Below are 113790 nucleotides of genomic sequence, written 5' to 3' on the forward strand. Positions count from 1 at the left end.
CGGATCGCCGGGGGCACGGTGATCGGCTGGTCGTCGGGTCCGGTGGTCATGCCCGGCGGGAGGGACACCAGGGCGGCGCGGCCGGCGGCGCTGTGCTTGAGGTCGTCGTGCTGTTGGTTGACCGCGTGGTGCAGATCGGGGTGGGCCGGGCACAGGGCGTCGACGAGTTCCAGGCGCAGGCCGGTGCCCAGGCGCCAGCCGGGCTGGTGGTAGGCGACCGCGAGCCCGGTCTCTTCGTGGAGGGCGGTGAGGACCTCCCGGATGCGGGGGTGGACGGGCCCGGGCGCCCGTACGTCCAGCAGGGCCCGGCCGGCCCGGGTAAGCCGGTAGGAACCGTGGCGGGTTCCGCGCTCGGCGACCTGCTCGGCGACGGCGGCGCCGAGCAGCCGGGAGACGTGGGGCCCGCGCAGGCCTGCGGCTTCGGCGATCTCGGCGACTTGGTGCTCGTCGTAGGGGCCGAGTTCGTGCAGGACGCGCAGGACCCTCAGACCGCTGCGGACGCTCTGGTTGGGTCGGCTCTCGACCGGCCCGGGGGCGACGACAGCGGTGGGCGGCGGCCAAGGAAGCCGGGGCGGCCGAGGTTCCAGGGTGGCGGTGGACAAGCGACTCCCCCATCTGACGTGGTGCGGGCGGGACTCCTGTGCCGGGCTGCAGGACGAGCACGGTCGCGGCCCGGGCGGGTGGGGCGCTGGTCAGCGCTGGTGGGTACGGCGCGGGAGGGCGCCTTCGTCGAACTCTTCGTCAATCTCCTGCTGGATCCGCGGATCGGAGTACCGGGGCGCCAGGAAGAGGTTCTGCCACTGGGGCGGCGGTGACAGGGGCGGGCGGCGCGGGCTGGCCGGACGTGGCCGGCCAGCGGGGGTTGCACGGGAGGGGCGGGGCGGGGTCGGTGGCATGGCGGGTCCTTCTACGACGTGGGCAGGATGACGCCGGCGGAGGTGTCGGTGGGGAGCGGTTGGCCGGGACAGGTGTCCAGTACCCGGTTCATCGCGTCTCGCTCCGGGGCGGTGACCCAGAGACCGTACTTCGCCTTCACCGCGATCTGGCGGGCGACGTACGGGCAGCGGAATGCCTCGTTGGCGGGAAGCCAGCCGGCAGCGTCGGAGTCCGACTTCTGCTGGTTGGCCGGGCCGGATGAGGCGATCAGGTTCAGGGGGTCGTTGGCCAGCGCCTCGCGCTGCTCCTGCGGCAGTTGGGCGGCACCGGTCTTCCAACTGGCGCTGAGGGCCACGACGTGGTCGATCTGCACGGCGGCCGAGCGGGGCCCGCGCACGAAGTCGATGGTGGCCGCGGTGTAGGGGTCGGCCAGGCGGCCGGAGGCGATCACGCAGACCGAGCCGCTTCTGTGGGTGATCTCGGTCAGATCGCGGCTCAGTATGTCGTTGCGGGTGTCGCACGAATTCTGTGAGCCCGGGGCGGTCGTGGTGTCCGACCATGCCGGTCCGAACCGGGCGTTGCGGTCGTATCCGGTCTGCGGGGCGGGGCTTTTGACCGGGAGCGACTGAAGCGACTGGAGCGCGGAGGTGCGTTCACCAGCAGCGTCGGGTGCGTGGACACCAGGGTGGGAGGGGTCGCCGGGCTCCGGTGTCGGGGCGGCACACCCGGCCAGTGCCGCCGCGGTCAGGGCCAGAGCGGCCAGCAGCGTTCCCGGGGGTGGGCGGTGGTTCACGAATCGGGCCTCGTTTCGGTGTACGGGTCTGCTGCACGGCCGGGTCGTGCCGCACAGGTCAGGGGGACGCGGTGGAGCGCGGGTGCGGGAGGGGCGCGGCGTCGCGCAGCGCTTCGGTGAACTGCCGGACGCGGGCCATGGCTTGGGCGTGGCCAGGCTTTCCGGGCTGTTCGAGCAGGGGCCGCACGATGGGTGAGCCGATGACGACGCCGTCGACGAGCGGGGCGATAGCCCGGGCTCGGGCGGGTGTGGAGATGCCGATGCCGGCGACGAGGGGGTGCTGGGCGTGGGAGCGCAGCCTGCGGGTGAAGTGCTGCATCCCGGTAAGGTCCAGGGCTCCCTGGTATCCGGTGGCGGCCGCGACGGCCGGTGCGTACATCCAGCCGGAGGCGGCTGCGCCGAGCCGGGACAGGTCGGTGTCGCTCACGTCGCGGGGGATGAACTGCGGGGTGCTGATGCCCGCGGTGCGGGCGGCAGCGAGCCACGGGGCCATCGAGGCCAGGGGCAGGTCGGGGATCATGGCACCGGCGGCCCCTGCAGTGGCCAGGTCGTCGGCGAAACGCTGCACACCGTACGCGCTCACGCTGGACCAGTAGCTCATGACCACGACGGGCGCACCGCTCTCGGCGGCATGCCGCACGGTGCTCATGACGTGCGTCATGCGTACGCCCTGGCGCAGCGCCTGGTCGTAGGCGGCGGAGATGGCGGGGCCGTCCAGGACCGGCGAGGTGGCGGGGACGCCGACTTCGAGCACGCCGGCGCCCCGTTGCGCGAAGGAGTGCAGGAGATCGATCCCCGCCGTCCAGTTGGGGAATCCGGCCGGAAGGAACACTCCGAGTGCCGGGCCTGCTTCCGGGCGCAGAGCATGGGCGAGTCGGGTGACGGCGGGGTTCTGCGCGTCGTTCACGGGACGCCTTTCGCAGGGGAGATGGGGGGGCGGCCGCTGTCGTGGCGGCCACCCGGGTGCCGGCCTGCGACCGCGGGCCGGCACCCGGGTGGGCCGGCCCGCGGCCCGGCTGACACGGCTGTCGTCAGCCGGAGTTGGGCCGCCCGCGGCGGGCGCGGTGCTTGCCGTAGCCGGTGATGCCGAGCGCCCCCATGCCTGCTGCGATCAGACCGCCGGCCGCGAGACCGAGGGTGGTGTTGCCGTCGGCCCCGGTCTGAGCGAGGCTCCCGCTCGCCACCGGAGCGACCGCGACCGATTCCTGGCTGTCGGTCTTGTCCGAGGTGCCTCCGTTCGGCGTGAGCCCTTCGGGCCCCGGACCGGACGATTCCTCGTCCCCGTCGTCTCCCGTGCTCGGCGTCGGAGAGGGGCCGGGGTCAGTGCCCGGATCGGTGGGGTCCGTCGGCGGGTCCGTGGGGTCCGTCGGCGGATCGGTGGGGTCGGTCGGCGGGTCCGTGGGGTCCGTCGGCGGATCGGTGGGGTCCGTCGGCGGGTCCGTGGGATCGGTCGGCGGATCGGTGGGGTCCGTCGGCGGGTCCGTGGGATCGATCGGCGGATCGGTGGGGTCCGTCGGCGGGTCCGTGGGATCGATCGGCGGATCGGTGGGGTCGGTGCCCGGGTCGGTCGGGTCCGTGGGATCGGTGCCCGGGTCCGTGGGATCGGTCGGCGGGTCCGTGCCCGGGTCGGTGCCCGGGTTCGTGGGATCGGTGCCGGGATCGGCTCCCGGGTCGGGAACGTCCTGGCCGGACTCGGTCGCACCGCCCGCCCCCGGGCCGTCCTCTTCCGTGATGTCCGGCACGCTCGTGGAAGACGGCTTGAGGTCGGGATCAGCACTGGCGGCCATCGCGCTCGGGGCCGCGATCGCTCCGGTCGCCGCAACGACTGCGGCCGCAGCGGCAACGCGCCGCAGCGCGCTCAGTCGGGTTCTACTCATGAAAGGGATCAGCCTCCGGGTTGCACAGCACATCGAGGCCGTCGAGCGGGACGCCCGGGCTCCTGTGCTGCTCATATGTTCGGAGTGCGAACCTGTGGATAAAGTCCTGGGCCTGCCGGTCACTTCAGGCCCGCGGATCACGGTCGGCCCGCCCTCGGCCTGCGGCCGCGCCGGGGGTTCTGCGCCCTGTGCTCCGTGCGGGAAGTCGCTGCTCGCCGTTGCGCAATGTCACTGTGCGGAGCCTGTCCGGGGTGACGTCAGCCCCGGGCTTGCTGCTGCTTCCGGGCATGCCGATCGGGGGCCCAGGCGTTCGCCTGGGCCCCCGATCGGCATGGCCGTAGCAGCGGGCCCGCCGCTGGGCGTCAGGTCACGCAGCGAACTCGGCTGCGCGGGTGGTGGCCGCCACAGCGTTCTCCGGGGCAGTGTCCTCGCCGGTGGCGCGGACACTGAGGTGAGCGTGTGCGAGGACCTCGGCCGCGCGCTGGCGGGCGTCGTCGCCGGTGGGACCGGTGACGATCGCGAAACCGACCCTGGCGTCGTCGAGGTCGCCCTCAGGGGGAAGGGCCACCGGGTCGCCGGCGTCCTTGAACCAGCCCGTCTGGTGCAGCCAGGGCGCGCCGTGCTCGATGGCCGGGGGGATGTGCCGCGCGGTGAGGGTGCCGGTCTTGGGCGGGTAGAGGATGGTGATCGCGGCGGCCGAGTTGCGGGTGGGCGTCAGGTCCGGGCGTCTGCCGGCGGCGACGTCCGTGGCCGCGCGCGGCAGGTCGATTCCGGTGGCCAGCAGGACCAGTTTCCCGATGTGGTCGCCGCCGATGCGTCCGTTGACCTCGATGATGGCGGGGCCGGTGTGGGTGAGGCGCATCTCGACGTGCTGGACGCCGTCGGTCACACCGAGGGAGCGGACCGCGTCCGCCGCGATCGGGCCGACAGTCTTCAGGAGGGGGTCCTGCGCAGTGACGGTGTGCCCGATCTCCTCGAAGAGGGGGGCGAAGGCGAGGGTCTTGTGGGTGAGCGCCACGGCCTGGGTGTGGCCCTGGTAGGTGACGCACTCGACGCTGATCTCGGGGCCGGACAGGTACTCCTCGACGAGCACACCGGAGCCCTCCGGTCCTTGTTCGCTGGCGCCGGCCGTCGTGAACTTCCAGGCGTCCGCCAGCTCGTCGGCGGAGTCGACGCGGATCACGCCGATCGAGGCGGCGTGGCTGGCGGGCTTGAGGACGACGGGGTAGCCGATGTCCTTCGCGGCGGCGGCGGCCGCCCGTATGTCGCTCACGGCAGCGAAGCGGGCGGAGGGCACCTTGTGGGTGGCCATCAGGCTTCGGCTGGTCGCCTTGTCCCGACAGGCGGCCGCGGCGGCGGGGCTGTTGCCGGGCAGGTTGAGGTCCTGGGCTATCTGGGCAGCGGGCACGAGCAGGTACTCGTCCCAGGTGAGGACGCCGCCGACCTGGTTCCGCGCCGCCAGGGCACGCGCGGCTTCGCGCAGGGCCGCGGGGTTGTTGACGTCGGCGACCTCGTGGTCCACCACGTACGGGGCTTCCCAGGTGAGCGGGCCGGGAGTGATCACGGCCACCGGGTAGGCGGAGGCGGCCAGTTCGAGGCAGTAGCGCCGGTAGAGCTCGCCGCCCGGGTTGACGATGATCACGGTGGGCGTGACGGCGACGGGATGCTCGTTCATGCGGGTCGGCTTCCTTCGTGCGTACGGGAGCGTCACCGGGGTGGGAGAGGGTGAACGGTGCGGCAATGCCGCGCCGGCCGGGGCTCCGCGCCCGTGCGCTTGCTGTTGGCACGATGCTCGGCGGAGGTGCCTGTGGACAGAGTCGGCGAGAGCCAGCAGGCGCGTATCGACGCAGGTCGCTGCACCTGAGCGTTCCAGTTGGCGAGTGAGCGGTGCCCTGGGAGAGGTGAGCGCTTGCGGTCCAGCAAAACGGAACGGAGCCCGATGCTCACCTGGTGTCGGCCGCGTCGAGCGAAGGCCGGCCTTCCGGCGCGGCCAGAGCTGCGTCGCCGTACGCCCGCACGAGTGCGGCCGTGTCGGCCGCCGTGACGTCCTTCGTCCATCGGCTGGACGAGTGCCAGCGGCACGTCATCCGGAACTGGCCGCCGCCGTCCGCGTCCGGCTGCTTGAGCTCGGCGAACGGTTGCGTACTGCAGCGCCCGTGCCGCTCGGTCTCCTCCAGGTGGGCGCGTACGACGTCCAGGCGGAACCGGGGCGGCAGGGTCCGCTCTTTCAGGCAGCCCCGGCATTCCAGGAGGTGCTGGGTGCCGCCGCTATGGAGGAAGCGGTAGGGCAGAACCAGCCGTGGGCGGCCATACCCTCCTTCGTCCACTCCAACACCAGCAGGGCACCCTCCTTGGCCCGGTCGGCGTCGCGGCCGCGCCCGTCCGCGAAGAAGCGGATCAGGGCCCCGGCGGCCGGCCGGTCCGCATCGCACGCCGCGCACAGCTCCAGGCGGATCGGCCGGCCGTGCTCGTCGTTCCTGCGGCATCACGATGCTGGTGAGCAGGTCGCCGCGACACCGCGAGCACTGCGGCAGCCGGTCAGAGGTCACAACTCGGGCCATAGGGTGCTCCCTTGCTCATATCGTGAGCCCCCACCCAAGACCCGGTCACCTGCCGCGTCAACCCCCCGCGACCAGGATCGATGCAGGCGCCCCTCCCCGCTGGGGGTGTGTGCCCGGCGGTGTCCCCGGAGTTGACGGGCGGGCGGTTGTCGCGGCGATGATGTGGCCTCCGACCATCGAAGGAGCGTCATGCCCTCTCCCCTCCCTTCTCTCACCGGCGAGCAGCGGGCCCAGGCCCTTGCCAAGGCGGCCCGGGTCCGCAAGGAGCGCGGCGCGATGCTGTCCTCCTTGAAAGCGGGGAGTATCTCCCTGCTCGACGTCCTGGCCCGGGAGGATGAGACGGTCGGCCGGACTCGTGTGCTGAGCCTGCTGCAGTCCCTGCCGGGTATCGGCGCGGTGCGTGCCAAGCGCACCCTCGTCGAGCTCGGCATCGCCGAGACCCGGCGGGTTCAGGGGTTGGGCGAGCGGCAGCGCCGGCTCCTGATCGACCGGTTCCCCCCGCGGCAGTAGTTCCGCAGAACCTGCGGCGTCTGCCGGGCCGCCCCGCCGTGCCGTACGGCAGTCCGGCGCCACTGCCTCTGCGGGTGCTGGCAGTTGGTCGGGGGCGCGTTCCTGCGCGGTGAGATCATGTGGTCCGGCGGGCCCGCACCGGGCCTGACAGAAGGAGCGGCGGCTGATGCTCGATCTGGATGACCGGGTCAACCGGGTCCACAACCCTGATGTGCGTCCCCTCGTCCAGGAGGCGCACCGCTGCTACTCCTCGGGCTCGGCTCGCGGTGCGATCGTCTTGACCTGGACAGCGGTATGCGCCGACCTGATCGCGAAGGCGCAGACGCTCAAGGAGGACGGGGAGGCCGCCGCGGCCGTGTTGGTCGCCGATGTGGAGAAGGCCCAGCGGAGCAAGGAGGAGGACGCGATCCCGATCATGCTCGGCATCGAGCGGTCCCTGCTCGACACGGCGGAGACCCTCGAACTCATCGACCACACACAGAAGAAGCAGTTGGAGCGGCTGCGCGACGACCGGAACATGTGCGCTCACCCGTCGCTGCGCCCTCTGGGCGAGCTGTACGAGCCGTCCATGGAGTACGCCCGCGCGCACCTGGCCGTGGCTCTGGAAGCGGTGCTGATCCACCCGCCGAGCCAGGGGCGCAAGGTCGTCAGCAGCTTCACTTTGCACGTCGCCGATCCCGCCTACGCCCTCGACACGACCTACCTCGCCTACGCCTTCTTCGACCGCGTGAGGCCCTCCGCCCGGGAGAAGGTCGCAGAGGTCGCCGCGAAGTTCGCTGTCCTGGCGATCGACGCCCCGGAGCTCGACATCACCCCGGAGCTGTTCGCCGACCGGATGGCCGACTGCCTGCGCTGCTTCGCCGAGCGCGACGCGACTCTGGCCAAGGCGGCTGTGCGCAAGTTGATGACGCGCCTGGAGAAGGCTCAGCCGGCCGTGCAGATGCGTGCCCTGGGGCGGCTCGGCGACCTGCCGGCATTCTGGTCATCGGTGGCCGCACCCGTGCGCGCCCTGTTCAATACCCACATCGAGGCGATGGGCGACGACCCAGCTCCCGCCCTGCTGAGCAGCCCGGACCGGGCCAGAGTTCTCGCACTGGTCCGGTACCCCGAGATCCGCGAAGGCCTCCCGGCGCTGGCTCCGACCTTCAGGGAGCTGAGCACCAGCCGGATGACGCGAGTGATCGCTTCGAGCCCGAACCCGTACTTCGTCCAGTTTCTTCCCGGCCTGCTGAAGGGGGTCGGCTCGTACGACGCCGGCCAGTTCGCTGCCGTCAACGCGGTTCTTCCCTGCGCCGAGTTCTTCACCCTGGACACGCTGCAGGCGGTGCTCAGCGCCTGGGAGAAGAACAGCCAGTGCTGGGGGCGGGCCATGCCGTCCCTCCTGGTCGAGCTGTACCGGCTGACCGCTCACCTGGGGCCGGAGCGGGATGCCGTCTGGCGGGCGTTCCTGACGGAGCTGGTTCCCTTCGCAGATATCTACCAGACCATCTCCAGCGGCACCGGGCTCACCGCGAGCGCCGTTGCACCGGCCGGAGAGCAGACGCCCGCCGAGTGATCGTTCTGCCGTTCGGGATGCCCGCGTGGTCGCGCGGTGTCCCGGGCGGCCGTCGTCTTCCCAGGGCGCCCTCCGCCGGCAGCCCATCCCGCTACCTCGGTCCCCGGGGTCGTTCACGTGCGCTGAGGGCCGCTGCTCAGTGTTCGTGTGCTGGTCCGGCGGCGGGCGGTGGGGGCAGGGGGCTTCCCCAGGCGCGGGCGGTGAGGCGGCCGGGCACCCGGGGGAGGACGGGTCTGGGTTCCTCACGCGCACGCTCCCGCCGCTGCGCCGCGTCCTTCGCCGGGCGGGGCCAACCCTCGCCACACGGGGCGGGCCCGGTCTCGGACGTCCCATCCTGCCCACGCGTCGTCCAGCAGCTCGCCGGTGTCCGGGTCCAGGACGCCCTCCGGGACGAGCTCCAGAACGGGGCGCCGGCGGTGCCGCTGCTCGGCCCGTTCGGCCAGCCAGCGGCGGTAGTTGTGGCGGTCGCGCCGGTGCCGGTCCCGCCGGCGCTCGCCCAGGCCGACGGTGCCGTGGTGCTCAGCAGCCTGGGAGAGGACCTGCCCGTCGGCGTGGAGCCACCCGGGCGCACTGAGGGCGGGCACGAGAAGATACTTCCCGTCGAGTTCGACCGCCAGCTGGTCCTCGACGAGACCCCGCATGCGGCGCACCACCGTGGTGCGGTGCAGCCCGGTCGCCCGGCTCAACTGCGCGACGTCGAGACCGTCCACCGGATCGAGGCAGGTAAGCAGCCGGGCGCCGCTGGTTCCGTGGGCGTATCGGTGGAACGCGTCGTGGCCCATCAGCGCGGCCAGGGCCTCGGTGTCGGTCCGCGAGGTGCCGGTGTGCGCGGGTGGGACAGTTCCTGCCCCCCTCGAACCCGTAGCTGGCAACTGTCCTGGCTGCGCTCCGGATGCCTCCTCCCCTTCGGGCGGTACACGCAACACCCAGCGGGAGCCGTGGTCCTTGCCCGACCCGGAGGCGAGCAGGACCAGCCAGCCGTCCTTCTTCAGCCGCTTGTCGCTGGCCTCCGCGGTCGCCTTCGCACAGTTCATCAGCTCGGCCAACTGCCGTACCGACACCACGTGCTCGACGCCACCGGCCCGCTCGCACAGCCCGAGACGGGCGGCGAGGTTCTTCTGGTCGGTGTCCGCGCCCCGCCGAGCCGGCCACGTCCGCTCCTCGACCGCTCGGCGGATGCCGCCCAGCGCCTCAACCGCGTCCTCACGGCCCCGGATCACCGGGCTCGCCGCGACCAGCACGGCGGCCTTCTCCAGCATCGCCGTCAGCTTCGCCTCCGCGTACAGCGTCCCCTTCCGCTCCCGAAGACGCCGCGCCCACGCTCCCCCAGCACTCGGCGTGTAGATCAGCGCGTGATGAAAATCAGCCGGCGCCCAGGCACGACCGGGCTGCGAGCACCCCACGGCCAGGGCCATCGTCAACCGGTAGCCGGCATCGGAGTCCGACTGCCCGCCGTACCGGCCCTCGGTGTCCCCCTCCAGCAGCAGACGCCGCATCCGGTCCGACAACCGCAACCGCTCCCACACCGGCAACACCGGCCTGCTCCGCCCGCCAGCCCCGGCCCGGTCCGCGCTCATGCCGCACTCACCAGACCTTCAGCCAGGTCCGCCGCGCCAACGGCCGCCGGGCTCTCTCCTGGCAGCGTCCGCCGGGCGAGCTCGGCACACCGCCGCTCCCAGCCCTCGCTCGCAGGCGGCCTCGCCGAACGCTCGTCCTCCAGGCGAGCCAGGCGGTCACGCAGCATCGTCCGGGCCGCTGTCTCGCCCGCCCTCTCCGCGGCCTCCTCGGCCGCCCGCAGCGCCAACGACCGGGTCGGATACCGGTGCCGGCGGCGCATGGCGGCCTCGTACGCACGGTCCGCTTCCGCCTCGGCCTCCTCGCCAACCACCAGCCGCGCCAGCGCGGAAGCCCTGCGCCCGGCGAGAATCTGCTCCGCGATCGTGGCCCGGGTGTACGCGAGAACCGCCTCCGCCTGCGTGTCCACCGACCGCGCCACAGCGTCCTCCAGGAGGCGCCGCGTGTCCGCCGCCACCTGCTCCGCGAGCTTCCCGGTCGCCGCCGGATCATCCAGATCGGCGCGCACGGCCACGATCACGTCGACCGCCTGGCGCAGCAGGTCCCGCGTTCGCCGGCCGGAAACACACACCAGGCACAAACCCGCCGCCTCCGGGATCCCGCACTCCTCGCACGGAGCCGTCACACGTTCCCGCTCAGCGGCATCCAGCTCCTCCCGCCGAGCGGCCAGCACCTCCTGACGCACCGCCTGCTCGGCAGCCGACCGCTCACGGCGAACACCCTGAGCCGCGGCCCGCACCTGGACCCGCTCCTGCAGCCGCCGCTCGACCTCGCGTCGACGGGCCTGGAGCGGCAACTCCGGCACGTCGTCCGCGACCTCGGAGGCAACCGATGCGCGCAGCGCCCGGCGATCCCCCATCACGCTCTCACAGCTCGAACAGCCGCTTCCGGTGTCGATCCGCACACCGTCGTCGCACAGATGCGACCAGCAGCCGGGCTTCTGCGGCAAACCCCGCCTCAGAAGCCAGCCCTCCAGCCCGCCCACCGGCCGGCCCGCCTGCATCCCCAGCCGACGCTCCAGCCGCTGGACCAGGACCTGCTCGGCCGGCTCAGCGCCCACCAGCCCCCGCAAGCGGGCCAGCTCGCTACGAACCGCCCCCGCCAGCCACCGCTGTGTCGAGACGCGGCCCACACCCGCCCACAACCCCGCCACCGGCCTCAGAACCCGGCTGAGATCCTCGGGAAGCCTCGACGGCCGGACGAACACCGCACCGCATGCGGCCCGAGCACTTCCGAAGCTGTCGATCGCCTGAGAACTGTGCTGTTCCCCGCGGAGCGGGCCACCCCCGCCACCTGAAACCGTGGCTTCATCAGGCGCTGCTGGAGCTTTCTGGTCCTCGCCCGTGCGCGCGCACTCCGGCTCCGAAGCCCGGCCATCGACGGCAGAGCCGGAACAACCAACCAACTCACCAGCAGACGAAGGAGATACCCCAACCACCTGCGGGTGGGTGGCGTGAAGGTCTGCAGCAACAGGGCGCTCCGCCCCTGCGCCCCCCACGACACCACCAGCACCCCGGATCCCAGCACCAGCAGGCCCTTCCCCGACCCCAGACCCTTCAAGATCGCCGGATGCAGCAACAGGGCGCTGCCCGGACGCCCCAACGAGGACCTCCTCGAAGGCACCCTGAACCCATTCGTTGCCGCGAACCCCCGCGCCGTCGATGCCTGCTGCCAGGTCGTCAGCAGCACACTGCTGGCACCTCACCGCCGAATCAGCCGCCGGCTGCGGCGCCTGCGCGCCGACCTCCGGAACCGAGGCGGCCGAAGGAACGGCACGCCCGTGCGCCTCCGCCACGGCCGGCACCCACATACGAGCCCGCCCGAAGCACCCCGACGCCGTATCCCCCCGCGGCACCGTGAGCAGACCGCGAGCCTCCAACCGGTCCACGACCTTCGCCCCACCCGACACCGAACACCCCAGCGCCCGGGCCACCGTGGCATCCGCACGACCCCGCCCGGCCGCGACGCTCCCGCCAACCATCCGCACCCGGCCATCAGCCCGCGTCTGCAGAACCAGCAGCAACAACGCCAGCCGATCGGTCGCCGCGCCCCTCCCCCGCCGGTCCGCCAGGAGCCCCGCCGGAGTGACCGGACCGTCCTTCGGCGCCCAACCCGGCCCGATCACCGCCTCGCACAGCCGCAGCAACGTCGCCAGATCACGCCGGGTCAGCTTCAACGGGTGATCGCCCTCGTGCGCCCTGGCCTCCGACAACGGCAACAACCGCATGGTCAGGCCGGCCACGCGACCGGAACCGTCGTCGTCAACGCGGGCCTCGGATGTCGCGATGCCCGCCGTTTTCACCTCAGGCAGGACCGCGTGCGCGACATGAGACGCCGAACAGCCCAGCCACCGGGACAGGTCACCGGTGCGAGTGCGGACCTTGGTTGAAGCGGCTGGAGACTTCGCCAACAGCACCACCGCCGCCAGCCGGACCGCGTCCTTCTGACCTGCAACCCGAGGATCCGTCAGCAGTCCCCGCACCGCGGAGTACAACCGAGAACGCATCCCCCGGTTCAGCTGCAACGGGTGACCGGGACCGACCATCGGAACTGGGCCAGCTACCGGGGAGGACCAGCTCTGCGAGCTGGACGGAGCGGCCGAGAGATCAGGCCGACGTGAAGAACCAGCGTGAAAATTACGAGATTGAGCCGACTTGCGTGGACTTCCTGAACCTGCCCCAGGCACGACTGAGCCGACCCTCTGACGGGTAGCTATGATCTGCTCCTGTCGAGGAGAAAAAGGGAAACCGGTATCGCCGTCCGGCTCGCTTGGGGAAGCAGAGACTGCCGGACGCGGACCTGTTCAGTTGGGAATGCGGGTAGCCCTACCTCCTTCCGAGCGCGGGTGGGCGCGACATGAGAGTTCTCGCGCCCACCCGGTCAGGACTCGTCCGCACGGGGCGTGATTACAGCGGCCAGCGGTGCGAGTCGTGAGAGGGGCCGACGAACGCAACCAAGATGCCTTGCTTGCCGGCCGGGCTTACTGGGAGCAAGGCCAGCACTCACTGATTCGAGGCACAGTGCGTGAAGCCAGGGCCATCGAAGGTGTCGTGTCACTTGCTCGGCAGGCGCGGGAGAGAGGCTCTGGGGAGAGAGCGGGAGGCGCTTGCGAGTCCCACAGCTTCCTGGGTAGGGCGGCACGGGCTACCAGTTTCGGCCAAATTGCGGCGGATGAGACACATGTAGCCGAGGCTCCACGGTGTGGAGACGTCTCGGCTGGTGGCTGGTAGCCTCAGGGATGGCGAGAGAGGCTACCTGGCCTTTTCGGTTCGGCACCCACTCTGTTTGCGGCAGGTATGTGGGTGCCGTTCTGTTTTAGGCAGCTATCCTCATGTCCCCCTCGCACGTGCCAGCCAAGCGCTGCTGGAGCTCTGCATGCCAGGCTCCAATCGTCATGATGATGAGAGGCAGCCCCTCGTCGAGAGCCTTCTCGCAGAGCTGGAGCAGCTCGTAGTCCTGTACGACAAGAGCGACTGTCTCGGGGAAAGCCACGAGACGGGTGCGACGATCGACTTCAGCTGGGGCTTCTCCGCATCGATGGTCCTCTGCCGCGAGGAGCAGCTCCATCACGACGCGGACTGCGTCCCAGTCCCGCTGAAACGCTGTCGTTGTGCGCTCACCTTGCTGTGTTTCGCGGTTCGTTGAACGAGTGGCACCCAGGGTGTGCGCTACGCGGGCGAGCACCACGTCGTGCGGCCGGAGGTTATCCGCATCAGGCAGCAGGCCAATGCGCGCCAGGTTCTTGAGTGTTCCGGCGCTGACGCCAGACCAATCCGACACGGTGCGTTGAGACATGGTTCCGTCCTGGCGCACTGGTGAGCGGCGCGGTGGCACCTGATCCTCCCTCAAGTTCGCTGTGCAGCCGGGTCGTGAGCGACGGCTGGTTCAAGAGTACTCAATCTTGAGGCGAATCATACGACCCTCGTGCATCTTGTGCGCAAACTGCTTATCAACCTGCGTGTCGCGCGAGAGTAGCAACCAGGCGTCTCCGTAGGACCTCGCGGCGCTGGGCGAACATCTGCGCAGGTAGGGAGCTTGCTGGCCCGTGCGCGTCTTCCGTAGAAGCCGAGAACCCTCCAGGTCTCGGCCCCGCTGTGATCGGCCGAGCACACGGCCAGTGTGCCGCAAATGCAAGACCGTCGCGCAGATCGCCTTGCGGAGGGTCGATGAGCGGGCTGCGTCAACTCGTGGAGTAGACGGATCCTCGTGTCGCTGAGGGATGAGCTGGTGAGGGCACGGTGGCCAAGGTGAAGCGCCATGTGGGGACAGGACCTCTGCGTTCAGCGGCGCCTCGTGAGACGTGTCCCTGTGTCTCTGACTGTGTCCCGCGCCGTGTCCCGGAATGTGCACTTGTGAACGCACCAGTGATGGGACCCCTGTGGGCTCGCCTGAGGGAGGCGCACGCATATGAGGGGGCGGACCCGCCCTGGGCCCGCCCCCTCATATGCCGAAAAGCTAGTTGTTTCCCGGCACCTCTGCCTTGAGTTGCTCAAGGAAGGACTCGACGATCACGTTGATCATCTGTCCGTGCAGCCCGGTGGTGTTCGCGAGGAGAAGCTCATCCATCATCTCGTCGAGCCACTCGTCGTTCTCTTTCCAGATGCTGTAGTGATTCGGGGAACCAAAGCCGGAGTCCTCACCAACACGACGATCACGGAACTCGTCCGCAGCACTGATGAGTTCCTCAACGGACACGCCTCGTGCCATCGTGATAGCTGCATCGACGTACTGGCTTGGCTTGAGGTTCTTCAGTTGGAGCCTGCGCTTGTCCGAGACCAGTTGGCGGTTCAGCGCTGACGTGACGTCGAGGTGCAGGCGGATGTTCCGCTTCTCGGGCTTGGTTCCGGTGCGGGTGGCCTGAGCCCGGCGGTAGCTCTTGGCGAGCTCCATGTAGGCGACAGGGAGGCCTTCCACCTTGCCCGCCAGACCGGGCGGCAGCGCCTCGAGCATCCGTTGCTCAGAGAAGCCGCTGGTCCTCGGCAGGGCGGGAGGGGCGCTGCGCCGGACCACCAAGCCACTCACTCGGCCGCTCGACTTCGAGCCCTTTCCGGAATCGTCGTCGTGAAGCTCCTCAGCCGCTACCGGATGGGACATCACCACCATCTCGCGACTGCCTGCACCGCGTGTGCCTTCAGTGGTGAAGCCGGAAGGCTCCGCCGAAGGGGCATCCGCGGCAGAGTGCGAGGACGGCTCATCCTCCGCCACATCGCGAGCGTCTCGCGCTGTGGTAGGTCGCTCCGGAGCACGTTCAGTGCTCTGCTCCGGCACCTGGACGGTCACGCCTTCCGTCGCCTGTGCCTTGGGCGCTTCCGGCGGTGCTTCTGCTGCCGGCGGTGTAGAGGGCTCCTGGGCGGGTGAGGGTCCAGGTGAACTGGGGGCCTCACCCACCGGGGACGCAGAGTTCGTGGATGACGCTGCGGGTTCCGTCGCCTGTGCCTTGGGTGCTTCCGGCGGTGCTTCTGCTGCCGGCGGTGTAGAGGGCTCCTGGGCGGGTGAGGGTCCAGGTGAACTGGGGGCCTCGCCCGCAGGCGTCGGCGTCTCGTTGATAGCCGAGAGCGCGCCCGAGGTAGAGAGAGCGCTCAACCTGTTAAACGCACCGGTGGTCTTCTTTGCCTTCTGCCGCCGTGAGGCTCCAGCCCCAGTGCCGCTGGCCATTACTGCTGCCCTTCCAGACTCTTAAGCCAGGCGGCCTCCCGGTCAGCGATCACGGAGGCCGGGACGCCGAGGGACTCCGCGAGCACACCAGCGAAGTGAGCGAACTCCTCGGGGATGGCGCCCCAGGTGTCGGCAATGCCTTCCAGGAGCGGAACGGTGCCTTCGAGCAGCTCTACGGTCTGTAGGCCATCTGGGTGATCCGCAGTGTCACCCCTGATGATGCCCGCAATGTAGTCGCGCGCATTTGTGTAACTACTGCGCTTCGGAAAGGACTTGGCGAGCATGACGTGCAAGTCGATGGGCTCCCCCATCTCCTCCAAGAGAGCGAAGGTCGTGGTCAGCTGAACCACGTCTCCCACGTGCTGTTGCGTGGGGACGATGCCTCGCTTGGTCAGCATCCATGCGGTCTTGAGCACGCCCTTGTCTGTCGGGCCCACATCGATGATGAGGTGCTTGAACCCGCGCCCCATGAGGTCCGTTACTTGCTTAGCCATGGCGGGGCCGGTGTAACCCACCACTGTCACGGTGGCGGGCCACTCTTTTCCGGCTGCGGCCTGCCACTTGAGGCACGTGCGATTGGTGTCGTCCGCGTCCACGAGGAGCACTGGCTCGCCTGTGAGCGCCAGGATGAGGGCGATGTACACAGACAGCGTCGTCTTCATCACCCCGCCCTTGGCGTTACCCATGGTGATCTTGACGCCGTCAGGGGTGTTGATCGCCGCAATTACGGCGGTCTTCAGGGGTTCGGGCAGATCCTCGACAAGTTCGCGAACCTCAACGCTGAGGTGTGCGGGGAGCGTCAGGGATGGAGCCGTCCTCTGCCGGGGGAGGAAGGTGCTGGGGACCCCCGTGAGTTCGTCAACCTCGTCTGATGCCGGAGTCGAAGTCGTCTCTTGAGTTAGCTGCTCAGCCATTGCTTTTGACTACCTACTTCTCACTTGGCGAGTTGGCGCTTGGCCTTCAGGTGGAGCAGCGGGCTGTTGTGTCGCAAAGCCGATGCCGTACTGACCCTCAAGTTGCGGTGAGTGCCAAGGCAGTCGATCGGACTGCGTACCTTCGCCCCGGGGGGTGAGGTAGCTCAGGAAGGTTCCCCGAGCGTCGGCCGGTCAAGCAGGTGTCGGATCGCAATCACAGATTGCCCGCAACCGCTCGTGTTCCTGAGCGGCGGAGCCACGCTAGCAGACTGACTCCGCGTTATTCAGGCAAGCGCACCCCTTTGGGGCGAGTAGGTTGCAACGCCTTCGAACGTGTCAACCCGAGCCTGCCCCGGAGGGGTTCGTTCAAGGTGCGCAGCCATGGCCGAACCAGGTCGGGTCGCGTAACTCGGTGGACCCTCAACCACCTCACTCGGGTGGTAGGAAGTTGAGTGTGTGCGTTAGCTGTGTCCCTGTGTCCCGTAATGTGTCCCGTAATGTGTCCCAGCTAGTGCAATTGTGAAAGTGCAGGTCAGAGGCCGTTTTTGCCAACTCATTACCTTCATGCGTTCGATGCCGACTCGTCTAACAGGGCCGTTAATGCGGAGGTGTTGCGTGCATCGGGTGCTATGCGGCACGCCTTCGGCGGTGAGGGCCTGAGCGACTGAGCGCCGAAGTGCCGTGAACTGAGGGGCCTTCGGGTGTGCGAGCCCGGCTTGCTAATCGCCCTCTCCCACGCCATGAGCGATGGAGGCGTGCCGTCGGCCCTTGGCGAGGATCGTGACAACGGCATCGCTCCGGTCGCCGGTTGTCTTCTCGGCCAGAGTGAGCTTGCGGGTGCGCACGAGCTTGTGCCGACTGAGGGTGCAGAGCGCGTCGGTCAAGAGGTCTGCGTCGGCTCCAAGGTGGACGCGAAAACGAGAGCTTGAGTAGACCTCGGCGATGATCTGGCCGGGGTTGGGCAGCTCTGAAGAACTCGAGCGCTCCAACTCGTCGGACGCAGTGGCGAGCAGATTGAGCAAGTCGCGCTCGATGGGGGAGAGGCCCAGATCTGCGACGGGCCGGCCGATCCTGCGGGACTGCCTCTTCTCGGCGAACCTGCGGACGGTGTCGGCGGCGAAGATCGGGCCGGCCGCCAGGGTCTGAGCAGCCTGGAGGTCGCCACGGCCGACCAGCCGGTCGACCTGCTGCTTGTGGACGCCCAGGATGTCTGCGGCCTCCGCGATGCCGGCGAGTTCGGGAATGCAGGGTTCGGCCTGTCGGCGGTCGAGCTCGGCCTCGGTGACGACTTCGATTCCGACGAGGGTGAGGGAGAGGCCGATCTGGCCCAGGGCGAGGTTGGCGAGTGCCACCGTTTCGGAGGCGGCGTCGAGCGCGGAGTCAGCCTGGATCATCAGGCGGAGGGAGAGATTGCCGTTGGGGCTGGGACCGACGCCGGGGGCGTGCTCGATCAAGGCGTCGAAGAGTTCGCTGTAGAGCTCCGGCGGGGTGTCGGTGGCGTTGTACTCGGCGTAGGCGCTCCAGGCAGCCATTCGGTTCGATCTCCTTGGGGTAGGGGGTTGGTGGCGTCAGAAAGTGGGTCGGGGTCCGAGGCCCGGGGTGTCCCGGGTGCTAAGCCCCGGGACACCCCGGCTCTGTCACCGGGTGAATCCAGCCTGCTTCAGGTAGGCCAGCGCGTTCTTCAAGGACCGGTGGTCGCTCGGCGCCCCGGGCAGCAGGGTCACGGGGGTCTTGCCCTTGAGCACCATGTGGTGCCCCTTGGCCGTCCGCCGGACGGTGAACCCTTGCTTCTTAATGGCCTTGATGAGCTTGCTGACTTCCTTGTTGGCCACATTCTCCCCTAACAGTGAACGTCGTCAACACTAACTACCGTTCATAAGTGTTAAATCTGTCAATAGTTATGAGGGAGTGGATGGCTCCTGTGGCCGAGGACCATGGGGGCCAAGGGCGGAACCGGCGAATCGAGTGGGTGCCGTCGGCCCGGGTCGGTAGTTCCGTGTCGGTACGCGGCCCTGCGGCCATCCCCGCATTCGAGGGCTCGAGGTGAGTCGGGCAGGCCGACGTGCAGCAGGGGAGCTCCGACGCTGTTCCCATCGGCGGATCATTCCGCTGAAGGCCGAGCGATCCCTTCGCTCACTCCCGTCACGCCGACTTTCCAAGCGGCCACGGTTCGTTGGGCGACGCCCGGCGAGGTTCAGTGAGAAAAGGCGGCTGCTATCGAGACTGCGACGTCAGGAGGCAGCCAGGTAGGCGATAGGCCCGCCGGACACCGCGTTCTGCACCCGTGCGCCCAGCAGGCTGACCGTCAGGTCGGCCACCGCCGGGTCTTTCGTCACCAGCTCGTACGACTGCTTGTCCACCAGCGTCCCCACCCGCCCGGCGATCTCCGCGGCGAAGGCGTGGCGCACTTCTCCGCGGGCAAACCGACGCGTCTCCTGCGTCCCATGGATTGTCAGCACGCCCACTACCCACCCCGCTACCGCCACGGGCAGCACCCCTGACAACACGATCACATCCGCATCGCATCGCCACCACTGGCGAGACGCCTCCAGGAACTGGGCGTCGTCCATGTCGGCCCCTGCTCCGATGACCTCTCGCGTGTCACCTTCAAGCGATGGGACGGCCGGACTGCCCGTACGCAGCACTGGCAATACTCCCTCGGTCACCTTCACCTCGGGGGCTTCCAGCAAGGCCGTCACCCAGGAGGCGTTCAGTCCGGGCAGGAAGCCGCTGTCCAGTAGCTTGGCCAAGGTGTTCACCGACACCCCCAGCATGCTGGCGGCCTCGCTGCGCGACAGGGTGCTGGCCGGGGCGGCCTCCGGATGGACGTGTTCGATCTTCGGCAGCATGAGTACACCCTCCAATGAGGCGCCGCCCCACCCTGGGGAGCGTCAACGATGAGTGTAGTGAATCAAGGCATTGCGTATTGAGTCAATACACAGTCACGGGGCCGTGTCGGGCATGCGACTCGCCCCGCAGCGAAGGTGGACGCGCGACGGGCTGCGTGCTGAGAGGGCGGATCGCTCCTACTTCAGCGAGATGAGACAGCCTAGAGAGGAGCTGATCGCGCTTTCCGTGCGAATCGGTGGAAAAGCGACTCGCAGAATGGGGTCCTGGAGGGCCGATCGGGATGATCCTGGTGTGATGGGACCTTCGAAGAGGCCGGAGGCCCAGAGAGCGGCCCGTGTGCGATTTTGCTCCGTCGGACAGCCTTGGAAAGCCACATGGAGCCGCCACGGGGCCCCTGGAAGGGGCGACATGCTCGCGCCGGAGACGTGTTCGTGGAACGGAGGTGAGTGGCCCTCAGCAGAGACTGCCAGGAGGATGCGGGACGACCGACTTGCTCGAACTGTCCCACACCCAGATCGGCGACGCCTGCCACAGCGGAGGAAAGCCCATGAGCCGGGTTCCCGGTGATCGCGGGTCACTTCGCTCAATCAGGGACGGCCGCCAGGTCCTGTTGCCGATGAGTATGGCCTGCAGGGTCATCAGCCTGACGCCGCTGACCTTGAGGCAGGGCAGCCGCCATTCCCGCTCGTGCATCCATGACGACCCCGGCCCGACCCGTACCGCCCAGTGACCCATCCCGGTGTTCTTGAAGTACTCGTACACCTGGTCCGGTACGTACGCCACCGAGCCCCCGCCGGCCTTCACCATCTGGGCCCGGCTGATCACGATGCCCCAGGGCTTCACCCTTCCTCCGTTGATCAGGAAGGCGAGGTGTTCGGGGGGTGACTCCGAGAAGCAGACGCACGGGGCGCTCGTGCCGAACGGCGGAAAGGCACGCAGGACCGGTTCCCCGATGATCGCGTCCAGCCGTTCCTCAGGCGTCATCTCCTGGATGGGTCTCGGTACGTCACTGGGCCGGTCCCCGACGCGTCCCGTGAAGTGGAACAGGTTGTCGCTCTGTGCCGGGCCCGTGATGCCGAACTCCATGTCCAAGCCCCCGCCGATCGGCCGCTGTGCCTCGACCGAGACCATCAGGAGCAGCCGCCTGTCCCCGTGTGAAGCCGGCGGGCAGTCCTGCGCCCGCCAATCGTATTGGCGGCCGGGGACTTGTCGTGTGTTCTTCGGCAAGGAGCGGTGATGGCAGACCAGTTGGCCTACTGGCTCCAAGTGGAAACGCTGCTCCGCGGAGCCGGCACTGTCTGGCCCCGGCCCGGAGCCGGCCGTGGGCGTGGTTGTGCGGGTCCCGGACCTGATGGTGCCGGGGCCACAGCGCCGTTCGGCGGCTGTTGGCGTTCCGGTGTCCCCTCGTGTCCGTGCCGGTGTGGTTCCCGGTGCCTCGGGTCAGGGACCAGGCAGAGGGCCGGTGAGGGCGGGTTCGCCCTGGTCGATGGCTGTCTGCAGCACGAGGAGGGCGTCGGCCAGGTCGTACTGTGCGCCGGGCGCCAGTGCGGCCTCAATGGTGTGGAGTTCGACTACCATCTGTGTCAGCCGGCTCGTGATGGGTCCGCGTGTGCAGATGTTGCTCACCGTGGGCTGGGGGAGCTCGGCGCTGGTGGTCTCCAGGCGTGCCGGTTCCCCGCCGGTGGCGGCGTGCACGACGAGTGCTTCGTAGCCCAGGTCCTGTTCGGCGCAGAACTCCCGTGCGCTCTGCATGAGGGTCTCCCACCAGTGCGCCGGGGTTGTGCGGCGGTGCGCGAAGGCGCTGTCGCGGAGCACGGATCCGTCGGCCAGGACCAGCCGGTGCCAGTGGCCCAGTGCGTAGCGGTCGCGGACGGTGAACGGGTGGAACCAGACCTGGGTCACCGGGCCGTGGAGGGCTTCGGCTTCGCGCAGGGCCGTGTCCGCGGCCACCGCGGCGAGCGTCTGCTGAATGAGCGCGGCGCCGGTCGGGTGGAGAGGGCTGTTCAAGCGAGTGTCCTTTCGGCTGGGGGCGGCGCGACGCTGTGTGCCGGCGGCTACAGGTGGATCACGTCGCGGGCGCCGTCGGGTAGGGCGGCGATCTTGTCGGGGTGCTCGAGCAGGTAGGCGCGGATCCGCTGGGCCAGGCCGCGGTCGAGGGACAGGGTGGCGGGCGCCGGCGGCAGGCCGAGCGCCGAGCGGGTCTCGTCGTCCAGGTGGTCGGCGAGGGGGGAGTAGTCGGTGGTGTCGGCCTGGGCGATGAGCTCGTCGAAGCTGGGCCGGTCTCCCTGGGGCGGGGCCGGGCGGACCGGCTGCGGAGCGGGCTGGCCGGCCATCCGCGAGTTCTGCGGATCGGGCTGGGTGGGCTGGCTCATGGGGGCATCCTTCTCTCGGGTCGGTCGGGGTGGTGCCGTCGAGGTCGGCACGGGGTGTTCCGGGGCGGCCGGCGTGCACCGTCAGGACGGGTCGTCCTGCTGTCCGGTGGCCGCGGCGATCTGGTAGATCCGCTTCGTCGTCACCTGCGCTTGGTGAGCGAGTGACTCGACCGGCCAGCGGTGATGGATCCGCCGGATGATGGCGTCGCGTTCGGCCTCCGCCTCTCTGATGGCGACGGCCGCGTCATGCAGTGCCTGCAGCTCGGCCGGGTCGGGAGCGCCGTGGGGCTCGCGAAGCCGGCGGGCGAGGACCTGCCACTGACGGGCGAGGGGGGTGCCGTCCTCGTCGGTCCTGATGCGGAAGACGTCGATGTAGACGAGGAGGTCCTCGCGGGTGAAGCGGGATCCGTCGGCGAGGTTCACGTGGCCCAGGCCGCCGCGGAAGAGGGCCTCGATCTGCTGCGAGGTAGGGGACATCGCTCATCCTAGTGTCTAATCTGTTAGAGATTACGCTCTCAGGTGTTGTGTTGTCAAATCGACTAGACGTTGGCGTGTCAGGGGCGGGGGATGTCCTTCGTGTCGACCATCTGCACCACCATGCAGTTGTGGCCGTCGACTTCGACGTCCTGCTGGATCCCCACGACCCGGTATGACGAGCCGCGCGGCATCAGCCGCTCCCGCTCCTCGTTGCCTTGCACGCCGACCGCCGCGACCGCCGCACCCCGGCTGGAGACCACTTCGAAGACGACCCGGTGCCGGGCATTGCCGTACTTCTTCGTCTCCGGGTTCTGCCAGAAGCGCTGTGAGAAGCCCGCGGCCGTGGCGGGGCAGTGGGACACCGACATGTAGGAGTCGTCCCGGTAGTCCTGGCCGACCTGGAAGTTGGTCCGGACCCACGTGTCGACCTGGTCGTTCTCGCGGACGTCGGAAGGAGGGGTGAATCCGCGGTAGGTCGTGTGGAGCGTCCCCGCACCGCCGGCCTTGGCCAGCGCCGCATCGAGCGTGCCCGTGGCCGACCGTACGGAGACGACCTGCTCCTTGATCCACAGGTCCTCATCCAGGGAACGCCCGCTGTAGAGGTGCTCGTTGATGTGCTGGTAGTAGCCGTCACCGGTGTAGTTGGAGATCCACTGGCGCTCCTCCTCGTCCAGCCGGCCGGCCCACGCCCTGGACTCGCCGACCAGTTTCGTCGCCTCGTCGCTGGGCAGCTCGTCGCGATCGTCCCGGCCTGGCAGACCGTGGCGCTCCCAGGGCTTGCCCGGCTGCCCGGTCCGTGCGGTCTGAAGGATCTGTTCGGCCTGGTCGACGGGCACCCGGTCGTACAGCACGGAGCCGTCGTCCTCGACACGGTAGGGCCACGGCGATGCGGCGAGGGCTTCGTAGCGGTCGCGGTCCAGACTGCTGAAGGAGAGCCGGGCGTGCGGGTGCTCGTCGTCGTCCCCGGCGTACACGGTAGCGACACCGCAGTACCCGGGCTGCCCCCACGCGACGCTCTGTCCGCCGTCCTCGCGGGGCACGAACTTCGCTCCCGCGCCCGCGCCGCTCGCTTCGGCGAGCTTCGATGCGGCCCGCACGTGCTCGGGGAACTCCGGCGGCTGCGCCGGGGCCCGGGTGTCACCGGCCCGGTCGTCGCCGGCCGGCGGACGGGCGAGAGCGTAGGCGTAGCGTGGGTCCGCTGGATCCGGGCGCTTGGCCACATCTCCGGGGCGCGCAAGGAGAGTTCGGCTGGCCTCGGCGCACTGGCGGGCGTGATCGGCGTACTGGGCCGCCTTGTCCTCGTCCCCCCTCTCCGCGGCTTCCTTCGTTCTCTGCGCCCACGTCTGGGCCTGGGCGTAGGCGGTGGTCGCCGGGTGCCCAGGGCCGGCCGCGGCGACGTCGTGGCCGAGCTGCGCGGAGGCGGCCCGGGCGGCGGACCGGACGGCCGGGTGGGACGAGGTGCACCGCCGGCCGCCGGCGGCTATAGATCGGCACACGTGCGCGTACTCGCTTTCCCGCGGACCCCGGAGAGAGGGGGCGCCGCGATGTACCTGCTGGTTCGTCGAGGCTGGGGCCGCGGACCTGTGGACAGGGGACCGCCGGGCGCAAGGGATTCAGAGGCGGGGCACATCGTGGACGTCGACCATCTGGATGACGACCTTGTTCTGGCCGCCGATCCGGACGTTGTCCCGGATCCCGACGACGTGGAACCGGGAGTCGCGTGGCAGCAGACGCTCGACCTCCTCGTTCTGGAACTCCGACACGGAGGCGAGCGCCGCGCCCCGGCTGGAGACCACCTCGAAGACCACACCGTGCGAGGTCTTCCCGTCCGTTCCGTCTTTGCTCCACCAGCTGTTGCGGGAGAAGCCCGCGGCCACGTCCGGGCAGTGCGACACCGACATGTAGGAGCGGTCCCGGTACACGCCGCCGACCTTGAAGTTGTCGTGCGCCCACTCCAGGACCTTGTCGGCTTTGCGGACCTCCAGCGGCGGGACGAACCCCCGGTAGGTGATGTGAGGCTGGTCCGGTCGCGGTGCACGCTCCAGCGCCGCGTCCAGATGCGCGGTCGCCTCGCTCAACGGAACTCCCAGGCTCTCGATCGGCTCGTCCGCAGGACGCCGCCGGTAGAGCGCCTTGTTGATCTCGTCGCACGGATCGACATCGGTATAGGCGTTGACGTAGTGCTCTTCGTCGCTGCTCAGGCTCGCGGCCCATGCGTACGACTCGTCCTCGACCTCCTCCGCGTCGTCCTCGTCCAGCCGGTCGCGGTTCACTCCGGCGGTCAACCCGTGGCGCCGCCAGGGTGTCCCCGGAGTCCGGGTGGCCGCGGCCTCGATCACCTGCGCTGCCTGGTCGGCGGGCAGCCGCTCGTAGATGACCGCCCCGTCCTCGGTGCGGTAGGGCCACGGCGACTTGGCCAGCGCCTCGTAGCGGTCACGGTCCAGGTCGGTGAAGACGACACGGGCGCGAGGGTGATCACCGTTTCGCTCATCGCCGGGGTACACGGTGGCCGCCCCGGCGAACCCCTCCTGCTCCCACGCGACGCTCTGCCCGCCGTCCGTGCGCGGTACGACCGGCGCGTCACCCGCTCCCGCAGCTCCGGCGAGCGCCTGGGCGGCGCGCCCCTCGGGCAGGCCTGGCTCCGGAGCGTCGGGGACCACGTCCCCGGCGGCGTCCGGGTAGAGCGCCGGCGCGCGGTCGTCCTCCAGCAGGGCGCGGGAAACCTGGCCGCACTGCTTCGCGTTCGCCGCGCACTGACGGGCCCGGTCCTCCTCACCGTTGCGGGCCGCCTCCCGGGCCTGATCGGCCCACGCCTGCGCCTGGGCGTACGCGTCGGCGGCAGGGTGGTCCGCTCCGGCATCCGCCACGCTCTGCCCCAGCTGGGGCGTGGCGGCGCGCTGGGCGACACGGACCGCAGGGTGGGAGGACGCGCACCGGCGCCCTCCCTCGGGTATGGATCGGCACACGCGTGCCCTCGCTCTCCCCGTGCCCGCGCAGTGGGGGCCCGGGCGTTGGGACCGACAGGTCCGAACACGATGCGGAGGGCAGGCTGTGGACAGAGGCCGGTGCGCGCCGCCCAGCACACGGGCTGTGACCGTTCACGGGAGTCGGCGGAGGTTCACGCTTCTTGGCGATGCCGCCGATCAGGTCACCTGAGCTGCGTCTTCGCTGGTGGGGAACGGATCCCGGATCCGCCAACTACCGTGAACAAGATCCGACGAGCAGAGGTGCCCTGACCTGCGAGGACACCGAAACCGATCCGCAACTATCTCTAGCGGTCACAGGGTCGAGAGGGTGGTAGCCGTGCGCGTGCCAGCGGGAGTCAGGGTCGGCCGCTCGGCCGCCGGGGCCATGCGGAGCGGGCCGTACAGGCCGTGCCGGTCACCATGGTGTCCCCGGCCGGTCGGCCGGAGCGGCGAGCCGGACGCCCAGCGGGGTGTGGTGCCGCCGGGCCCCGCTCCCGTTTGCAGGTGAGCACGACCGGGTGGGCCACAGGCGCCTCACGGGGCGCGACGCGTGGTCCGCCCGGGCCGAGCCGCCGGCCAGCGCCTCGTGCGAACGGGCCGCGTGCCGAGTCGCGACCGCTATTCGGCGCGGCCGGTGGACAGGGCGTGGCCACCAGGAGGAGACGCGTCCTCTCCGGTCCCACCGGCCTCCAGCTCGCCGACGATGACCCGCGTGCCAGGAAGGGGCCGGTGATCCCCTGTGGCAACGACACCGCGCCGACGCAGGTGTTCGAGCAGTTCGAGCACGAGCGCGGGCGGCACCTTGCGGAGCCTCAGCTCGACCTCGCTCGCGTCCGGGCTCAAGATCACCCTCCCCCCGACGGGCAGAACGTCCAGCCCTTCGGGGACGTGGGCGCGACCGGGCCAGTACGAGGCGTCCCGGTCGGGAGCGGAGCGCGGATCCAGGCCGCCGATGCCGTGGACGCCGGGAACGATCCGCTCGATGCGGCGGTTCACCTCGATGCGCGCGCGGCGCTCCGCCTCGCTGCGCCGGGCCTCTTCCAGCCCGGTCTGGAGGGTCTCGCGGTAGGAGGGCATGAGCCTTCGGAGTACGTCGACGGCGATGGCGTGCGGGGCGCGGTCCATGGACACGGTGATGGGCTCGGCGCGCCAGCCGGAGTACCCGTGCGGGTACCCGGTCTTGACCTCCAGGCGGCGGCCGGCCGCGCCCGTGCGGTGGCTGCCGTGGTGCGTGAAGTCGAAGTGCATGCCATCGCGGTGCTGCACCCTGACGTTGCCCCAGCGGGCGGGCGTGATGGAGTGCGTCCAGCCGCCGCCTTCGTTGTCACGGGAGTTGAGGGTTGCTGCCACGCCGCGCCCGAGAGCGTTGAAGTGGGCGAGCTGCTGGCCGAGTTCGGCGTCGTTCTGGGCGTCCTTAAGGAAGTGCTGGTTGGGCGAGCGGAGCACGGCGAGGGCTTGTGCGAGGTCTGGGACGGGTGTCTGGGGGGCTGCCAAGTGGTGGACTCCTTGTTGGTGTGACCGTCTCGGGTGAGGGTCATCGTTGCTGGGGAGCTGCCGAGTAGAGGGTTGCGAGCTCGTCGGCGGCTGCCGCGAGTTCCGGGGGTGCGTCCCACTCTGCGGGGTCGGGCACCTGGAGCAGGCCGTGCTGTTCCGTGAAGCTGGAGCCGGCGCTGGTGAGCCGCAGGCGGGCCCCGGGGGGCGCGCTCTCGTCGACGAGACCGCAGGCGATGGCCGCGCGGACGTCGGTGTGGAAGCCCTCCTCCCAGGGTGCGTACCGTTGCCCGTCTCCCTCGGCCAGGCCACGAAGGACCTGCAGCACACCGGCTGGGTGGAGATGGTCACCGGTGTTCGGATTGGCCATCACGTGGGTGAATGCTTCCGTGAAGGCCTCGTCGACAGCCTGTTCGTCGGTGCCCTCGACCTGGACGTTGATCACCCCGCGAGGCCGGAACTCGATGCGCTTGCGTACCGGCAGGGTGGTGAACCAGCTCTGGAACTCCCAGACCGTCCGGTGCAGGGGACCGCCGGTGGCAGTTGTGTGCCGGTGGGCGAAGCCGGTGAAGTTCGCCCAGAGGGAGTGCTGTTGTGCGGAGGCGGGCACCCTCGTCCAGACGGAGGCCATGCCGCCCGGTCCGTTCCGGAGCCAGTGCTCGCGAGCGCAGGATTCGACGTGTCCGGCCCGTCGTTGAGCTGCTTCCGGGCCCACTTCGGCCCGTATGCGGGCGATGTCGTCGGCGTGGACGCTGTTCCACTGCTCGGCGAGGGCCTGTGCGTGGGCGGGGTCGAAGAACGCGATCTTCCGGTTGTCGAGGACGGCGTGGTAGAGATCGGCGTCGGCGGAGCCGCCCGGTTCCGGTGTGCCCGATGTGGTCACTGGGGGTCCTCCTGCCCTTCGGTGCCCGCGCCGGGCTGGGGGCGGATGCCGGAGTGGCGTTCTCCCTTGCTGGTGAGGGAGACGACCAGGTCCTCCTCGTGTCCGGCGCCCATCGCTGCCCTCTCCTTCTGGTAGATCATGCGGGTGCGGACCAGGCCGTGCATGAGGAGGGAGCCGAAAGCGGCGGCGAGCTCGGAGCCCTCCGGCTGGGCGTGCAGGAGCACTTGGCGACCTTGGCCCAGCACGCCCTCGATCGCGTCGGCCACGATGCGGTGGCCGGCTGCGGGAGCGGGAGCCTCGACGCCGGCGGCGGCCGCGGCGAGCGCCTCCAGCAGGGACCGCTCAAGGGGAGTGAGGTCGATCTCGGACCTGCGGACACCAGGCGTGCTCTTGGGATTCTCGGCCGCGAACCGGCGTACGCCGGCTGCCCGGTAGACCGGCCCGGAGGCCAGCTCCTGCAGGAGGTAGGGGCTCAGGTCCTCACGCAGCTGGCTGACGCGGCCCTTGCTGTACCCGGTGATCTGGGCGACCTCGGCGAGACCCGCCAGCTCGGGGGAGTGCTGCTCGGCGTCTCGGCGACGCCCGGCCCGATCCTCGGCGACCACGTCGTACCCGATCATCCGCATCGGGCGAAGAGGACCGTGTTTGAGCACGGACACCTGGACGAAGTCGACGCCGCGCGCGGCGTCGACGGGACTGTCGGCGGAAAGGGCCAGCCGTACGGTCAGGACACCCGCGCGGAAGTCGGCAGTCGCATCGTAGTGGGCCAGTTCCTCTCGCAAGGCGTGGAGGATCGCGGCAGGCGGTTGACCGACCACCTCATACTCGACGCCCAGGAGGTATCTCTCGGTCATGTCTTCCTTGCCTCGGGACAGAGGGGCCGGGCTGGGGTGTAGGGCGCTGCCGGGGGCCCGGCTGAACGAACGGGCCGACATCGGCCTTGCCGCTGCCGAGCCGCCGACAGGGCCTGGATCCCGCCAGAGCTGTGAGCAAGCGCGGCGAACAGCAGCGTGCTTCCGTGCGCGGGCACGACGTGATCCCGGATCTGCCGGTGAACGCCGGGTCGGGCCCGCGTCATGCCTGAGCGGGCAGAAAGGCCCGCCCTGCGTCCGTCAGGTCCAACGGCTTCTTCAGGCTGACCTCGGGGCCCCACTTGGCCCACCCGTTGCGCACCAGGACCGAGACCGTGGCGGGGGCGATGCTGCCTTCCGGGGTGTAGACCCTGTTGTCGGAGAACGCCCGGGTGCTGCGGAAGGCGCCGCCCTTGGAGAGCAGTTCCAGCGCCAGAGCCTGCGTCTTGGTGGGCCTGGAGGGCTTGCTCATGTGCCGTCTCCTGATCTTTGACTGTGCTGATGCTGGAGCTTTCGCCGCAGCCGGACTGGGCGGCGCGCTTCAGAGGTTGATCAGGTCACGGTGCGCGTCGGGAAGCCGGCCGACCAGCTCCGGCCGGTCGAAGAGGTAGTCGCGGATGCGTTCGGCGAGTTCCCGGTCAACGGGCACCACCTGCGGGGCCGCCGGCAGGTCGAGCGCGATGCGCGCGTCGCCGTCCAGGTACGCGGTGAGAGGCCCGTAGTCCCGCGCGTCGGCCTGGGCGGCCAGCTCCTCGAAGGTGGGAGGCGTCGCCGTGGCCGGGGGTCGCGCGACGGGCCGCAGCGCGGGCTGGTTCGCCAGCCGTGAATCGCGGGCGGTAGCGGGCTGTTGCGTCATAGCGGCCTCCAGGGTTCGGCGGGATGGTGTTCGCCAACCCGAACTACAGTTTACACGAATTGCTAAACTTTGTAAAGCCTGATGGGAAAGTAGAGATCCCAGTGAGCCAGCCCGCCCGCATCTCCTCCGCGACGTCCACGGAGTCAGTACCGCTTCGACTCGTTCACATCGGCCAACTGCACGACCACGCACGGCTCTCCGGCCACGCGCACGTTTTCGTGCACCCCCACCACCACATACTCCGAGCCTCGGGGCATGAGCCGCTCCCGCTCGGCGTTGCCGAACGCCGAGATGCTCGCGACAGCGGCACCGCGACGGGAAACCGTCTCGAAGACGACCCCGTGGTCGGCCCTGCCCGACTCCGCGCCGGAGTACCACGAGCGGTCGGAGAACCCGGCGGCAACCTCGGGACAGTGCGAGACCGACATGTACGAGTCGTCCCGGTAGCGGCCGCCGACGACGAAGCTCTCCCGCGCCCAGGCCGCGACCCGGTTCTGCTGGCGGACATCGGAGGGCGGGGTGTACCCGCGATAGCACCGGTGCGGCTCCTCGGACAGCCCGGCCGCAGCGATTGCCGAATCGATATGGCTCGTCACCACCCTCATCGGCGGGCCCATCCCGGGCACCCGCTCATCAAGATCCCGGCGCTCGTAGAGGTGCTCGTTGATCTCGGCGTACTCACTGCCGGTATACCGCGACACCCATGCCCGCTGGCCGTCGTCGAGACCGGCCGCCCATCGTTCGGACTCCGGGTTCAGGCGATCGGCCGCCTCCTGGGCGAGCCCCTCGCGGTGTCCCTCATCGCTCAGGCCATGCCGTTCCCAGGGCTTCGCCGCGCGGCGGGAGGCGGCCGCGTTGATGATCTGTTCGGCGTGATCGACCGGCACCCGGTCGTAGATGACCTGTCCGTCCTCGGTCCGGTATGGCCAGGGAGAGTCGGCGAGGGCCTGGTAGCGGTCGCGGTCGAGGCGGCTGAAGACGACCCGGGCGTGCGGAGGTTCGTCGTCCTCGCCCGGGAAGACGGTTGCGGCGCCACCGAAGTCCTTGTCGTTCCATGCGGCCGTCTCCCCGCCGTCTTCCCGAGGCGGCGTCACCCGTGCCCGACCTCCGATGCCGGCCGCACCGGCCAGAGCCCGCGCTCCCCGCCTCTCCTCGGGAGGCGGCGGGGGCGGTGTCGCGTTGAGGGCGGCCGGATCAGCGGCGTCCGGATACGGGGTCTTCGGCTGCTTGCCGCGGGCGTAGGCACGGGCCGCTGCGGCGCACTTCTTCGCGTTGTCCGCGTACATCCGTGCCTGGTCGTCCCTGCCCGCCTCCAGCGCCTCTTTGGTGCGCGCGGCCCAGGCCTGCGCGTTCGCGTACGCCGCCAGCGCGTCGGGATCGCCGGCTTCGGCGAGGGACTTGCCGAGCTGGGCGGAGGCTGCCCGCCGCGCCGATCGCATCGTCGGCATGGAGGAGGTGCACCTCCGGCCCCCCTCCCCTATGGACCTGCACACGCCCGCTCCCATCTGCTGCTCCTCCGCGGACACGCATCCGCCGGACCGGGTGATCCTGCAAGGGGCGTGTTGTGGACAGAGACCGGGCCGCCAGCCCCCGCAGAGCTGGCACCAGCACCAGGAACGAGATAGGGGAACGGCCGCGGCCGGAGGCGAGGCAGCGGCGCCCCCGGGCGCCCTGAGGTACCCGGGCACGGCCCGTGCCGGTCGACGGCGCCCGGCCAGGCCGAATCGCTGACGGTTCGGGCAACCTTGTGTGCCGCTCACCGACGTGCGCCGTGCCGCCGGGCCGGGTGCCGGCCGGTCCTGCCGGGAGGCCATCCCGGCAGGACTCGGCAAAGGGGGTCAGCTCACGGGTGGTAGGAGAGGACCTGGGCGTAAGCGTCGGCCGTCAGCTCCCTCGGGGGCACCCACCGTGCGTCCTCCACCACGTGATCGCTCTCGTTCAGGGCCCGCACGAGCTGAGCCGGAGGCGGAACAAGGGTTCCCGGGCACAGCACACGGAGAGGGGCGGCAAGGAGCGCAGCGGCCGGCTCCGCTGCGGATTGCCGCCGGGCCACACACCATCCGCGGTCGCTGGACCACGAGAGCAGACGGCCCCTCGAAGCGCCGGAGTCCAGCGGGCCTTGGTCGGGAAGGAGGATCCACGCCCCGAGGTGACCGGCAGTGTCGTTGTCGAAGCCCCAGCCGTCGCCCTCGGGGGGGATCTGGTGTCCCGCCAGCCAGAGTTCGCTCACCACCGCGCGAACGTAGGCCGTCTGCAGCCCCCAGGCGCAGAAGACCGGCTCAGACGCGTCGACTACCGACAAGCGGGGCCTCGCCCACTGGATGATGGTGCTGCGGGTCATGCTCCACGACGGGGTGAGCCGGGCGAGGAAGTGAGCGGCGAACTGCGCAGACGGCAGCTTCCGCAGCCCGCTGCCGCGACAGCGGCCGCACGGGCAGACCATCATCGGTTCGGTGGCCTCGCCCTGGTAGTAGTGCGGCAGGTGATCTTCGTGGCCGTCGCCAAGGGGCTCCAGCCAGCCGGTGCCCTGGCATCCCGAGCACGCGGCGAGCGCCCCGGGAGCGGTGCCGCCCAGGGCGTGAGCGAGCAACGCCCGTGCCATCTGCTCCCGGTCCTCCGAACCGGCCACGGAGAAGTCGCCGTACACCGGGCCCGTGCCCCAGGGGCGCGGATAGGGCAGCCGCTCGACCCGGAGGCCGCAGGCCGTGTAGGTCCACAGGCTCCTGTGCGAGCGGCGGCCCGCGACGGGCGGGGCGCCGTAGAGCACGTCGACCATCGGGGGGACCACCCCGTACGGGTGGTGCAGCAGGTCGTGCAGCGGACCCGTGAACGCGAGGATGACCGCGAACGCGAACCGCCCGGTGGCCTCCGACCACGGTCCCGAGAGGGTTCCGTCCGGGCCGCCCTGGGGAGGCTGGACGCCGACCCAGTCCTGGTAGCGCGTCTCTCCTGCGACCCGGGCCATGTCGCCCATGGCCTGCCTCACCTGCGGCAACGGCAGGTCCCTCATCGCCAGCGGTACACAGAGCCGTGGCCAGTGCGGCTGCGCAGTGCTCCCCGCGGCTGCGTGCAGATCGGACCCGATCCCGGCGCAGTCCTCCGCGCTCGGCCAGTGGGGATCGGCGGCGCGAACCAGGTGGTCACGCAGCCGGGCCCGCCAGCTCGGATGCAAGGTCGGCTCCCCAGCAAGCGCCTGAAGTGCCGCCCTCGCCTGGGCTCGTGTGGGGCGAGTGGCCGCCCGTCCTTCGCGCACGAGGGCGAGGGCTTCCCCCAGCGAGAGACGGGGGTGCTGGGCTTGGAGCTCTCGGGCACGCTGCTTGTCGGTCTTACGCTTCTTCGTCACGATGTGGGGCTCTCCCGGCTGTCGCACTACACCCACGCCGCGTGCCACAGCGGAACCGAGACCAACGGAGGCTGAGAGGTAAGCACGGGGTCCGGAAACCCTTGCCGACGATGTCATCGACGGGCGTGGACGGCGATGACGGCGGCCGTGGCGGTACGTGTCTGGCCAGGAGCCCAGCCTACCCAGAGCATGTCCGCCCGTCCCCCGGATCGGGCCCACCGCACCCCAATGCGCCCCCACCGGCGGGCGCGCGCGGCCCAGCGCCCGGTCGTCCCGAAGCCCTTACGCCTGACCAGTCCCATCGGCGGCGAGTGCTGCCGCGATGGTGCCGCGCAGGCTCCGGTCGACGCCCCGCTCTTCCGCGAGCTCCCGGAAGTGGCGGGCGCTGTGCGGGAACTCGCCCAGCACCGAAGCAACCGTGCCCGCGGCGTCGCCGGACAAGGTGCGCAGCCAGCGCCGGACCGAGTCCTGCGGCTTCCACTGGTCGAAGCGCCCGTCCCAGGTGAACAGCGCCTGGCACGCGGCCTCCAGCAGGTCCCATTCCGTCTTGCGGGCGGCGAGGCGGGCCACGTTCAGCAGCCACCAGATCGCCCGGTCGGCCTCGGGAAACGTCGGCCATTGGCCGCGGTCGCCTTCGACGTGGGCTGCCATCGCGCGGACGACCCCGATGGCCTGCCGCGGGTTGGCCAGGACCGCGGGCGCGGCGTCCTCCAGCTGGACCCGGGCCAGCACGTCGAGGTAGAGCTCGTAGTTGCCGGGTTCGTCGGCAGCCAGTGCCAGGAGCTGCCCAGCAGCAGTCCCGTCACCGTCTGCGGCCGCGCTCAGAAGGGTGTGCGCCCGGGTGATGGGCAGCACCGGCGAGGGCGCGGTCTCACGGTCGACGAGAGCGAGGAAGGCCGTCATGTCGTGCGGGCGGGCGGCCGGGTCGGGGTGGGTGGCCTGCCGGACCACGCCGCGCCACGGTCCCGGGGCCGGCAGGAGCGGCACGTTCGGCTGCGGCCAGACGCCGGTGAGCACCCAGCCGATGACCTGGCCGAGGCTGTAGACGTCGCTCGCCGCGACGGCTCCGTCGTGCGGGTTGGTGGACAGCTCCGGTGCGGCGAATCCGGGGGAGCCGATCGATGCGTTCGTCAGGGCCCTGTCAGCGCTCGTCTGCCCGGCGGGGCGCCGCGCGATCCCCCAGTCCGCAACTGTCCAGCGCCCGTCCAGGAGCAGCAGGTTGGACGGTTTGATGTCCCGGTGCACCCACCCGTGCCGGTGCGCTTCGCTGAGTGCGTCGGCCACCGCGTCCACCAGGTCGCGCAGTGCGGCGGGGTCCTGGAGCTCGGCGCGCTTGTCCTCGGCGGTCGCCTCGGCCATCGGCATGACGAACCAGTCGTAGGCCGGGCTGAAGTCCAGGACGGGCATCACGTGGGGGTGTCCCCCCAGCAGCTGGGCGACGTCCACTTCCCGGACCATGCGCCGGCGGGCCCGGGAGTCCTTGCGGCGGCGGCGCTTGAAGGCGACGACGGTGTCCGAGGGCTTGTGGACACCCCTGAAGACGTCGGCCTGGCCCTCGCTGGCCATCGGCAGCCGGTCCAGCCGGTAGTCCTTCCGCTGCCCGCGGGCCGAGAGCCCCACCGGGGCGTACCCGGCGGCGGTGGGCGGTGCAGCCGGTGCCGCGACCGGGTCCTCGGCGTCACGGTGACCGGTGATACGGGTGAGGACGGCCCGCAGCCGTGCGGGGTCGTTGTCCGGAACCGACGCCAGCAGGTACCCGGGCCCCCTCCCGGGCTCCTGGGCCAGACCGAGGACCCGGCTCAGCCGGTACTCGGCCACTCGCTCGTTCGACTTCTCGCGCAGCGCCGTCCGGTGCAGGGCGATGAGGTTGCCGGAGCCGTCGGGCGAGGCGCTCAGCACGCTGTCGGGGCCCACAGCCAGCAGATGCCCCGGCTCGTGACCGGCCGCGCGTATCCAGCCCTCCCGACCGCCGAGATCTGTCGTACGGCCGATGTCGGCCACGGCACTGTGCCCGCCCGCGCCCAGGAAGAACCGGCGGCCCCCGATCCACACCGCCGAGCGCACCGCCGCCTCGAAAGTGATGGGGTACCGCAGCTGCTCGCCGACCGCCGTGCCGGCCCGGGTCAGCGCGAGAGTCCCCCCGCCGGCGCCGAACGTGACCCCGGAGCCGGACAGCACCCACGCCTCGCCGTCGGGGCCGGCCACCAGATCGGCGCCCGGCTCGAATCCTCCCGCGACAGCGGTCAGCCGGTCCTCGTGCCAACGGACCACGGCGGGCCCGCACATCACGAGTACAGCCCCGCCCGGGCCGATGAGCGGCGCTCCGTGACAGCCGGGCAGCGCCAACAGCCACCGCGAGCGCCCGCGTTCCGGGTCGAGGTCCACGACACCGTCCGCGCACGACACGAGCAGCGACCGCGCACTGCGCCAGACCATGCCCGTCGGAGGGGCCCCCGGAGCCTCCCCGGCCAGGAGCACCTCCGAGGAGACCCCGGCCCACGTCCGCGCCTCCACCTCCACCGGGGCACTCAGGCGCCCGGACGGCGTCATCACCAGAGGGACCCTGCCCGCATCGGACGCGACCACCAGTTCGCCCAGCGGCACATGGGCCGACCCCCGGCGGCGGAAGACGTCGCGTACGAGCTCGGCCAGCGGCAGCAGACCGGCGAGCGAGGCATCCAGGTGCGTTCGGTCGACCACCACACCGAAGCCCCGTACAGCATCGACGTGACGTTCGATCAGCGCCGCATTCTCCGTCCAGGACAGCAGAGCCCAGCGGACGTCCCCGGGCCGCCCCGTCAGGCCAGCGTTCCTCACGATGCGCGGAACCGTCCCGTCCCGGACCGCGCCCTCGTCCACGACACAGCTGATGAGGTAGTCCCGGCCCTCGAAGTCGAAGACGACCGAGGGCGTTCCGCCGCTCTCCGCCACCAGCACTGTCGAGGGATCGACGCTGCGGCGCAGCAGAGCCCCCACGAAATGGGCGAGCTGCTGCGCCCGGCGTCCGGGGGACACATCATCGTCGGTGGCCCACCGGCCGTACTCAGCCAACAGTTCCCGCACGTCTTCCACGCTGTGCACTCTCCCCGCTCGCGGCCGGACGACCCCGGCCAGCGCCTCCCGGACGATTGTGGTCCATGTCCGGTGGTGAGGCGCGCAGTTACGGGCCACCGGCCGCCTCGAAGCGCTCCTGCGCCCGTCCGGTCCGCATGGTGATCTGCTCAACGAGCAGACCGTCGCGCCGAATATGCCAGGCGATCGGGCCGTGCTCGACGGTGAACCCGTCCGGACGGCACCTCACCTGCCGTTGTGACACCTTCGACAGCACGAAGGCCAGCCGTGCCCGCATCACCGCCAGGCGCGCGCCCTCCGGAACGGAGGAGAAGTAGACGCAGTCGGGCACCGCCCTGTTGCACACCATCAGCCCGATGTCCACGTGGCGCAGTTGCCGCCACACCCGCAACGGTTCCCCAGCCGGGGGCCGGCCGACCTGCTCCCCGTCCCACGTCACGCACAAGGCCGTCGTCTTCGTCCTCTCCCGAGCCTTCCTCGCGGCCTTCTGCTTCTTCTTCACCTCCTCGGCCGCCGCGGCAGCCCGGCTCGTAACGGTGCGGGACTCCACCCACGTCCTGGCCCCGCTGCGGTTGCTGTAGGCGAACAAGATCATCTTTTGGCTGTCGATCATGACGTGGTACTGGCCGATACGCCGGGGCAGCGCGAACCGCGTCACGTCCTCATCGGCTCTGGTCAGAACCGAGCCGTTGACAGCGGCTTCCTCGACCAGGTCGAGGAGCTGCTCCTCGGCCAGGAATCCGCTGACGCCGTGGTCACCGACGTAGGTCTGAACAGCGCTCGGCCGCACGCTCAGCCGCAAGCGGAGACTGCGGGCTTCGTGGGCGGTGAAGTTCTCCGCACGCGACCAGCGGCTGCCTTCGGCGGGACGCTCATGCACGTTCCCCCTCCGCGTTCCGCGGCAGAAGGCCGGTCACAGCCTGCGCCAGTGCCAGAGCGGTGGATGCCGCCCGCGGCGACGGCGTGACGAGGCTGGACAGGTCGCCCCAGAGGTGAGTCCACTCCGCCAGGTCGGGCAGGAGCGTCAGCCCTCCAAGGCCATGCTCCACGACGGCCTCAGCGGTGTCGTTGAACTGCCGGGCGTCGACATCATGACGTGCCCGGGCCAGCACACCGAGCACAGGCCTTCGGGGCAACCCGCGCATCCGGCCGGCCAGATCCTGAGCGATGTCCGATCCTTGACGGCGGATCTCCTTGGTCTCGACGAGGTCGTCGAAGGGGGCGACCAGGTCCTCGTTCCGAACGAGGGCGGTGGCCCACCGTGAGCGGTACCGCTCCCAGAGCTCCGGACCCCAGGTGGCCACCGCGTCGTCCTCAACCTCGTCGAAGAAGGCGCTGAGAACAGGCCACCACTCCTCCTCACTCCTCTGGCCTGGCCCAAGACCGGCGGCCTGCCGCTCCCGATGCCGATCAGGCCAGCTAGCTGCGACGTCCCACCACTGCACAGGATGCCGACGCTGGCCCTCATCGTGGAGGAAGCGGATGAAGTCGGCCCGCCACGTATCCAGCTCCGCGTCCCCCGGCGTCGCGGAGGCAAGCAAGCCCCGGGCAGCGTCGGGGGAGCCGTCCTCAACCTCCTCGTCGTCCCCGTCGCCCTCCTCCTCCTCCTCGTCCTCCTCGTAGTCGTAGTCGTAGTCGTAGTCATAGTCGTCCGGTTCGTCGAGGCCGAAGGCGACAAGGGCGATGTCCTCCCACCACTCGTCGACCTCCTGGGCGTCGGACGGGTCGTACACCCGCGGGTCACCGTCCTCGGCCCGCGCCACCGTGTACACGGCGAACATGAGGTCCAGGAGGATCATCAGACGCTGCGCAGGGTCCGGCGTGGGTGGAGTCCACCGGGAGATCTCTTCCTGGAGCCACGCCCACATCCGCACGTGTGCGGGGCGCCGGTCGATGACCTCCGTCTCCGTCCAGAGCGGCCCGCTGCGGTGGTCGCGGTCCGGAGTGACCGCGAGGACCAGGTCACCGAATTCCGCGAGGGTGCGCCGCTGGAACCCCGGGTCGAGGATGACGACGTCGTAGTCCCATCCCCGGGCCCGGGAGAGCATGTCCCAGGCACTTTCGTCATCGGGCGGTAGGAGGCCGACGTTCACCGACCCGCTTCCCGCGAAGACAGGGGCGGGCTGCTTGCCGAAGAGGTTGACGACATTGCTGGGGTCATCACCGCCCAGGACCAGGACCCGGTTGCCCGACCGTGCCAGAGCACCTGCCAGGACGACCGCCGTCGTCGTGCATCCATACCCGCCACGGCCGTCGGACGACGTCACCGCCACCACCGCACCGCTCGACGTACGGGCTGGTCCTACAGCTCGCGGCTTCAGCCGGGAGGGGTTCGGACCTTCGAGTTCCTCGTCGGCGGGCGGACGCGATCGCCAGTCGGGCACCTGCTCCAGGAACAGCCCGGCCCGTCGAAGCGCCCGGCTCCAGCGCACCGCTTCACCGGCGCCGAACCGCGCGGCGAGCAGTTCCAGCGGTCGCTGCTCTTCCCTCTGTGGGAAGGGGTCGTCCCATACCGGAGTTCCGCCGGCGGTGATGGTCCACGCCTGCGCACGCTCAAGGTCCTCGGGCCCCGTACGGCGAGCACGGGCGCGCGCACCGCGCCCGGTGCCGGCGACCAGGCGCCCTCGGACGGTGATGCGGGCCTCCTGGCCGATCAGCCCGAGCGAAAGGTCCTGGTCAGGGGCGGCCCAGGGACGGAGCCCCGGTACACCGGCAAGGCCATGGGCTGTCCGTGCCGGAAGAAGGCGGCCCAGCATGATCGGCAGGTCCTCGTTCCGGCACCACAAGGTCAGGCCGTGGGTACGCGGGGACGCGGCGGAGATGCCGCACAGGGTGCCGGAGGTGATCGGGCCTCCTTCGCCGAGCGGCGATCGGATCAGGGCCTCCAGGACGCCGGCCTCCAGGAGTGTCCGGGCGCTGTCTACGGCGTCGGGGACCAGGCCCTGGTGGAGGCCGTTGGTCCGGTACCACTCCAGAGCGACGGCTCGGGGCTCGCCGGTGTACTTCTGCCGCAGCCGGGCCAGGTCGGACTCGGTTGCCATGACGTTCCATTCCGCGGCGTGACACCCCGGACCGGCACGCCGACAGACGCGATGAAGCTCTCAATGACTGATGTCGCGCTCGCGTCTTTCCGCCGAGTGCACACGCAGGTCCGGGCCGCGTCGTGCAGGCAGGGGCAGCAGTGTCTGCCAAGGGACACCATAGCGAATGAGGAGACCGGAGGCGGATTGGGCCGCTCTGCCGCACGTCGGCAGCACGAGTGATCCCTCGTACGCGGTGGGGGCGGGACGACGCTGGAAGGCGGTTCCCGCTTCGGCCTGAATACCTCGCGCGGCGAACGCGGCATCGCTTACGGCGACGGCGGCTGAGAGGCCGGGGGTTCGCCGCTCGCCGCCGTGCGGCTCAGCCGGATGGAGAACGCGAGGACCACGACACTGGCTGCGAAGAGCCAGGGCGACTGCGACACAAGGGCTGCACCGGCCGTGCTGAGCGAGAGCCCCTCCCACGCGGCCCGGGAGTCACGCGCGCGCCAGGAGCGGCTGAGGCGGAAGAGGCCCACTGCGAGAATCGTGCTGCCTCCGAGGGTTGAGAGGGCGGCTGCTACCGCCAGGGCGATGTCCACCGGTCACCGGCCCCCAACTGCCGTGCGGAGCGCCGTCTCGAAGGCCAGGATCGCACTGAGTGTGATGGCGATGGCGGCCCGGTGCCGGTCAGGGCGGTCCTCGTCGGAGCCCACGGAGACGGAGGCCAGGGCGGTCGTGGCGGCGGTGAGATGACGGATGGCCTGGTCCCTGGTCTCTCCATGGCCGTGTTCGGAGGCGTACACCTCCATCTCGCCGAGCTTCGCGACGAGATCGCCGCTGGGGGAGCGGTTGCTCTGGGTGTACGCCCCATGAAGGGCGTGAGCTTCTGCTGCGAGCGTGATAGCGGGCGATGTCATCAGACGCTGCCTTCCGGTTCGGTGCTGCGACGTGTGCTTGGCGAGGAGAGTGCCACCTCTGCTCGGGAGGCTGTCGGCCGGTCGATGCGGCAATGCCCCACACCTCCATTATGCCCATAATTGTTGATGCTGTCAACAGTTATGGGCATAATGGAGGTGTGGGGCTCGCCGGGCTCCAGAGGCGTCGGGCCAAGGGGCTGCGCACCTGGCCGGCCTCTCGGATCCGGCGGCGGCAAGGCTCACCCCCTGAGCTGCCCGTCGGCCCGCTCGGCGGCGTAGGTCTGCTTCACCGCCCCCGGTGAGTGGTCACGGTGCTTCTCTCGCCGACCGGGGGAGGCCCACCCCGTCCTGCCCTTCTGCGGACGGCGCCTGGGTCCGCAACGCGTGCACGTTCCTGGCGCGAACAGCGGCGGCGACATCCTTCGCCTCTTCGGCATCCCGGTGCTCGGCCGTGAGCGGAGGGCCGCCGGCCAAGTGCAGGCTCACGCTTGCCAGTCCGAGGCGCCGCTGCCACGGGCCCTGCTCCGTCCATACGCTCTGCACGCTGCTGATCGGGGCGAGACGGACGATGCTGCGCAGGAACACTCCCTCCCAGATGCTGACATGAGCCTGGCCGCTGAAGAGTGAGAGGTTCCTGCTGAACGGGGTGGCCCACCGCGCACGACGCGGGACGCCCCGGAAGGAGTGCAGAGCTGCGACGGCTTCCGGTCCCCAGAGGGCGGCGACCAGAGCTTCGGCTTCGGTACGCGTGGCGACGGGCGCGATCAGTTGCGGTTCCACGTGGCCGGCCGTGGCCGCGTGGATGCGTACCCACCCCCGGCGTCGCCACAGCAGGGGCTGCTCCAGGATCAACGCCTGGGTGCGCCGGTGGCGGAAGGTCTGGTGCCGGGTGTTGAACAGCCCGAAGTCCGCCCGGAATCCGCCGGGCGCCGCACTGAGAGTCCAGCCGTGCCAGCGGGGCCACCGGGCTCCGGTCATGCGCCATATCGGCCCCAGGGCAGCGGCCGCAGAGAACAGCACGACAGGCTCCTGGAGCAACCAGTAGGTGACCAGGCACCCGGCCAGCAGCGCCAAGGCCTGCAGGAAGGCGTGGACATCCAGAAGCAGGGACAGGGCGAGCGTTCTCGGGCGGACGCGGAGCAGGACGGGCTGCCCGGTACGGCTCGCAGCCGCCGGGCCGGCCGGCTCCGGGTGAGACAGGTCGCCGGCCATGCGGGCGCGCAGGGCCTCCAGAAGCACTTCGCACTGCGCCGTCCCGAGATAGGCGAGATCGCTCGACTTCCCGGCCACCGCCAGGCGCAGCGCGCACACGCCCAGGAACCGGCCGAGCAGCGGCCGGTGGATGTCCGCCTCCTGGAGGTGGGCGAGCTCGTAGCGCCGTGAGCTGCGGAAGACGATGCCCGAGCGGTAGAGCAGGGCGTCGCCGGTGAGCCGATAGGACGTCGCCCGCCAGGATGTGAAGCCGTACGCCGCCCCGGCGAACGAGACAGCCGCCGCGGCGGCGGCGAGCGCCCACCAAGGCGAACTCCGAACGGCATGTACCCACTCCGGCAGGTCCCGGAAGGTGAACAGGACCACGGCCAGGGTCACCGCCCAGGCCCGTCGCCACGGGGTGACCGGGTGCAGGCGTCCCTCCAGAACGACCTCGTCCGTCACAGCGCCACCTGCCGCTCCGTGGCGAGGCGCGTGAGGAGATCACGGATCCGCTCGGCCTCTTCGGTCTCGATGTCTTCCACGCTCACACTCTGGTAGGCGCCTGTCGCCACCGTCACGGTGGCCAGACCGAAACGGCGCTGCAGAGGCCCCGAGTCCACCTCGATGGTCTGGATACGACCGAAGGGAAGGGCGCAGCGGGTACGGAAGAACAGCCCGCCGCGCACCAGCACTTCGTCCTGGGTGAGGCTGTATCCAGTGGCCTCCCAGACGGCTCGCAGCCGCCACCATCTCCACACGCTCCACACCAGCACGATGCCGGCGCCCGCCCAGCCGGGCCAGGAGGGCACGGCCGCGAACCACCGCGGTAGGAGAAACGAACCGGCCCCTGCGAGTGCGGAAGCACCGGTGAGAGCAACCACAACAGCGTTCAGGCGCCACAGTGACAACGCGGTGCGCGGCGGGAGGGTGTAGCTCGAACTCCCGGACGCGGTAGCGCGTCCGGGAGCGTCAGCAGTCGTCAAAGCGAACTCCAGAGGTAAAGGGTGCGGCGGGCGAAGCGCCCGCGGGGCCCCGTACCGACCGGCCAACGGGGAGGGGGCCGGTCGGTACGGGGGATCACGCGGCCGGTCGCAGAAGGTTCCGGAGGTTGTTGAGCTGCCGCTCGGCGGTGACGGCCCGGCCCTTCCAGCGGTCGCGTTCCTTGGCGATGCGGTCGGCGGCCGCCGCCTTCTCCAGCAGCTCTGCCGTAGTGAGCTTGAGCAGGGTGCCCTTGGTCACCGGGGCGGGGGCGGAGCTGTCCTTGTGGACGGCGAGGTGGGCGCGGACCTGGCCGAGGTTGCCGGTGTACGAGCAGTCGGTGACCTTGCAGCCGTGGATCGTGCCGCCGTCATCCAGCAGCAGCTCGACGATGCGGGTGAAGTAGACCGGCTTCTCGGCGGTCCACAGCGGGCTCTTGACCTTCTGCTCGGCGATGACCGCGCGGCCGTCGTGGGTAGAGGCTGTGATGAGCGTGTCCTTTCGGGAGGGGAAGGTTCAGCGCAGACCCGGGCCAGGCGGCGTCCGCCGGGCCCGGGCCCGGGCCGCTGATCTCAGGCGGGGGCAAGACCTGCGAAGGGGATGCCTTCGACGATGTCGGCCGGGCCTCCGTCGCGCCGGGCCTTGGCCAGGAGCGCCGCAGGCGGGGCGTCGACCTTCACATCGGCCAGCGGTTCGCCCTTCTTGCTTTTGCTGGTCCGGGTGACCGTGCCGACCAGCCCGTTGAGGTACTTCGGCTTCATGTTGGTGAGCTCGACCCGTACGCCGGTGCGCACGCGGCTGCCCCGGACGGCCCGGAGGATCTCACGGCGCTTGCCGCGCAGGTCGGTCAGGATGGCGAGCTCATCTGCCGTCGCGAGGTCGCTGATGTACCGGGCGAGGTTGGCGGGGGAGGTGGCTTCTGCGGTGAGGGGCAAGCGGATTCCTTTCACTGGGCGGGTGGAGGTCAGCGGGGGAAGACGCAGGCCAGCGGCACCGTCAGGGCGAAGGAGGTGGCGCCTTCGGGGATGCGGTGGCCGTACTTGTGGTGTCCCTGGAGCAACCAGAGGGACTCTCCGTCGACGGTGATGACGGCGGTCGGCGTCGCGATGCGCCCGATGCTCTCGATCGTGCCGGTCAGGCCGTTGAGCTGCTTGTCCTGGAGCCGGTCGGTGCGGATCTCCTGGCCCTCGACGAGGGCCGCCATGCGCTCCTGGGCCACACGGGCCTGCCCCGTCGTGATGGCCTCGGAGAACAGCGCCAGGTCGTCGGGGGTGGCGGCATCGGCGATGTACTGGACGACGTCGGGGAACGAGACGGTCATACGGGTGCCTCCTGATCGGGCAGGTTGATATGGGCTTCGAGCAGAGCGAGCGCGTCCTCCGCGAAGTAGCCGCGGATACGGTCACGGACCACGCCCGTCGTCTCCTGCTGCGCGTGCGCCAGGCGCGACAGCAGGTCACTGGCGGCCTGATGGAGTTCGCTCATCCCGGCACCCCGGTGTCGCTCGCGGCGTCGGCGGACCACTGAGTGCGGGCAGCGGCCTCGGCGTCGTCCGCTGTACGGGCGCGGACGGTGGCGCGCAGCGTTGTCCAACCGGCGGGGCGCCGTTCGTAGGAGCACCAGGCTTCGTCGGCGACGGGGAAGTCCAGGACGGCGGTGACCAGCGTTTCGCGCGGGTCCGAATCCTGGCGCAACCCGATGACCGTGAACAGCGGGATGGACCACTTCTCGTGCTGGTCCCTGGTGGCCAGGTAGTAGTTTCCGGGGTTGGCGCTGGGGGGCGTGGCGTTCGGGCCGAGGAGCTTTCGCCACGTCGGGCCCGAAAGCTGGACGAGGGTGCCGTCCTTCAGCATCTCGTCGATCAGCTTCAGGTGAGGCGCGGCGGAGGCGGGCGGAAGATCGTGGATGCGGTCGACCACGGTGCCGTCGTGACGGCGGTACATGTGGGTGACGACGTCGTAGCGCTTGAGCGGACGCCTCTGGTGGGTGAGCGCGTCAACGACGGCTTCCCGCGTGCAGGGCGGCGGATCGGGCTGGGCGGTCATAGGTCTCCAGGAAGGGCGGCGGGAGAGCGGGGCGGTTCCGGCGGGCGGCGGCTCACGGCTCCGCTCAGACCGGGCGGCGCAGCCTCGTGCTGCGTACGGCGAGGGCGCTGAGCCATTCCGGCGCCCAGGAACCCGTGCGGAACGGGGCGAAGTACCCGACCTCGAACGGTGTCCGGCCCGGGTTGACGGTCCCGTCCTTGCGGACGAAGCGCGCGACGACGGTGATGCTGACCAGGTCGAAGTGGATGCCGTCGGCACTGACGTACCGCAGGGACACCGACTCCGGGCGCAGGCGGGCGGGCCGGGCGTGGTTGGGCAGGGTGTAGAGGAAGTCCTGCCCGCCGATGGATGCGGCGGACAGTTCCGTGGTGTGCGTGGCTGCGGGACGTGTCGGCAGGAGGGTCTGGTTCATGCCGTCTGCTCTCCGTCGGACTGGTCCACGGCGTCCGGGTCCCGGCGGCGCCACACGAAGCCGCGCAGCCAGGGCGGGGCGTGGACACCGAACTCGGTCGTGACGGTGAAAGGCTCGAAGGTGACGTGGAAGCGCTGCACAGCCCGGGACGCCGGATTGACCGTGTTGTCCGCGCGCGGACGGCACCCGGCGACGTCGACGTAGTCGAGGACCCACGGGGTGCCCGCCCGGCGCGTGTACGCCAGCAGCAGCTCCGAAGGGCGCATCGGGAAGTCGTAGTCCGTATGGCCCGGTGCCAGGTCGTCGGCCGTTGCCGTGAACCGGAGGACCCGCGTGGCGAAGTCGTCGACGAGATCGAAGGTGTCGGGCACGCGGGCCGCCTTCCTCAGGGTGTGAACGTTGGGAGCCTGTCCCCGGGGCCCCTCCGCCGGAGGGGCCCCGGGGAGCCGGGCGTCTGCGGCAGTGCGGGGTTACGCGGAGGCGTGGATCCGCACCGGCATCAGGAGGTGCCGGTAGCTGTCCTCGCCGTCGTCGGCGCTCAGCATCACCGGCTTGGCGGCGTGCCCGTCCTCGAACTCCTTGATGTGCAGGGTGACGGAGTCCTTGTGGGAGAAGGCGTCCAGGGCGGCGAGGAGGAAGGCCGGGTTGAACCGGACGCTCTGCTCCGCGACGTCCTTGCCGGTGCCGCAGGTGAGGGTGTGCGGGACGGTCGTGCCCCTGACCCGGGACTGCGCTTCGGGGTCGGCGATGACGGGCGCAAGGGTCAGGGCGCCTTCCTGGTCCCACAGCAGGGCGACGGGGCCGCCCGTACTGCCGACGGCCTGCACCATGGCCATGCTCTTCTTCGCCGCGCGCACCAGCGTCGCCCGGTCCATGCGGACGCTCGCGGCGAACTCGGTCGGGAACATCGCGCCGTACTTCGGGAACTTCCCGTCCCGGGCCCGGACGGTGATCTGGGTGTCTCCCAGCGTCAGCGTGGCGCGCGGGATGTCGCCGTCCTCTCCCAGCAGACCGATGCCGATGGGCCCCTGGTAGGTCTTGAACTGCTTGAGCAGCGATACCAGGACGGACGCGGAGAACAGAACGCTCAGCGGCTGGTCCGGCGAACGGACGGTCGCTTCGGCACGCACCTGCCCTTCTGCCAGGCGGTAGCGGTCGGTCGCGGCCAGGGTGAGGGTCTGGCCGGACAGGGTGAAGTTCACCGCCGTGAGCAGCGGGAGGGTGTCGTCACGGGCGGCAGCCGGCAGGACGCGCTTGAGCTCGGCGAAGAACTCGTCCGCGTCGACCGTCACCGTTGCGGGAAGCGGCTCCGGCGGCGCCGTGAACTCCTCGCGCTCCAGCGCGGCGATGGGCACGGTCAGGTGCTCCGTCGACAGGAGGTCACCGGTCAGGGACACCACGGTGCCCTCCGCCCGGCTCTTGGTCTCCCCGGCCACCATGGCCGCAAGAGCCTTCTTCAGCTGGACGAAGTGCAGCAGGCTGCTGCCCTTCCGGGCCCGGCCCTTCAACGTGACCGACACGGCCGTCTCGTAGTCGAACGTGGTGAGCTTCGCGCGGTTGCGGCCCGTCTCGACGAGGACCCCTCGCTGCGCTTCCACGGCGGACTTCGCACAGACACCGAACTCCACGATCTTCAGGGCCCGTGCGAGCTCTCCGTGGTTGAGGATCATGCCTGCGGTCGGCTTGGCCGGGGCCGAGACGGTCTCGGCGGTGGGGCGGGGCGTTGCGGTGAGGAAAGAGGGGATGACTGCCTCCTTGAGCGGCGGAAGGGGAGCGGCCGGAGCCGGGAGATGGAGAGCGCCACAGCGGAGCGGCGAGGAGCGACGGCCCCGGAGGCTCACACGGCAGCGCGAGCAGCGGCGGGGTGCGCTGGCATTCGATGAAGCTCTGGTGGTGGGAGGGGAGGGAGTCGAACCCTCCGAGGCGGGGTGCTACCCACGCGCGCCTATCGGCGTCGCGACGGCACGGACCTTCGTGCCCTTGCGCCGGGAATCGAACCCGGCAGACCTTCCGCTCCCCCCAAGTCGCGCGTACGAGGTGTACGCGAGTCCTGCGGGATGGGGCGCCGTGGGACGTGAGGGAGGGCGCCGTTCGGGCCTGGGCGTGGCGGGGGGCCGGGCCGCCGGGCAGGTGCCCGGCGGCCGTCAGCCGGTCAGACCGCCAGCGCGAGCAGGTCGTAGGCCTTCTGCTTGTCCTTGGTGGCGTTGCTGGAGGTGGTCAGCGTGCGCGTGGCGCGGGTCTCGGCGGCCTGGATCGGGTCCTTGCCCGCCGGGGCGTGGTGGTCGAGGTACTCGGTGATCGCGTTGTAACCGGCCCAGCGGGTGCCACGGATCGCGGCCTGCGTCTCGGCGTTCTCGAACAGGTTGCGCAGGGTACCCATCCGGGCGCGGTGGTTGTTGATCTTCCGCGCGCCGGGGTTCGGCTCGTCCATCGGCCAGATCTGCTCGACGATCTTCTCGAACTGGCCGAGCGTCATGCTCTCGTTGATGAGCTTCTCGGCCTCGCGCTCGAAGGACTCGACGTAGGCGAAGACGATGTCCAGGGCCTTGCGGGCCTCGGCGATCTTGCCCTTCGCGCTCACGGTGTGGCGGATGGAGTGCGACGCCTCAGCGTTGGAGATGGCCATGGCCTGGGTGTTGGCGCACACCACGCGGGTCGGGCTGAGCAGCAGGCGGAAGGCGCTGGAGCCGTCGTGGCTGTTGAGACCGGCCAGATAGAGGTCGTGGCGGTCGAAGCCGCCGACCTGTACGCCCATCGGCAGCTTCATCGTCACGAAGACGTTCTTGCCGCCGTGGAGGGAACCGGCCGTCTCGAAGTTCGCTCCGGACTCGTCCACCAGGAGATTCAGCATCTCGGTGTGGGCCTCGTTCTGGACCGGCTCGTACTTGCTGCCGACCGTACCGAGGCGCTCGACTGCACCGGTCTTGGGGTTGTCGCGGATGGTGAAGAAGTCGTCCGGCGAGTCGATGCGGGTGACGCCGTGGTCGGTGATCTCGACGGCGTTGACACCGCCGATCTTGCGCACGTTCCAGCCGGACAGGAAGCTCTTCATCAGAGCTTCCTCGGCGGTCAGCGCGCCCTGGGTGACAGTGCCCAGGCGATGCCAGGCGTCGACCCCGTTGGCGGAGACGAAGGAAGCGGTGCCATCGACGTGAACCTCAAGACCGTGCGACAAGTGCGACTCCTCATTTTGTCCTTCGGGGCCTTCCCCCTGCTGACAAGTAAGATATTACACGAACGCGCCCGCCGCGTCAATTTTTACGTGTCAAACGGTGATGGGGGTGCGCCGCGAGCAGGCTGCCCAGCGCCGCTGGGAGCCCTGCCTTCCCGGCCGGCCCTTTCCGTCCTCAGCGGGCCGTGACTCGGCCGTCCCGCTGAGAGGTCAGAACAGTGCGCCCTGCGCGCCCGCCGACGGCAGAGGGTGATGGCTGCTCCCATCCGTTTCCACATGAGACCGCGGGAGTGGATCAACGGGTCCGGGCAGATCTGAGCGCCTGTCGACGGCGCATGCGCACGGGCGGGGCGCAATCCATACGCGGGCGTCCCGGGCCCCGAGAGCGTCCCACAGATGCGGGCCGACGATCGGCCTGCCGTCGGCACCGAAGATGCACGTCTCCGGGTACGCGGCGTAGACCGGCCCGGAGCAGCGGTGATAGCCCAGACGGCATGACGAGCACACGGCTTCAGGGCAGCGCCCGCACCACGATCCCCATACCGGGCAGTGGTGCGGCCCGTGGCCGTAGCTGCGTACGCGCGGGGGGATGACGTGCTCGCGGATCCACATGGCCGCCTCGGGCGGCAGCGGGAACACGGCTGGATCTGTCGGCATAGGGGTTCCTCGGGTAGACGGAGAATGCAGCGGCGGAGGCAGCGTCTACGACGCGGCGCCGAGGCGGCGCAGTGCGCGGAGGTAGGCGGCGCCCTGTTCCGCCTGGTCCAGCAGGACGCTGCGGTGGGCTTCTGCTTCGGCGCGGAGAGAAAGGGCCCGGTGCGTCAGGTCGCCCTCGGACAGGGTGTTGCCGCAGACGACGTTGGCGCCGGCACCGAGCTCCCACACCAGGAAGTTGACCGCAGCGCCGGCGACGGCCAGGGGGTCCAGGTCCTGCAGGCTCCAGGTCCAGTTGCCCGGGTCGATGCCACGCTCACGCAGGTGCTGGGCGATCGCCCGGAAGATCGTGCCCGTTCCCCCGGTCGGCTCGTGGAGGGATCCCGATGCGGGCGGGTCCTCACCCAGCACCAGGCGGACGAGGGCTTCGGCCGCGTCGTCCGGAGTGTGGTACTCGGCCAGCATCGACCCGCCACCGAGGTGACGCAGACACACGAGCGTCCAGGACATGACGTCGATCTGAGAGCGCCTGTACGGGTTGGTGTCCCCGGTGTGCAGCAGTACCCCGTGCTTGATCGCGGTGTCGGCGACCGCCTTGATGGCGTAGAGGGCGTCCTCGGAGAGCTCTTCGGTGTACCACCGCAGCATCGGCCCCGCGGCGCTGATCAGGTCCGGCCTGCGAAGCCAGTGCGCCGCCGCGACCTGTCCGACCGTAGGGGGCCAACGGTGGGAGGGCTGGGAGGTCAAGTAGTCGCCCAGGTCCCGAGCGTGGGCTGCGCCATCGCTCTTGTGCGGCCACAGGGCGAGCGTCGCGACGACGCCGCAGGGTATGTCGATGCGGTCTCGCCCGTAGGCCCGGTGCCACGTTTCGGCCACCGCCTCGCCGAAAGCGGCTCCGTTCGGCCGGGGCGTTGCCGGTCCCGGTCGGCACTGGTCGGGGGCGGGATCAGAGGAGGGAAGCAGAAGAGTCTCCAGGTGGGTGCGGTGTGAGGATGCGATCGAAGGCGGCAACTGCCCTGGCCGGCCTGGTCGCAGGCGGCGTGCAACGCAATCCCGGGCGCGCTCACGCCTCGGCGGAGAAGGACTGTGCGTGGAGCACGGCGGGGCGCGGGCGGGGTGTGTTCAGGCCGCGGCTGCTTCGCGGGCACGGAGTTCGGAAAGGGGCAGCGGCCGACTGGTCCCGCCGCGGCGATCACGCAGAATGGCGACGTCACCCAGGAGTTCGCGCAGCTCGCCTTCCTTGGCCTCGGCGTGGGCGTAGCGTTCGGGGAGCGTGGCGAGAAGATGCCGCCACTGGCCATGACCTGCCCTGACGCAGGCCCCCGAGCAGTTGTTGTGCTTGAAGCCGAGCTCGTACAGCAGCGGCGGCCGGATCCCCAGCCCGCGGACTTCGTCCAGGAGCTCGTCCTTGGTGGCGTCGGGGCCGTCAGCGAGAGGGAACTCGGTCGTCCAGGGCTGCCAGTTGTGGGCGATGGCGGGGATACGGCGCCGGTCGCGATCGTTCGGCTCGATACCGACGTAGGCGATGGTGTCGCCGGGCGGGGTGTGCTGGGCCATCCAGTCCCGGCAGGGCTTCTGCTTGAGGATGAAGGTGCAGGGGGCGAGCCGGTCGTTGCCCAGGAACCGCTGGTCGGCGAAGACCTGCCAGGGGTCGCGTCCGTCCCTGACGGTGGTCAGCTCCAGCCCGAGGTGGTCGGCGATGTCGCGGGAGAAGCGCCACAGGTCTGGGTCCTCGGCGCGGGTGTCGGCTATGAGGAGGGTCATGTTCTGGGTTCCGTGCCGCTCGGCGACGCGGAGAGCGGTGACGGCGGAGCCGATCCCGCCGGAGAACTGGATGACGCGGTGGGTCATGGAGCGGGGCCTTTCAGGTGGACGGTGCGACCGGGGTCACGCCTGCGGGACGGCCGGGCGGGCGGAGAGAGCGTCGGCGGCGGCCCGCAGTGCCTGGGCGGCCATGCCGGCCGTACGGTGCGCTTCGGCGCTCCACCGGTCGATGGCCGTGCGGGCCTGGTCGCCGACCTCGGGGTCTGCGGGGTCCAGGGGCTGGCCGGTGAGGTGCTCGGCGAAGGCGAGCATCGCCTGATCGCGGGCAGCGTGGATCCGGTCCCAGTCGTAGGCGCGCCCCGCCTTACCACGGCCGCGCCCAGCGGCGACCTCGATGGCACCGCGCGGCCAGCAGGCCAGGGTGACGGTGCGGCCGGGCCCGTTGAAGAGGCGACTGCCCTGGTGAAGGCCGACATGCTCAAGGTGAGCGGCGGCCCAGCGCAGCATCCACACGGGCTCGTCAGCGATGACGACGCTCTCCGGACTGTAGGGGTGCATGAGGTGGTGTCCCTTACTGCAGAGGGGTCTCGGGCGGGGGTGAGGGAGGCGGGTCAGGGCGTGCGCGAGGTCGCGGAGGCGGTCGCGACCGGCGGGCCGAAGACGAGGAGGAGGTGGCCGCACAGCGGAGGCTGCTCCCAGGGCTGCTTGAGGAGGGACCTGATGTCCGCGCGGCCCATCGGCGGAGCGAAGGCGTCACCGAAGTGCTCGAGGTCGTTGGGCTCGACAGGGCTGCGATGGTGCGGCAAGGGGCTTCCATTCCATGGGTTCGGTCACGGCGCGGGAGATCCGGAAGGGGCAGGGGGCTTCAGGCCGCGACGTCGTAGAGCTCGTTGCTCTCGGCGAGGCGGTAGATCGTGCTGAGGTAGTCGCGGAGCCGGTGCTCCCACGGCTCCTGGAGGAGAGCGCCGATCACCACGCAGCTCATCGTTGGGGCGACGACGTCGCCGATCTGCTGACAGCTGCTGCTGCGCGATCCGGTCCAGGGGTAGCCCGGGGCGAAGCCGACCAGCAGGGCCGCCTCGTCCAGGGAGAATCTGCGGCTCTTGTCGTGGGCCCAGTACCAGCCGCGGATCTTGCTGGTGATGGCGATCGAGGGTTTGTCCGCGCTCCACTCGTTGCCGCCCGGCGTCTTCCGCTCGCCTCGCGTGTTCACGCGCACGCCGGCGGGCCAGTGCAGAGCGGCGGCCGCGGATATGGGCTTGATGGGCTGCCGGGGCACCAGCGCCTCGACGTCGACGAGGTGGTGCCGGGAGGCGATCAGGAAGACCCTCTTGCGCCGAGAAGCGAGACCGTAGTCCACGGCGTCGAGGACCTTGTACTTCGCGTCGACCCAGTCAGCGCACAGGAGTTCGGCCTTGATGGCGTCCAGGACGTCCTCGGGCAGCGCGCTCGACTGCTCCATCGCGAGCCAGGCGAGGCTGTCGTACCGCCAGGACAGGGACAGCGCCCAGATCAGGACCTCGGCCAGAAGGCCGACCCGTGCGTCGGTCATCTGCTCGATCGGGGCGCGGGCCTCTTCAAGGGTGAGGAGCGGTCCGGTGAACCCGCTGTAGCCGTCCCAGTGCGGGTCGGCGCATATGGAGCAGTCGCCCTCCCACTCACAGGGCCCGGCGTCGTGGAAGTGACCGAAGGTCGCCTCGGCGGCCGCGAGGAACGTGTCCATCAGCAGATCCTGATTGCGCCGGTCGTGGCCGGCTCGCTTCCCGCTCGGGGTCCAGCACTGGCAGGGAGCCGAGACGATCAGGCCGCGGACCCAGCGCAGGGCGGGATGGGCCGGGTCGAGCTTCGTGACGTCGGCGACGATCCGGCGGAAGCCGGCGGCCTCCGCTGTGGCTGCGGCGTCCTTGTGCATCTCCACGCCGACCATGTCGGCAGGCCGTCTCAGGACGTCGCGGATGCCGACGCACCATCCTCCCGGCCCACTGAAGAGGTTCACGACGCGCTCGGGGTCGCCTTCGCGGGGCGGGAACAGCCATTCGACTGGCCAGGGGGCGGCGAGTTCGCGCAGCTCCTCGGTTGTCAGGCCGGTGAGGTCGATCGGATCGGTGTAGCCGTAGTCCAGCAGCTGGCGCAGGGGCGGAGCCTTTCGGTTGCCGTGGAATCAAGGACTGTGCAGAGGCGACGGGTTCGGGCCCGTGGTGTCGTCAGGCCGGGGGATGTTCGGGCCGCTGCGTCGGAGGTTCTGGTGCGGCGCGACGGGATGGTGTCCCCGGGGCTATCGGCGGTTCCTGCCGAGGATCTCGGGTCGGGGGTGCGGTCCGTGCCCGGCGGATGAGCGGGTGTGGGGCGCGGGGAGCACTTCGCCGGGAACGCTCCGCACGGTCGACAGTGCGCGCCGGCTCGGCGGGAGGCCGCGCGGCATGACGGTGCCTTCCGTGGCTGGATTCGGATTGAGCAGACGAAGGATTTGCAGTGCTATCGGCGCAGGAACGCGGTTCAGTTCGATCTCGGCCTCCGATGCATCGGTGCTCAGCCGGATCTCGCCGCCCGCGTGGGCCGGTGGATAGGTGTCTTCGAGGGAGGAGGCGTACCAGAAGGACCGGGTGCGGGAGGATTCCGTGCGCTCGGTCTCCCACCCCGCGGGGTGCAGAGCCGGCAGGGCCTGCTTCATCTCGCGGTTCATCCGCTGGCGTGCCCGCCGGTTCTCCTGGGCAGTGCGCCGTTCGGCGAGGGCGACTTCGAGGTTCTTCAGGTAGCCCGGCAGCAGCAGGGTGACGATGCGGGAGGCCATGCTGGAGGTGGACGAGTCGAGGCCGACGGTGGTCGTCTCGGCCGTGCCGCTGTACCCGGGGGGATAGACGCACTCGACGGTGAGCCTGCGGCCGGCGCTCCCTTTGAGGTGGGTGTTGTGGTGGCGGAGCGACAGCGCCAGCCTGCGGGGGTGGACCAACGAGAAGCTGAGGTAGTGCGCCTCCGTGTCGACGTGGTGGATCCAGTCTTCGCCTTCGGTGGTCCGGCTGTTCAGTGCGGCGCACAGCGCGCTGCCGAGCTGGTCGGCCAGGGCCTGGACTTCGCTGTGCTTCGGTTCGACGTTGGAAGCCAAGGGCAGACGCCTTTCTCGGACGGGGCTCACACGGCGGTCGCGGCACGGTGCCGGCCGGGGGCTCGCCTCTCCCGTACGGGCAGGGGGCCGCTGCGAGGCTTGAGCAGCTCGGGCAGGAAATGGGGGCCTTCCTGGTCCTGTCCCAGCAGCGTCAGGTACGTCTCGGCCTCAGCGAGCGCCTTGGCGAAGCTGCTCCGTGCGACCTGGCGGCGGCGCCAGGCCCGTCCCGCCCGGGTGCGGGCTCCGGCGACGTACCGCTCGGCCTGGCGGGCGAAGAGGAAGCGGAGACCGACCAGTTGGGGGCGCGCGGCCCGGCCTGTCGCAGCGCTCGGCGGAGTGGTATGGCCGGCGGTGAGGGTCGCTACCACCCTGTCGAGCGCGGAGTGGATGGCCGCCCACGCTTCGGTTTCGGATCGGTGTCGCTCGCGCTCGCGGCTGCAGGTGGAGAAGGCGGAGGGAATCATGGGGGCCATCGGGGTCCTTCACGGGCGGTGAGGCGGGGACAGTACCCCGCGTGACAAGTAAGAGTTTACGAACGGCTATGCGTAATGTCAATTCATACTTGTCTTATGGTTTGTGGGCTGCCCGTTCAGCGCAGACGAGGAACTCGGGTGGTCCGCCGGCGGCGAGGAGGGAACCCGGCCACCTCCCTGACCGGAGGCGGCGGGCAGATGGCTGTCGTCAGGTTCGTGCCGTCGGGAGAACGTGGAGTCGAGAGCCGGAGCCGCGGCAGTCCTGCCGCGGGCGAGACGAGGCGGCTGACCATCCCGGGACTTGCAGACCAGGGTGTACGAAGGCCGCCCTGGTGGCCACGGGGGAAGCCACCAGGACGGTGTCGTTCAGCCTAGGGGGCGAGAGGCCGCCCGGCCCGCGATACGGCAGAATCCGAACCCCCCACACCGCTTGCCTCATCAGCGGGTTGCGGTGGCCGGGTCATGTCCCGGGGATGCTTGCAGGCGGGGCGCCCGTGGCCTCCGACCACTTCTCCTCGAAGGACTTCTTCTGCTTGTCGGCGACGAAAGCCGGGGCCGAGACGATGAAGTCCTCCGTCATCGGGAGCACCGCGCCCCGTTCGCGGCGCCAGGTGCGGACCGATCCGTAGACGCTGTCATGCTCAACGCGCCGCCCGGGGCGGCTGCCGATGCGCTCGACGGTCTGGCCGAGGGGCGCCCGGCTTCCGGTACGCAGCCGCTTCACCGACCGCAACGCCTGTCCGCGGACAGTCGGGTCGGCAGAGCTCGCGGGCAGGATGCGGCGCAGGTGGTAGATCGCCCAGTCGCACGACTCGAGCTCAGCGCAGAACGCGTCAAGAACAGCGCGATCCTGCGGACGCGAGCGGTCGAACTGTTCCAGCAGCGAACGGCGCCCGAAGAGACGGGAGTTCGGGTTGAGACGGGTGGAGGTGTACTCCAGTCGCAGGACCCGGCCGGCCACCGCGGGGAAGGACCGCATCCGGTCCAGGTGAGCGGGCAGGGCGCCCATCGAGACTGGATAGCAGCAGAAGGTGCAGTAGGACTTCTTCCACCGCACGCCAAGCCGCTCGAACAGGAAGTCCTCGCACTTCTGACGCCCCCAGCCCCAGTCGATGAGCGGGTAGACCCCGGTGCGCAGGGGGAGTTTGCTCTCCTTGCGGTCGCGGTCAGCCCGTCCGCTCTCGTCGGCGTTGAAGCCGATCATCTGGCGGAACGGCCCGTGAGTGTTCCTCTTGCACCACAGGTCTCCGACGTCGCCTTTCGCTCGAATGCTGCACTTGCGAACTCCGCCCTGCTGAGGAACCGTGCCGTTCGCTTCCATCTCGTCCCACAGCGCCCAGCGGCCGCGGCGGATCAGACGCTTCGGACTGCGGGAGTCGTCCAGGACGTCGATTCCGGCGCGTATGGGCTGCCCTGCGCGCGCCAGCTGGACGAGGCGCAGTCCCTTCTCTGCGAGAAGCGGGAGGATGTAGCGCTCGGCGTCGGCGTCGGTGTCCGCCCACTCGTCTCCGGTGGCCATCGTGATGACCGCCGTGCGCTCGGGGTCGATCCCGTGCGCTTCCAGGTCGTCGAGCACGGCGACCAGGTAGGCGGTGGAGTCGACGCCCCGACCCCAGTTGATGACGTACTCGACCGGAGTGCTGAGGGGCGTCGATGTGGTGAACAGCGTTGGAGCTGCGGTGGTCTGAAGCTTGATGGGCTGCCTCCAGGCGGTCGTTGATGAGCCGGGCGGAAGGGCGTGCCCAGCTGTGCTGGCGGCGGAACTGGACCGCCCCCGGGCCGGTCAGAGCAGATGGCCTGGCACGCCTCGGGCGGGGATGGGGGAAGGCATCTGGTGTCCCCGCTGAAGGGCCGATCGGCGCGCGGCGGCTGGGCCGCCCGGGTCGAAGCGGGCTCACGGGCTCGGCCGGCGCGGAGGAAGCCGGGCAGACGTGGAGCCGGGCGTCCAGCGCTGGGTGAAGTCCGCGAAACCTCAGCAGGGCAGGTGCGGTGAGTCCAGGACGTGCCCAGTACCACCGCAGTGGTTGCACGCCTTGACTCCCGCCTCCTGGACGAGGCCGGTCCAGAAGGAAACCTGCTGCTCCCACGCGGACAAGGCATCCGTGTACCGGCCGGCGGGAACGCGGTCGGCGACCGGAAGGTACATCTCCCTGGAGACGAGCACGGGAACTTCGCGGCCGGACTTCAGCTCGCGCAGGTTCTTCCCCAGGTTCGGCTGCCAGCGCGAGACGGGCTCCTGGAAGGGAACCCGGATGGTGACGTAGAGCCCGGCCGGCTTGTCGTCCCGGCCGTCGAAGCAGTACTGCACGTGCAGCATCCTCGTGATCAGGTCTTTCAGATGGCTGCGGAGGCCCGGGATGTGGCCGGGGAAGCAGTGGAGGTACTCGCGCCGTTCGGTGAGTGAATGCGGCATCCTCGCAACCCACGGCGGGGCACCGGGAGCCGGGGGCTCGCTTCCCTCAAGGACGCGGAAGGGGCCCTCGTACTCGTACGTGAGCGCGGGCTGCTCCTCGGTGACTGCCCGGTAGAACCGGTAGTAGTTGTCGTCCTCGACTTCCTCGTTGCGCTCCGTCCACTCCTCGGCGCTGAGCATCTCCGGGTAGCGGGCAGAGAGGGCGCTCCGGTCGATGAGCTCGTAGCGGACCGGTACGGGCCTGGGCTGCATCCGGGCCGTGATCCTCTCGGCGTGGTGGTCGGTGACCCACCACGTCCCGGTCCGTTCCCCGAGGGGAGCCATGGGCCGGCCGTCGGCCAGCATGCCGGTTACGGGTGTGCTGCGGCTTCCGGGGGGAGCGGGCAGGTGGTACAGCCACCGACCGTCCGGGTGCTGGATGGCGTAGTTCTCGAAGGGGTCCACGGGCTCTCGTTCTGCTGGTCTGCTGGGTGGGCACCGCTGCGGCGGCGCGGATGAGGAAGGCTGCTCTGCGGGCCCGGCGGCCGGGTTCAGGACCGGGCCGATCCGGTGGGGCACTGGCTGGCCACGCCCTCGGCGTCGCCGGATTCGTGCTGCTCGACCCACTGGCGGGCGATGGGCACGGAGATGGCTCGGTAGACGACGCGGTGACTGTCCCGATCCACGACCGAGGCCCGGTAAGGGCCCGGACGGAAGCCGCCCCCGGAGGACGCGTCAGTGGTGAAGTAGCGTCCGCGGTCACCGTCGGCGTGGGTACGGATCAGGTTCACCTGCACGGCGTGGCGGCCGCGGAAGTCGGTGTGCCGGTACCAGCCGCGGAGCCCGTAGGCGGCGGCGTAGGCGTCCAGCCGGTCCGCGTGCCAGCCCCGTTCGGCCTCGGGTGCGTTCGTCTCGGCTGCGGCCAGCGAAGACACCACCGCGGCATGAAAGCTGTTGTGCCACTCGCGTATGCCCAGGCCGGTGCTCTGGATCTGGCCGGCGCGCTCGGCTGCTCGGTTCGCGGTCCGCCGGGCGAGGGCTGTCTGGTGCGCGCTCATGCCCCGTCCGTCCCATGCATTGAGGTTCTCCAGGGCGTTGGCCACGGGAGGTGGCCCGCTCGGCAGGCCCGTCAGGTCCGACAGGTCGGGAACGGGCGCGATCGGGGGAACTGAGTCGTACGTCATGGGGCTCCGTCTCACGTAGTCGCGGTCCTGGTCAGCGGTCCCATCGGGCGCCGTGCGCGGCCAGGGTGTCCCGGTGCTCGATCCGGTCGGTCCAGCGCGCCGGCCAGGCATCCGCTCCGTGAAAGGCACCTGCGAAGGCGCCGGTGAGGCAGGCGACAGAGTCGGAGTCTCCGGAGGAGCAGGCGGCCCGCCGCAGAGCGGTTACCGGATCGTGGGGAAAGAGGAGGAAGCACAGCAGGCCCGTGGCCAAGGCTTCCTCGGCGACCCATCCCGCGCCGGTGACCAGGCAGGGGTCATCGTCGGGAGCGGGCGAGGCCAGGGCGGCGTCAAGCCGGTCCAGAGCCCCGAGGTTCTCGTCCCAGCCTCGCGTGATGAACCCGGTGGGCGATCGCCAGGGGCCACGTGTCCAGAGGTCTCCGAGCCACCTGCCGTGGTAGCGCGAGCGCTGGGATAGGGCGTATGCGCGCAGCAGCTGCGGAAGCCGCGACGGCATGGCGCCTTGCTTCAGCAGCCAGACAGCGTGGGCGGTGAGATCGGCAGCGGCGAGCGCCGTGGGATGCCCGTGGGTGAGGGCGGCCTGGAGCTGAGCTGCGCCGGCCCGCTCCTCGGGGTCCAGGGACGCGATCAGACCGAGCGGCGCGACGCGCATGTTGGCCCCGCAGCCTTTCGAGCCGGCCTCGGTCGCAAGCCGCCAGGGTGTTCCCTTCTTCAGCCGGGCACAGGCCGCGAGACACGTCATACCGGGGGCGCGGTCGTTGTCCGGCGCGTCGAGCCAGCGCACGAACTCGCAGACGAGCGCCTGCTCGAATCGCGCCGGATCCAGCCGCCCGGTGCTGTCGGGGTCCATAGCGGTGTCAGCGGCGCGGGCAACGGCCAGGGTCATCTGGGTGTCGTCGGTGACCAGGGCGGGGACGGGGAGGCTCATGTGCTGCCAGGGGCCGCTGCGCAGAATCTCGGCGACACTGGCGAACTCGGTGGGAAAGCCGAGCGCGTCGCCGAGCGCCAGACCGAACAGCGCGCCCGTGGCTGCTTCGCCGGGTCGGGCCCGGGCTGTGGTGGTGACTTCGTTCAGTGGTCGCTCCTCTCGGGAGTCGGGGGATGCCTGCCGGGGCCTGACCTTCGCGGAGACTCGGGCGGCTGGAACGCCGCGGCGGCGAGGCAGCCGCGCCCGCGATCTGTCGTAGGGGCGGCCGGTCGGGTGGCCCATGGTGCCGCCGCCCCGCTCCGGGGGGTTGCGGAGCAGGGCGGCGGGTGTCGGCGGTAGGGCCCGCGCCAGCGACCGTGTCCGAGGGGGGCCGGACTACGCCGCGGCCGGGCGTCTCTCCCAACCAACAGACTCAGATTACACTCAAGCGAGCATATTGTAAAGTTTCACATGTCGCACTAGCCGGCCTTGGGGAAGACGGGTGGGGTCCAACCGATGTAGGTCGCGCCCCACTTCGTCTCGAAGAGTTCGGCGTCGACGATGTCGATGTAGCCGGGCCTGAGGATGTCGTTCGAGGCGACCTTGTTGTCGCCGAGGTAGACCGCGATGTGCCCGGCTCGGTGACCGGTGTCCCAGTACAGGAGCGCGCCCGGCGGAGGGTTGCGGTCCTTGTCGTGCCGCATGCTGCTCGGGACGACCTTGTAGTGGTCGATCGCGTAGTTGACGCCGGAGAAGGACCAGCCGTAGACGATCGCGGTGTACGCGAGACACCTCTGGTACCACTTCTTCTCGGACCCGGTGCCCGCGTGGTCCTTCGCCCAGGCGATGGCCTCCTCCACGGTCCGCGGGTTGTTGAGCGTGTAGGTCTTGGTGCCGTCGGTGAACGTTCCGCCGCCTCCGCTGGGGGCGGGTGTGCTGGTGCCGCAGTTGCTGTTCTCGCTCGTGACGTCGTCGGCCTCGTCACCGGCAGGCTGGTTGCCGGTGTTGCCGGCGCGTTCGAGGTCGAGGCCGGCGTCCTTGGCGAGTTTGCGCATCGAGTTCTCGTGGCCCGCGTACAACCCCGGGTGGGCCGACTTCTGCACCGCCTGCGCAGCCTCGCCCAGCGGCTTGAGCTGCCACCCCTGGATGTCGACGAGACCCGGGTTGCCACCGCGGCCCTTGAAGAAGGACTCTGCAGCGAACGACGGGTCCATGATCTGTGCTTTCGTGCCCCAGTTCATCGACGGCCGCTGCTGGAAGAGGCCCAGGGAGTCGCGGTCACCGTAGTCGAGGTTCTGCAGCGTGCTCTCCTGCATCGCGGTCATCAACGCGATCAGGGTCGCCCTGCCGGGCAGCTTGAGCCTGACGGCAACGGCGTCGATGTCCTTGGCGAATCCGATCTGCTTCTGACGAAGGGACCCGGTCGCCTCACCACCTCCGGCCGCCCCGCCTCCGGTATCCGAGACCGGTGTCGAGTCGTCGGTGCCTGCCCCCGTGTCGGAGCAGGAGGCGGCCGACGCATTACCGGCGGGGAAGAGCAGGCCCAGGAGGAGCAGGCCGACGACGAACACGGCCACACCGATGGCGCCGAACTTGACCGCCCCGACCTTCTTGACGACGCCGGTGGCATGGATCGCGGCGCGGGCGAGGTCCTTCTCGTCCACGGCCTACTCCTCTATCCCGAGGACGCGCGTGACCATCCACGGCGAGTTCAGGTCGGCCCGGGAGACCTCGACGGTCAGGCGGCGGGTGTAGCTGTAAGGGTCGGTGCCCTTGACCGCGACGGTGACGGTCGCCCGCCGGTAGATGCGCACGGAGGTGTCGGGTGCCGGCCGCTGCTTGCCGGACGGCTGGGCAATCTCCGTCTTCGTGGGCCGGGCCTCCACGGCCTGCGCCGCGACCAGGCGGTCGAAGTCCTTGTCGCCGTGGCGCTTGAGGTTGTCGACCAAGGGGCTGGAGGCGTACGGAGCCGCTCTCTTGACGGCCGCTTGGTGGGAGCCGTCCTGATAGGGGAGCCGGGTGGTGTAGGCGGTGATGAACTTTTCGGCGACCTGGTCGGGGCTGATGAACTGGGCGGAGGGGCTGGTCGATGGGGCCGGCGGCGCCTTCGGATCCGTACTGGCCGGGGCGGTCGGCCCGGGCTTGCTCTTCGCCTTGGACGGGACGTCGTCGGCGGGCAACACCAGAGCGCCGATCGCCACGGCCAGAGCGATCAGCAGCGCGACCGCGGGGACCGCGAGGGTGATCGGCGGCTTCCCCCTGGCCCTTTTGACGGCCTGCTCGCGTTCCTCACGCCGCGCCGAGCGCCAGCGCTTGGCCGCGCGGCGGCGCTTGCGGCGCGGAAGGCCTGCGAGCTCCTCGGGCAACTCGTCCCGGCGCAGCAGATCGCGCCACTCGGCCGCCGTGCTGGGCGCGTCAGCACCGGAATCCCTGCGGGAGCGGGCCTTGGCACCGCGATCGGGAGAAGGAGTGGTCGGCTCGTGAGGGTCGTTGGTCACGTCAGGCTCCGTACGGGGGCATGGCGAGATGGCCCCGGGGCGGTCCGGCCCGGGGCGAGGGCCGGACCGCTGGGGGATCTCGTGTGCGGGAAAGGGCGGGGGCCGCCACGGCGGCCGGCGGCTAAGTGCCCGAGCTACTGGGCGGCGGCGGGGGTGGCGGGGTTCGGGTTACGACGGGGTTCGCTGCAGCCCGGCCGGCAGCGGCACCGGCTGCCTGGCCGGACGGGGGCGCGGGCGGCGGGGGTGGGTACTGGCGGAACCTCGCCCCCACGGGATTGGCCGGGGCCTCGCCCTTCTTGATGACCGTCCCCTGGATGAGCCGGCCCTCGGGGGGCCCGCTCTGCTCGGGGACACCGGTACGGCGAGCGGCGCCCGGGCGCACCGAGTAGCCGCTGCCGGCCGGGCTCCCGCCCCCGGTCCGGCCCGGACCGCCGCCGCTGCCGGGCCCTCCCGGACCACCCGGGCGCGGTCCGGAGCCGATCGCGGCGGGACCGGCATCACCGGCCTTGCGCTGCGCGATCTCGGCCTTGGCCCGCCGGGATGCCGCCGGATCGTAGCCGCCGGGCCCGGGCTGATCGAGACGCTCGATCGTGCCCCGCTGCGTCGCGTAGTCCCCGCCCGCGCCCGCCCGGCTGGGCGGCGGCGGAAAGACCCGCGACTGATGCGTACGCGTATGGGAAGCAGCGCTCGCTGCCGACGATTCGCCGGAGCTGTCCCCCGCGCTGTCCCCGGAGTTGTCGCCGCTCTTGTTCGAGGACGGGCGGCGGTCCATGTCTCCGAAGCCGCCGCGGCCCGGCCTCCCGCCGAGCAGTTTGCCCATGCGGCGCATCTGCGCCATCCGGCTGACCGCGCCGAGGACGCCTCGCCCGGCCATCTGTGCGCCGCCGGCGCTGACGATGCCGTCCAGGCGGCCCTTGACGCGGAAGGCCATGACCGCCGTGGTGATGTTCAGGGCGCTCACCATGAGCCACCCGTAGGTGGGCAGCAGCGACATCATCGCGACCGAGACGACCATCACCGTGCCGAGCAGCATCGTCGAGGTGAAGCTGACGACGACCAGGCCGATGAGCATCTCGAACCACTGAACGCCCCATTGCCGCGGCTTTCCCGGTATGCACCACAAGGTGGCAAAAGCTACGCCGCACACCAGGAGCATCAGAGCTCCGATCAGAGAGGCGAGGGTGGCGAACGCGAGGGTGATGACCAAGGCACAGAAGATGACGGCGGAGACGTTGCCCGCGATCAGGACGCCGATGCGGCCGCCGGGGGTGTGGCCCTGACGCCAGTTGACCGCTTCACGGCCGGCGCTGTCGGGCTCGGCGGTCATGTTGTCCCGGAGGTAGTCCTCCCGCTCCTCCATGTCCGTGCCGCGCTTGACGACCTCGTGGCCCCACTTCTGGCAGGCGTTGATCGAGCCGAGGTCCGCGATGCACCACGGCACCGCCACGTACGTCCTCCACACCGCGTCCGAAGCGCGGCGTACGGTGTCGTCCTTCTCGTCACCGGACCAGGCCGGTTCGGGGGTCTTGAACGGCATGGCCGCATCCCCTCCGTCCAGCCCCGACCCGATCGTGGTCATCGCCACTGACGCACCGAGTTGACGGCCGTTGTCGACGCCTTTCACCCATGTCTGCGGGGCGGTGAGGAAGGTGGTGGCGATCGCCGCGGACGCGAAGACCCAGGCGAGCTGCCCGAGCATCGACTGGTCGGAGCGCTTCGCCCAGGCGATGAACATGCCCACGGCCACCGCGGTGGGCATGAAGACCGTCATCATCGGGCCGGCCGCCGCGCCGATCGCACGCGAGATCGCGCCCTCGACCTCGGGCAGGCTCACCACGTTGAAGCACCACGAGGTCACGACGACCGCGGCCCGGCCGATCATCGTGAGGACGATCATCAGGATGTTGCCGACGCCGTGCAGCCACCCGTCGATGAGGTCGCCACCGGTGAGATCGTCCGACAGCTGCTTGTCCAGCTGGTAGACGTCCGGATCGTAACTTTCGTACAGCGTGCCCTGGCCCGGTGGCTTCGTCGGCGAGGGCATCATGTCGCCGATGCCGCCCGGCTTGTACTTGTCGCTGTCCTCCGCGGCGGCGGCCGGGGCGAACACCGCACACGTCGCGAGCACGGCGGCCGTCGGGGTGAGCAGGGACCGCAGCCGAGGCAGCCGAACCCACATCTCCAGCAGCAGCCCGCGGAAGCGGTCCGCCAAGGAGGCGACCGTGCGTGCCATCCGGTCCGGCGGCCGGCCGTTCCTGCCCCGGCGAACGGAGTCAGGACCGGTGGAGCCGGCAACAGCGTTCTCGGACACCTCTGCGGCGGTGGTCATGGATCGGGCTCGGCGATGAATCGCCATACGGGCCTGCCTCCTCGGATCGGCACGGCGGTCAGCACCGCCCTGGCCGCCGTGCGTCGGGGTCACTCGTCCTCCGAGGCTGCGGTCCCGTCCCTGTGGACAGAGGAAGCCGGATCCGGGACCTCGGGCCCTGCGGTGGGCGTGCCGTCCTTCCGCAGGTCCGGGCGTGTGGTGTCCCCGGCGGGCGCCTGGTCCTGCGGGTTGGTGGACAGCGCCAACCGCAGCTCCGCGCTGGGGATGTCGACCTGCATGGTGGCGACGCGGTCACGCCGGTCCCGCACGATGCAGTGCCCGTGCCGGATCTCTCCGTGGGCGGTCTTCCCGATCCCGCGCATCAGGGCCCGGGATGCCTCGCCGACGGGCAGCCGCACGAGCTCGGCCATTGCGTCCTGCTGGGAGCGGGTGGACTGCTCGAACGCGAACACCGTGGTGATCGCCTCCAGTACACCGTCGAGACCGAGGAGGCTCTTGGGGTCCTGGGTGTCGATCGCCAGGGATGTGTCCAAGGCCCGGCCGGTGCGAGCGATGTAGTCGAGGAAGCGCCGCCCGTCATCCGTCCCGGTGAGCACATGCACCTCGGGAATGCTGATGACCTTGGGCAAATTGCGCAGATCGGGCCGGGCGGACGTGTTCAGCGCGTAGGCGATCAGGCCGCGCATCAGCGCCAGGGAGACGCGCTCGGTCATCGTCATGTCCCGCGGCGCGGTCCCCATCTGCGGCATCGTCAGCCCCGGCACCTGCACGAGCCACAGCCCCGGCTCGGGGCGCAGCGGAGAGGCGCCCGCTCGGGGGACACCGAGCAGTGGCGCACCGAGCTGGGTCCGGGAGAGCTCCTCCAGAGCCTCACCGGCCTCGGCGGACAGGGCGTCCGCACTGCCCTTGAGGTGCTCGACGACGCGCCAGGTAGCGGCGTCCGGGTGAGCGGCGACCTCGTTGCAGGCCCGCAGGAGGCGAGTCTCCACGCCGGCCTCCCGCATCCGCTCGGGAAGGATGATCAGCAGCTGCGACACGACCTGGAGCGCCGCGTCGCCCTGGGGCAGCAACCGGAACAGGTCGGCGACGGCCGGAGTCTCGCTGCCGCAGGTGACGTGATGGGAGGCCAGCCCGAGGTACTCACCGGCGCGGATGAGCCCGCCCTCATCGCCCTTGAAGCCCAGCATCAGCGAGAAGCTGCCCTTGAGGGCGGAGATGAGGGTGGCCAGCATCATGCTGGTGGTCTTGCCGCGGCCGCTTCGCCCCACGAAAGCGGTCGTCGTCGCGTCTCCCCGCGCCGAGCCGGCGGTGATGTCGATCCGGCAGACCCCCGGCGTCGTCCCGGTGAGCAGGCCCATGATCGGCCCCTCGTCGTCCCCGACTTCCGACCCACCCCAGAACATCGACGCCGCCAGGGCGTCGGTGGTGCGTATCTGCTTGAGGTCGTCGACGCGGAGCATGTCGCCGATCTGCGACTCCAGCCACAACTCGCGCTGCTCCTCGGAGGCGACGACGACGTCGATGCTGAGCCCGGCGTAGTGGCCGATGACGGCATCGGTGCGCGCCCGCAGGTCCTCCAGCGATTCCGTCGAGGAGACGACCAGCCGGGGGTGGTCCTCCAGCAGGGTGCGCCCGTCGCGGGACATCACCTTGCGGAGCTCCTCCATCACCAGCTCGGTCTCCTCCGTCTCGGCGAAGGTCTCGCCCGCGCTGGACTGAGCGGCGGAGCGGCGCTGTTCCTTGGCGGACTGACGGACCTTGTCGACCGCCTTCATGGCCTGGCCCTTGCGCCACACCGCGAACCGGACGCTCGCCTCAGGGCATACCAAGGCCTCCAAGCCGGTGTCCGGGTGCGTGTACGTGATCTCGCTCAGGCACCGCAACCACTCCTGCTCGCCGGGCGTGATGATCTGCTCGGGGAACTCGTGCATCGCCAGGACGGACACCCACGCCGCACTCTCACCGCGGCCGTCGACCAGCCGCACGTGGTCGGCGTGCGGGATCGCCTTGCTCTGCGTCAGCCGCACCAGCGAGGCGCCGGTGACGGTAGGCAACCGCGGCGGAGCGGGCTGAGGACGGTAGGACTCCCGGCTGATCGACCAGGCCAGCAACTCCACCGGGGCGATCCGGGCACGCCACGGGGTCGCCTCCAGCCGCCGCTCCATCCGCCTCGCGAGCGCGTCGAGCTGGGCGAGCTCGGCGTCGTCCAGCCCCGTACGGCGGATGCCCAGCGCGTCGCCGGCGGCGTTCTTCACGGTCGCCCCGGTGGCCGAGTCGCGCTCCGCGATGCGCACGCCCAGAAGGATGTGCCGCTGTGGCAGGTCCAGAGTGTCCAACCGCTCCGCCCACATCGCGGCCACCGCGTTGACGTCCCCGGCCGAGAAGATGCGCCGGGCTTCCTCGCGGTACTCCTCGCCGTCCAGGCGCGCCCAGATCACCTTGAGGTGGCAGTCGAATCCCGGCAGGACCTTGGCGAGCGCGAGGCCGGCGGCGTCCTGCTCGGAGTCCTGTGCCGATTCGGGCATGAGGTCGGTGTTGGACGCCGACAGGACGAACCAGGCCTCCGCGGCTGTGTCGGTGACGACCAGGCCGTCTGCGACGGCGACAAGCTGGGGCTCCTTCATCATGCGTTCGGCGCCGAGACCGAGCATCCGGCCGAACCGGGACACGGACTTCTTGGCTGCCTTCGTGGACGTGCTCATGTGCGTCGGTCTCCTTGCGTGCGCGGAAGCTGGAAGGCGGAGGCGGCCGGCGCTGTCGCGGTCGGCCGGACAGGCAGGCGACACCGCAGGCGAGGTGCGCGGGCGGCGCCCGGGGGCGTGGCGGCCAGGTGCGCGGCCTGCAGGTCGGTCAGCCGGAGCAGCTGGACGAGTCCGTCACCGCCGGTGCCGACCAGGTGCATCCGGCCGACGCGGAACGGCTCCGTCTGCGGTGCCGGCGCTCCCGGCGGTCCCACCAGCTGCCAGGTCCGCGGCGTCGGCGCGGACAGCAGGCGGGTGGAGAACAGGTCGCGGGCGAGGTGACCCCACGGTTCGGGCACGGCCCGGCACGCCATCACCACGCGGATTCCGTGAAGCCGACCCGTCGCAAGAACCGTGGTCAGTGCGTCCAGACCGGTCCCGCCCGGATCGGGGTAGTGCCGGAAACGCAGAAGTGAAGTGACCGTCTGGTTGCTCTCCACGAGGACGGTCCGCGCGGGCCCCGACCGTTCCGCGCGGACCTGCGCGGCCAGCTGGTACAAGCGGCGGTGGACGCTGGCGGCGTCCTCGTAGAGCTGGACGCGCTGCTGCGCGCGCGCCCAGGCGTGCTGACCGGAGACATCGAGGATGTCGACCTGTGTGCCGCGCCGGGCGTACTGCGCCGCCAGCGTGCGCAAGCCGGTGGTGGAGCCGGTGCCCGGCCACGCGACCAGCAGGACGTGCCCGGAGCCGGGCCCGAGGTACGCCGGGACAGCGTTGGCGTCGACCCCGAGCACAGGGCCTGGGCCCTCGTCGACGGCGCCCGGGAGGAGATCGGCCAGGTCGGCCTGCGGATGCGGCGCCGACGGCCACTTCACGCGGACTCCCACTGCGCCGCGCCGGGACCGGGCGAGCTCGCCGTGGCCCGGGCCTGTGCTTCGGTCAGGTACAGGGCCTGAAGGGGAGTGGAGGAGCGATCCGAGAACAGGTGGAAGCGGCCGGTCACCGGCGACTGCGGCGGAGCGCTCTGGCCCACGGCGAGCTGGCGCCACAGGGTCCGGCTGCCATAGCCGAGGATCCGCGTGGCGAAGTGCCGGTGGTGCAGGGGCCCGGGCCCGGGAACGATGCCGCCGGTGTCTCCGGCCAGAACCGTCCAGCCGTAGGCCCGGCCGGAGGTGAGGAGGATGGCCAGCGCCTCAACGCCCGGGGCCTCGTCCAGCTGAGTCTCCGGGCGGCTGTCCATCCAGTACCGGCGCAGCGCGTCGGCGAGCCGGGCGAGCTCCTCGACCACCAGGACGCGGCGCGAACCCCAGCCGGCCTCGGCGGGAACGTGGGGGCCGTTGTTGAGCCCGGTGGCGGCAATCAGGAGGTAGTCGTGGATCGCGGCGACATCACCCAGGCACCGCACTCCGGGCAGGCCCTCGGCCCAGCGGTGCTCGCCGTAGGTGATGTCCAGGAAGTCGGTGCGCGCTCCGCGGGCGAGTGCCTGGGCGGCCAGCGAGCGCAGAACAGTGGTCGTACCGCCTCCGGCCCCGGTGGCGACCAGGACGTGGCCGGTGCCGTCGGGCAGGGTCACTGGCCGGTCGCCGGCCGCGAGTCCGACCAGCAGGCCGGGGCCGGCGTGCAACACGGGTGCGGACTGCTCGTCGAGAGTGACCGAGCGGCGCAGGGAGGTGTGGGAGGTCATGGCACGGCTCATTTCTCAGCGCGCTTCGAGCGGCGCTGCTTCTTGAGGTACTTGGCGCGGGCGCTGGCGACGGCGTCGGGCCCGTAGGCACGCAGCCGGGGGCGGATCTGGGCCGGCGGGCCGTAGGAATCGGCCCGGTCGGACTGGTGGGGGCCGTCCTCGGCGAACAGGGGCGCGAGGCCCGGCAGCTCGGTGAGCTGCGGAACCTGCTCGCCGAGGCGCCGGGCCCGGAGCCTCAGGCCGGGCTTCGGGGCGGGGATGCGGCCGCGGCCGATGACCGGCCGCACCCCGGTGTGCAGGTAGTTGAGGCGGACCGCCCAGACCAGGAGATTGGTGCGGCGCCAGTACGTGGCGGAACGTTTCGCCCCGTAGTAGGTGAGGAAGAGCGGCGGCAGCAGGAACAGCGGTGCCAAAGGCTGCGGGGGGAAGCCGAACAGCAGCAGCCACAGGCCCCAGTACGCAGGGAAGATGACCGCGCCGTAGCGCAGGGTGGTGCGTGGCAGGCCCTCGCCCAGGTCGAGTCCGAGCAGTTCGTGCTGCCGCGTCTCGATGTCCCAGTGCCGGGAGTACGTCTGTGAAGAGCGCATCGTCGGCCCGCGCTCAGCCGGTGAAGACGGTGGCGATCTTCGAGCCCACCGACTTCAGGATCGTGACCGCCTGGTTGGAGGAGAAGACGAAGAAGGCGACGACGGCGCCGCCGACGGTGTGCGTGATGAGCGCACCCCACTCCTTCTTGGCCCAGTGGCCGAAGGCGCGCACGGCCAGGACGGCGACGAAGAGGGACCCGACAATGGCCAGAATCCAGGAGACAAGTGCGTTGTTTTCCACGGTGGAGCGCTCCCTTGCGTGAACGAAGAGATGAGGGGTGAGGGCCGGGGGACACCAGGAGCCGCGCCACGCCGGCGGCGAGGGGATGGGCGTCAGGAGGCGGAGGCGACCTCGGACACCTGCCATCGGGTCGCGGTGTTGGCCGAGACCTGGGTGAGGGTGATCCGGTAGGTCTGCTGGAGCTGGGCGCCGGCCAGCCTCCAGCGCAAGGTCGCGGTGCCGGTGCGCTTCTCGCCCGTTCCGGCGTCAACCGTCCAGCTGTCGAGAGAGTCGAGCTGCAGTCCGCCGCCGAGCGGAGGGATGCGTGAGCCCGGGGCAGCGGCCTGGTCCTCACTGCCGGCCGCCCATGCCGTCAGGAAGTCCTTGACGGTCTGCCGGGAGCTGCTCGACATCGCCGAGTCCGCGTCGGCCACCTCCGGGACCACGTAGTCGGTCGCCGTCGGCATGCCGACCAGGGCGGGCTGCCCGGTGACCAGAACCCGGCCGCCGGACTCGGCGACGGGCACTTCCAGCCCGAGCCACCGCGAGACGCCGACGTTCTTGCCACCGGACTTGACGCTGTAGCTGACCCGGGCATCGACCCGGACCCGGGCCCGCTTCCCCTCGGCCTGCGTCACCGTGCCCGGGATGGTCTGGGAGACCTGCTGCAGGCCTTGGCCGTCCCAGCCCATCTTCGGATCTGCGTCCTTGGGCAGGTCCATGGCCAGGTCCCTGGCCCGCAGCTGCGGGGCCTGCGAGGACCAGGAGAGGTAGGAACGGGCGAAGCGAGCGGCGACCTGCTGGGCCTCCTCGACCGGCACGTCGTTCCGTCGCGCCTCGGCCTGCTGGTCGACCTGCGGAGCGACGACCGGCGGCTTCGCAGGGAAGACCCAGGTACGCACCCCGGTGAACGCGGCCAGACCGATGACCGACCAGATCACCACACGGCCGGCCCGGCGGGCGAAGGAACGTCCCGAGGATTCGTTCTCCTCAGCCCACCCCACCGCGCCCCAGCCCGACTCCGACGAGCCCGCGACGGCACTGCCCGACGCCGCGTCTGGCGTGGAATCCTCCGCCGCCGCGGCGGCCTCAAGCTCACCGCCCTTTGGCTCTTTCTCGGGAAGATTCAGCATCTTCCGCAAAGCGCTCATGAATTACTCCTCGGCCCATCCCGATATCCAGCCTCAGCCGGGCGGGACGCGGCTTCCTCGCATCCGCTTCCTCCGGCGGGAAGCTCACGGGTGAAACCTAAAAGTGCGGGCCTGTGGATAAAGTCCAGAGCTCTGACCCCGTCAGTCGGATGGAGGGGATCGGGGGAGTAGACATGGCAGTGGCCGCGAAGGGTTTTCCCTTCGCGGCCACGTGGGTCTGCTGTTTATGGATGTCCTGACTACCCTGCCGGTTCGACCTTGCCCGAATGGTCGTCCTGGCCACCGTCGCCGGATTCTTCGTCACTGCTTTCGGGCGGCCACTCAAGGCCGTAATACCGTGCGATGGCCTCCATGGTGAACCGCTCCTTCCCGTCGTCCTGCATCACGCCGACGGGGAAGTCCTTACGCCTTAGCTTGTGCACCCTGAGCGTGTTTCCGTTCAGCTCCGTGCCGCTCGCAGCGAACCGCCTCGACACCTCTGCCAGGGTCAGCAGCTCGGGACGCTCCTCGGTGGGCGCCTCCTGCTTGGCCAGCGGAACCGGCAGGTCTGCGGCGTCCGTCGGCTGCTCGTCCGGATCCGGATCGGAGGTGAAACGCTCACTGAAACGCTCTTCACCCTCGGGAGTGAAACGCTCCTCCTCGTTTCGGGTCTGACCTGCGGGAACGCCCTCCAGGGCGGCATCCGCAGCTACTGAAACGCCGATCGCCTGCGGGGGCTCCTTGGTGAACAGAGGACGGGAGACCTGGAGCAGGGACGGCAGCCGCTGCGGACTGCGCGCGGGCGGCGAACCGTACAGATCGGCGGTGGAGTAGCCGCGCTCGTTGCGGAGCTTGAGGCAGTGCTCGCGGAAGGCTTCGGGCTCGGCGTACGGCACCTGGATCCACACGCGACGATTTCCCTCGATAACCAGCATCCGGCCGGCCTTGTCGACGGACTCCGGCACCGGCGATGTATTGACGATCATTTTCCACTGATTGGCGTTGAAGTTTCCCAGCATCAGCAGACGGAACATGTTACGCAAGCCACGGTTTCCGACAGCGGACTCCCGGAGGTCCTGGAACACTCCGATGATCGTGACGTTCACGTGCCGACCCATGCGCATGATGGAAGCGATATCGCCCCAGATCGGGTCGCTGGCGGGGTCGCCCTTCTCCTTGTTCTCGTTCCACCATTCCTTCGACGCATCACCGAATTCGTTGCCCTCTTCGAGGATCAGTGTGAGCCGGTCGAAGTCCTTACTGGGGCTCTGCTGCTTGACGTAGTTACGCGCTTCGACTTCCCGAGCCGCCCACGAAATAGCGGCCCGCATGTCGCCGATATTTCCCGGGTCCGTATACAAATGGACTCCCGGTACCCCTTCGAAGCAATTGATCGACGCCATCTTCACGTCGATACCGATCACGGTGGCGCCCTGCCCGACGAGCTGGGTGATGATCATCTGGAGGAAGCTCGACTTACCGCCACCGGACCCGACCGACAGCCCCCACATGGCGCTCTCGCCCGTCATCTCCTTGGTCAACGCCTCGGAGTGGTCGTCCAGCCCGAGAACCAGCTGGCCCGGCCGGCACGAGCCGATGGCCGCCTGGACCTCCGGGGCGAAGAAGTCGACCCGGTCCGGCACCTCGTAGACGACCTTGTCCTTCTGCGGCTGGAAGAGGACGTAGAAGGGGTATCGCTTGAGGTTCCACTCCCCCGACCACCTGCCGCCCATCCGGGCATGCACCAGCTCGCGCAGCAGCTCCTTGTGACCGTCCTGGCCGTGCCAGCCGTCCGGCAGAGCGATCTTCACGAACGATCTGTCGAGCGGGATCGTCACAGCGGCCAGGCGCTGGGCGTCGTCCCAGGCCGGCATCGTCTCCTTCAGAGCGAGGGACATGGGAACGACCAGCGTCTGCATATGACGGCGCCTGGCGCCGCCCCGGATGTGGAGCACGATGACGAGGGGCAGAAGCACACCGGCCACGCCGGCGGAGCACCAGATGACCCGTTCGTGATTCTCCAGCCACCACCACGTCCAGGCGGCCCAGCCCGCCCATCCGAGCAGCACCAGGCGCAGCAGCACATGCTGCCAAACAGCTATCCCGCCCGGCGAGCGCGGTCGATCCGATAGCGGCGCTCCGCTGAGGAACCGCCCCACGAAGAGCGCGGCCGCCTCGGCTCCCGCGTCGATCTGCCGGTCCAGCTCACTTCGCGCCATCCGTTCGCTCCTTCGCTGCCCGCTCGACGCCGCCCACCCTGGGAGTGGGGAGATAGGGCGGGACGCTACGAGCACGTACCTGTGGACAGAGGCGGGCGGCGACAGAGCAGCGGCTGGCAGCAGGTGCCCGCGATCGCCGTGGCAGCGGAGCGGCACGTGGAGCAGCGGGCAGCAGGCTGCTGCTGCCCGGACGACGGCAGCACGAGTAGCGGCTGCTTCCCGGAGGAGGGAAGCAGCCGCTACTCGTGCTGCCAGTTCCGTGACAGCGGCTACTGGTGCAGGGCAGCACCGGCCGGCGAGCAGCAGAACCGGACGGGCCGGAACCACCAGTCCAAGCAAGGGCGGCGCTGCAACGGGCTACCGCCGTGCTGTTTGCCGCCTGACCTTGTAGACCTGCCCGCGGTTGACATCGCGGCCGAACTGCGCGAGCCAGTTCACGATGCTGCTGTCATCGGCGCCGGGATTGACGATGAACGCATGCCGGATGGCGTCGGCATTCGTACGGGCACCAGCCACAGCCCCGCGGTGCTCAACCAGGTTCGCCAGGTTCTGACCGGTCTGCCCCTGAGCAGCAACGACCGGGGAGCTGACGGCGCCATCTTGCGTGAGGGCGGACCCGATCGCCTCGGACGCGTGCGGTGTCCCCCCGACCACAGCCGCAACGGCCCTCTCGCGTCCGTGCTGCTTCGGCTGCTCGGTGGGTTCCGGCTGCTCGTGCTGCTTCGGCTGCTCGGTGGGTTCCGGTCGCTTGTGCTGCTTCGGCTGCCCGGCTCGGAGGGGAGAGGGAGAGTCTGGGGCACGGGGTGCGGGCAGAGCACTGTGGTCCGGAGCCGTGGTGACCGGGGCGGCATGCCGGGGTGGTCTCGCCTCATCGGGCGGCGAGCTGGAAGCCTCGATAGCGGCGGCCAGGGGGACTCCGACGCGGGCCAGTCGAAGAGGCAGCAGTTCGTCCAGAGAGGCGCGTCGACGCCACCTGCGGCCGTACTTCACTTCGAGCTTGGCCTCGTAGATGAGGCGGTCCTGTTCCGCCTTGATGATCTGGGAGTACTCGCGGATCTCCCATAGGCGCATCTTGCGCCAGAGAAGGAACGTGGGCAGGGGCGCGAGAATCCACCGTGCTAGCCGGACGCCCTCCATGTGCCGGTCCGCGGTGATCGCGGCCAGCCGGCCGACTGCGTGTCGGGCTGCTTCGACAGTGACGACGAAGAGGACGGGGATCGTGGCGTGCATGCCGATGCTGATCGGGTCGGGCCAGGCTGAGGCCGCGTTGAACGCGATGGTGGCTGCTGTCAGCAACCATGCCGACTGACGCAGCATGGGCAGGGGTATCCGTAGCCAGGTGAGTAGCAAGTCCATCGAGAGCAAGCAGGCGATGCCGGCGTCGACTCCGATGGGGAAGTACGCGGAGAAGGCTCCGAAGCCCTTTCTCTCCGCGAGCTCGCGAACAGCGGTGTAGGAGCCGGCGAACCCGATGGCCGCGATGATCACGGCCCCGAGCACGACAACCGTGATCAGGGCACGCTGCGTTCTGGTCAGGCTGTCCACGCCTCTCACTCCTTTGATCACGCCGTGCGGCGAGTGTGTGGAGTGGAACCTGTGGACAGAGACCCGTTCCCGAAGATCAGTGACACCGACGGGAAGGAACAGAGGCGTTCGCGGAGGTCCGCGGCCGTTCGCACATGCTGGCGGCGCCGCCGCCGACCCGGCCACTTGAGCTGGTTCTACAACGGCTCAGAGCCCAGCCCGGGCCAGGCTCCGTCGACAAGCGGGGGCCGGGGCACGCCGCCGGCGGCGACGCTGCCGGCGAGGACCTCATGTCGACTCGCCAACTGCCGCGAACGGCCACAGACGAAGGCCCGCCATGGTTTCGCGAGCTCCACGAAGCGGGCGCGCCGTGTCCTTAGATGCCGCCCGAGGGCAGGGAGCCGGACCTGCTGAGCCAGCTACGGACCTCCTCGACGTCGCGGGCGCTGTGTTCGTCCTTCGGCGGAAAGGGGTCTCGGCACCCGGCCGGATACCGGCGTGCGTATCCTCGGATGCTCCCGAGGGAGATGCCGAGCTCGGCGGCGAGCTGGGAAGGCGTCAGCCGGCCGGCTGCGACGGGACCAGCGTCGGGGGTGACCGCGTCGTCCGGGTTCAGTCCCAGTGCCCCTTCCGCCCACCCGTCGGGCACGGTGTGGCCCTGGGCGACGGCAACGCGCACCCGCTCCAGAACGTCTCGCTGGGCATAGGTGAGCCCCCGGTCGTCCAGGCCCGGGGCAGAGTCGTCCTTCTCCAGGTCGTGAACGGCCAACAGCCAGGTCCGGAGCTCCTCCCAGGGCAGCGGACTGCTGGGCAGGGGATCGTCCCGCCGGAGAATCCACGAGCGGACCGCCGGCCAGGAACGGAGGGAGCTTGTGCCACGTCGTACGGCAGGCGGGAAGGGATCGCGGCTGACCTCCGGCTTGGCAGAGGCGGCGTAGTACTGGATGGACTCCCTGCTGACGCCGAGGGTCTCCGCAGTCTCCTTGACCGTCAGGAACTCGGCGGCCGGACGGGCAGCGAGGGCGCGCTCATCCAGCTTCTGCGGACCTCGTCGTTTCGTGTCGAAGAGGTTCGGGTGCTTCGCGAGCCAGTTGAGCACATCCCGCCGGAGGCGGAGGTGGAAGCGGTCCTTCACGTCCAAGACGTCGGGGAAGTCGTCGTAGGTGTCGATCCAGTTCTGCACGCCGCTGTCGGTGCGGCCGGTCGCGGTAGCGATCTGCGGCACGGTTACCTGTTCGGGCAGTTCGGCGAAGGCCTTCTTGATGGCTGAGTCCACGGTGTCTCCAGGGGCTGGTGGGGCGACAACGGCAGCCGCCTATCAGATGCTAATTTACTCCTAAGTGGTCGCCCTGTCCAGTTGGGCATTACGTTCTGGGCTCGGGCCGCTGCGGGACTTCAGCGGCCCAGTGCCGTGATGACGGCCTCGAAGCAGGCCCGTGTGTCCTCGTAGAAGAGGCGCAGGGGCGTGCCCGGGTAGCCGGGCGACTCGTACAACGGCGTCGCGCCGGCCGAGGTCACCAGGCGCGCCTGCCACCCGCCGTGCTGGCGTACGGGGTGCGTGATGTGGTTCCGGGAGTGGACGAACGAGAACGGCAGGCTGTCGGAGTGGCCGATGACGAGGGTGGCCACGCGCTGGAGCTGAGGGGAGTAGCCAGCATGGTGGGCGACGTGCTGATCCTGCAGCAAGAGGCGCAGAAGCCGGTCGGCCCGGCACTCGCACGTGTCGACCGCGCACCGCTGGGTTCCCACCCAGGCATGCAGGTCACTGGCCGCGCGGACGATCTCGGCCATCTCGTTCCTGCCGCGCTCCCACAGCGCATCGTCCGGCCCGTCAGCCATGCTCAGCTCGGCCTCCGTGGAGCGCGCTTCCCTCAGGAAGGAGTTCAGCCTCCGGTCGAGGCCGGCGAAACAGGAGGGGACATCTCCGCGGGCGAGTGAGGCGAGGGGGCCGTCGTGCTCGCCGAAGTAGGCGGCGGCATCGACAGCGTGGTTCGTGGTCTCGATGGGCACAATGCTTCCGTTTCTGCAGGAGGGGGCTGGCTCAGGCCTCGGACGGTCTCCGCCTGAGCGGCGGGAGCTGCTTCCAGAGGGGCTCGCACACTTCGATGTCGCACTGCACCCGCGCGGAGCCGGCCTTCGAGGCGTAGATCCTTTCCCAGACCGTCCGGCGGCCCCGTGCCTGGCCGGGGGAGGTGTACGGGCCCTCGTACCAGGTGAGGGTCAGCCCCTCACACCTGATGGTGGGGTTCCTGCGCCGGTACAGCTGGAGATCGCGGTCGAGGGGAGAGCCCTCGGCGTACGTCGCGACGACCACGGTGCGATACAGCGGGGTGCTCGGCCCCATGCCGATGTTTCGGGCCAAGGTTCCTCCATGTCCGGTGGGTTGGTGAGCGAGGAGTGGGGTCGGTCCCGGGTGCTAGGCGGGCCAGACGGGCCAGACGAGGGCGGTCTCGGCCGAGAGGCGCCCGAAGACCTTGGCGTTCTTGGAGCGGAGCTGGCCGAGGACCTCATCGGCTCGTTCCTCGGATACGCCGAACACAGCGAAGGCCGCGCGGCTGCGCTCCTCCCGGGCGGTCGCTTCGGCGATACGGGCCTGTGCGCTCTGGACGTCCTGAAGTGAGTTGGCGGCCGCGACCTCGCGGGCTGCGTCGATGAGGGGCCGGATGTCAGCGAGATGGGTGTTCAACATCTGCTCGGCGTGCTCGGCGACGCGGTCGCGGACAGCCCGGACGGAGGTCAGGTGGTCGTCCTGCTCGCAGCTGATCTTGTCGAACTCCCAGGTCGGGCCGCCGTCGGGGCTGAAGAACCGGACGGTGAAGGTGAGCGGGATTCGGAAGCGGGTCGTGACGTCCACGGCCAGGGCCACGCGCTGGGCGTTGGCGTAGATGGAGTGCAGCGTGGGCCGGATCGTCACCGTCGCCGGGCGCCCGTCGATGCTGGATTCGATGGTCCGCTCGGGCGGGCCCTGTCGGTGGTCATGGGGCTCGTGGAGGTGCGGCTGAATGGCGATGCCTTTCGAGGGGGGACATGGGTGGCGGCTCGCGCCCGGTAGGTCAGCCGCGCTGGTGCGGGCGGCCGCCGACGCTGGCCCGGCGGCGCCGCTCGTCGGCCTCGTGCTCGGCCAGCGCGGTGCGGGCGGAGCTCAGCCTGCGGTAGAGCTCGAGGTCGCCCGTTCCGAGAGCAGTAGCCATAGCGGCGCTGTAGGACGCCCAGGAGGGGGTGCCCGTTATGGGAGATTCAGGCAGGAGCATGGGCGGGCCTCTCTCGATGCGGGTGGGAGGGCTCAGTACCGGGAGGGGATCAGGCGGAGGCTTCGTCCCGGTCCAGGTCGCCGGGCGCCCACATGAAGGAGCCTCCGGTCCAGTCCTCCTCGGGGAGGGACTCGCGCGGGATGATCACCACCAGTTCGTTCCGGCGCCAGTGGAAGTTCGTGCCATCCAGGGCGACGGTCCCGGGCCGCCAGAAACGCTTGCGCACCTTCGCGGCCCAGGACCCGGAGGTCTGGGCCCGCCGGTCGCGGCCGGGGCGCGGGTCGGCCTGCTCCGCGTAGGTGCCGACGTACCAGTCGTGCTCCCGTACGTCCTGGGCGCGGACGACGCGCAGCGCGCCGGGACCGGTGCCCTCGGGGAGCAGTTCAGCGAAGAAGTTCGGCACGGGGTGCTCCTTGTTCGGGGCTGGGCGACTACCTACAAACGCTAATTTACTCATTGAAGGAGTATATGTCAAACCTTACATGTCATGCGGTGTCGTGCCGGCTCCGCTGCGCGCGGCCTGCGACGGGCCCCACCCGCGCCGCGTACCGACCGAGGGGCCGGTACGCGGCGGGAGCAGACTCAGTCCGCGGCCGCGCCCTCGATGCAGGCCAGGGCATCGTTCGGCTCCACCGGCGCGTGCTGCTCCTGCCCGTCCGGGCAGTTGAAATCGTCATCGTCGGTCCACCACAGGCCCTTGAACAGGGTGATCGGCTTGCGGCAGTGCTTGCAGATTCCGGCGGCCTCCCACGGGGGACCCAAACGGGCAGCGGTCGAGGTCATGTGCAGTTCCTTCCGGACTTCGGGGGCAGAGCGCAGGAGGGTTCGGGCGGAGGCGCGGCCGGGATGACGAGCACGGGCTCGTCGGCCCACCAGACGTCACATCCCTGACCCGTGGCCCACCGGGGGTCGGCCGGAACGGTTCCGAGCCTCACGCGGGGTTCCGGCTCGGACCATTGCCGTTCGACCGTGCACAGGTCGCACGGGCACGCCGGGTTCCACGGCCTGGGTTCGTCCGCCACGTATGGCCGGTTCACCCATGTCGAGACCCGGGTCATGTGGCCGGGAGTCGGGAAGTGCGAGAAGGACGCGAGGATCAGGTCACCGGCGCGCACTTCAGAGGCGAGGACGGGCCTGGCGTCCGACTCGAACGCCCCAGTCGGAAGGTCTCCGAAGTGGGCGGCGGAGCGGGTACCGACAATGAGCGGGCAGTGGGACGGGTCGAGTTGAACGGGTACGGCGGCCATCGGGAAGTCTCCATCGGATGAGGAGGGCGGCGGGGCGGCTGGAGCCCTGGGGCAGCGGCGGCGGATTCGGGGTGCAGCCCTCGGTGGCTGCGGGGCGCTTGATCCGGGGGAGTCAGGTCACGGCGCTGCGACCAGTACGTACGTCCAGGCCTCCGACCCGGCAATGCGCCGGTGGAAGCGGCCCGCAGGGCGATGGAACGAGAGTTCCTCGTGGCCACCCTCCAGGCGCTCGACGAGCAACTGCTGAAGCGCGGCCAGGCTCAGCGTGACGAGAGCCGGCGCGCGGTCTGACCTGTTGACGCGCCGGAGTGCGAGTTCCTCCGGTGCGTACGGGACGGATCCGGAGGCGCTCAGCCCCCCGAACGCCGCCGCGATGGCATCGGCAGTGCGCAGAGGACTGCCCGGCAGCGGGCCGGTGGTGGGCAACTGCCGGGGTATGAACCGCAAGCTCGTCCGGATGCCGCGCGGGTGCGCCCCGAAGAGTGCGGGCTCCGGCCCGGCAAGTCCGGCGCGCACCTGGTCGTCCCGAAAGGGACCGGTGCCGTCCGCGTTGAGGTGGCTGATCCACTGGCCGCCCTGGCGGTGCCAGACCCGGGGGCCGTTCGTCTGGGCGATTCGGTCGCCGTCCCACAGGCGCTGCGGTACAGCCATGGCCGGTGTTGGCATGTCCTGTCCTTGATCTCTTCGGAGGTGGGGTGCGCCATCACCGGCGACGGGCGAGGGTGCCCAAGCCCCTGGGGCGGTTGCGGGATTCAGCGCCGGGCGCGCCGACGGGCGGGGCGGGCGGCGCGGTGCAGCCGGTGGTGGACGGCACAGAGCGTGATGAAGAAGGCGATGGTGAGGGTTCCGGGCAGGGTGGTCGCGGCGGAGAGCGTGCTGCCGGTGAAGAGGACGCCGAGGGCGAAGCCCGCCAGGGCCAGCAGGGCGAGTCCGTCGGTGAAGGACGCGGCAACCGCCAGCGTGGGGCGAGAGGTGCGCGTGCCGTGCGAGGCCCCGAGGCCGAGGGCGAAGGCGAGCATCCACAGGCCGAGACCCGAGATGACGGCGAAGGCGAATGCCAGCAGAGGCGGCGTGCTGCTGAAAAGGGCGGGCGCCGCCAGGGCGAGGGCCGTGAGGCGCAGAAGCGGGAGTGCTCGCCGGGTGTCGGGGCGGCTGGGGCGGTTCGCGCTCGCGCTCATGGTGTCCCTCTCGGTTCGGAGAGGGCGACGCCCTCCCTCCTCATCGGGAACTAATTTACTCACACCCCCTTCGACTGTCAAGTCATAATTGTCAAAAGGGGATGGTGGCTTCAGCTGTGCCGTGCGGCCGATTCACGTGGATGACCACCGGCAGGCGGTCGCCCCAATCCGTTGCCTCCTCGGCGTCGCAGAGGATGAGCAGGCAACCGTCATCGCTGAAGTAGGCGCCGATACGCAGAGGTCCCAGGAGCACGACCGGAATGGCGTCGTCATCCCCTGGTTCGGGGGTCAGGAAGGAAGCGGTGCGGTTGAGGGCGCGGGCGCGATCGTCCATGGGGGTCAAGTGCGTTCCCTTCGTCGTGAGGTGGCGAGCCGGTGTCAGGCCGGGCGCGCCGGGGCGTCCTCGTAGGCGGCCCCGAGATCGGTGGGGAGGAACACCCACGGGACGTCCCCCGGGTACAGCACACGGGCGATGAAGCCGGGCAGCCAGATGCTGTCCCCGCTGATACGGCTCATGGTCGGCCCTAGGTAGGTGACAAGCGTGCCGTACGGATCGGCGATGACGTCCCCGACACGGATCTCCTCGCCCGTCGCCACGATGCGCAGGACCCGGATCGCCTCGCGCGGGTCGTGCCGCTCGCCCAGCATGGAGTTCCTGGTGATCGTGGAAGGCTCCTGGCGCTGCTGCTCGGCGCGCAGGTCGTACGCGGCCAGGGCGGCGTCCCCGGCTGGGGTGATCTCCACCCTGCCGCCGGCATCGGCCCACCGGAGCCAGCCACGGCCGAAGGCGCGGTGGACCGCGTCGGGACGCAGGTAAGAGGGGAGAGAGCCTGAGCGGTCGACGAAGCAGCGAAGGGCGCCGAACTCACGTACGGCCGAGAGAGCCCCGCTCCGCGCGGATCGCAGAGCGCGCGCCTCGCGCCCGCCGGGGTGCTGGATCAGGACGTTCAGGGTTCTGCTCCTTCGGGAAGTTCATGATGGCCGGTCGGACGGAAGTCAGGATGCGGTGAGGCGAACGGCGTACGCGGCCAGGGCAGAGGCCGCAGAGCGTTCGTCCCAGCTGACGCGCAGGGTCGAACCGTGGCGGCGCAGGACGGTCCGGCGGTCCTCGTGCGCGAACTCGGTACCCGGAGCGCCAGGAAGCCGCCGCGGGAGGTGACGGACATCCTCCCGCTCGCCGGCGGAGCCGAGGTCCGCGGCCAGGTGGCGAAGATCGTCGTCCCGGTGGACGCAGCCGCCGTGACAGGTCAGCAGGGCCAGGCGGGGGCCGCCGCTCCGCGCATAGATCGCGTGCCGGGTGTGGCTGCCCATCTGCCGCGTGCGGACCACCGCTGCCGAGGACGCCGGGTTGTTGCGCACCAGCCAGAAGGCTTCACCCTCGCTGTCCCGGAACGACCGCCCGAGCCGAACACCGGGGGTGTGGCGAATCGTGGCCCAGTCCGCCGAAACGCCGGCCGCTGCCCCCAGCCAGGTGCACGGCTCCAAGGTGCTGCGCCCGGCTGCCGGGTCGGAGAAGAGTGCCCCGGGTGTGGGCGGCAGGGGCCGGACGCGGACCAGGAGCAGCGGGGTGGCCGCGGGCCAGTCGATGCCGTGCTCGCGAAGATGCGCGTGCTGGACTGGGCAGGCGCCGCATCGGCCGGGTTCCGGCGCGCTGCAGCGATCGAAGCCGCCCCACCGCTGGCGTCCGGTCATGGACTCGAAGAGAGTCGGATAGTTGGTGGGCAGCAGACCGCACTGGTTGCGGTCCCCGAAGTGGGCGCTGAGCGAAAGCCGGTTCCAGCCCTGCCCGTCGGGGCCTCGGGGGCCGTAGCCGGGTGCGGGCAGAAAGAGCGTCAAGCCGGGCTCCGTGTTGTCGTCGTGGAAAAGGGGAGGGGACGGGCCCATTGGCGGGCTGCCGCCAGGACGGGCGGCACAAGGCCCGTGGGGCTACGTGTGTGCGAAGTCGCGTTCGTGCTCCGGGCAGTGGTCGTCGTTCCGCCCCTTGGGCGCGGTGCAGAACTCCGTGAACGGCGTGCCTTCGGCTGCCTGCCAGCCGCACTGCCAGGACTGGACGTCCCCCGCCGTCGGGGCACGCGGCGGCAGTGCAACAGAACGGCGGCCGAGAAGCAGCGCGCGCCACGACGCGGTCAGGTTCGCGGCGTCGCCGTCCTCGGCGGGGTAGAGGCCGAAGAACTCGGCGGCCTCGGCGTCGCGGAACTCCAACTCCGCCTGGCCGACTTCCCAGTCGCCGTAGAGCTGGCCCACGACGCAGTCGGCGCTGGAGTCGATGTCGAGCACGCTGGGGTCGATCCGGTCCCGCCAGCCGGCGGGCCCGTACCGGTCGAGGAGCCTGACGCCGTTGTCCACGCGGACGTCGGCAGACAGCGGTTCAATGATCACGTGGTTCTCCGGGGAGTCGTGGGCTGACAGGCGACGGCCGCCCGGCCGCCCGGGGGGTGTTCTTGACCGCATCAGCCCCTGACGGTGGCGTTGTGCTGGGCCATACAGCCGGCGGGCTTCGGCCGGATCCGCGTGGACGTAAGCGATCAGGCTGCCCTGTGACTCGTCGACGATTCCGCGCGTCGCGGGGCCGAAAGAGGCGCGACCGGGGTCGTCCTCGGCGATCGAAGCGTCCACGAAGATCATGGGGCGGCTCTCTTCCTTACGGAAGTCGCGAGTTGGGGATGCTGGACGGCTATGGGGCCGCCCTGCGTCAGGTCAGGTCCCGAGCACCTTCGGGTACGGCCGACAGGGCAGTGCGCATGGCGTCGTCGATCTCCGTGCTCAGGTCGTGGAGCGCGGCGTGGCGAGCGACCGTCACGTCATGGTCGGAGCCGTCCATGGCGAAGTCAGTGGGGCTCAGAGGCTGCATCGAGTCCCAGGTCGAGTTGGTGACGGCGAGGAGAGCCGCCCGGCACTGCGCCAGCGTGGCGTTGGCGATGAGGGCGTCGATGTCCGGCTTGGGGGCCTGGGCGGGCATGGTTCCTCCACTGTCTTGGATTCGGGGGATCGGGTCGGCCACCTGGCCGGTCGGCGGCGTCAGATGACGCGCATCCCGACGAGACGGGGGCCGGTGTCGCGCACTCCGCACCACTCGTCGGCGCAGTCGGGGCACAGGACGTAACAGCCGCACTCGTCGCGGTCCAGCACATGCCATCCGGCGTCCTGCGCTTCGTGTTCGCCGTCGCCGTCCTCGAAGAACGGGGACTGCCTCGGGCACTGATCGCAGGTGATCCGCTCGTACTCCGTCACGTCCATCGGGTGCACCGGAACGAGAAGCGGGGCGGTGGTCTCGGCGATCAGAACGGTCAAAGCGCGTCTCCCGGGAGAGGTGGGGCGGGTTGCTTGCCGGGGCTGATGCCCGCCCCGACAAGAACTAATTTACTCTATAGGCGCGCGACAGTCAAATCTGTGTTGTCATTCGGTGTTGACTGCGGTCCGGACTCGCTCGGCGTTCGCCATGCTGGCGGCCGACTGGGGGGAGCCTCCGCCGTTGACGACGAGATAGAACGCGGCCTCGTCCGCTTCGGTGGCGCACTCCTTGGTCTCGCCGACGAGCAGCGAGCAGTACCGCTCCATGAACCTCACACCCTTCTCGGTGAGGCCCGAGTGGCGGACGTAGGGGCCGTCGTCGGTGTCCTCGGTGCGCCCGACGTGGTCAGCGGGAAGCCAGGAAGCCGGGATGGTGAACTCGCTGTTGAACCACATCACCGCCGTGGTGAGGCGCTGTTTGCCGTCCACGCAGGCCCACAGCGGCTCCCCCGGCGTCTCGTAGGGATCGCGGCCGGGGTTGGCTGCCGCCCAGGCCGAGTTGCAGCGGTCGGAGAGGATCACGACCCCGGCCGGCCTGCCCAGAAGCCAGGTGTGGACGAGATTGATGCGCTGATCCGGCGTCCATACGTCGCCGCGCTGATAGGACGGGTCGAGCGTGATCTCGCCTTCCACGATCCGGCGGGCGAGCCACTTCGCGGACTGGAAGGAGGGGGTCAGGCTGATGTGGTCGAGCGGCGCGGCTGTCTGGCGGGTCATACGTTCCTCGGCGAAGTCGTGTCCCCTTCGGGGGGCGGGGTGTGCAACGCGGACGTACGGGCCGCGTCCGGGCTCGATAGGCGGGGAGGCCGCACCGTAACGTGCGGAGGGCCGGGGAGGCGTAAGCCCTGGCCTGTATGAGTGGGCGGCGCAAGGCCCTGTCGAAGGGCGGGGTCAATGGTCCGCGCGCCCTGGGCCGGGTGCTTGCTCCAGGGCCCATCCCTCGGAGCCCGCAGGCGCTAATTTACGCCTACGGGTGCCGTCAGGTCAATTGTTACGCGTCATTCAAGCCCCGCCGAGGCGGCGTTCGTCGCCAATGACATGGAAGAATTGACACAATCAAGCAATGTGAGTAAATTAGGTCCTTAGTTGCTCTGCCTCCTCGCGACGGCGAATCCGCCGCTGACCCGACACGGCTCGCCGAGGCTTCGTCCAGCTGCTCCGAGCGCGGAGCACTCAGCAGGAGGTACTTCAATGGCTGCCCAGACCACTTCCCGCGAGACCGTCTACCTGCAGTGGGACCGTCACGGATTCATGACGTCGGTGGTCGAGTTCCCCGCCGGCCACGACTGCGAGCTGATCGAGAGGTGGCGTCGCCGCGTCACAGCAAACGGCGGCTGGCCGGTCGAAGCGGGGAGCCCTGCACCGCTCACGACAAGCGGCGGCTGAGCACGACATGTTCAGCCAGATGGCATCGCCTCGCAGTACGCCCTGATTCTTGGAGGAGCCCCATGAGTGACGCCACCCGCTGCGCCCACTGCCTCATGCCCGCTGAAGCGGACTCGGCCGGCATCGCGGCCGAGCACGACTTCCCCTACGCCGCGTACAACTACGGACTGTGCAAGGGATCGAACAAGCCCACCCTTGCAGCACCAGCCACTCCGCCCGCCGTCTGGGGGGACGACAGCCGCCGGTTCGTTGAGATCGGCGTGCTGCCCTCTCCGCTTCCGCGCGCCGAGAGGGCAGGGTGGACCATCACCGTCAGCGGAGTCCGCTTCACGCACTTCTGGCACTGCTGGAGCTGCCGCAAGCCGGTCCACGTCGCCACCGACGGCGGGGTCATCAGGGCGGGCTTCGACTCCAAGGGGCGCTTCTTCGAGACGTCCCGGCCCGGTCGCCGCGCCACCTACGTCGGACCGTGCCCGAATGGCTGCGGCACCCAGCTGAGCCTGGGCACCGGCAGGTCCGGCGGCGAGTCTCACCCGCTTCCCGTGGCCGAGGGGCGCACCGTCCTGAACCGCGAGTGGGAGATCCTGCGCCACGACCTCGGCGTACACACTCCCGAGATGACAAGAAGCGATCTGGCGCGGCTGCGTCCGACCACCGGGTGACTCCACCCGCGCCCGCCCCCGGCCCTGCCGCTGAGGTGGCCTCACGTGCCGGCTCCAGGCTGGCGCGCCGAGGGCGGGATACCTCTCCGAACTCGCCTTGTACCCAGTTCCCTGACGTCCCCTGGAGCCTTCATGCCGTTTCACCAGATCCACCCCTATCCGGCCTGCGACCCGGGGTTCCGCCTCGACATCGACGGCCGAGCCCGATTTCTTCATGCAGGCTTCACCGTCGACATCCAGGTGCGCCCGGCAACTCACGAGGACATGCCGCCGTCCGTCAGCGAGGTGCCCTCCTTCGCCGTCATGATGATCGGCACCATCACCATGGAGGGCGCCGTGCTGTGCGAGGTGTCCGAAGCTGCCAACGAGCGTGAGCCCGCCCGCATGCGCGAAGCCCTGGAGTCGGCTCTCTCCCGCGCGGTCGAGGAGGCTCGACGGGCGGTCGAGAAGATGGTGAAGCGTATCGAGCAGATCGACCGCGAGCAGCGTTCCGCCTCTGGGTGACAGCGCAGGCGCACGACTGTTCGACATGTAAAAATTGACAACAGCACACGTTCTGGGTAAATTAGTTTCTGTTGGTCGGCGCGCTGCGACCGTCCTCGCCGGAGTGCCCGCCCCCCCCGTAGGGGCCTCCACCACCTGGCGGACCCGGGCGGGGCGACGAGGCGCCCTCGGCGTAGCCGACCAGTCGCCCGGTGCACACCGGCCGAGTCCAGCCCGAGAGCCCCGGACTCCGTAGCTCCCCGAGCCCGACAAAGATCCAAGCCGCAGGTCCGAGCTTCCACAACATCCCGCCACTGCCCGAGGGGTTACAACCATGAGCCGACGAAAGACCAACGACCTCACGCTCCGGACGCCTCTTCCCCCCGTCCCGGGCGTCGGCGCCCTCGGCATCCGAGTCACGTACGCCACCAACGCCCCGGCGGGCTGGACGGTGGCACTGCTGCGGCTGCCCAACGACTACTACGTCGCCATCGGCCACAACCCGCGCGAGCAGTGGGCTGTGGCGTTGCATCACTACGTCGTCCAGGGCACCCGCGTCGTCGACCCCCGGCCGCTGCGCACCGATCCGTTCACGGGCACTTCTGCGACCTACGGCATCAAGTGGCCGTGGACGGACGGCTACGGAACCGCCTCCGTCCTGCGCGCTCTCGCCACCCTCGATCCCTACATTCAGAAGCCCGAAGCCTCCTGACCCCCACGGTGCCCGACCGTTCACCGAACCGGTGGACGGTCGTGTCCCGCTCCCCTCTCGTCCACGCTCCAAGGCCCGAAAGGCCTGGGGAGGCAGCGGCCCCTAGCACAGGGCCGTGTGCTGTTGCGCAGGTTCGAATCCTGCCGTGGGCGCTCACGCCCACGTTCCCGCCCCACCCTGGGGCCCTCACCAGGCCGACGCCGTCAGCCGGCAGAACCCGTGGCCCTTCAAACTTGCTCGTCCGAGGACGCGCTACAGGTCAGCCCATCAGACACACGGTCGCCCGCACAGCCAGACCGGGTGCGCCTCCCCGGCGCGACCAACGGCACCTGAAAGGCCCGCTCGCATGCAACCAGATGGACGGACTGTCCGAGACGAAGATCCGCGGCGGCGGACCGTTTGCAGGCTCTGCGGCAGCGGCCGCCTGATCCCGTATGACTACCGGCCGGAGCCCACTCGCCGTCAGGACTCCAGGCACTGCTTCGACGGACTGCGGAAAGCAGACCATCACTGCGTCACGACGTGCTTCAAGACCGGGCTGTTGTGTCTGAACTGCAGGCTGTTGAATGACGTTTCGTGAGTGCTCGGAGCCCACCCGGACCAAGGCAACACGAGCCCGCGCCGAGTCCAAGGAGAACTGCTCATGACGAGAACCGAGTACGGCATCGCCTCTGCGTCCCGCTCCGGCGACATTGAACCACTGGGCCGGCCGACTGGGCCCTGAAGCTGCCAAAGAGCGCCTCGCGGACAGCCGTGCCGCCTGGCCGGACGTGCATCTCGTCCAGTGCACCGGCGACACGTGGCAGACCGCCACCGAGGCAGAGGAGGACTGACCATGAGCGGCATCTACGACGATGGTGCAAGCTACGGCGCCGACCTGGGCGCCGATCTCGCGCAAGACCCCTCGGCCGACCCGATCTATGACGACGTCGACTGGTACGGGCCTCCCAGGGCAGCGCGGACGGCGACCGCTGCGACGGAACAACGGCCGCCCCTGCCCGCGCCGTGACCGCCCGCGGCCCCGCGCACCACAGTGACTGCGGGCCCGGGCCGGCGAGCGGCACGCCGATCCGCTGAACGCGCCGCGGGTCACCCCGCAGACCGCTGCCCGTCTCTGGCGAGCGGTGTGTGACCGCCACGGTCAGCGCTCCGAGCTGTGCATCCGAGCGGGCGGTAGGCGATACGGCACCGCGTTCCAGGCCGGCGAATCCCACCGCGTCGGAGATTCGGCAGGGGTTGGTCGTTTCACCGGCCAGGGAGGACTGGCCGCCGATGACCCGGCGCCTCCGCGCCCTGGGCGCCCAGAGGCTGGCGCACGAGGGCGTAGAGCGCGGCTTCCCTCGGCGCAGGGGCGACGGAGGCTGAATCATGCGGATGCTGGCGACCCGGTACACATGGACTTCTCGGACCCCGTGACAGGCTGGCGGTTGGTCAGTGAGGGGGCTGGGTCAGGTAGACGGTGTAGGTGCCGGGCCTGTCAGGTGAGGTGGCAGTCGCGGTCGCCCCGTGCGGATCGGTCTCGACGTGGCTGATCCATGCGAGCAGGCGGAGTTCGGCGTCGTCGGCGGTGGGGGCATCGAGGCTGTAGACGGTGGTGGCGGTCTGGTCCTCACCGATGGCCGTGTCGGAAACCTTCTCGACGTTCCATCCGTCGTCGGGAACGGCCGGAAGAGGACCCGCCGGGAAGGTCGTTCCCCTGCGCGGGTAGGGCCTGTACAGGACCGCCCACCACTCGTCCGTCTGGCGTGTGGTGACGAGACAGGTCTGTGCTTCGCGGTTGCGCCCGGAGTGCTCGAACTGCATCAGGACGTCCTGCAGAGTGGCTCTCAGCTCGTCGGCACGGGCGAGGTCGGCTGTCGGGCTGACGCTCCGGTTCAGCTCCGAACGAGCGGATTCGATGGCGCATGTCGTGGGGTCGGGCGCGGGGCGAGCGGTGGGTTCGCCATCGTGGCCGATGCCTGCGGTGGTGTCCCCGTCGGCGAGGGTGTCGTGGCGGCCGAGGATCTCGTCGGAGACCTGGTGGCGGATGTGCTGCTCAATGGCTGGCCAGTAGTGCGCGAGGAGAGCCGCAGCCTGGTCCTGGGAGAGCGCCGGCCCCGGGGCGCTATAGGTGAGCTGGGTGATGTGGCTGGGGATGCTATCGGCGTGCACGGAGTTCTCCTGGTGGTGAGTTGACGCGGATGTCGCCTCGGGAGCGCGGCAGGAAGGATGGTCGCAGCCAGCCGCACGGGCTGACGGGTCCGGCTACCAGCGGGGGCCGGTGAAGACGATGACGGGGGCCTCGTCGCGCGGAGGGCATTCGCCGTAGGGCTGCTGGCACAGTCCCCGGCAGTGGCGGCAGTCTCCCGAGGTATGCGTGCATGGAGTGCCGCACGGGTTGCCGGTGCGTGCGCGGACGAGTTCGACCTGGTCGGGCCAGATGCCGCCATCGACGCCGAGGAAGAACAGCAGGCCGTCCTTCTTGCATATGACGGGTAGAACCTCCCCCTGGTGCTGGGGGTGCAGGATGCGGACGGTGTCGCCGGCGTAGTAGCGCAAGGTGGTGCCCTCCGGGAGCTTGGTCGATGGGTGGTCGAGGCAGCCGTTGTGCGCCGCCGTGCTGGGCTGCCTGCGGCCGGTCTCGGTCAGATGAGACCGAGGGTGGGCCACATCATCAGTGTGCTGAGCTGGATGATGCCGTCGGGGTGGCGTTCCAGGAGGTGGGGCTCCTCGGCGAGGGCGCTGTCGTCGAGGCGGATGCCCAGGGCCATGCGGGGCAGGTCGTGCAGCGGGTGGTCGTCGATGTCGACGATGGTGGCGTACCAGTCCTTCCCGGTGAGGTAGACCCGGTCGCCGGGTTCGGCCTGGTCGACCAGCGCCTGGCGGAGGTGGTACTCGGCCTGCTGGTACGGCTTGAGGACCTGGTCGGCAGCGCGGAAGAGGAGCGCGTCCTCCTCGGTTGCGCCTTCGCTGTGCAGGGTGTTCTCCAGGTCGGCGAGCTCGTCGAGCTTGTCCAGGTAGCCGGGGAAGATCGGAGCCTGGCCGCCGATGGACAGCAGATCGACGTGTTCACCGGATATCGCCTCACCGCCCTTGATCGCGGGGAGGGCGGAGGTGAGGACGGCGGTGCGCTGGCCGTTGACGTCATAGACGCGTCGAACGACGGCCGGTCGGCCAAGGTGATCGGTGACGTCCTTGCCGAGCCATGTCGAGTCGGAGACGACGCGAGCAACGCGAACGAGTTCAGCGGCCATCTGAGAACCTCCCGCAGGGATAGGTGAACAAGCCCTAATTTACTCTCAGGGGCGTGATTAGTCAATTATTACCTGTCGTGTGTGCGCCGTCGCGACTCGCTGGGCGTCAGGTCTGGCGATGTGTGCCAGCGGGCGGTCAGGGGGTATCCGTGCCAGCGAGCGCGGATGATGCGGCATGGCGCGGAGGCTCGGGCCGTTCCTTGGCGACCCTGCCGGCCTGCACGGTCGGCCGCCGCTGGCCGATTCGTCCGCGCGGAGGTCTGGGGTGCGAGCGGCCCGCGGCGCAGGGGCCTCGAAGCGTCAACGACAACTCACAATTGACACAGGGGGCGGCTGTGGGGTATTCTTTAGGTGTTGGGAGAGAGCGATCGGCTCCCCAACGTCAGACGTTGGGGAGCGGCCGATCCACTCCGTCTGACCGATCCGTAGCTCAGGTTGGCGAGAGCGGCCCCCAAGCCGGGGGAGGGCCAGAGGTTCGATTCCTCTCGGATCACGACGTGTTGGTGCAGCAACTCCCAGAGGCGACGTCCTCGATTGGTGTACCAGCACACAGAACGGACCTGCCCGGCTGATCCCCGGTGCGGGTTGAAGGAGGGGGGACGCTTCCTCTGGATCGGTAGCTCAATTGGCAGAGCAACCCTGCGGGGTTGGATACGGGTTCGAGTCCCGTCCGGTCACGACGTGCCAGCGATGCGGTGAAGTCTCCCCAGGCCAATCCGACCCGCAGGCACTCGTCGCCCGCAGCTCCTGGGGAGGAGCAGCGGGCGGCCCCGCCCCGGCCGGGGAAGGCGACGAGCAAGCCCTTCGGGCCCCATCCGACCCGATCCCCGGCCGGGGCGGGAACCCAGGCCCGACCGAGCAGCCCCGCCCAACTCGCGAGCGCGGTGGGCCCCCGGGCAGTACCCAAGCTTCTGTCGTCCAACGGAGAGGACACCGGACTACGGATCCGGAGATTGGGGTTCGAATCCCCCCAGGAGCACCGCCACCCACCACACCCACCAGCACGGCCGCGGGCCGCCGTGTAGGGAAGACCAGGGCCTCCGACGCAGCTCACCACGTTCCGGAGGACCGACAGCAGGACCGGCCTACTGACGCGCCGCCCGGCGGTGCCCAGAGGCGATGGCCCCAACGCGGGCACGATCGCCAAAAGTTGCTGGCCCCGACGGCCTTACTCCTCCGGGGCCAGCAGCCTCCTTGACATCCGACAGCGGAGAGAATTCATGGCCCACCTGTCCACCTTGCCCATGACCGGCATGGAAGTACCCCACACCCGCTACAGGCTGACCGGTCTTCAGCAGACCGAACTGCGTTGCGGGGTCGCGTTCAGCGTGAACGTGAGGGAGGGCCGAGCCCTCTTGGGTGTCATCGAGAATCACGGCAATGGCGGGGACACCTGGTTCAACGCGGTCAGCTTCGACATCCGGCAGGCCATGAGGGACTTCGTCGCCTCCTGCCGCTGGAAGGGCAAGCCTGTCAGCGAGGAGGAGGTGTACGAGCACCTGATCGACGAGTACGACCTGGCGCGGGCGGCCAAGCGCTGCGCCCGCACGCGCAAGAGCCTGCTGCGGGGGCGGGACGCTGAGGGGTACATGGTGCACAGCGTCGAGGCGGACGTTCCCTCGGTCTGGCTCGCCCGGGGCGACTACCCCTACATGAACCAGCTCGCCCGCGAACTCCGCGAGGAACAGCCCCATCCCGCCTCTTGGCAGGTATGGGATGGCGAAGCGTGGAAGGACCTCCAGCTCCCCAGCCGCTGAACTCCAGCAACACCCCGACCGGTCTGCGGCCCCTCCCTGACCACCGCTCGTCCGCTCCGTACGGCGACGATCCTTCGCCGCCGCATGCACGTACCCATGCCCTGTGCCGACTCCTCCCGACGGCCACCTGATCACCCACTACCTGAGGAGCGCACAGGTGGCCCCCTATCGCTGTCGACCGAATCCCATGCTTGCCGCCCCCATCGTCACTCTGCCCGCCCCCATCGCCCGCCACCTGTGCGCCGATCTCCTGAGCCGGCCCGAACCGCTCGGTCAGCGCCTGGCAGCCCTCCTCGCCGACCAGATCTTCCCCGGCGATACCCGGCACACCGTGACGCTGCCGCCGCAGGCCCTGGAGGTCCTGCTCAGCGTCCTGCTGGAGATCTCCATCGACTTCGCCGATGACCTCTCGGCCGAAGCCTGTGGTTTCACCGAAGCCGACATTCACGAGGTCATCGACCTCCACCTCCACCACTACGGCCCCTGCTGGGACTGGTGACCGCTGGCTCACCGGCGTGGAGCCACACCTGCCCCGCCCGCCGCCCCGGACCGTGCTGCGGGCCCACATGTTCGGCCCGTCGACAGACTCACTGCGAGGAGATCCGTATTGCATCGTGTGATCGACCGACAGCGTCAGCAGAAGCCCCTGCCCGAGTTCAGGAAGTTCCGCCCCCACCCGGCGGGAGACCGTCAGCAGCGAACGACCGTCCGGGACCTTTTCGGTGTCGACGGCTGGTTCTTCGACCAGGACGCCGACACGATCTCCCGCCCGTGGGCCTTCGCAGTGCTTCACCTTCCCGGAACGTGCACGCCTTCAGGGCAGGGGTGGGCGGTGCGGGAGGTTGAGGGTGACCGCCGCCAGTACGGGCCTCTCGCGTATACCCGCCGCGACGCGGTGCAGGGAGCGCGACAGTACGGCCCTCTCACGACCAGCCGCCGGACTGCAACACCGGGAGCAACCACCGGCCACCTCGTGCGGAAGCCCACTGCGCTCGTTCGTGCCGAGATCCGGGGGCAGAGGTACTGCACGTTCGCTGTGCCTGTGCTCTGCCCGAAACCTCTGTGAAGGCCGAGTTCACCGACCTCGCCAGCGCCGCCACCTGGCTCGACGAAACCCCCTGGGCCCGGTGGCGCTTCTGCCCGAGCACACCGAGACGCATCACCTGGACCTGGAGCAACAGCGACCACCCCCGGAGCGGGACTATCTGGGGCACCTGCCGCCACCACACCGGTTGGGCCGCCATGGAGGTCATCGACGACCTCGGCGGATACCCGAGACTGTTCCTTCGAGATCTCACCCCCGACGCGATCCGTTGAATGCTCGGGGACGTCTCTCCGGCCACCGCCGCGCCAGGTGACTCGGCCATGACGTCCCGCACGGAGTGCGACCTAAACGTCCGTGGCCGCTTCGTGCTCCTCGAAAGGCACCAGCCGTTCTAGGAGATCCCGCGGACGCTCGTCCGACGACCGCAGAGGTGAAACGCGTACTGAAACGCACCTCGCCAAAGAGTGAAACGCGACTCCCCGTTTCAGCGCTGACCTGCGAGAAAACGTCCGAGAGGACGCCTTCACCTTGTGAAACGCCCACGACCATTGATGCCCCGCAGCGTCACCGAAGCGTTGATGCCGCGCCCGGTGGATTGCCGGAGTCCCGCGCGGATCTAGCTGTGTGCGGGGGCTTGCGGACTGGGTGGTTGGGTTCCAGGTACGGCAGCCGCCGCGGTCGTGCGCGTGCATGGGCCGGGCGGCCCGCCCGGCCACGTGCGAGGAGCGCGGGCGGGCTCCGGTCCGGATTCTTCCCTAGCCCACCGCGGCATCCGGTACCGACAGGCCGAGTAGTTTGACCGGCCTATCGATCCGCTCGCGGCGTGCCCTTGTGGGCTGCGGGTGTGCAACTGAGTGGGGCCTTCGGAGGGCGTGCGCGGGTGAGTCGTGTCCGGCCGAGCTGTTGAGCCCGCCGCGGTTGGGGTGGGGTTCGGTGCCCTCCGGCAAGAGGATCCTGCGCCGAACCCCGCCCTGATGGAGCCCGCCAGAGCGACAGGGGTCAACCGTTGTGCCGTCGGTGCCGGGTCGCTTCGCAGCGTACGGCGGGCGTTGTGGCCGGCGCCAGCGTGCGGCCGGTACTGGGACGCTTGTGCATCAACTCTCGCGTCCGGCAGGGCTCGCTGCTGGGGGGATGTGTTCGAAGGTGGTGCGTCGGGTGTGGGGGTTGAGTACGGCGACGCGGAGCGGGGCCGTGGCGGTGGTGCGGATGCGGGCGAGCCAGGTGTGGTCGGGGACCAGGATGTCGAGGTTCTCCGGCCAGTGGGTGAGCGCGTGCGGGTCGGGGCAGACGACGGCGGCCAGGGTGAATCCCTTGTCGCTTGCCCGGGTCCGGGCGTGGACCGAAAGTCCGTTGCCGTAGCGGGAGCTCTGCTCTCCGTAGACGATCGCTTTGCCGGAGGCGGTGCGGACGAGCTGGGTGAAGGTGTCCCAGGCTGTGGGGTCGAAGCCGGTGTGCTGGAAGAATCCTGCCAGGCGCTGGAGTTCGGCCTGCCGTTCTTCGTGCTCGGCCTGACGGTCCAGGGCCCGCTGCTCGGCGCCCCGGCGGCGCCGGCCGGCGGCCGCGATCTGGTCGCGGCGGCGCTGCGCTGCGGCCTCCTGGCGGGCGGCTTCGGCTTCGGCTTCCATCCGGGCACGCTCCAGGGCCCGTTGTTCGTAGGCGGGCGCCGTCCACCACACCGTCCCGTTCGCCGCCGTGTGGACGCGTACCTTCCCCTGGAGGATCCATGTGAGGGCGTCCCCGAGCGGGCAGGTGATGTGCTCCCACGTGGCTTTCGCCTTCAGGGTGCGGGGTGCCCAGGTGTAGCGGGCCAGCCCGTGCCGCACCGTCCAGGCCTTCTCTCCTCCGGCGGGGGCGCTGGCTCTGAGCGTGGGTACGGCGCGCACCCAGGGGCGGTCCTGCAGGCTGACCCAGCACACCGCGACCCCGTCGCGCGCGTAGCGGTCGGTGCGCATCCGGGCCTCGGTCGGTGTCATCGGAGAGAGCTGCGCCTCCAGCGCCATGAAGGGCCGACCCTGGTCGTCGAAGACCAGGACGTCGGCCCGCCAGTCTCCTGCTTCACTGGTGACTTCTAGCTCGGCCCGCCATCCGGCCGCCCGGGCGGCCATGGCCAGCTCCAGCTTTAGGTAGTGGTGCTCCGGGGACTCATTAGCCAGTTCGCAGTCCGGCGGCCGTACCTGGTGGTAGAAGTGGTGCACTCCGTGCTGGGAGGCCCGGGCGAAGACCCTCCCGCCGCACTCCGGACACACCAGCCGGAGCCCCTTGACCCGGTGGACTTCCACCCAGGTGCGCCCACACCCCAGATCGTCCAGGGACACGTCCATGCGGCCCCAGACCGGATGCACAGCGGTGTAACCCATCAGCCCTCCAGACCCCGTCCGCATTTCAGTGTCGCCGCCCCAAGGCGGACCCGGGGCCGAACGCGGAAGACCAACTGGTCCTGTGACGTGCCGCCGCGTCGTCCCGCCCTGCCCGCCGCCCGCCGCCGTCCGCCGTGTCCCCGCCACCGCCGTCCGCCCCGCCGCCCGCGCCGGACCCGGCGGGCCTTCGCGTCCTGGCGGTGGCAGTTTGGTGGTGGACGGCGGGGCTGGGCGCCGGCCTGCCGACCGGCGCGCTCGCCGCCGCCGGTGACTTCGCCGGTACCGCCCTCGACGACACGGTGTGGCTGCCGTTGGCCCGCCGCAGCGCCGCCCACACCCCGGCCCGGGCCTGCGCTGTCAACACCGCACTCGACGCGCCGCCGCCCATCCACGCGACAACGACGCGCTGCTCCTGGCCGCGCACCTGCTCACCCGGTCCGCCCTCGCCCCCTGGCACGACATCGAGGTCCGCGTCCATGCCCGGACCTGCTCCTGGCCGCCGAGGCACAACCCGCCGTCGAGCGCCCGGCAGCCACCGAGCGGCTGCGCCGAGCGCTGGTCGAGGCCGGGTGGGCTGCGCCCGTGCCCGGGCGACGTCGTCGACCAGCTGACCTCACCGGCCCCCTGGGGGTGGGCGGCAGGCACCCGGCGCAGGACCGCCTCGGTGAACATGGCCGGGCTCGCAAGGCCGAAGCCAGGCAGCCGGCCGGAGCGCACCGTGCGACGGGGTGCGCCGCTGTGGGGCCGGATCTGCAGGGCGGCGTGACGCGGCCCTGGCCGCAGCGCAGCCTGGCCCGCCTCTGCCTCGCGGTTGCCCCGGGCGGGGAAGAATGGCGTCTGACACCTCAACCGGATCTGAAGCGGCAGCGAGCGGGTGCCCGCGCCTTCGGCTCCGCTGCGCACCGGGAGACCTGCATGGGCCGCTGCATCCTCAAGGCGACACGGGACGATGACCTCTACCTGGAGTGGTCCTCGATCGTGGACGCCTGCACCTTGGTCGGTACCCGCGCCGAGGTCCTCGCCTCGGGTCGCCATCGGGAGGACGCTCTTGACCGTGCGGACCGGACGGGCACCTCCGACCGCGTGGCGCTCCTGGGCTGCTGGGACGACAACCACCTCGGCGTCGGGACGACCGAACACCGGCAGCAGGAGGGCCCTCTCCTTCTCGATCGCGCCGATCTTGCGGCGTTCGCCCGGCATCTCGCCGACGGCGACTCCCGGCAGGCGGAGATGCTGCTGATGCCTGATCCCGAGCGCTGGGACGAGGCAGGCTGACACCGCCCCGGCGTCCGCCCGCCCGCTGCTCCGCCGCCCGGAGTCGTCGGCGCCCGGCCAACCGGCCGCCGCCCCGGCCGGAGCGCGCCGGGCAGCTGGGTGCGTCTCCTCGAGCCGGACCCGCAGGGCGGCGGGGTGCAGCCCGGCTCGGGCGGCGGGCCCGACCCTCTGTCGCTCAGCCGACGGGCACCCCGAGCCTCCAGCTGTTCGCTGGTGGGCGAGGAACGGACCGGGGGCGGTGCCCCCGAGGGCCTATGACTCCGCTGCGTCCCGTTGTGCCCGCTTGTCCCGGAGCCACGTGCGGGGGCTGACCCCTGCCGGTCGTTCGCTCTCCCACTGCACCTCGTCCGCGGCCTGTTGGGCCTGGGCGGCCGCGTGTTCGGTGGCGAGGCGGGCGTGGGTGAGGGCCTTGGCGACGGTCGACAGGACGGCGGCGGCGAACCTGGGGTCGGCCCGGTCGGCGACCGCCACGGCGAACGCGGTGGGGAAGACCATGTCCGGCCGGGGATTGGTCATTTCCCAGACGACGTGCCCGATGCCGTCCACGGTGTTGGTCTGGGTGACGAGGAGGGTGGCGTGGGCGCGGATCTGCCGGTACAGGGCGGTGCTGTCGGGGTGGTCGCGGTCGAGGTGGTCCTCGTGGCCGACGGTCACGTGAACCTCGTACCCGGCCCAGCTGAACCGGGCGGTGCCCGGTGGGGTGAGCCGTACGTCGGCCAACGCGGCGCCGAACGCGAGCGGTTCGCTCTGCCGCAGGCCGGGGTGTGCCGCGGCGAGCGCGGCCACGGTCTCATCGAGAGCGCTGGACGGGCTGGACAGGCTGGACGGGGCGGTGTCTTCGGGCACGGCGGGCCCTTTCTGCAGTGAGGGGACGACGGATGCGCACAGGGCCGCGACCGGTGGTCGGTGCGGTTCGCTGGTGACGCCGTCCCCGCGCACGCGGGGCAGAAGGGCCGGGGTTGCCCGGTCGGCACCAGGATGCCAGGTGACCGCCGGTCGCGAGGCCTCTTTCGTGCACATGCCGGCCCGGCACCCCCGGGGCTCGGACGGGTCCGCCCGCGTGCTCCAGCCCGCGGCGTAACGTCCCCCGTCCGGTACGGCTGGCAAGGTGAACCCCTTGGCGCTTGCCCGGTCCCGGGCGTGGACCGGAAGGCCGTTGCCGTAGCGGGGGCTCTGCACTCCGTAGACGATCGCGTTGCCGGAGGCGGTGCGAACGAGCTGGGTGAAGGTGTCCCAGGCTGTGGGGTCGAAGCCGGTGTGCTGGAAGAATCCCGCCAGGCGCTTGAGTTCGGCCTGCCGTTCCTCACCCTCGGCCTGCTGGTCCAGGGCCCGCTGGTCGGCGCCCCGGCGGCACCGACCAGCGGCCGCTCCAAGGCCTGATCGATGCGCTGGAGCCCTACGCAGCCGAGCGCACGCAGTCTCGGTCGGAAGACCGTCCGAACGAGCTGCCGGAGCGGGCGGTGCGCGTGGAAAAGGAACAGCAGTGAGCGCCCGGCCTGGCAGACCCGCCGGATCGTCGTCCGGGAACGGTTGCGGCGTTCGGCCGCCGTTCGGTGAACAACGGCGAATTCGGGGGCGTCATACGGACGGGCAGCGGGTGAGCCACTGGCGGACCTCGTGTGCTGTGCCGCTGATCGCGTTGCGGCCGGTCTCGGTCACCCGGTAGCCCACGCGGGCGACGCACGTCTGGAAGACGTCGCCGTCCGTGTTCCGGCGGGCGATGAAGAACTCCCACGCCCGGGGGCTGACGCGGGCCGCGAAGCCCCCCTGCGCTTCGGTCTGTGTGATCAGGGTGGCGATGGTCCGGGGGACCGGTCCGGCCTCGGGCTGAAGGGCCGGGATGGGGGCGGGCGCGGCGAGTTGAACTTGGCGGCGCTTGACCGGGGTGTCCGTCCAGGTGTTGTGGCCGTCGCTGTCGAGGAGGGACAGGAGCAGGCTGTCGTGGGCGGGCCGCCAGCCGGTGGCGAAGCCTTCCCGGCCGTCGAGAGGGCCGCCTACGATCCGGACGTGCGACCGGTTAGATGCTGCGTGCGTGGCCTGAGTGATGTTCATGACGCCTCCGTACTCCGGCGGGCGCCCCTCGGAACCCGATGCGACTAATTTACTCCCCACGTGTGCGCCAGTCAAATTTGAGTTGTCAAAACTCGGCGGGGAGGCCGGGATTCCGATGACGGCTGAGCTCTGGGGGCCTGGAAGCCCTACTGCCCGGGATGAGCCGCCCACCGCCGCTCGCCCAGCCTTGGGGAGGGGCTGTTGGGCCTCGGCGCCGACGGCCGGCCCGTGCTGGACGAGCACAGCCGACCTTCCGGCCCGGTCTACGGACCCGACGCCGTCGAGGCGAGACGTTCACCCGCCGCCGAACGTGGGTGCGCGGCACCTGGATCAACGAGCACCTTCCGCCGCGCCCCGGCCAGCCGGCCGTCTACGCGCTCGACCCGCGCCTTGCCCGCACCGCGCTGGAACCGGGCTGACGCCCCGCACCCGGCCGGTCACCCGGTTGAGGCGATTGCGGGAGAATACCCGCCATGCCTCTCCACTACGAAGTCCCCGAGCCGTTGAGGGTCCCGGATGCCGAGTTCGACGAGAACCACATCGCTGTCCTCCTCGTGGTCGGAAACCGCTACGGCGGACAGTGGAAGGTCGACGTGCTGTCCCAACGGGAGCGACCTGGCGAAGTTGCTGTGCTGGGCACCATCGAGGCCTTCCACGACCATCAGCGCGACGACCTCACTGACAGCCCTCGGTATCCTCAACTTGGCCTCGACACCGCTCTCATCTGGCTTCTTGCCGAGGCCAAGGAGAAGGGCTGGCGGCTCCTCAGCTGGGAGAATGTGAGCGACCAGGTCCCCGAGGATGCCCGGAAGTTCACGATCGGCGCCCGGGTCGCGCTCGGCGGTGACCAGTTCGTTCCGGCTCCCGCAGTGGTGTACGCAGACGAGGCCCTCGGCATCAGCATGAGCTGAGCCGGCCTGCGCAGCCCCCACAGCGCCTCGGGCTACCCGCTCCCGGGCGATCGCGCTGCGGGCATCCGCTGGCGCCGACGTTGCCCCAGGCCGCGGGAGAGTCTTCTGCTCCTCCAGCGCGGTGCCGTCTGCACATCACGGGCCCGTACGGGAAACCGCGCCCGAGCCGGACGCGTTGGGTCTGGGGCGGCGGGCCTCGGCTGAGCCTGCCCGCGGGGCAGCCGTGAGACAGAACCCGAACGTGCAGCGCGGCTCGTCTGCTCCCCCATAGTCCCGGACCGGCGTTGAGCCGGCCGGGGCTTGCTGGTTCAGTCGGCGAGTTTCGGGGTGGTTCGGGTCAGTTGCGGTCCGCGGCGTAGACGGCCGGCTGGCCGGGGCGCGGCGGAAGGTGTCCGTTGGTCCAGGTTCCCGTCACCCGGGTGCGGCGGCGGGTGAACGTGACGGCATCGGGGCCGGAGGGCCGCCGTGTTCGTCGAGGAGGTGGACGCGGGTGTTGCGGGTGTAGTGGGCGCGGCGCCTCTCGCGGTACTGCGCGGGCGCCCTGCCCGACGGGTTCGGCGTGCTCGGCGATCCGCTTTCGCGGTGAGCTCGGCGACGGGGTCTGGGAGCTGTGCGGCGGTGGCGGGGTTCTGCGCCCTCCGGCAAGAGGACCACGCGCCGAACCCCGCCACCGCACTCCCAGTGGAGCCCGTCATAGCCGTCAGGGGGACGAAGCGTCCTGCCGCCAGTGAGGGGGCTCCCACAGCGTAGGGCGGGTGACTCGGAGACACCACCGCGCGGGCGAAACTGGGACGCATGCGCATCAACTCCCGCGCTCTGCCCGGGGCGGGGGTCATGGTGTCGGCGGGGAGTCTGGGCGGTAGCGGGCCGCGGTGATCGCGAGTTCGGTGTCTGTGCGGGTGATGAGGGCGAGGGCGGCTGTGGTCCGGGGTGCCTGTTCGTGGAGGGCGGCCCATACCCGGATGTGTGCCGTCAGCCGCGGGTCCTTCAGTGACGTGTCCGGCTCCGACAGGGACAGCTCGTACACGGAGGCGGGGTCGGCGAAGTTCGTCAGGTGCCACAGCTGTTCGGCGGTCATGGGCTCGTCCTGGCGGGCGGTTTCGAGCGCGGCCGCGACGGCCGGGGGGTGTTCGCCGTCGGGGTCGTCCAGGACGGTTTTCACCACGAGGTGGAGGTCATGGGGATCGATGAGTACCGCTTCGCCGAAGTCGAGACCGAGCACAAGGACCACTTTCTCGGGCGATCGTGAGGATGGTGCGGGGCTGGAGCCGGAGCGGCGAGTGCCGCAGTCCGTCCCTGCGCTGAGAACGAGGCTCGGCGGCAGTCGTTACGGAGCCGAGCGCCGCAGAGCGGGTCGGTTGCAGGTCACGTGCACGGACGGGCTACCGGATTGTTCGGTTCGAGTCCGGGCGGGCGCGGGTCCGCGGGCTCTACGGGGCACCGGTGGACACCGAGAGGCCGCCCGCCGAGGGGTAACTGCTCCCGCTCGGCCTGCCGGTGGTCGACGAGGTCCTGGCTGCCGCGCTCCCGGGCTGGAGTGGCCGGTCAGGTTGCGGAATGGTGACTGCGCGGTGCGGTGGAGCGCTTGTTCTCAGAGGCTGGGCCAGTGCCGCTCGACTGTCGGGGCGCCCCGGCAGCGGGGGCCCGGCCGTCGGGGTGCCGGCTGTTCGCGCGCGGGATGGGTTGGTCAGGGCAGCAGCATGAGGAAGGACAGCGTGGCGGCGGGTACGGCGATGACCAGGCCCGTGATCATGGGTGCGGCGGATCGGTTGGTCCAGCCGTGGAGCGCGATGAAGGCGCCGAGGAGGAAGGCGACCAGCCCGGAGTACGCGATCACGTCGGTCGGGGCCATGAGATTGGTCCTCTCAGAGGCTTCGGGTGGGCTTCGTCCACCCGGGGATGTGGCCGTTCGGCCCGCGGCGCTGGATACCGGTCTGCCGCCCGGCGCGCTCGCTGCTGCTCCCGGCCGGCACGCCGGTAGGGCTGCTGCTGGCGGAGATGTCCGGTGGTGTTCGGTGAACACTACCGAACACCGCCGAACACTGTTGAACAACGCCGCCCCGCCGCTGTTCGCCGGCCTGCGCCGCCGTCATGCTGCGCCCCGCCCCACGGGGCCCGGCCCCGGTGCGTCCGTACGATGGCCGACCCCGGGGTGGCGGGGCGCGGTCCTCTCAGGGGCCGGGTCGGTGCGGTTGGGTGGCGGGGGCGGATGTCCGCTGCCGGTGGCGGGGGCCGATGCCGGGCCATGCGGGGAGGCCGGGCGCGGGCAGCGGTGGCCGGCCGGCCTGTTCGGCGTTGTCGGCCAGCAGTCGGGCGAAGTTCGCCCGGTGTTCCTCGTTGCCGTGGTGGCCGCGTTCGACGTCGGCGAGGACCTGCCGGAGCGGGTGGGTGCGTACCTCGATCCGGCCGCGGTGGGTGGTGTGCTGGTGGTGGGTGAGGATCTCGACCCAGGACCAGGCGTCCAGGCCGCGCGCGAGCGCCAGGCGGTCGATGCGGTCGGCCAGGGGCCCGCTGCGGTCGGTCCAGGACGCGTACAGGCGTACCCTGCCGTCGGGTTGGGGGATGTCGGTGCGCACCAGGGTCTCGGGCCCGGCCGCGGCGAGCGCGTCGGCCACGACGGCTTGTTCGACCGGGCCGCGCCCCTCGGCGGGGGCGGGGGCGGGGTCGGTCGCGGGTGGGGCCGTGTGGACCGGCACGGGCAACTCCAGCAGGCAGCGGCGAGAAGGGGGTTGAGGACTCCGCCTCCTCAACGCTGAGCCGGCTGGACGGTTACGGTCCCGGGCCCGCCGGGCTCCGCGCTGGGCGGGGGTCATGCGGCGGTAGTGGGGCTCGAACAGGCCGGTGGTGGAGGACGATCTGGTGGGCGTGGGGCGGGATCGCCCGCTACAGGATCGGGATCCACCGCCGCCTCGGCGACTCCGGCACCGCCCTCGCCCGCCCGGCTGCCCACCGCCGAGCGCCGCGCCCGCACCGGCACCGTCCGCTCCCTGCTCGGCGCCGGCGGCGCGGCCGGGCCCTCGCCGGGTTGCGCCTGGACGGGCTCGCCGCCGCGCGGGGGGCCGCCGGCCCTCCGTCCGCTCGGTGGTTGCACCGCGCGCTGGGCTGTGCCCCGGAGGGCCGCGTGCTGGCCGCACCTCACGGCGCGCACTGTGGTGTCCCTCGTGTGACCTGCGCGGGAAGCCGTGAGCCCCGGGTGTTCGGTGGTGTTCGGTGAACTCCGCCGAACACGGTTGAACACCCCCGCCGAGTTGCTGTCCACCCCGCCGCGTCGCTGTCCGCCGTTGTCCGCCCCGGTCCGCCCGGTCCGCCCGGTCCGCTCCGGGCTCGGCGTGGTGCCGGCCGCCGTGACCCGCGTCGCCCGTCGCGCTGTGTCCGGTCGACGTCCGCCGTCGGCGTCTGACGGCCGGTTTCGTGGGGCCGGGTGCCGGTGGGGTGTTGCGGGTCCGGCATCACGGCCCGCGGGCCGGGGGTGTTGGCCGTTCGCGGGGTGGGTTGGTGGCCGGCGGCGGATACTGCGGGTCGGTGGCGAGGTGGGCGGGGGGAGTGGTGGGCGTGGAGATCGGGCATCCGGCGCTGGCGGGTGAGGTGTGGCCGGTGATCGGTGTGCGGGTAGGGCGCGAGGCCGGCCGGGGGCTGTGGGCGGCGTCGTGGCGGCCGGGGCCGTTTGTGGTGTTGGAGGACGTCGTGCTGCCGTGTACGTGGCCGGAGCTGGAGGGGATCGCCCGGATCGCTGTGGGCGCGTCCCGGGCCCGGGTGTACGTACGTGAACTCGACGCCGCCGGTTCGTTTCTGGTGCTGTGTCTGCGGGGAGCGCCGGGTGCTCTGCGGGTCGAGGGTCCGCTGTCCCCGGTGGCCGAGCTGCTGGCCGGCCGGGCCCGGGCCGCGGCCCTGCATGTCGCCGCGGTGCACCGCGCGGCCGGCCGTACCGGGCAGGCGCAGGTGTGGCGGGGGAGGGCCCGGCAGATCCTGAAGGCCCGCCGTTCCGCCCGCCGGGGCCGGAGCGTCCGTACGGCCTCGGCGGGGCTGCCCTCCCTGGGCCACCGCCGCTGACCCGCCGTTCTGCCCGCCGGGGCCGGAGCGTGCGTACGGCCTCGGCGGGGCTGCCCTCCCTGGGCCACCGCCGCTGACGCCGCTCCCGCTCCCGCTCCCGGCCCGGTCGCCGGCCGGGCGGCGGAGAGCCCGTCGTGCCGTCCTCGCGCGTCTGGGCGGTGGTTGAGCCCGGGGGGTACGGGGTGGGGGGGGCTGGGCTCGCTTCGCGCGTGCGGCGGCGTACGAAGGTGCGGCTCGTGGGGGGCGGCAGCGGTCCCGGGGGCGGGTGGTGCGGGCGGTGACGGGACGACAGGGAAGCGTGGCCGGTGCCGGTGGGGGGTGCCGCCGTGAGGCCGTGGCCGGCCGCACGGCTGGGATGCCTCCTCCCCGTCGGGGCGGACGCGCGGCGCCGCGGTCCTGCACGTGCTGTGGCCGGGGTCGGCGTCAGGGGTCCGTCGGGGGCGGTCGTGCGGGTGGGCGGGGCGACGCGCCGATGGCCGCGGGGAATGTTGTGAACGTAGGACCCGGTGGTGCGCGCGCTCCTGGATACGTACAGACAGAGCCACGCCGGAACTGTGTCTGACCTGGTGTTTCGCAGGTTCCGATACCGGTTGGGCGATCGGATGTACCGGTCGGTGGACCGCATCATGCCGTTTCGCGGAGCGGTTCATTCAGACTCCCCGGTCCGGATATCCCGGTCGCGGGAACGGCATGCATGTACTGGAAGTACATGTCCAGTCAGTTCACGGATCCGGCACGGGATATCGTGACGCCTGTACTCATAGGACATGTCGAGGGATTCGGAGACTCCCGATGCCGCGCTCCGCGCACCAACGGCACGACGGCCGCGGCGAGCCGCAGACCCGTTTCGGCTACATCGGCCCCTACAGCACCATCGACAACGTCCGCCTCGAAGCCCTCGCCGCCGTGCCCAGGAAGCAGGGCGGCCTGACCGACCGGGAGTTCCGGATCCTGCAGTGGTTCGTAGCCGCGGCTCCCGGATTCGACCAGCCCGTCATGAAGACCACCGCCTACATCGCCCGGCGTAACGGGATGACGGGCGACGCCCTGGGCCGGATCATCCGCACCCTCGTCAAACGCCGGCTGCTGTTCTTCGCTGACGAGTTCGGCCGCCAGAAGTTCTACAAGGTGACCCCCTACCTCGCCAGCCAGGGGACCTCCGCCGAGCAGCGCGAAGCCATCCGGGCCTACAACCCGCCCGATATTCCAGGTCTTGCCCACGGACCCGCAAGGGGGAACCAGTCGTGATGACCGCCAACGACTCGCAGGCGCTGGCGCGACAGATCCTGCGCCGCTCGCAAGCCCTGACCCCGAACCAGCGCCTCGTGCTGCAGCTGTACGCGCTCATGCCGAAGGAGCCGAGCGGCGCGGTCCGTGTGACGGCTCGCAAGCTGGCGGAGGACGAGCTGGGCTGGACACCGAGCCTGTTCTCCCGCGTCCGCGGCCAGCTCGTCGAGGAGGGCTGGCTGGAGTTCGTCGACAAGCTCTCCAACTCGCCCATCTACCGCCTCGGTGAACGCGCGACCGGCCAGCGCACCGTCATCCAGCTCCACTCCCGCACCGCCTGAGGCACCCCGGCGCCCGCACCTTCGGGCGCCGGGGTGCCTCAGGGGGAGGGGCCCCGGGGGCCGGGCTGCTGTCCGGCCGCGCCGGGTGCAGGTGCGGCGGGTGTGGACCCGGCAGGTCCTGAAGGCGCCGAGGCTGGAGCGCACGCACCGCCGCCGTGGCCGGGCTGCCGCCGCCGGTCTCGCCCGGCCGCCGGTGGGGCCCGGTCCGGTTGCCGTCCTGGTCCCGGGCGGTCACGGCCCGGGTGCCGCCCGGAACCGGACGGAGAGCAGCCCTTCCAGCCCGCCGTGGGGGCCCGCGGCCGCGGGGCCGGGGCCGGTGTGCTGCTCGGCGTCGTCGCCGAGCTCGTCGAGCAAGGCCTCGGCGTCCGTGACCCAGTACCGGAAGGCGGCTTCCTCCTCGTCGCGCCGCTGCTGCTCGTACCAGTCGAGTTCCGGCTCGGCGAGCCAGGGCCGGGCGGCTTCGTCCCGCTGGCGCCGCTCCTCGGCATGCTCGACGACGGCACACGGGTAGAAGGGCGGCGGCGGGGGGCCGTTGAGGACGCGCCGGTGTCCGGCCAGGAGCGCGGCGGTCGCCTCGTCGCCGACCTGGCAGGCGGCGGCGAACGCGGTGAGCTGGACGGCGGTGGGGAACTGCTTACCGGCCAGGAGGCGGGAGAGGGTGCTGGCGGAGAGCCCGGGCCCGGCGAGGCGGGCCAGGGTGCGCAGCGTGGTGTCGGGGGCGGTGTCGCGGATCCGGTTCATGGCGTTGGCGAGACCGGCCCGGGTGGTGAAGCGCCCCGGGACGTGCGGGGCGGGCCGCGCGCGCGGAGGGTTCACGGCGCGGTCCGCCGCCGCCCAGAGCCGGCGGGCGGTCGCTTCGTCGGCCCCGGTGGCGCGCGCGAAGGCCACCGTCGTACGCAGGGTGGGCAGGCGTCCGTCGAGGGCCTGGCGCAGGGTGCAGGCGCTCACCACGTACCGGGTGCCGGCCGCGCTCGCCCGCTCGGCGAGGTACGGATACGTCGCCCGCCGGCCCTCGGCGGCCGCCGTCACGGCGGCGGCGGTCTTGCGCCCGCGCAGCCAGCCGCGCAGGACGGCGAGTTCGGCCGGCTCCGGCTCCGGCTCGTCCCGGCGCGCGGTCCGGGTCACGGGCGGGGGCCGGCGAGCGCGGTGAGCAGGCGCAGGGCGTAGCCGGGCAGGAGCAGCAGCCCCGCGGCCACGGCGAGGGCGGCCAGCACGGCGGGGACCGGGCGCTGAAGGACGGCGAGGACGGTCACCGAGGCGATGGCGGAGATGACCGTGGTGGCCTCGGCCGCGCCCAGGCGGCCGGACGAGGCGCCCACGGCCACAGCGGTCGGAGCGGCCGGTCCGGTGGCGGGCGGGAGCGGGAGGGGCGGGTCGGCGGGCATGCGGGTTCCTCCGTACGGGCGTTGGGACATTCCGGCGAGCCCGGGGCGGTGTCCCCGGCTGCGCCCGCCGATCGTGGCAGCGCACGGCCCCTCGGCGCGACCCGCCGACCACACCGGCCCGGACCGGCGTACCTTCCCGACCGCCCACATCACCCCAGTTCAGAGGGGAGAAACGAGAGGATGCCGTTGCGTCCCGCCCGGCGGTCCGGGGACAGGTCTTCAGCCGGTCACGCCCGACTCAATGGTCCGCTGCCGGCCCTCCTCCGCTACGCCCGCGGACTTCACCGTCGACCACCGACCGCCCTTCACCGGCTCCCGGGGCAGCCGGGCATCACCGGTCCCGTCGTGGCTTCCAGCCGGGAGTACGACGGGGCCGGCCACACCGGGCCGTGCTGATCACCGGCTTGGCCCTGATGGGCGGCCCCGTTACCTGGTGGGCCGTGCCGGCCTGAACCGTCGGCAATCCCGCCGCGCCTCCACGGCAGTTGGAGGTGATCCGCCCTGCACACGCCGTGCGACCGCACCGAGGTCCCGCTGCCGCCGGCCGGGCAGGATCAGGTGCTGGCCTTTGCCGACGCCCAGCTGTGCGCTGACGGTACCGCCGCTCGCCCCGGCAGCGCGGACACGCTGGCTCGACGCGCAACTGCTGCTTGTACCAAGTGGGTTCGAGCCTGTTTCGGCCCGATACCGGTCTGCCGCACGGGTGAGTAGCCATGTGCCCCGTGGAGAGTGGCCGAGTCCGGCATAGTAGTGACGGATCCCTGGCGCTCACCGGGGTTGTGGTGGAGGTGAGCGCGGATCTCTGCCCGCGTCAGCGGGGGTGACAAGCACGGGCTTCCGTATCGGGCGGAGGACCTGTCACGCCTGCTGTAAGGGGATTTCCATGTCCGAGAAGAAGTTGACGGTGCAGCCGGTCACCGACGAATTGGAGCTGTACTGCTGGGTGGAAGAAGAGTCCGAAGCGCGAGCTGCGTTCCTCACCCTGAACCTGGAAGAGGGTGTCCTCACAGCGTGCCATGACGACTCGCCCGATGGCCGGAGCGTGGAGGCGAAGGCTTTCCATCGCATCGTGCGGTCGTGGGAGGTTCCGTTGCTGAGTATGCAAGCGGCCAACGAACTGCTGCTGGAGGTTGCTCCCCTCGCCCAGCGTGTTCTCGACGGCGCGGACATCATCTGGGACGGCCACAACATGGTCGGCCAGCTGACGACCGAGGATGCCGTCCGGGCAGATGCCGAGCTCGGGGCATGCTGCTCCGAGTCATGCTTCGGGCCCGAGGACCTGCTGTCGGTCTGGGACGTCTACGAGATGGGTGACACCTGGACGGCCGAGGAAGCCGGGGTCACCGCCAGCACTACGGACCAGGAGCTGGCAGAAATCAGAGTCCGGCTGCTGGAGAGGTGGCGAGCTGAGGTAGGCGAGCCGAACCCTGTTCTCCACGGGTTGTGGGGGTATCTGGAGAACCTACGCGACGAGTTGTCCGGGTTGTCCCAGGAGTGAGGCCGTCCTCGCGGTGCCTCTGGGCAGCAGCCCTGGGGTACCGGCGACTCGCAGCCTACCTATTCCGGCCGGGCTGCCGACCGCTGCGCGGAGCGGCGTCTCCGGGGCCCGGGAGCGGCGCCACGCCGGCCGGGCGTCGCCGCTCCCCGTGGGCCCGACCAGGGCCGGGGGTGCGGTCGCGGCACCGGGCGGGAGGGCCCGTGGGGTGCCGGGGGTTGTCGGGTTCTGCTCCGGGCGCGGGGGCCGGGGTTCTACGGTGCAGCGGTGGGTATCGAGATGCCGCCGGTCGGCGGGGACGCGGGGCGTGGGGCGGAGTTGTCCGGGGTAGTGCCGGCGGAGGTGGACGAGGTCCTGGCCGGTGCGCTGGCGGCGCAGGGTGATGCGGGCGTGCGGGCGTTGGGGCTGCTGCTCGATGCGCGGCGCGCGTTGACGGGGGCGGGGTTCGCGCGGCCGGCGGAGGTGGCCGCGGCGTGTGTGCGGTCCGCGGCGGACGCGCTGCTCGGTCTGCCCGGGGCCCCGCGGTCGGTGGGCCTGCAGGCCGCGGCGCAGGACCTGGTGGCGGCGCTGGACGCCGTCGGGACGCCGCCTGCCGCGGGTTCCGGCTCGATCGGGGAGACGGCCGAGGGGGCCGCCGTCCAGCAGACGCCGTCCGGCGGTGCCGTTGCCGCCGGTGACGGCTCCGGTGATCCCCTGGGCGTGCCGGGCGGGGCGGGGGCGCGGTGGGAGCGGGTGATGTGGGCGGCGGAGGTGGTGCGCGGCGAGCTGGAGCGCCCGGGCGGCTACCACCGGGGCCGGGCCCGCGGCGTCATCGAGCGGCTGACGGGCGTGACGCTGGGCGCGGCCCAGGAGCAGGCGCTGGACGTGTGGGGAGTCGTCTACGGGCTGGCGTCGGGCATCCTGCACGGCCGTAGCGCCGGCCCCGACGATGCCCGCCTCCTGTACACCGAACTCCTGCACGCGGCCCGGGAACTGCTGGTGCCGCTGGCCGAGCGCGCGGCCCGGGTCCTTGAGCTCACCGCGCTGAAGGACCCGGGCGCGGCTGAGGCTGCCGAGCTCGCCCGCTGGGCGGACCCGCGCGCCGAGGCGTACTTCTTCCGTTCCGGCCCGGCACCGGTGTGGTGGGGCGTCCTGGCCGAGCACGCCCCGCACCTGCTGCTGCCGGACGGGTCGGCCGGCGGGCGGTGGCCGGCCGCCCCGTTCCTCGACGACGTCGCCGGCACCGACCCGGACGGCGTCCGGGCGTGGCTGACGGCACCGGACGGCCAGGACCCGGCGCTCAGCCGGGCGCAGCAGGTGGCGGCGGCCGGCCGCCCGGCTCTGGATGCGCTGCTGGGCCTCGCGCTGCGCCACGGCGACGTCGTCGGCGCCGCCCTGGTGCGCGCCGTCCTGGCCGACACCGCGGGGTTGCGCGACGGCGGGGGCCCGGCGGCGGGGGCGACGCTGTGCCTGGCGGCCCGCTGGGCCCGTACGGTCCCGCGGGCGGAACGGACACGGGATTGGATCATCGCGGCCGAGGGGCTGCTGGCCGGTGCGGTCGAGGACGAGCACGCCGGCCACCTGAGCCTGCACGCTGTCGCCGAGCGGGTGGCCGCCGCCGAGGAGGCGGCCGAGGATCTGGCGGCGGCCGGGGATCCGGCCGCCGCCCAAGCGGCGATGGCGGCCGCGCTGGCGGCCGAGGAGGAGATGCGGGAGCGGGTCGCCGAGCAGACGGCTGCACGGCTGCCCGGCCACGACGCCGCGGAACTGCTGCGCGAGGTCGCGCTGACGGCCTACCCGTCCGGCCCCAGCGGCCCCGCGCACGGGGACGTCGCGATGATCCGGGCGGTGCTGGCCGGCCTGCTCGCCCGCGACGTCGCGCTGCTGCCCGCCGCCGCCCGGCCGCTGGTGTTCCGCGGCGACCTCGACGGGGTGCACGCGGGCGACACGGCCGCGTACGGCGGCCCCCGGCTGGCGCGCACCGTCCTGGACCTGGCTGAGGCCGACGCGGACGCCGGCATCGCCCTGGGGGTGCGCACGCGCGCGTTGCGCCGGGTGGCCGCCGTCGACGCCCCGCTGCACGACCGCCTGATGGCCGCTCACCTCGCCGCCCGGCCGCCCGCACCTGCGCCCGCCGGGCAGACCCCGGTGCCCGCCGAGGTGGTGAACGAGTGGTGGGAGCGGGCCATCGAGCTCACGGAGCGTCTGGTGGCCGCACGGCCCGCCCCGGAGCCGGCCCGCCTCGTCGACCTCGTGTTCAGCACAAGCCCGCCGAAGCGCGCCGGGGAGTTGGAGACGCGGGTGCGCACCGCGCTCGGCTGGCCTCCTGCGCCCGCCGAGCTGGAGCAGGTCCTTCCCGCCGGTGCCGGCCAGGTGGACGGCACCAAGGAGCCGCTCGCCTCGTGGTTGCGGGTGTGGGACTGGTCGCCGCTGCTGCCCGCGCGTGTGCTGGCCGGCTGGGAGCCGGTGCTGGAGCGGGTGCGCCCGTTGAAGCCTGCCGGCCCTGCGGATCCGCGCACCGTCCCCGCGCCGGTGCCGGTCACGGCGACCACCGCCCTGACCGCCGAAGATCTGGCCGAGGCGGCCGAAGCCCGCGGGCCGGCGGCGGCCGCCGCCGCGCTGGCCGCGGCACCGGACGCAGGCGACGACGGCTACGCGATGGTCCTGCACCACCTCGTCGCCGACGCCCCGGCCGCCTGGACTGCCGACGTGCCCGCGATCCTGAACGCCCTCAAGACACCGGAGCTCGGCGCGTTCTACCTCGCCGCGGCCGCCGGCCACGCCGACCGCCCCCGGCGCCTTCCCCGGCAAGACGCTCACCGGCGCCGTCACCGCGGCGCTCGACCTGCGCCGCGCCCTCGACGCCCCCGGCTGCCACAGCCGCCCAGAAGACGGCCGCGGACCCGGGGCACCGGGCTGGACTTCGCCGACCAGGCCCTGGCCGACCCTGCTGACCGCCATGTGGCGCACCGAACGCCGTCCTGGACCCGGGCCAGGAGAAGGACGTCCTGGCCCACCTGCACGCCTGACCGCCGAGCTCACCGATCCCGCCGCCGACGCAGAGGAGGCCGGAGACGGTCCCGTTCCCGCCGGCGGCTCGCCGCGGCCGTCGGTCCGGCCCCGGGGGCTCCCGCGGACCGCTCCCCGCGTCCGGGAGTCCCGGGGGTCCGGTACTGCTGGGTCGGACCCGCGGGTCCGGGCGCTGGGGTGCCTGCTCGAGTACGCCCCTCCACCAGGCGCGCGCCCGATGGACAGATGCCGGCCGAGGTGCTCCAGGCGGTGGCCGGTGCGATCCCCGCGGCCGCCGCCCAGGACGCGGTGGCCGACGCGATCGGCGTACGGCTGCCCGCCCTGCACGACTACGCCCCGGACTTCACCGCCGTCCACCGCACCGCCCTGGTACCGGATCCCCGCGCAGGGGCCCTCGCCGGCCGGGTCGTGGCTGCGCTGCGGGACCGCCCAGCCCCGCCGCTGCTCGCGGCCCTGGACCGCGCCGACCTGATCGGCGCGCTGCGCGGCGCCGGCGGACTGGCGCGCGACGCCGCGGGCCACACCGCGGCCGCGCTGCTGACCGATCCATCCCTCCTGGGTCGAACCGCCGCCTGGTGGACGCAGTTGGTCGACGCCGACGGTGACGAGAATCGGCGGCCGCGGTCTCAGTCCTGCTGGAGGCGATCGCCCTCCGTGTGCCGCGGACCGGCGCCGCGCGCCCGCTCCCGCCGGCCGAGCAGGCGCGGACGCGGGCTGCTGTGGACCTGTGGCGTGCCGCGCTGGCCGCCGGCCTGCCCGCCGGCGCGCTGGCCGGGACGGGCGCGGTTTCGCCGAGACGGCCGTCGACGAGCCGGTGTGGCTGGAGCTGACGCGTACCAGCGCCGAGCACCCCGGCCCTGAGCCACGCCGACCTCGTCGCCGAACGCGCCGCCGCCCACCCCGGCAGCCAGGACGCCCTGCTGCTCGCCGAACTGCTGGTCACCCACGCACCCGGGACGTGGACCGACACCGCCGTACGCGGGCACGCCCGTACCCTGCTGGACGCGACGACCGCTCTGCCCGCTCCGAACGCCCCCGGCGTGGCAGGGGTTTGAGGAGGGCGCTGGTCAACGCCGGCGACGTCGCCGCCGCCCGCCATCAGTAGCCGTCCCGCCCGGACACCGAGGAGAGGGAGAGAAGGGAGCCGCATGCTGGGCGCCGCGTCCACGTCACCGGGCCGGCCCGGCTCAAGCTCGGGGCCGAGCTGAAGAAGGCGTACACCGCGGGGGCCTCGGTCCGTACCCTCGCGCACAGTTGCGGGCGCAGTTACGGATTCGTCCACCGCCTGCTCACCGAGGCCGGCACCACCCTGCGCACCCGCGGCGGGGACACCGCCGCCACGCCGCACGCTGACGGCAGGACGACAAGACGGCAGGACGGCAAGGGACGGCCGCGGACCGGCCGGTTCTCGCCCACGCTGCGCCCGGTGGCCTCTACGGTGCACCGGTGAGCACCATGATGCCGCCGCCCGGCGGCGAAACTGCCCGACATACAGCTGCCGGTGGTCGACGAGGTCCTGGCCGCCGCCCTGATGGCGCAGGGCGCTGCCGGCGTGCGGGCGCTGGGTCTGCTGCGGGACGCCCGCCGGGTCCTGGCCGGTACCGGGCTGGAGCGGCGGCGGAGGTCGCGGAGTCGTGCCTGCGCGGTGCGGCGGACGCCCTGCTGAGCCTGCCGGGCGCCCCGGACGCGGTGGGCCTGAAGTCCGCGGCGAAGGACCTGCTCGCCGCAGTGGACACTCTTCCCGGCCCGTCCGCCGCCGCGCCGCCCGCAGGCCGCGCTCGGCCGGGTACGCCGGGCGGCGGGGTGCTGCGCGGGCAGCTGACGCGCCCGGGGGGCTTCCACGGGCGAGGGCGGCGGGGATCGCCGAGCGGCTGATGGGCGTGGCGCTCGGCGCCTACCACGAGCAGGCTCTTGTCGGGTGGGGCGAGGTGTACGGGAGGACGTCGGGCACGCTGCACGGCGGCGAGGCCGATCGGGCCGGCGCGGCTTCTGTCTACCGGGAGGTGCTGCTGCTGGCGCGGGAGTTGCTGGTGCCGCTGCACGGCCGCGCCGCCCGCGTCCTGGAGTTGGCCGCCCTGAGGGAGCGGGCGGGGCGGAGGCGCGAGAGCTGGCCGGCTGGGCGGACCCGCGCGCCACCGCGTTCTTCTTCGGCTCCGCCCCGGCCGCGGCCTGGCTGGGGCCCTTGAGGAGCACGCGCCGCACCTGCTGCTCACCGACGAGAGGGCCGGTACCTGGCCGGCGGCCCCGTTCCTGGAGCACTGGCCGCCACCGCCCCCAAGGCCGCCGGGCTGTGGCTGGCCGACCACGCCGCCGAGCTCGCCCGGCCGGGCCCGCGTTCTCGGCGCGCTGCTGCGCCGGCCGACGCCGGCGCCCTCCGCCCGGCCGGGGTGCGCGGCTGCTCCCGCACGTGCTGTCTTCGGCCGGCGGAGGGGCCGGCCGAGCACGCGGACGTGCCGCGCCGGCTCGTGGCCGGCTGGGCGGGCACCTCCCGGTGCCCGCACGGGACGGGGACTGGGTCCTGGTCGCCGAGGAGCTGCTGAAGGACGCCGTCGACCTCGGGCACGCCGGCTGGCGGGCCTGGCGGGACGAGCGCTGGCGCGCGCACGCCGAGCGCCGTCCGCTGCCCGAGCTGACCGACGTCCTGGAGCGCCAGTGGGCGGCCCGCCTGCCCGAGCACGACATCACGGGCCTGCTGCGGGAGCTGGTGGTGAGCGTCCACCCCGACGCCGGCGACGGTGGCGGCTCGTTCCGGTGGGCCCGGGCGGTCCGCGGCGCGCTGGCGGGCCTGCTGTGCCGCGACATCGAAGCGTCCGGCCGGCGGCCCTGGTCGGAGTTCGTCGACCTGGACGAGGTCCGCGTCCTGGACGCCACGCTCTTTTTGGGCCCGGTCCTGGACATGGGCCCGCTGCTGGCCCGCGCGGTTCTCGACCTCGCCGCGGCGGACGCCGCGGCCGGCCTGCCGCTGGCCGACCGTCTGCGGGCGTGGCCGAGGATCGCGGCTGCGGACACAGGAGTGCACGACCGGGTGCTCGCCGCCCACCTGGCCGCCCACCCGCCGCACCCCGGCGCCGGGGACGAAGAGGCGGGGCAGTGGTGGGACCTGGCGGTCGAGGCCACGGTCCGGCTGCTGGCCGGCCACCCGACGCCGGAAGGCGCCCGCCTGGTCGACCTCGTGCTCACCACCTGCCCGCCCGAGCGCACCGCCGACCTTCACCGGCGGGCCCGTCAGGCGCTCTGCGCGCCCGCGGCCGCCGAGGTGGAGCGCGTACGGCCCGCCGGCGCCGAGCGGGCCGGGGCCTGGTCACCGGTCCTGCCCGCGCCCCTGCTGGCCGGCCTCGACCCGTCGCACCGGGCCCGGCCGGACGGGCCGCCCGACCCGCGCAGTGCCGCCCGCCCCCTCTCGCGTCATCGCACCGCCCTCGAACTGGAGGACCTGCGGGAACTGGCCGCCGCGGGCGGCACGCTCGCGGCCGCGGCCGCCCTGGCCGGCGCCCCGGACGCGGGCGCCGCCGGCTACGCGATCGTGCTGCAGCGCCTGGTGGCCGCCGATCCGGCCGCCTGGACCGCCGACGTCCCCGCCCTGCTCACCGCCCTCGTCCTGCCGGAGCTCGGCGCGTTCTACCTCGCCGCCGCCGCGACCGCCGTCCGCCGTCCCGGGGCCTTCCCCGCCGGCCCGGCCGAAGCCGTGCTCGCCGCTCTCACGCTCAGCCGAACCCTGCCCGCCCCCGCCGACCCGCACATCCCCGACGCGGGCGAGCACGCCGGCCGGGCGTGGTCCGGCCTGCTGGCCTTCGTGTGGCGCACCGGGGACGGCCTCGGCGGTCACCTCCCGGCCGCCCTGGACCGGCTGCATGCCCTCGTCGAGCCGCTCACCCGGCCCGCCGCCCCGCCCCCGGCCCCGTCGGTGTCTGCCGGCGGCCCGGCAACGCCCGCCGCCGGCCGCACGGCCGGAGAGGAACAGCAACTGCCCGCAGGCCTGCCGGAGTCCCACCCGGCGGTGCGTGCGCTGGACTGCCTCCTGGACTACGCCGCCGCCCAGGCACCCCGGGACGGCCAGATGCCCGGCGACGTCCTGGACCTGGTCGCCGCCGTCCTTCAGGCCCGCGGCGGCGACGAGCCGGTCGCCGGCGTGCTCGGCAAGCACCTGCCTCTCCTCCACCGCCGCGCCACCGCCTTCACCGCCGCCCACCCCGACCTGTATGCGCTCGTCCCCGGCCGGCCCTCCCCGGCCGCCGCGTGGCTGCACGCCCGCCGCGGCCCCGGCCTCGATCCGCTGCTGCTCGCTGCCCTGGGCCGCCGCCAGCTCCTGGCCGCCCTGCGCGGAGAACCCGCCGGGACGCTCGCCTTCCGCGTGGTGCACGCGCTCCTGACCGGCCATGACAGCCTGCTCGGCGACCCCACGGCCGCCTGGCGGGAGTTGGCCACCGGTCCGGACGGCGCCGAGGCCGCCTCCGGCTTCCTCGGGTACCTCGCCCTGTTCACCTCCCTGCGCCCGCTCGACCGGACCTCGGTGGACACCGAGCAGATCTGGTGGACCGCCGCTCTGGAGGCCGGCCTGCCGCCCGGGGCGCTCGCGGGCGCCGGCGACTTCGCCGCGTCGCTGCCGGACGAGGTCTGGCTGCCCCTGGCCCGGCGCAGCGCCGCCCACACCCCGGCCCAGACGGACGCCGGCCGAATCGCCGAACGCGCCGCCGCGCACCCCCGTGAGCCCGACGCCCTCCTCCTGGCCGTGCACCTGCTCACCCGCCCCGCCCCGGATGGCGCGCAGGACAGCGACGTCCGCCATCACGCCCGCGCCCTGCTGCAGGCCGCCGAGGCATTGCCGGCGCCCGACCGCCCGGCCGAGGCCGCGCAGCTGCGCCGTGCCCTGGTCGAAGCC

The 113790-nt window shown here is 71.1% G+C and carries 115 protein-coding genes, 3 tRNA genes and 1 pseudogene (2 of these 119 running past the window's edge); 27 read left to right on the plus strand and 92 right to left on the minus strand.

From position 1 onward, the window contains the following. The 7 genes from PSQ21_RS36715 to PSQ21_RS36745 form a co-directional block, all read right to left on the minus strand. Positions 1-602 carry the 5' portion of a hypothetical protein gene (locus tag PSQ21_RS36715; RefSeq protein WP_274036572.1) on the minus strand. It extends 298 nt beyond the left edge of the window, so 602 of the gene's 900 nt are visible here — the first part of the coding sequence; the start codon lies at positions 600-602; its stop codon lies beyond the left edge, outside the window. A gap of 305 nt (positions 603-907) precedes the next feature. Next, positions 908-1669, minus strand: a complete 762-nt coding sequence (locus PSQ21_RS36720) for an HNH endonuclease family protein (protein ID WP_443334438.1) — start codon at positions 1667-1669, stop codon at positions 908-910. Positions 1670-1727: 58 nt separating this feature from the next. Then, complete coding sequence (gene trpA / locus PSQ21_RS36725) at positions 1728-2576, minus strand: tryptophan synthase subunit alpha (RefSeq protein WP_274036573.1); 849 nt, start codon at positions 2574-2576, stop codon at positions 1728-1730. A gap of 124 nt (positions 2577-2700) precedes the next feature. Beyond that, positions 2701-3546: a hypothetical protein gene (locus PSQ21_RS36730; RefSeq protein WP_274036574.1), complete on the minus strand. Its 846-nt coding sequence runs from the start codon at positions 3544-3546 to the stop codon at positions 2701-2703. 367 nt (positions 3547-3913) lie between these two features. After that, entirely contained in the window at positions 3914-5221 is a 1308-nt protein-coding gene (locus tag PSQ21_RS36735) for an ATP-grasp domain-containing protein (RefSeq protein ID WP_274036575.1), read from the minus strand. 268 nt (positions 5222-5489) lie between these two features. After that, the gene (locus PSQ21_RS36740; RefSeq protein ID WP_274036576.1) at positions 5490-5873 is read right to left on the minus strand and encodes a hypothetical protein; all 384 of its coding nucleotides are present in this window, start codon (positions 5871-5873) and stop codon (positions 5490-5492) included. After that, complete coding sequence (locus tag PSQ21_RS36745) at positions 5774-6001, minus strand: DUF6300 family protein (protein ID WP_337961712.1); 228 nt, start codon at positions 5999-6001, stop codon at positions 5774-5776. The genes PSQ21_RS36740 and PSQ21_RS36745 overlap by 100 nt, the downstream gene beginning before the upstream one ends. A gap of 295 nt (positions 6002-6296) precedes the next feature. Between PSQ21_RS36745 and mihF the strand changes: the two genes are divergently transcribed. Continuing rightward, on the plus strand, positions 6297-6617 hold the full coding sequence (gene mihF, locus PSQ21_RS36750) for an integration host factor, actinobacterial type (protein ID WP_274036577.1): 321 nt from the start codon (positions 6297-6299) through the stop codon (positions 6615-6617). Between the two features lie 166 nt (positions 6618-6783). Further along, positions 6784-8172 carry a hypothetical protein gene (locus PSQ21_RS36755; protein WP_274036578.1) on the plus strand — a complete coding sequence of 463 codons (1389 nt, stop codon included), beginning with the start codon at positions 6784-6786 and terminating at the stop codon, positions 8170-8172. Positions 8173-8414: 242 nt separating this feature from the next. Here the strand turns inward: PSQ21_RS36755 and PSQ21_RS36760 are convergent, their stop codons facing one another. The 74 genes from PSQ21_RS36760 to PSQ21_RS37125 all read right to left on the minus strand — a co-directional run bounded on the left by PSQ21_RS36760 (position 8415) and on the right by PSQ21_RS37125 (position 82248). Then, entirely contained in the window at positions 8415-9749 is a 1335-nt protein-coding gene (locus PSQ21_RS36760) for a hypothetical protein (RefSeq protein ID WP_274036579.1), read from the minus strand. Beyond that, complete coding sequence (locus PSQ21_RS36765; RefSeq protein ID WP_274036580.1) at positions 9746-12241, minus strand: hypothetical protein; 2496 nt, start codon at positions 12239-12241, stop codon at positions 9746-9748. The genes PSQ21_RS36760 and PSQ21_RS36765 overlap by 4 nt, the downstream gene beginning before the upstream one ends. A gap of 821 nt (positions 12242-13062) precedes the next feature. Next, positions 13063-13542, minus strand: coding sequence for a hypothetical protein (locus PSQ21_RS36770; RefSeq protein WP_274036581.1), 480 nt, complete (start codon positions 13540-13542; stop codon positions 13063-13065). Positions 13543-14202: 660 nt separating this feature from the next. After that, the gene (locus PSQ21_RS36775) at positions 14203-14952 is read right to left on the minus strand and encodes a hypothetical protein (RefSeq protein WP_274036582.1); all 750 of its coding nucleotides are present in this window, start codon (positions 14950-14952) and stop codon (positions 14203-14205) included. Positions 14953-15401: 449 nt separating this feature from the next. After that, positions 15402-16316, minus strand: a complete 915-nt coding sequence (locus PSQ21_RS36780; RefSeq protein ID WP_274036583.1) for an AAA family ATPase — start codon at positions 16314-16316, stop codon at positions 15402-15404. A gap of 719 nt (positions 16317-17035) precedes the next feature. Further along, complete coding sequence (locus PSQ21_RS36785; RefSeq protein WP_274036584.1) at positions 17036-17848, minus strand: hypothetical protein; 813 nt, start codon at positions 17846-17848, stop codon at positions 17036-17038. Positions 17849-17953: 105 nt separating this feature from the next. After that, positions 17954-18148: a hypothetical protein gene (locus PSQ21_RS36790; RefSeq protein WP_274036585.1), complete on the minus strand. Its 195-nt coding sequence runs from the start codon at positions 18146-18148 to the stop codon at positions 17954-17956. Between the two features lie 399 nt (positions 18149-18547). Then, complete coding sequence (locus tag PSQ21_RS36795; RefSeq protein WP_274036586.1) at positions 18548-19165, minus strand: hypothetical protein; 618 nt, start codon at positions 19163-19165, stop codon at positions 18548-18550. Positions 19166-19619: 454 nt separating this feature from the next. Next, a complete protein-coding gene (locus PSQ21_RS36800) occupies positions 19620-20252 on the minus strand; it encodes a hypothetical protein (RefSeq protein WP_274036587.1) in 633 nt (210 codons plus the stop codon). 354 nt (positions 20253-20606) lie between these two features. Continuing rightward, positions 20607-21173, minus strand: a complete 567-nt coding sequence (locus PSQ21_RS36805) for a hypothetical protein (protein ID WP_274036588.1) — start codon at positions 21171-21173, stop codon at positions 20607-20609. Between the two features lie 47 nt (positions 21174-21220). Continuing rightward, positions 21221-21538 (minus strand): hypothetical protein, encoded by a 318-nt coding sequence (locus PSQ21_RS36810; RefSeq protein ID WP_274036589.1) that lies wholly within the window; start codon positions 21536-21538, stop codon positions 21221-21223. A gap of 81 nt (positions 21539-21619) precedes the next feature. Continuing rightward, complete coding sequence (locus PSQ21_RS36815) at positions 21620-22015, minus strand: hypothetical protein (RefSeq protein WP_274036590.1); 396 nt, start codon at positions 22013-22015, stop codon at positions 21620-21622. A 77-nt stretch (positions 22016-22092) separates the two neighbouring features. After that, on the minus strand, positions 22093-23511 hold the full coding sequence (locus tag PSQ21_RS36820; protein ID WP_274036591.1) for an ADP-ribosyltransferase: 1419 nt from the start codon (positions 23509-23511) through the stop codon (positions 22093-22095). Positions 23512-23628: 117 nt separating this feature from the next. Beyond that, a complete protein-coding gene (locus PSQ21_RS36825; RefSeq protein WP_274036592.1) occupies positions 23629-24882 on the minus strand; it encodes an ADP-ribosyltransferase in 1254 nt (417 codons plus the stop codon). 717 nt (positions 24883-25599) lie between these two features. After that, complete coding sequence (locus PSQ21_RS36830) at positions 25600-26475, minus strand: hypothetical protein (RefSeq protein ID WP_274036593.1); 876 nt, start codon at positions 26473-26475, stop codon at positions 25600-25602. A gap of 40 nt (positions 26476-26515) precedes the next feature. Then, positions 26516-27355, minus strand: coding sequence for a hypothetical protein (locus PSQ21_RS36835; RefSeq protein ID WP_274036594.1), 840 nt, complete (start codon positions 27353-27355; stop codon positions 26516-26518). Then, positions 27352-28209, minus strand: coding sequence for a hypothetical protein (locus PSQ21_RS36840; protein WP_274036595.1), 858 nt, complete (start codon positions 28207-28209; stop codon positions 27352-27354). The genes PSQ21_RS36835 and PSQ21_RS36840 overlap by 4 nt, the downstream gene beginning before the upstream one ends. 220 nt (positions 28210-28429) lie before the next feature. Next, complete coding sequence (locus tag PSQ21_RS36845) at positions 28430-28678, minus strand: hypothetical protein (protein WP_274036596.1); 249 nt, start codon at positions 28676-28678, stop codon at positions 28430-28432. 69 nt (positions 28679-28747) lie between these two features. After that, positions 28748-29062 carry a hypothetical protein gene (locus PSQ21_RS36850; RefSeq protein ID WP_274036597.1) on the minus strand — a complete coding sequence of 105 codons (315 nt, stop codon included), beginning with the start codon at positions 29060-29062 and terminating at the stop codon, positions 28748-28750. A gap of 143 nt (positions 29063-29205) precedes the next feature. Continuing rightward, on the minus strand, positions 29206-30510 hold the full coding sequence (locus PSQ21_RS36855) for an ADP-ribosyltransferase (protein WP_274036598.1): 1305 nt from the start codon (positions 30508-30510) through the stop codon (positions 29206-29208). Between the two features lie 395 nt (positions 30511-30905). Beyond that, positions 30906-32405, minus strand: a complete 1500-nt coding sequence (locus PSQ21_RS36860; protein ID WP_274036599.1) for a DUF6292 family protein — start codon at positions 32403-32405, stop codon at positions 30906-30908. Between the two features lie 282 nt (positions 32406-32687). Continuing rightward, positions 32688-35477: a protein kinase domain-containing protein gene (locus tag PSQ21_RS36865; protein WP_274036600.1), complete on the minus strand. Its 2790-nt coding sequence runs from the start codon at positions 35475-35477 to the stop codon at positions 32688-32690. Between the two features lie 88 nt (positions 35478-35565). After that, positions 35566-36357 (minus strand): hypothetical protein, encoded by a 792-nt coding sequence (locus PSQ21_RS36870; protein ID WP_274036601.1) that lies wholly within the window; start codon positions 36355-36357, stop codon positions 35566-35568. After that, positions 36350-38518 (minus strand): hypothetical protein, encoded by a 2169-nt coding sequence (locus tag PSQ21_RS36875; RefSeq protein WP_274036602.1) that lies wholly within the window; start codon positions 38516-38518, stop codon positions 36350-36352. Before PSQ21_RS36875 ends, PSQ21_RS36870 begins: the two co-directional genes overlap by 8 nt. 584 nt (positions 38519-39102) lie before the next feature. Continuing rightward, on the minus strand, positions 39103-39417 hold the full coding sequence (locus tag PSQ21_RS36880; protein ID WP_274036603.1) for a hypothetical protein: 315 nt from the start codon (positions 39415-39417) through the stop codon (positions 39103-39105). Positions 39418-39723: 306 nt separating this feature from the next. Further along, on the minus strand, positions 39724-41073 hold the full coding sequence (locus tag PSQ21_RS36885; RefSeq protein WP_274036604.1) for a PH domain-containing protein: 1350 nt from the start codon (positions 41071-41073) through the stop codon (positions 39724-39726). Continuing rightward, positions 41070-41420 (minus strand): PH domain-containing protein, encoded by a 351-nt coding sequence (locus PSQ21_RS36890; RefSeq protein WP_274036605.1) that lies wholly within the window; start codon positions 41418-41420, stop codon positions 41070-41072. The genes PSQ21_RS36885 and PSQ21_RS36890 overlap by 4 nt, the downstream gene beginning before the upstream one ends. A 268-nt stretch (positions 41421-41688) precedes the next feature. After that, complete coding sequence (locus tag PSQ21_RS36895; protein WP_274036606.1) at positions 41689-41850, minus strand: hypothetical protein; 162 nt, start codon at positions 41848-41850, stop codon at positions 41689-41691. Positions 41851-42161: 311 nt separating this feature from the next. Beyond that, positions 42162-42524: a hypothetical protein gene (locus tag PSQ21_RS36900; protein ID WP_274036607.1), complete on the minus strand. Its 363-nt coding sequence runs from the start codon at positions 42522-42524 to the stop codon at positions 42162-42164. A 29-nt stretch (positions 42525-42553) separates the two neighbouring features. Further along, positions 42554-42910, minus strand: a complete 357-nt coding sequence (locus tag PSQ21_RS36905; protein WP_274036608.1) for a hypothetical protein — start codon at positions 42908-42910, stop codon at positions 42554-42556. After that, the gene (locus PSQ21_RS36910) at positions 42907-43074 is read right to left on the minus strand and encodes a hypothetical protein (protein ID WP_274036609.1); all 168 of its coding nucleotides are present in this window, start codon (positions 43072-43074) and stop codon (positions 42907-42909) included. The genes PSQ21_RS36905 and PSQ21_RS36910 overlap by 4 nt, the downstream gene beginning before the upstream one ends. After that, on the minus strand, positions 43071-43634 hold the full coding sequence (locus PSQ21_RS36915) for a hypothetical protein (RefSeq protein WP_274036610.1): 564 nt from the start codon (positions 43632-43634) through the stop codon (positions 43071-43073). The genes PSQ21_RS36910 and PSQ21_RS36915 overlap by 4 nt, the downstream gene beginning before the upstream one ends. Before the next feature lie 64 nt (positions 43635-43698). Continuing rightward, on the minus strand, positions 43699-44046 hold the full coding sequence (locus PSQ21_RS36920) for a hypothetical protein (protein WP_274036611.1): 348 nt from the start codon (positions 44044-44046) through the stop codon (positions 43699-43701). Beyond that, positions 44043-44417 carry a hypothetical protein gene (locus PSQ21_RS36925; RefSeq protein WP_274036612.1) on the minus strand — a complete coding sequence of 125 codons (375 nt, stop codon included), beginning with the start codon at positions 44415-44417 and terminating at the stop codon, positions 44043-44045. Before PSQ21_RS36925 ends, PSQ21_RS36920 begins: the two co-directional genes overlap by 4 nt. A gap of 99 nt (positions 44418-44516) precedes the next feature. Further along, positions 44517-45716: a DNA polymerase III subunit beta gene (locus PSQ21_RS36930; protein WP_274036613.1), complete on the minus strand. Its 1200-nt coding sequence runs from the start codon at positions 45714-45716 to the stop codon at positions 44517-44519. A gap of 482 nt (positions 45717-46198) precedes the next feature. Next, entirely contained in the window at positions 46199-47221 is a 1023-nt protein-coding gene (locus tag PSQ21_RS36935) for a DUF932 domain-containing protein (RefSeq protein WP_274036614.1), read from the minus strand. A 699-nt stretch (positions 47222-47920) separates the two neighbouring features. Then, entirely contained in the window at positions 47921-48748 is an 828-nt protein-coding gene (locus tag PSQ21_RS36940; protein WP_274036615.1) for a hypothetical protein, read from the minus strand. Between the two features lie 246 nt (positions 48749-48994). Next, a complete protein-coding gene (locus tag PSQ21_RS36945) occupies positions 48995-49723 on the minus strand; it encodes a hypothetical protein (protein WP_274036616.1) in 729 nt (242 codons plus the stop codon). 36 nt (positions 49724-49759) lie between these two features. After that, positions 49760-50194, minus strand: coding sequence for a DUF6197 family protein (locus PSQ21_RS36950; protein WP_274036617.1), 435 nt, complete (start codon positions 50192-50194; stop codon positions 49760-49762). Between the two features lie 53 nt (positions 50195-50247). Then, positions 50248-50442 (minus strand): hypothetical protein, encoded by a 195-nt coding sequence (locus PSQ21_RS36955; protein ID WP_274036618.1) that lies wholly within the window; start codon positions 50440-50442, stop codon positions 50248-50250. Positions 50443-50501: 59 nt separating this feature from the next. Then, on the minus strand, positions 50502-51632 hold the full coding sequence (locus tag PSQ21_RS36960; protein ID WP_274036619.1) for a DNA cytosine methyltransferase: 1131 nt from the start codon (positions 51630-51632) through the stop codon (positions 50502-50504). 279 nt (positions 51633-51911) lie between these two features. Then, the gene (locus PSQ21_RS36965) at positions 51912-52739 is read right to left on the minus strand and encodes a hypothetical protein (RefSeq protein WP_274036620.1); all 828 of its coding nucleotides are present in this window, start codon (positions 52737-52739) and stop codon (positions 51912-51914) included. Between the two features lie 26 nt (positions 52740-52765). Then, the gene (locus PSQ21_RS36970; RefSeq protein ID WP_274036621.1) at positions 52766-53212 is read right to left on the minus strand and encodes a hypothetical protein; all 447 of its coding nucleotides are present in this window, start codon (positions 53210-53212) and stop codon (positions 52766-52768) included. Between the two features lie 460 nt (positions 53213-53672). Further along, entirely contained in the window at positions 53673-54788 is a 1116-nt protein-coding gene (locus PSQ21_RS36975; RefSeq protein WP_274036622.1) for a hypothetical protein, read from the minus strand. A 396-nt stretch (positions 54789-55184) separates the two neighbouring features. Then, positions 55185-56069: a hypothetical protein gene (locus PSQ21_RS36980; RefSeq protein WP_274036623.1), complete on the minus strand. Its 885-nt coding sequence runs from the start codon at positions 56067-56069 to the stop codon at positions 55185-55187. 86 nt (positions 56070-56155) lie between these two features. Next, positions 56156-56788: a hypothetical protein gene (locus PSQ21_RS36985; RefSeq protein WP_274036624.1), complete on the minus strand. Its 633-nt coding sequence runs from the start codon at positions 56786-56788 to the stop codon at positions 56156-56158. A gap of 31 nt (positions 56789-56819) precedes the next feature. Continuing rightward, positions 56820-57995 carry an ADP-ribosylglycohydrolase family protein gene (locus PSQ21_RS36990; RefSeq protein ID WP_274036625.1) on the minus strand — a complete coding sequence of 392 codons (1176 nt, stop codon included), beginning with the start codon at positions 57993-57995 and terminating at the stop codon, positions 56820-56822. Between the two features lie 176 nt (positions 57996-58171). After that, positions 58172-59356, minus strand: a complete 1185-nt coding sequence (locus tag PSQ21_RS36995) for a peptidase M23 (RefSeq protein ID WP_274036626.1) — start codon at positions 59354-59356, stop codon at positions 58172-58174. Positions 59357-59359: 3 nt separating this feature from the next. Continuing rightward, positions 59360-60190 carry a hypothetical protein gene (locus PSQ21_RS37000; protein ID WP_274036627.1) on the minus strand — a complete coding sequence of 277 codons (831 nt, stop codon included), beginning with the start codon at positions 60188-60190 and terminating at the stop codon, positions 59360-59362. A gap of 121 nt (positions 60191-60311) precedes the next feature. Beyond that, positions 60312-62519, minus strand: a complete 2208-nt coding sequence (locus tag PSQ21_RS37005; protein WP_274036628.1) for a hypothetical protein — start codon at positions 62517-62519, stop codon at positions 60312-60314. Positions 62520-62608: 89 nt separating this feature from the next. Next, a complete protein-coding gene (locus PSQ21_RS37010) occupies positions 62609-65221 on the minus strand; it encodes an ATP-binding protein (RefSeq protein ID WP_274036629.1) in 2613 nt (870 codons plus the stop codon). Then, positions 65218-66075, minus strand: coding sequence for a hypothetical protein (locus PSQ21_RS37015; protein ID WP_274036630.1), 858 nt, complete (start codon positions 66073-66075; stop codon positions 65218-65220). The genes PSQ21_RS37010 and PSQ21_RS37015 overlap by 4 nt, the downstream gene beginning before the upstream one ends. After that, entirely contained in the window at positions 66072-66884 is an 813-nt protein-coding gene (locus PSQ21_RS37020; protein ID WP_274036631.1) for a cell division protein FtsK, read from the minus strand. The genes PSQ21_RS37015 and PSQ21_RS37020 overlap by 4 nt, the downstream gene beginning before the upstream one ends. 8 nt (positions 66885-66892) lie before the next feature. Further along, positions 66893-67471, minus strand: a complete 579-nt coding sequence (locus PSQ21_RS37025) for a hypothetical protein (protein WP_274036632.1) — start codon at positions 67469-67471, stop codon at positions 66893-66895. Positions 67472-67484: 13 nt separating this feature from the next. Next, positions 67485-67712, minus strand: a complete 228-nt coding sequence (locus tag PSQ21_RS37030; protein ID WP_274036633.1) for a hypothetical protein — start codon at positions 67710-67712, stop codon at positions 67485-67487. Positions 67713-67804: 92 nt separating this feature from the next. Further along, positions 67805-68842 (minus strand): conjugal transfer protein, encoded by a 1038-nt coding sequence (locus tag PSQ21_RS37035; RefSeq protein WP_274036634.1) that lies wholly within the window; start codon positions 68840-68842, stop codon positions 67805-67807. A gap of 239 nt (positions 68843-69081) precedes the next feature. After that, positions 69082-71040, minus strand: coding sequence for a hypothetical protein (locus PSQ21_RS37040; RefSeq protein ID WP_274036635.1), 1959 nt, complete (start codon positions 71038-71040; stop codon positions 69082-69084). Positions 71041-71397: 357 nt separating this feature from the next. Further along, entirely contained in the window at positions 71398-72585 is a 1188-nt protein-coding gene (locus tag PSQ21_RS37045) for a DUF2637 domain-containing protein (RefSeq protein ID WP_274036636.1), read from the minus strand. A 355-nt stretch (positions 72586-72940) separates the two neighbouring features. Then, positions 72941-73840: a helix-turn-helix transcriptional regulator gene (locus PSQ21_RS37050; RefSeq protein WP_274036637.1), complete on the minus strand. Its 900-nt coding sequence runs from the start codon at positions 73838-73840 to the stop codon at positions 72941-72943. A 119-nt stretch (positions 73841-73959) separates the two neighbouring features. Further along, on the minus strand, positions 73960-74574 hold the full coding sequence (locus PSQ21_RS37055; RefSeq protein ID WP_274036638.1) for a hypothetical protein: 615 nt from the start codon (positions 74572-74574) through the stop codon (positions 73960-73962). Positions 74575-74605: 31 nt separating this feature from the next. Beyond that, positions 74606-74926 carry a hypothetical protein gene (locus PSQ21_RS37060; RefSeq protein WP_274036639.1) on the minus strand — a complete coding sequence of 107 codons (321 nt, stop codon included), beginning with the start codon at positions 74924-74926 and terminating at the stop codon, positions 74606-74608. 54 nt (positions 74927-74980) lie between these two features. Further along, positions 74981-75478 carry a hypothetical protein gene (locus PSQ21_RS37065; RefSeq protein WP_274036640.1) on the minus strand — a complete coding sequence of 166 codons (498 nt, stop codon included), beginning with the start codon at positions 75476-75478 and terminating at the stop codon, positions 74981-74983. A gap of 139 nt (positions 75479-75617) precedes the next feature. Then, complete coding sequence (locus tag PSQ21_RS37070; protein ID WP_274036641.1) at positions 75618-75755, minus strand: hypothetical protein; 138 nt, start codon at positions 75753-75755, stop codon at positions 75618-75620. 109 nt (positions 75756-75864) lie between these two features. After that, a complete protein-coding gene (locus PSQ21_RS37075) occupies positions 75865-76218 on the minus strand; it encodes a hypothetical protein (RefSeq protein ID WP_274036642.1) in 354 nt (117 codons plus the stop codon). A gap of 179 nt (positions 76219-76397) precedes the next feature. Then, positions 76398-76598, minus strand: a complete 201-nt coding sequence (locus PSQ21_RS37080) for a hypothetical protein (protein ID WP_274036643.1) — start codon at positions 76596-76598, stop codon at positions 76398-76400. A 581-nt stretch (positions 76599-77179) separates the two neighbouring features. Next, a complete protein-coding gene (locus PSQ21_RS37085; RefSeq protein ID WP_274036644.1) occupies positions 77180-77728 on the minus strand; it encodes a hypothetical protein in 549 nt (182 codons plus the stop codon). 86 nt (positions 77729-77814) lie between these two features. Next, the gene (locus tag PSQ21_RS37090) at positions 77815-78240 is read right to left on the minus strand and encodes a hypothetical protein (RefSeq protein ID WP_274036645.1); all 426 of its coding nucleotides are present in this window, start codon (positions 78238-78240) and stop codon (positions 77815-77817) included. A gap of 91 nt (positions 78241-78331) precedes the next feature. Beyond that, entirely contained in the window at positions 78332-78574 is a 243-nt protein-coding gene (locus tag PSQ21_RS37095; protein ID WP_274036646.1) for a hypothetical protein, read from the minus strand. A 44-nt stretch (positions 78575-78618) separates the two neighbouring features. Continuing rightward, complete coding sequence (locus PSQ21_RS37100; RefSeq protein WP_274036647.1) at positions 78619-78984, minus strand: hypothetical protein; 366 nt, start codon at positions 78982-78984, stop codon at positions 78619-78621. Positions 78985-79236: 252 nt separating this feature from the next. Next, positions 79237-80076 (minus strand): hypothetical protein, encoded by an 840-nt coding sequence (locus tag PSQ21_RS37105; RefSeq protein ID WP_274036648.1) that lies wholly within the window; start codon positions 80074-80076, stop codon positions 79237-79239. 90 nt (positions 80077-80166) lie between these two features. Next, complete coding sequence (locus tag PSQ21_RS37110) at positions 80167-80865, minus strand: hypothetical protein (protein ID WP_274036649.1); 699 nt, start codon at positions 80863-80865, stop codon at positions 80167-80169. 67 nt (positions 80866-80932) lie between these two features. Beyond that, the gene (locus PSQ21_RS37115) at positions 80933-81199 is read right to left on the minus strand and encodes a hypothetical protein (protein WP_274036650.1); all 267 of its coding nucleotides are present in this window, start codon (positions 81197-81199) and stop codon (positions 80933-80935) included. 59 nt (positions 81200-81258) lie between these two features. After that, on the minus strand, positions 81259-81531 hold the full coding sequence (locus PSQ21_RS37120) for a hypothetical protein (protein ID WP_274036651.1): 273 nt from the start codon (positions 81529-81531) through the stop codon (positions 81259-81261). 105 nt (positions 81532-81636) lie between these two features. Beyond that, positions 81637-82248, minus strand: a complete 612-nt coding sequence (locus tag PSQ21_RS37125) for a DUF262 domain-containing protein (RefSeq protein WP_274036652.1) — start codon at positions 82246-82248, stop codon at positions 81637-81639. Positions 82249-82722: 474 nt separating this feature from the next. Here PSQ21_RS37125 and PSQ21_RS37130 point away from each other — a divergent pair, with 474 nt between their 5' ends. The 5 genes from PSQ21_RS37130 to PSQ21_RS37150 all read left to right on the plus strand — a co-directional run bounded on the left by PSQ21_RS37130 (position 82723) and on the right by PSQ21_RS37150 (position 85783). Continuing rightward, complete coding sequence (locus PSQ21_RS37130; protein WP_274036653.1) at positions 82723-82917, plus strand: hypothetical protein; 195 nt, start codon at positions 82723-82725, stop codon at positions 82915-82917. Positions 82918-82979: 62 nt separating this feature from the next. Further along, the gene (locus PSQ21_RS37135; RefSeq protein ID WP_274036654.1) at positions 82980-83579 is read left to right on the plus strand and encodes a hypothetical protein; all 600 of its coding nucleotides are present in this window, start codon (positions 82980-82982) and stop codon (positions 83577-83579) included. Positions 83580-83711: 132 nt separating this feature from the next. Beyond that, complete coding sequence (locus PSQ21_RS37140) at positions 83712-84083, plus strand: hypothetical protein (protein ID WP_274036655.1); 372 nt, start codon at positions 83712-83714, stop codon at positions 84081-84083. A gap of 313 nt (positions 84084-84396) precedes the next feature. Continuing rightward, the gene (locus PSQ21_RS37145; protein ID WP_274036656.1) at positions 84397-84774 is read left to right on the plus strand and encodes a hypothetical protein; all 378 of its coding nucleotides are present in this window, start codon (positions 84397-84399) and stop codon (positions 84772-84774) included. A gap of 835 nt (positions 84775-85609) precedes the next feature. Beyond that, complete coding sequence (locus tag PSQ21_RS37150; protein ID WP_274036657.1) at positions 85610-85783, plus strand: hypothetical protein; 174 nt, start codon at positions 85610-85612, stop codon at positions 85781-85783. Between the two features lie 422 nt (positions 85784-86205). Here the strand turns inward: PSQ21_RS37150 and PSQ21_RS37155 are convergent, their stop codons facing one another. The 3 genes from PSQ21_RS37155 to PSQ21_RS37165 form a co-directional block, all read right to left on the minus strand. Beyond that, complete coding sequence (locus PSQ21_RS37155) at positions 86206-86925, minus strand: hypothetical protein (protein WP_274036658.1); 720 nt, start codon at positions 86923-86925, stop codon at positions 86206-86208. Between the two features lie 93 nt (positions 86926-87018). Continuing rightward, complete coding sequence (locus PSQ21_RS37160) at positions 87019-87423, minus strand: hypothetical protein (RefSeq protein WP_274036659.1); 405 nt, start codon at positions 87421-87423, stop codon at positions 87019-87021. Next, positions 87399-88007, minus strand: a complete 609-nt coding sequence (locus PSQ21_RS37165) for a hypothetical protein (RefSeq protein WP_274036660.1) — start codon at positions 88005-88007, stop codon at positions 87399-87401. The genes PSQ21_RS37160 and PSQ21_RS37165 overlap by 25 nt, the downstream gene beginning before the upstream one ends. A 419-nt stretch (positions 88008-88426) precedes the next feature. Here PSQ21_RS37165 and PSQ21_RS37170 point away from each other — a divergent pair. The 7 genes from PSQ21_RS37170 to PSQ21_RS37200 all read left to right on the plus strand — a co-directional run bounded on the left by PSQ21_RS37170 (position 88427) and on the right by PSQ21_RS37200 (position 91081). Beyond that, positions 88427-88501: transfer RNA gene (locus PSQ21_RS37170), tRNA-Ala, on the plus strand. A gap of 116 nt (positions 88502-88617) precedes the next feature. Further along, positions 88618-88686 (plus strand) — tRNA-OTHER (locus PSQ21_RS37175). Between the two features lie 228 nt (positions 88687-88914). After that, a tRNA-Arg gene (locus PSQ21_RS37180) sits at positions 88915-88986 on the plus strand. Positions 88987-89260: 274 nt separating this feature from the next. Next, positions 89261-89764 carry a hypothetical protein gene (locus PSQ21_RS37185; protein ID WP_274036661.1) on the plus strand — a complete coding sequence of 168 codons (504 nt, stop codon included), beginning with the start codon at positions 89261-89263 and terminating at the stop codon, positions 89762-89764. 187 nt (positions 89765-89951) lie between these two features. Then, positions 89952-90263, plus strand: a complete 312-nt coding sequence (locus PSQ21_RS37190) for a hypothetical protein (RefSeq protein ID WP_274036662.1) — start codon at positions 89952-89954, stop codon at positions 90261-90263. Between the two features lie 108 nt (positions 90264-90371). Beyond that, positions 90372-90830, plus strand: coding sequence for a hypothetical protein (locus PSQ21_RS37195; protein WP_274036663.1), 459 nt, complete (start codon positions 90372-90374; stop codon positions 90828-90830). Beyond that, positions 90827-91081, plus strand: a complete 255-nt coding sequence (locus tag PSQ21_RS37200; protein ID WP_274036664.1) for a hypothetical protein — start codon at positions 90827-90829, stop codon at positions 91079-91081. The genes PSQ21_RS37195 and PSQ21_RS37200 overlap by 4 nt, the downstream gene beginning before the upstream one ends. 822 nt (positions 91082-91903) lie before the next feature. On the opposite strand, the gene PSQ21_RS37205 is transcribed toward PSQ21_RS37200, so the two are convergent. Further along, a complete protein-coding gene (locus PSQ21_RS37205) occupies positions 91904-93166 on the minus strand; it encodes a competence protein CoiA (protein ID WP_274036665.1) in 1263 nt (420 codons plus the stop codon). A gap of 301 nt (positions 93167-93467) precedes the next feature. Here PSQ21_RS37205 and PSQ21_RS37210 point away from each other — a divergent pair, with 301 nt between their 5' ends. Both PSQ21_RS37210 and PSQ21_RS37215 read left to right on the plus strand, forming a co-directional pair. After that, entirely contained in the window at positions 93468-93932 is a 465-nt protein-coding gene (locus PSQ21_RS37210) for a hypothetical protein (RefSeq protein ID WP_274036666.1), read from the plus strand. A 149-nt stretch (positions 93933-94081) separates the two neighbouring features. Beyond that, positions 94082-94441 carry a hypothetical protein gene (locus PSQ21_RS37215; protein ID WP_274036667.1) on the plus strand — a complete coding sequence of 120 codons (360 nt, stop codon included), beginning with the start codon at positions 94082-94084 and terminating at the stop codon, positions 94439-94441. Between the two features lie 252 nt (positions 94442-94693). On the opposite strand, the gene PSQ21_RS37220 is transcribed toward PSQ21_RS37215, so the two are convergent. After that, positions 94694-95287: a hypothetical protein gene (locus tag PSQ21_RS37220; protein ID WP_274036668.1), complete on the minus strand. Its 594-nt coding sequence runs from the start codon at positions 95285-95287 to the stop codon at positions 94694-94696. Between the two features lie 411 nt (positions 95288-95698). Between PSQ21_RS37220 and PSQ21_RS37225 the strand changes: the two genes are divergently transcribed. After that, positions 95699-95821 carry a hypothetical protein gene (locus tag PSQ21_RS37225; RefSeq protein WP_274036669.1) on the plus strand — a complete coding sequence of 41 codons (123 nt, stop codon included), beginning with the start codon at positions 95699-95701 and terminating at the stop codon, positions 95819-95821. A gap of 198 nt (positions 95822-96019) precedes the next feature. Here the strand turns inward: PSQ21_RS37225 and PSQ21_RS37230 are convergent, their stop codons facing one another. After that, complete coding sequence (locus PSQ21_RS37230; protein ID WP_274036670.1) at positions 96020-96493, minus strand: hypothetical protein; 474 nt, start codon at positions 96491-96493, stop codon at positions 96020-96022. A 473-nt stretch (positions 96494-96966) separates the two neighbouring features. On the opposite strand from PSQ21_RS37230, the gene PSQ21_RS37235 reads away from it, so the two are divergent. Next, a complete protein-coding gene (locus PSQ21_RS37235) occupies positions 96967-97404 on the plus strand; it encodes a hypothetical protein (RefSeq protein ID WP_274036671.1) in 438 nt (145 codons plus the stop codon). An 832-nt stretch (positions 97405-98236) separates the two neighbouring features. Here PSQ21_RS37235 and PSQ21_RS37240 read toward each other — a convergent pair. The 3 genes from PSQ21_RS37240 to PSQ21_RS37250 form a co-directional block, all read right to left on the minus strand. Further along, positions 98237-98626 (minus strand): hypothetical protein, encoded by a 390-nt coding sequence (locus tag PSQ21_RS37240; RefSeq protein ID WP_274036672.1) that lies wholly within the window; start codon positions 98624-98626, stop codon positions 98237-98239. 465 nt (positions 98627-99091) lie between these two features. After that, positions 99092-99256 (minus strand): hypothetical protein, encoded by a 165-nt coding sequence (locus tag PSQ21_RS37245; RefSeq protein ID WP_274036673.1) that lies wholly within the window; start codon positions 99254-99256, stop codon positions 99092-99094. Positions 99257-99575: 319 nt separating this feature from the next. Then, entirely contained in the window at positions 99576-100100 is a 525-nt protein-coding gene (locus PSQ21_RS37250) for a hypothetical protein (protein WP_274036225.1), read from the minus strand. 856 nt (positions 100101-100956) lie between these two features. Between PSQ21_RS37250 and PSQ21_RS37255 the strand changes: the two genes are divergently transcribed. From PSQ21_RS37255 to PSQ21_RS37265, 3 genes are all read left to right on the plus strand, one after another. Then, positions 100957-101454 (plus strand): hypothetical protein, encoded by a 498-nt coding sequence (locus tag PSQ21_RS37255; RefSeq protein WP_274036674.1) that lies wholly within the window; start codon positions 100957-100959, stop codon positions 101452-101454. 792 nt (positions 101455-102246) lie between these two features. Next, on the plus strand, positions 102247-102702 hold the full coding sequence (locus PSQ21_RS37260; RefSeq protein WP_274036675.1) for a MarR family transcriptional regulator: 456 nt from the start codon (positions 102247-102249) through the stop codon (positions 102700-102702). Further along, positions 102702-103022, plus strand: a complete 321-nt coding sequence (locus tag PSQ21_RS37265; protein WP_274036676.1) for a replication initiation protein, RepL2 — start codon at positions 102702-102704, stop codon at positions 103020-103022. The genes PSQ21_RS37260 and PSQ21_RS37265 overlap by 1 nt, the downstream gene beginning before the upstream one ends. A 231-nt stretch (positions 103023-103253) precedes the next feature. Here the strand turns inward: PSQ21_RS37265 and PSQ21_RS37270 are convergent, their stop codons facing one another. Continuing rightward, positions 103254-104147, minus strand: coding sequence for a helix-turn-helix domain-containing protein (locus PSQ21_RS37270; RefSeq protein ID WP_274036219.1), 894 nt, complete (start codon positions 104145-104147; stop codon positions 103254-103256). Further along, positions 104144-104407: a hypothetical protein gene (locus PSQ21_RS37275; RefSeq protein ID WP_274036217.1), complete on the minus strand. Its 264-nt coding sequence runs from the start codon at positions 104405-104407 to the stop codon at positions 104144-104146. The genes PSQ21_RS37270 and PSQ21_RS37275 overlap by 4 nt, the downstream gene beginning before the upstream one ends. A gap of 883 nt (positions 104408-105290) precedes the next feature. Here PSQ21_RS37275 and PSQ21_RS37280 point away from each other — a divergent pair. The 6 genes and pseudogenes from PSQ21_RS37280 to PSQ21_RS37305 form a co-directional block, all read left to right on the plus strand. Beyond that, positions 105291-105905 (plus strand): hypothetical protein, encoded by a 615-nt coding sequence (locus PSQ21_RS37280; RefSeq protein WP_274036677.1) that lies wholly within the window; start codon positions 105291-105293, stop codon positions 105903-105905. A 264-nt stretch (positions 105906-106169) separates the two neighbouring features. Then, a complete protein-coding gene (locus tag PSQ21_RS37285; protein ID WP_274036678.1) occupies positions 106170-109772 on the plus strand; it encodes a hypothetical protein in 3603 nt (1200 codons plus the stop codon). Positions 109773-110079: 307 nt separating this feature from the next. Then, positions 110080-110244 (plus strand): annotated as a pseudogene (locus PSQ21_RS37290) (helix-turn-helix domain-containing protein); the annotation flags it as partial. 168 nt (positions 110245-110412) lie between these two features. Then, the gene (locus PSQ21_RS37295; RefSeq protein WP_274036679.1) at positions 110413-110577 is read left to right on the plus strand and encodes a hypothetical protein; all 165 of its coding nucleotides are present in this window, start codon (positions 110413-110415) and stop codon (positions 110575-110577) included. Between the two features lie 208 nt (positions 110578-110785). After that, positions 110786-111097 (plus strand): hypothetical protein, encoded by a 312-nt coding sequence (locus PSQ21_RS37300; protein ID WP_274036680.1) that lies wholly within the window; start codon positions 110786-110788, stop codon positions 111095-111097. Between the two features lie 305 nt (positions 111098-111402). Next, on the plus strand, positions 111403-113790 hold the 5' portion of the coding sequence (locus tag PSQ21_RS37305; RefSeq protein ID WP_274036681.1) for a hypothetical protein. The gene runs 42 nt beyond the window's last position; 2388 of the gene's 2430 nt are visible here — the first part of the coding sequence; it begins with the start codon at positions 111403-111405; its stop codon lies off the right edge, out of view.

It is taken from the genome of Streptomyces sp. MMBL 11-1 (assembly GCF_028622875.1).
Lineage (GTDB): Bacteria > Actinomycetota > Actinomycetes > Streptomycetales > Streptomycetaceae > Streptomyces.

Coding starts and splice junctions, on each gene's coding strand:
- PSQ21_RS36970 (WP_274036621.1), bottom strand. CDS start 53,212: ATGGCCCCCATGATTCCCTCCGCCTTCTCCACCTGCAGCCGCGAGCGC.
- PSQ21_RS36850 (WP_274036597.1), bottom strand. CDS start 29,062: ATGACGCAACAGCCCGCTACCGCCCGCGATTCACGGCTGGCGAACCAG.
- PSQ21_RS37010 (WP_274036629.1), bottom strand. CDS start 65,221: ATGAGCACGTCCACGAAGGCAGCCAAGAAGTCCGTGTCCCGGTTCGGC.
- PSQ21_RS36815 (WP_274036590.1), bottom strand. CDS start 22,015: ATGTCCCCTACCTCGCAGCAGATCGAGGCCCTCTTCCGCGGCGGCCTG.
- PSQ21_RS36735 (WP_274036575.1), bottom strand. CDS start 5,221: ATGAACGAGCATCCCGTCGCCGTCACGCCCACCGTGATCATCGTCAAC.
- PSQ21_RS37080 (WP_274036643.1), bottom strand. CDS start 76,598: ATGACCTCGACCGCTGCCCGTTTGGGTCCCCCGTGGGAGGCCGCCGGA.
- PSQ21_RS37040 (WP_274036635.1), bottom strand. CDS start 71,040: ATGGCGCGAAGTGAGCTGGACCGGCAGATCGACGCGGGAGCCGAGGCG.
- PSQ21_RS36985 (WP_274036624.1), bottom strand. CDS start 56,788: ATGACGTACGACTCAGTTCCCCCGATCGCGCCCGTTCCCGACCTGTCG.
- PSQ21_RS37005 (WP_274036628.1), bottom strand. CDS start 62,519: ATGACCACCGCCGCAGAGGTGTCCGAGAACGCTGTTGCCGGCTCCACC.
- PSQ21_RS37140 (WP_274036655.1), top strand. CDS start 83,712: ATGCCGTTTCACCAGATCCACCCCTATCCGGCCTGCGACCCGGGGTTC.
- PSQ21_RS37280 (WP_274036677.1), top strand. CDS start 105,291: ATGTCCGAGAAGAAGTTGACGGTGCAGCCGGTCACCGACGAATTGGAG.
- PSQ21_RS36800 (WP_274036587.1), bottom strand. CDS start 20,252: ATGGAGTTCGGCATCACGGGCCCGGCACAGAGCGACAACCTGTTCCAC.
- PSQ21_RS37260 (WP_274036675.1), top strand. CDS start 102,247: ATGCCGCGCTCCGCGCACCAACGGCACGACGGCCGCGGCGAGCCGCAG.
- PSQ21_RS36915 (WP_274036610.1), bottom strand. CDS start 43,634: ATGACCGCCCAGCCCGATCCGCCGCCCTGCACGCGGGAAGCCGTCGTT.
- PSQ21_RS36950 (WP_274036617.1), bottom strand. CDS start 50,194: ATGCACCCCTACAGTCCGGAGAGCGTCGTCATCGCTGACGAGCCCGTG.
- PSQ21_RS37185 (WP_274036661.1), top strand. CDS start 89,261: ATGGAAGTACCCCACACCCGCTACAGGCTGACCGGTCTTCAGCAGACC.
- PSQ21_RS36785 (WP_274036584.1), bottom strand. CDS start 17,848: ATGGCTGCCTGGAGCGCCTACGCCGAGTACAACGCCACCGACACCCCG.
- PSQ21_RS36780 (WP_274036583.1), bottom strand. CDS start 16,316: ATGGCTGAGCAGCTAACTCAAGAGACGACTTCGACTCCGGCATCAGAC.
- PSQ21_RS36930 (WP_274036613.1), bottom strand. CDS start 45,716: ATGATCCTCAACCACGGAGAGCTCGCACGGGCCCTGAAGATCGTGGAG.
- PSQ21_RS36945 (WP_274036616.1), bottom strand. CDS start 49,723: ATGACCCACCGCGTCATCCAGTTCTCCGGCGGGATCGGCTCCGCCGTC.
- PSQ21_RS36990 (WP_274036625.1), bottom strand. CDS start 57,995: ATGGGCCACCCGACCGGCCGCCCCTACGACAGATCGCGGGCGCGGCTG.
- PSQ21_RS37215 (WP_274036667.1), top strand. CDS start 94,082: ATGGGCCGCTGCATCCTCAAGGCGACACGGGACGATGACCTCTACCTG.
- PSQ21_RS36770 (WP_274036581.1), bottom strand. CDS start 13,542: ATGTCTCAACGCACCGTGTCGGATTGGTCTGGCGTCAGCGCCGGAACA.
- PSQ21_RS37115 (WP_274036650.1), bottom strand. CDS start 81,199: ATGCCCGCCCAGGCCCCCAAGCCGGACATCGACGCCCTCATCGCCAAC.
- PSQ21_RS37020 (WP_274036631.1), bottom strand. CDS start 66,884: ATGACCTCCCACACCTCCCTGCGCCGCTCGGTCACTCTCGACGAGCAG.
- PSQ21_RS37085 (WP_274036644.1), bottom strand. CDS start 77,728: ATGCCAACACCGGCCATGGCTGTACCGCAGCGCCTGTGGGACGGCGAC.
- PSQ21_RS37110 (WP_274036649.1), bottom strand. CDS start 80,865: ATGATCTTCGTGGACGCTTCGATCGCCGAGGACGACCCCGGTCGCGCC.
- PSQ21_RS37150 (WP_274036657.1), top strand. CDS start 85,610: ATGAGCGGCATCTACGACGATGGTGCAAGCTACGGCGCCGACCTGGGC.
- PSQ21_RS37190 (WP_274036662.1), top strand. CDS start 89,952: ATGCTTGCCGCCCCCATCGTCACTCTGCCCGCCCCCATCGCCCGCCAC.
- PSQ21_RS37275 (WP_274036217.1), bottom strand. CDS start 104,407: ATGCCCGCCGACCCGCCCCTCCCGCTCCCGCCCGCCACCGGACCGGCC.
- PSQ21_RS36920 (WP_274036611.1), bottom strand. CDS start 44,046: ATGAACCAGACCCTCCTGCCGACACGTCCCGCAGCCACGCACACCACG.
- PSQ21_RS37095 (WP_274036646.1), bottom strand. CDS start 78,574: ATGGACGATCGCGCCCGCGCCCTCAACCGCACCGCTTCCTTCCTGACC.
- PSQ21_RS37025 (WP_274036632.1), bottom strand. CDS start 67,471: ATGCGCTCTTCACAGACGTACTCCCGGCACTGGGACATCGAGACGCGG.
- PSQ21_RS36840 (WP_274036595.1), bottom strand. CDS start 28,209: ATGACCGAGAGATACCTCCTGGGCGTCGAGTATGAGGTGGTCGGTCAA.
- PSQ21_RS36760 (WP_274036579.1), bottom strand. CDS start 9,749: ATGAGCGCGGACCGGGCCGGGGCTGGCGGGCGGAGCAGGCCGGTGTTG.
- PSQ21_RS37245 (WP_274036673.1), bottom strand. CDS start 99,256: ATGGCCCCGACCGACGTGATCGCGTACTCCGGGCTGGTCGCCTTCCTC.
- PSQ21_RS37145 (WP_274036656.1), top strand. CDS start 84,397: ATGAGCCGACGAAAGACCAACGACCTCACGCTCCGGACGCCTCTTCCC.
- PSQ21_RS36795 (WP_274036586.1), bottom strand. CDS start 19,165: ATGCTGCCGAAGATCGAACACGTCCATCCGGAGGCCGCCCCGGCCAGC.
- PSQ21_RS37130 (WP_274036653.1), top strand. CDS start 82,723: ATGGCTGCCCAGACCACTTCCCGCGAGACCGTCTACCTGCAGTGGGAC.
- PSQ21_RS37135 (WP_274036654.1), top strand. CDS start 82,980: ATGAGTGACGCCACCCGCTGCGCCCACTGCCTCATGCCCGCTGAAGCG.
- PSQ21_RS37090 (WP_274036645.1), bottom strand. CDS start 78,240: ATGAGCGCGAGCGCGAACCGCCCCAGCCGCCCCGACACCCGGCGAGCA.
- PSQ21_RS37235 (WP_274036671.1), top strand. CDS start 96,967: ATGCCTCTCCACTACGAAGTCCCCGAGCCGTTGAGGGTCCCGGATGCC.
- PSQ21_RS36905 (WP_274036608.1), bottom strand. CDS start 42,910: ATGACCGTCTCGTTCCCCGACGTCGTCCAGTACATCGCCGATGCCGCC.
- PSQ21_RS37265 (WP_274036676.1), top strand. CDS start 102,702: ATGACCGCCAACGACTCGCAGGCGCTGGCGCGACAGATCCTGCGCCGC.
- PSQ21_RS36910 (WP_274036609.1), bottom strand. CDS start 43,074: ATGAGCGAACTCCATCAGGCCGCCAGTGACCTGCTGTCGCGCCTGGCG.
- PSQ21_RS37230 (WP_274036670.1), bottom strand. CDS start 96,493: ATGAACATCACTCAGGCCACGCACGCAGCATCTAACCGGTCGCACGTC.
- PSQ21_RS36810 (WP_274036589.1), bottom strand. CDS start 21,538: ATGAGCCAGCCCACCCAGCCCGATCCGCAGAACTCGCGGATGGCCGGC.
- PSQ21_RS37205 (WP_274036665.1), bottom strand. CDS start 93,166: ATGGGTTACACCGCTGTGCATCCGGTCTGGGGCCGCATGGACGTGTCC.
- PSQ21_RS36880 (WP_274036603.1), bottom strand. CDS start 39,417: ATGACATCGCCCGCTATCACGCTCGCAGCAGAAGCTCACGCCCTTCAT.
- PSQ21_RS36730 (WP_274036574.1), bottom strand. CDS start 3,546: ATGAGTAGAACCCGACTGAGCGCGCTGCGGCGCGTTGCCGCTGCGGCC.
- PSQ21_RS37125 (WP_274036652.1), bottom strand. CDS start 82,248: ATGACCCGCCAGACAGCCGCGCCGCTCGACCACATCAGCCTGACCCCC.
- PSQ21_RS37070 (WP_274036641.1), bottom strand. CDS start 75,755: ATGGCTACTGCTCTCGGAACGGGCGACCTCGAGCTCTACCGCAGGCTG.
- PSQ21_RS36845 (WP_274036596.1), bottom strand. CDS start 28,678: ATGAGCAAGCCCTCCAGGCCCACCAAGACGCAGGCTCTGGCGCTGGAA.
- PSQ21_RS36755 (WP_274036578.1), top strand. CDS start 6,784: ATGCTCGATCTGGATGACCGGGTCAACCGGGTCCACAACCCTGATGTG.
- PSQ21_RS36875 (WP_274036602.1), bottom strand. CDS start 38,518: ATGGCAACCGAGTCCGACCTGGCCCGGCTGCGGCAGAAGTACACCGGC.
- PSQ21_RS37165 (WP_274036660.1), bottom strand. CDS start 88,007: ATGGCCGCTGAACTCGTTCGCGTTGCTCGCGTCGTCTCCGACTCGACA.
- PSQ21_RS37300 (WP_274036680.1), top strand. CDS start 110,786: ATGGGCGTGGCGCTCGGCGCCTACCACGAGCAGGCTCTTGTCGGGTGG.
- PSQ21_RS37035 (WP_274036634.1), bottom strand. CDS start 68,842: ATGAGCGCTTTGCGGAAGATGCTGAATCTTCCCGAGAAAGAGCCAAAG.
- PSQ21_RS36855 (WP_274036598.1), bottom strand. CDS start 30,510: ATGCCGACGATGCGATCGGCGCGGCGGGCAGCCTCCGCCCAGCTCGGC.
- mihF (WP_274036577.1), top strand. CDS start 6,297: ATGCCCTCTCCCCTCCCTTCTCTCACCGGCGAGCAGCGGGCCCAGGCC.